This window comes from Novosphingobium sp. fls2-241-R2A-195, assembly GCF_030209485.1.
GTDB classification, from domain to species: Bacteria; Pseudomonadota; Alphaproteobacteria; order Sphingomonadales; family Sphingomonadaceae; genus Novosphingobium; species Novosphingobium resinovorum.
Genome location: NZ_JARVRY010000016.1, coordinates 57296 through 146536, shown reverse-complemented (window position 1 = coordinate 146536; position 89241 = coordinate 57296). Strand labels below are relative to the sequence as shown.

Annotated in this window: 80 protein-coding genes, 1 tRNA gene and 1 pseudogene (1 of these 82 running past the window's edge); 43 read left to right on the top strand and 39 right to left on the bottom strand. The window is 64.5% G+C overall.

Annotated elements, in window-relative coordinates:
* Positions 1-204: 204 nt before the first annotated feature.
* From QRN25_RS13495 to QRN25_RS13480, 4 genes are read right to left on the bottom strand one after another with little or no spacing between them, the layout of a single operon-like run.
* A complete protein-coding gene (locus tag QRN25_RS13495; protein WP_285019864.1) occupies positions 205-522 on the bottom strand; it encodes a PilZ domain-containing protein in 318 nt (105 codons plus the stop codon).
* A 56-nt stretch (positions 523-578) separates the two neighbouring features.
* Complete coding sequence (locus QRN25_RS13490; RefSeq protein WP_271183291.1) at positions 579-770, bottom strand: hypothetical protein; 192 nt, start codon at positions 768-770, stop codon at positions 579-581.
* Complete coding sequence (locus QRN25_RS13485; protein ID WP_285019863.1) at positions 770-5035, bottom strand: translocation/assembly module TamB domain-containing protein; 4266 nt, start codon at positions 5033-5035, stop codon at positions 770-772. The genes QRN25_RS13490 and QRN25_RS13485 overlap by 1 nt, the downstream gene beginning before the upstream one ends.
* The gene (locus QRN25_RS13480; RefSeq protein ID WP_285019862.1) at positions 5035-7356 is read right to left on the bottom strand and encodes an autotransporter assembly complex protein TamA; all 2322 of its coding nucleotides are present in this window, start codon (positions 7354-7356) and stop codon (positions 5035-5037) included. Before QRN25_RS13480 ends, QRN25_RS13485 begins: the two co-directional genes overlap by 1 nt.
* Positions 7357-7586: 230 nt before the next feature.
* Between QRN25_RS13480 and QRN25_RS13475 the strand changes: the two genes are divergently transcribed.
* Positions 7587-8537: a YihY/virulence factor BrkB family protein gene (locus tag QRN25_RS13475; protein ID WP_285019861.1), complete on the top strand. Its 951-nt coding sequence runs from the start codon at positions 7587-7589 to the stop codon at positions 8535-8537.
* On the opposite strand, the gene QRN25_RS13470 is transcribed toward QRN25_RS13475, so the two are convergent.
* Positions 8521-9186 (bottom strand): TetR/AcrR family transcriptional regulator, encoded by a 666-nt coding sequence (locus tag QRN25_RS13470; RefSeq protein WP_285019869.1) that lies wholly within the window; start codon positions 9184-9186, stop codon positions 8521-8523. The two genes, QRN25_RS13475 and QRN25_RS13470, sit on opposite strands and share 17 nt — an antisense overlap.
* Positions 9187-9399: 213 nt before the next feature.
* On the opposite strand from QRN25_RS13470, the gene QRN25_RS13465 reads away from it, so the two are divergent.
* The 6 genes from QRN25_RS13465 (at position 9400) to QRN25_RS13440 (ending at position 14168) form a co-directional block, all read left to right on the top strand.
* Positions 9400-10230, top strand: coding sequence for a coniferyl-alcohol dehydrogenase (locus tag QRN25_RS13465; protein WP_271183286.1), 831 nt, complete (start codon positions 9400-9402; stop codon positions 10228-10230).
* 85 nt (positions 10231-10315) lie between these two features.
* Entirely contained in the window at positions 10316-11119 is an 804-nt protein-coding gene (locus tag QRN25_RS13460) for a crotonase/enoyl-CoA hydratase family protein (protein ID WP_285019860.1), read from the top strand.
* Positions 11120-11176: 57 nt separating this feature from the next.
* Positions 11177-12490 (top strand): 3,4-dihydroxy-2-butanone-4-phosphate synthase, encoded by a 1314-nt coding sequence (gene ribB, locus QRN25_RS13455; RefSeq protein ID WP_271183284.1) that lies wholly within the window; start codon positions 11177-11179, stop codon positions 12488-12490.
* 1 nt (position 12491) lies between these two features.
* The gene (gene ribH, locus QRN25_RS13450) at positions 12492-12914 is read left to right on the top strand and encodes a 6,7-dimethyl-8-ribityllumazine synthase (RefSeq protein WP_285019859.1); all 423 of its coding nucleotides are present in this window, start codon (positions 12492-12494) and stop codon (positions 12912-12914) included.
* 343 nt (positions 12915-13257) lie between these two features.
* Positions 13258-13422, top strand: coding sequence for a hypothetical protein (locus tag QRN25_RS13445; RefSeq protein WP_271183282.1), 165 nt, complete (start codon positions 13258-13260; stop codon positions 13420-13422).
* A 182-nt stretch (positions 13423-13604) separates the two neighbouring features.
* Positions 13605-14168, top strand: coding sequence for a helix-turn-helix domain-containing protein (locus QRN25_RS13440; RefSeq protein ID WP_008828699.1), 564 nt, complete (start codon positions 13605-13607; stop codon positions 14166-14168).
* A gap of 116 nt (positions 14169-14284) precedes the next feature.
* On the opposite strand, the gene eno is transcribed toward QRN25_RS13440, so the two are convergent.
* The gene (gene eno / locus QRN25_RS13435; RefSeq protein WP_285019858.1) at positions 14285-15571 is read right to left on the bottom strand and encodes a phosphopyruvate hydratase; all 1287 of its coding nucleotides are present in this window, start codon (positions 15569-15571) and stop codon (positions 14285-14287) included.
* Positions 15572-15747: 176 nt separating this feature from the next.
* Here eno and QRN25_RS13430 point away from each other — a divergent pair, with 176 nt between their 5' ends.
* From QRN25_RS13430 to QRN25_RS13410, 5 genes are all read left to right on the top strand, one after another.
* Positions 15748-16227 (top strand): DUF883 C-terminal domain-containing protein, encoded by a 480-nt coding sequence (locus tag QRN25_RS13430; protein ID WP_285019857.1) that lies wholly within the window; start codon positions 15748-15750, stop codon positions 16225-16227.
* Between the two features lie 35 nt (positions 16228-16262).
* Positions 16263-16646 carry a phage holin family protein gene (locus QRN25_RS13425; RefSeq protein WP_285019856.1) on the top strand — a complete coding sequence of 128 codons (384 nt, stop codon included), beginning with the start codon at positions 16263-16265 and terminating at the stop codon, positions 16644-16646.
* A gap of 18 nt (positions 16647-16664) precedes the next feature.
* Positions 16665-16967 carry a hypothetical protein gene (locus QRN25_RS13420; RefSeq protein WP_285019855.1) on the top strand — a complete coding sequence of 101 codons (303 nt, stop codon included), beginning with the start codon at positions 16665-16667 and terminating at the stop codon, positions 16965-16967.
* An 18-nt stretch (positions 16968-16985) separates the two neighbouring features.
* On the top strand, positions 16986-17537 hold the full coding sequence (locus QRN25_RS13415; RefSeq protein ID WP_285019854.1) for a hypothetical protein: 552 nt from the start codon (positions 16986-16988) through the stop codon (positions 17535-17537).
* 137 nt (positions 17538-17674) lie between these two features.
* Entirely contained in the window at positions 17675-17896 is a 222-nt protein-coding gene (locus QRN25_RS13410; protein WP_008828705.1) for a DUF4170 domain-containing protein, read from the top strand.
* A gap of 64 nt (positions 17897-17960) precedes the next feature.
* Here QRN25_RS13410 and greA read toward each other — a convergent pair whose 3' ends face one another.
* From greA to carA, 4 genes are all read right to left on the bottom strand, one after another.
* A complete protein-coding gene (greA, locus tag QRN25_RS13405) occupies positions 17961-18437 on the bottom strand; it encodes a transcription elongation factor GreA (RefSeq protein WP_008828706.1) in 477 nt (158 codons plus the stop codon).
* Between the two features lie 114 nt (positions 18438-18551).
* Positions 18552-21875 (bottom strand): carbamoyl-phosphate synthase large subunit, encoded by a 3324-nt coding sequence (gene carB, locus QRN25_RS13400; RefSeq protein WP_285019853.1) that lies wholly within the window; start codon positions 21873-21875, stop codon positions 18552-18554.
* Positions 21876-21921: 46 nt separating this feature from the next.
* The gene (locus QRN25_RS13395) at positions 21922-22296 is read right to left on the bottom strand and encodes a hypothetical protein (RefSeq protein ID WP_285019852.1); all 375 of its coding nucleotides are present in this window, start codon (positions 22294-22296) and stop codon (positions 21922-21924) included.
* Positions 22297-22454: 158 nt separating this feature from the next.
* Positions 22455-23621 (bottom strand): glutamine-hydrolyzing carbamoyl-phosphate synthase small subunit, encoded by a 1167-nt coding sequence (carA, locus tag QRN25_RS13390; protein ID WP_285019851.1) that lies wholly within the window; start codon positions 23619-23621, stop codon positions 22455-22457.
* Between the two features lie 183 nt (positions 23622-23804).
* Here carA and QRN25_RS13385 point away from each other — a divergent pair, with 183 nt between their 5' ends.
* The 3 genes from QRN25_RS13385 (at position 23805) to rpoD (ending at position 28269) form a co-directional block, all read left to right on the top strand.
* Positions 23805-24257, top strand: coding sequence for a GatB/YqeY domain-containing protein (locus tag QRN25_RS13385; RefSeq protein WP_271183273.1), 453 nt, complete (start codon positions 23805-23807; stop codon positions 24255-24257).
* 23 nt (positions 24258-24280) lie between these two features.
* Positions 24281-26167 (top strand): DNA primase, encoded by a 1887-nt coding sequence (gene dnaG / locus QRN25_RS13380; protein WP_285019850.1) that lies wholly within the window; start codon positions 24281-24283, stop codon positions 26165-26167.
* A gap of 71 nt (positions 26168-26238) precedes the next feature.
* Positions 26239-28269: an RNA polymerase sigma factor RpoD gene (gene rpoD / locus QRN25_RS13375; protein ID WP_285019849.1), complete on the top strand. Its 2031-nt coding sequence runs from the start codon at positions 26239-26241 to the stop codon at positions 28267-28269.
* Between the two features lie 159 nt (positions 28270-28428).
* Here rpoD and QRN25_RS13370 read toward each other — a convergent pair whose 3' ends face one another.
* Positions 28429-28671: a hypothetical protein gene (locus QRN25_RS13370; RefSeq protein ID WP_271183271.1), complete on the bottom strand. Its 243-nt coding sequence runs from the start codon at positions 28669-28671 to the stop codon at positions 28429-28431.
* Positions 28672-28916: 245 nt separating this feature from the next.
* Here QRN25_RS13370 and rpiB point away from each other — a divergent pair, with 245 nt between their 5' ends.
* From rpiB to QRN25_RS13335, 7 genes are all read left to right on the top strand, one after another.
* Positions 28917-29354, top strand: a complete 438-nt coding sequence (gene rpiB, locus QRN25_RS13365) for a ribose 5-phosphate isomerase B (protein WP_285019848.1) — start codon at positions 28917-28919, stop codon at positions 29352-29354.
* A gap of 14 nt (positions 29355-29368) precedes the next feature.
* Positions 29369-30667: a serine hydroxymethyltransferase gene (gene glyA, locus QRN25_RS13360; RefSeq protein ID WP_285019847.1), complete on the top strand. Its 1299-nt coding sequence runs from the start codon at positions 29369-29371 to the stop codon at positions 30665-30667.
* 4 nt (positions 30668-30671) lie between these two features.
* Positions 30672-30899, top strand: a complete 228-nt coding sequence (locus QRN25_RS13355; protein ID WP_285019846.1) for a hypothetical protein — start codon at positions 30672-30674, stop codon at positions 30897-30899.
* A gap of 14 nt (positions 30900-30913) precedes the next feature.
* Entirely contained in the window at positions 30914-31390 is a 477-nt protein-coding gene (nrdR, locus tag QRN25_RS13350; RefSeq protein ID WP_285019845.1) for a transcriptional regulator NrdR, read from the top strand.
* Positions 31374-32135, top strand: a complete 762-nt coding sequence (locus QRN25_RS13345) for an RNA methyltransferase (protein WP_285019844.1) — start codon at positions 31374-31376, stop codon at positions 32133-32135. The genes nrdR and QRN25_RS13345 overlap by 17 nt, the downstream gene beginning before the upstream one ends.
* 217 nt (positions 32136-32352) lie before the next feature.
* Positions 32353-32967 (top strand): 30S ribosomal protein S4, encoded by a 615-nt coding sequence (rpsD, locus tag QRN25_RS13340; RefSeq protein WP_271183266.1) that lies wholly within the window; start codon positions 32353-32355, stop codon positions 32965-32967.
* Positions 32968-33118: 151 nt separating this feature from the next.
* Positions 33119-33313, top strand: coding sequence for a hypothetical protein (locus QRN25_RS13335; RefSeq protein ID WP_271183265.1), 195 nt, complete (start codon positions 33119-33121; stop codon positions 33311-33313).
* 12 nt (positions 33314-33325) lie between these two features.
* On the opposite strand, the gene QRN25_RS13330 is transcribed toward QRN25_RS13335, so the two are convergent.
* The 11 genes from QRN25_RS13330 to QRN25_RS13280 form a co-directional block, all read right to left on the bottom strand.
* Positions 33326-34009 (bottom strand): pentapeptide repeat-containing protein, encoded by a 684-nt coding sequence (locus QRN25_RS13330; protein ID WP_285019843.1) that lies wholly within the window; start codon positions 34007-34009, stop codon positions 33326-33328.
* Between the two features lie 16 nt (positions 34010-34025).
* Positions 34026-35156, bottom strand: a complete 1131-nt coding sequence (gene tgt, locus QRN25_RS13325) for a tRNA guanosine(34) transglycosylase Tgt (RefSeq protein ID WP_285019842.1) — start codon at positions 35154-35156, stop codon at positions 34026-34028.
* A gap of 169 nt (positions 35157-35325) precedes the next feature.
* Positions 35326-36360: a DUF481 domain-containing protein gene (locus QRN25_RS13320; protein ID WP_285019841.1), complete on the bottom strand. Its 1035-nt coding sequence runs from the start codon at positions 36358-36360 to the stop codon at positions 35326-35328.
* An 18-nt stretch (positions 36361-36378) separates the two neighbouring features.
* Positions 36379-37152, bottom strand: coding sequence for an ABC transporter permease (locus QRN25_RS13315; protein ID WP_008830313.1), 774 nt, complete (start codon positions 37150-37152; stop codon positions 36379-36381).
* Positions 37149-38111, bottom strand: a complete 963-nt coding sequence (locus QRN25_RS13310; RefSeq protein WP_285019840.1) for an ABC transporter ATP-binding protein — start codon at positions 38109-38111, stop codon at positions 37149-37151. The genes QRN25_RS13315 and QRN25_RS13310 overlap by 4 nt, the downstream gene beginning before the upstream one ends.
* 78 nt (positions 38112-38189) lie before the next feature.
* On the bottom strand, positions 38190-38855 hold the full coding sequence (locus tag QRN25_RS13305) for a thermonuclease family protein (RefSeq protein ID WP_285019839.1): 666 nt from the start codon (positions 38853-38855) through the stop codon (positions 38190-38192).
* A 109-nt stretch (positions 38856-38964) separates the two neighbouring features.
* A complete protein-coding gene (gene queA / locus QRN25_RS13300; protein ID WP_285019838.1) occupies positions 38965-39993 on the bottom strand; it encodes a tRNA preQ1(34) S-adenosylmethionine ribosyltransferase-isomerase QueA in 1029 nt (342 codons plus the stop codon).
* Positions 39994-40208: 215 nt separating this feature from the next.
* Positions 40209-40910 carry a peptidylprolyl isomerase gene (locus QRN25_RS13295; protein ID WP_008830309.1) on the bottom strand — a complete coding sequence of 234 codons (702 nt, stop codon included), beginning with the start codon at positions 40908-40910 and terminating at the stop codon, positions 40209-40211.
* Positions 40911-41022: 112 nt separating this feature from the next.
* Complete coding sequence (gene coaD / locus QRN25_RS13290; RefSeq protein ID WP_008830308.1) at positions 41023-41541, bottom strand: pantetheine-phosphate adenylyltransferase; 519 nt, start codon at positions 41539-41541, stop codon at positions 41023-41025.
* Positions 41541-42449 carry a polyprenyl synthetase family protein gene (locus QRN25_RS13285; protein ID WP_051586684.1) on the bottom strand — a complete coding sequence of 303 codons (909 nt, stop codon included), beginning with the start codon at positions 42447-42449 and terminating at the stop codon, positions 41541-41543. Before QRN25_RS13285 ends, coaD begins: the two co-directional genes overlap by 1 nt.
* Positions 42446-42691 carry an exodeoxyribonuclease VII small subunit gene (locus tag QRN25_RS13280; RefSeq protein ID WP_285019837.1) on the bottom strand — a complete coding sequence of 82 codons (246 nt, stop codon included), beginning with the start codon at positions 42689-42691 and terminating at the stop codon, positions 42446-42448. The genes QRN25_RS13285 and QRN25_RS13280 overlap by 4 nt, the downstream gene beginning before the upstream one ends.
* Before the next feature lie 170 nt (positions 42692-42861).
* Between QRN25_RS13280 and purL the strand changes: the two genes are divergently transcribed.
* Positions 42862-45021, top strand: coding sequence for a phosphoribosylformylglycinamidine synthase subunit PurL (purL, locus tag QRN25_RS13275; protein WP_285019836.1), 2160 nt, complete (start codon positions 42862-42864; stop codon positions 45019-45021).
* A 224-nt stretch (positions 45022-45245) separates the two neighbouring features.
* Here purL and QRN25_RS13270 read toward each other — a convergent pair whose 3' ends face one another.
* On the bottom strand, positions 45246-47051 hold the full coding sequence (locus QRN25_RS13270) for a DEAD/DEAH box helicase (RefSeq protein WP_008830304.1): 1806 nt from the start codon (positions 47049-47051) through the stop codon (positions 45246-45248).
* A 551-nt stretch (positions 47052-47602) separates the two neighbouring features.
* Between QRN25_RS13270 and QRN25_RS13265 the strand changes: the two genes are divergently transcribed.
* The 3 genes from QRN25_RS13265 (at position 47603) to QRN25_RS13255 (ending at position 53235) form a co-directional block, all read left to right on the top strand.
* On the top strand, positions 47603-49393 hold the full coding sequence (locus QRN25_RS13265; RefSeq protein ID WP_285019868.1) for a tetratricopeptide repeat-containing sulfotransferase family protein: 1791 nt from the start codon (positions 47603-47605) through the stop codon (positions 49391-49393).
* A gap of 124 nt (positions 49394-49517) precedes the next feature.
* On the top strand, positions 49518-51908 hold the full coding sequence (locus QRN25_RS13260; RefSeq protein ID WP_285019835.1) for a TonB-dependent receptor: 2391 nt from the start codon (positions 49518-49520) through the stop codon (positions 51906-51908).
* Positions 51909-51924: 16 nt separating this feature from the next.
* Entirely contained in the window at positions 51925-53235 is a 1311-nt protein-coding gene (locus tag QRN25_RS13255) for an amino acid permease (RefSeq protein ID WP_350224253.1), read from the top strand.
* Here the strand turns inward: QRN25_RS13255 and QRN25_RS13250 are convergent.
* Positions 53232-53825, bottom strand: a complete 594-nt coding sequence (locus QRN25_RS13250; protein WP_271183253.1) for a TetR family transcriptional regulator C-terminal domain-containing protein — start codon at positions 53823-53825, stop codon at positions 53232-53234. The genes QRN25_RS13255 and QRN25_RS13250 overlap by 4 nt on opposite strands.
* Positions 53826-53861: 36 nt before the next feature.
* Between QRN25_RS13250 and QRN25_RS13245 the strand changes: the two genes are divergently transcribed.
* On the top strand, positions 53862-55031 hold the full coding sequence (locus QRN25_RS13245) for an aromatic ring-hydroxylating oxygenase subunit alpha (RefSeq protein WP_285019834.1): 1170 nt from the start codon (positions 53862-53864) through the stop codon (positions 55029-55031).
* Positions 55028-56650, top strand: a complete 1623-nt coding sequence (locus tag QRN25_RS13240; protein WP_285019833.1) for a phytoene desaturase family protein — start codon at positions 55028-55030, stop codon at positions 56648-56650. The genes QRN25_RS13245 and QRN25_RS13240 overlap by 4 nt, the downstream gene beginning before the upstream one ends.
* 3 nt (positions 56651-56653) lie before the next feature.
* On the opposite strand, the gene QRN25_RS13235 is transcribed toward QRN25_RS13240, so the two are convergent.
* The 3 genes from QRN25_RS13235 to QRN25_RS13225 all read right to left on the bottom strand — a co-directional run bounded on the left by QRN25_RS13235 (position 56654) and on the right by QRN25_RS13225 (position 60337).
* Entirely contained in the window at positions 56654-57577 is a 924-nt protein-coding gene (locus tag QRN25_RS13235) for a calcium-binding protein (protein WP_285019832.1), read from the bottom strand.
* 76 nt (positions 57578-57653) lie between these two features.
* Complete coding sequence (locus QRN25_RS13230) at positions 57654-58940, bottom strand: Xaa-Pro dipeptidase (RefSeq protein WP_285019831.1); 1287 nt, start codon at positions 58938-58940, stop codon at positions 57654-57656.
* On the bottom strand, positions 58937-60337 hold the full coding sequence (locus tag QRN25_RS13225; protein WP_285019830.1) for a M20/M25/M40 family metallo-hydrolase: 1401 nt from the start codon (positions 60335-60337) through the stop codon (positions 58937-58939). Before QRN25_RS13225 ends, QRN25_RS13230 begins: the two co-directional genes overlap by 4 nt.
* A 339-nt stretch (positions 60338-60676) precedes the next feature.
* Here QRN25_RS13225 and QRN25_RS13220 point away from each other — a divergent pair, with 339 nt between their 5' ends.
* Positions 60677-61732 carry an NAD(P)-dependent alcohol dehydrogenase gene (locus QRN25_RS13220; protein WP_285019866.1) on the top strand — a complete coding sequence of 352 codons (1056 nt, stop codon included), beginning with the start codon at positions 60677-60679 and terminating at the stop codon, positions 61730-61732.
* Between the two features lie 185 nt (positions 61733-61917).
* Here QRN25_RS13220 and QRN25_RS13215 read toward each other — a convergent pair.
* From QRN25_RS13215 to grxC, 4 genes are all read right to left on the bottom strand, one after another.
* Positions 61918-61994 (bottom strand) — tRNA-Arg (locus QRN25_RS13215).
* Between the two features lie 39 nt (positions 61995-62033).
* On the bottom strand, positions 62034-62531 hold the full coding sequence (locus tag QRN25_RS13210) for a DUF1178 family protein (protein ID WP_285019829.1): 498 nt from the start codon (positions 62529-62531) through the stop codon (positions 62034-62036).
* The gene (locus tag QRN25_RS13205; RefSeq protein ID WP_285019828.1) at positions 62528-63367 is read right to left on the bottom strand and encodes a carbon-nitrogen hydrolase family protein; all 840 of its coding nucleotides are present in this window, start codon (positions 63365-63367) and stop codon (positions 62528-62530) included. The genes QRN25_RS13210 and QRN25_RS13205 overlap by 4 nt, the downstream gene beginning before the upstream one ends.
* 4 nt (positions 63368-63371) lie before the next feature.
* On the bottom strand, positions 63372-63635 hold the full coding sequence (gene grxC, locus QRN25_RS13200; protein WP_271183245.1) for a glutaredoxin 3: 264 nt from the start codon (positions 63633-63635) through the stop codon (positions 63372-63374).
* A gap of 150 nt (positions 63636-63785) precedes the next feature.
* Between grxC and QRN25_RS13195 the strand changes: the two genes are divergently transcribed.
* Together QRN25_RS13195 and QRN25_RS13190 are read left to right on the top strand one after the other, a co-directional pair.
* Positions 63786-64253, top strand: a complete 468-nt coding sequence (locus QRN25_RS13195) for an Hsp20 family protein (protein ID WP_285019827.1) — start codon at positions 63786-63788, stop codon at positions 64251-64253.
* A 196-nt stretch (positions 64254-64449) separates the two neighbouring features.
* Positions 64450-65385, top strand: a complete 936-nt coding sequence (locus QRN25_RS13190; RefSeq protein ID WP_285019826.1) for an AEC family transporter — start codon at positions 64450-64452, stop codon at positions 65383-65385.
* 193 nt (positions 65386-65578) lie between these two features.
* Here QRN25_RS13190 and pyrG read toward each other — a convergent pair whose 3' ends face one another.
* The 3 genes from pyrG to tpiA all read right to left on the bottom strand — a co-directional run bounded on the left by pyrG (position 65579) and on the right by tpiA (position 68647).
* On the bottom strand, positions 65579-67213 hold the full coding sequence (gene pyrG / locus QRN25_RS13185; RefSeq protein WP_271183242.1) for a CTP synthase: 1635 nt from the start codon (positions 67211-67213) through the stop codon (positions 65579-65581).
* Positions 67214-67355: 142 nt separating this feature from the next.
* Positions 67356-67763: a preprotein translocase subunit SecG gene (gene secG, locus QRN25_RS13180; protein WP_271183241.1), complete on the bottom strand. Its 408-nt coding sequence runs from the start codon at positions 67761-67763 to the stop codon at positions 67356-67358.
* Between the two features lie 128 nt (positions 67764-67891).
* On the bottom strand, positions 67892-68647 hold the full coding sequence (tpiA, locus tag QRN25_RS13175; RefSeq protein ID WP_285019825.1) for a triose-phosphate isomerase: 756 nt from the start codon (positions 68645-68647) through the stop codon (positions 67892-67894).
* Positions 68648-68975: 328 nt separating this feature from the next.
* Here tpiA and QRN25_RS13170 point away from each other — a divergent pair, with 328 nt between their 5' ends.
* The 9 genes from QRN25_RS13170 to lexA all read left to right on the top strand — a co-directional run bounded on the left by QRN25_RS13170 (position 68976) and on the right by lexA (position 78300).
* Positions 68976-70925 (top strand): peptidylprolyl isomerase, encoded by a 1950-nt coding sequence (locus QRN25_RS13170; RefSeq protein WP_285019824.1) that lies wholly within the window; start codon positions 68976-68978, stop codon positions 70923-70925.
* A 22-nt stretch (positions 70926-70947) separates the two neighbouring features.
* On the top strand, positions 70948-72459 hold the full coding sequence (locus QRN25_RS13165; RefSeq protein WP_285019823.1) for an anthranilate synthase component I family protein: 1512 nt from the start codon (positions 70948-70950) through the stop codon (positions 72457-72459).
* Between the two features lie 170 nt (positions 72460-72629).
* The gene (locus tag QRN25_RS13160; RefSeq protein ID WP_285019822.1) at positions 72630-73403 is read left to right on the top strand and encodes a phosphodiester glycosidase family protein; all 774 of its coding nucleotides are present in this window, start codon (positions 72630-72632) and stop codon (positions 73401-73403) included.
* Positions 73400-73996 (top strand): anthranilate synthase component II, encoded by a 597-nt coding sequence (locus tag QRN25_RS13155; RefSeq protein WP_285019821.1) that lies wholly within the window; start codon positions 73400-73402, stop codon positions 73994-73996. Before QRN25_RS13160 ends, QRN25_RS13155 begins: the two co-directional genes overlap by 4 nt.
* A complete protein-coding gene (gene trpD / locus QRN25_RS13150) occupies positions 73993-74985 on the top strand; it encodes an anthranilate phosphoribosyltransferase (protein WP_285019820.1) in 993 nt (330 codons plus the stop codon). The genes QRN25_RS13155 and trpD overlap by 4 nt, the downstream gene beginning before the upstream one ends.
* A 10-nt stretch (positions 74986-74995) precedes the next feature.
* Complete coding sequence (gene trpC / locus QRN25_RS13145; protein WP_285019819.1) at positions 74996-75787, top strand: indole-3-glycerol phosphate synthase TrpC; 792 nt, start codon at positions 74996-74998, stop codon at positions 75785-75787.
* 16 nt (positions 75788-75803) lie between these two features.
* Positions 75804-76289 carry a cyclic pyranopterin monophosphate synthase MoaC gene (moaC, locus tag QRN25_RS13140; RefSeq protein ID WP_285019818.1) on the top strand — a complete coding sequence of 162 codons (486 nt, stop codon included), beginning with the start codon at positions 75804-75806 and terminating at the stop codon, positions 76287-76289.
* Complete coding sequence (locus QRN25_RS13135; protein ID WP_285019817.1) at positions 76286-77506, top strand: molybdopterin molybdotransferase MoeA; 1221 nt, start codon at positions 76286-76288, stop codon at positions 77504-77506. Before moaC ends, QRN25_RS13135 begins: the two co-directional genes overlap by 4 nt.
* 101 nt (positions 77507-77607) lie before the next feature.
* The gene (gene lexA, locus QRN25_RS13130; RefSeq protein WP_285019816.1) at positions 77608-78300 is read left to right on the top strand and encodes a transcriptional repressor LexA; all 693 of its coding nucleotides are present in this window, start codon (positions 77608-77610) and stop codon (positions 78298-78300) included.
* Positions 78301-78494: 194 nt separating this feature from the next.
* On the opposite strand, the pseudogene QRN25_RS13125 reads toward lexA, so the two are convergent.
* A pseudogene (locus tag QRN25_RS13125) lies at positions 78495-80504 on the bottom strand (ComEC/Rec2 family competence protein).
* A gap of 240 nt (positions 80505-80744) precedes the next feature.
* Between QRN25_RS13125 and gltX the strand changes: the two are divergent.
* Positions 80745-82196, top strand: a complete 1452-nt coding sequence (gene gltX / locus QRN25_RS13120; RefSeq protein WP_271183229.1) for a glutamate--tRNA ligase — start codon at positions 80745-80747, stop codon at positions 82194-82196.
* Between the two features lie 11 nt (positions 82197-82207).
* A complete protein-coding gene (locus QRN25_RS13115; protein WP_008833037.1) occupies positions 82208-83491 on the top strand; it encodes a citrate synthase in 1284 nt (427 codons plus the stop codon).
* Between the two features lie 368 nt (positions 83492-83859).
* Here QRN25_RS13115 and QRN25_RS13105 read toward each other — a convergent pair whose 3' ends face one another.
* The 4 genes from QRN25_RS13105 to QRN25_RS13090 form a co-directional block, all read right to left on the bottom strand.
* Positions 83860-85275 (bottom strand): sensor histidine kinase, encoded by a 1416-nt coding sequence (locus QRN25_RS13105; protein ID WP_285019815.1) that lies wholly within the window; start codon positions 85273-85275, stop codon positions 83860-83862.
* A complete protein-coding gene (locus tag QRN25_RS13100; RefSeq protein ID WP_271183227.1) occupies positions 85230-86165 on the bottom strand; it encodes a hypothetical protein in 936 nt (311 codons plus the stop codon). The genes QRN25_RS13105 and QRN25_RS13100 overlap by 46 nt, the downstream gene beginning before the upstream one ends.
* A 35-nt stretch (positions 86166-86200) precedes the next feature.
* Positions 86201-87382 carry a hypothetical protein gene (locus QRN25_RS13095; protein WP_285019814.1) on the bottom strand — a complete coding sequence of 394 codons (1182 nt, stop codon included), beginning with the start codon at positions 87380-87382 and terminating at the stop codon, positions 86201-86203.
* 89 nt (positions 87383-87471) lie between these two features.
* Positions 87472-87774, bottom strand: a complete 303-nt coding sequence (locus QRN25_RS13090; protein ID WP_271183225.1) for an Hpt domain-containing protein — start codon at positions 87772-87774, stop codon at positions 87472-87474.
* 69 nt (positions 87775-87843) lie between these two features.
* On the opposite strand from QRN25_RS13090, the gene QRN25_RS13085 reads away from it, so the two are divergent.
* A protein-coding gene (locus QRN25_RS13085) for a coiled-coil domain-containing protein (RefSeq protein ID WP_285019813.1) crosses the window boundary here: on the top strand, positions 87844-89241 show its 5' portion. It continues 1245 nt past the right edge of the window; only the first 1398 of its 2643 coding nucleotides appear in the window; it begins with the start codon at positions 87844-87846; its stop codon lies off the right edge, out of view.

Genomic DNA, 89241 nt, shown 5'->3' with positions numbered 1-89241 from the left:
GAGCAGCTGACTCTTAATCAGCGGGTCCTTGGTTCGAGCCCAAGTGCGTCCACCACCCTCCACTCCAAACTGATGCAACCATCGTTTTCTCACGAGGAACGCAGCTAACGCACCCCATAACCAAGAGGCTATGGATGCGCCAAGGCTAGCTACGCTTGGCAGCAAGACCCGCGGGCAACTGACTGCTCCTGCCGAATCCGCACACTATCCCGTGCGGATCGGCATCCCGTAAGCTCGCCCCAATTCTTCGATCAATTTGCCGGCAAGCGCACTGCGAAACTCGACACCGACCTTGTTGCCTTTCAGCCAACGCACGTGTGCTGCGATGGGTTTGAAGTTCGCAATTCGCAGCTGGATCGGTTCATCGCGGACAAAAATTTCGGCGCTGCCGACGATGCTGCAGCCCCCCTGCGAGATGTCACTCAGTTCGACCGGGAAGACATGCCAGCTCGACTTGCGGCAGCGCGCCTGCATAAGCACCGCGCGGCGCCCTGCCAGTCGATCGTTCACTTCAGGGAGCATGGTGACCTCTTCTGCTTGCCCAGGCGTCCCTAGCAATCAGAAGTAAACCCGACGTTTCAGTGCTCTGGCGAGACACCGTCTTCTTCGAGGGGCGGCGAACCTGTGGCGGCAATCTGCGCATCGATCTGCCTAGCGCGATCCACGATCGTCTTGTTCGCCGCCTTATACCGCTCCTCGAACGTCGGCTCGCGCTTGCAGCCTCCCAGAATGGCCGCAAGCACAAGCGCAGTAATCAGGCCGACGCGCATCAGTAGTCCTTTTTGATGCGCACGTTCAGGCTGTTCACCCCAGAGCCGCCAGCCTGGCTCAACACCGACAGCCACTTCGTGACACTGACTTCCAACTGCGTTGCCGTAAAGCCACGCGCGTCGGTGATAAGTTCGACGTAGATGTCGTCAGTCAGATACTGGCCAGCAGCAACGGCCGTGCCGCGCCCGGACTGTTCATCCGGCCCAAGAATGCGCAGGCGATCGATACCCGCCGCCGAGCGCAGCTTGCCAAGGGGATTCAAACCTCCGCCGGTGCCGCGCAAGGAATTGAGCGAGGATGCCAGTTGCACTGCCTGCAAGGCCGAAAGGTTGGCTATCGAGCTGCCGAACAGGATGCGGGAAAGCACTTCGTCGTCCGGCAGACTGGGATCGGAGGAGAAGTCAATCTGTGGGTTCATTGCGCGGCCGGTGACGTTCACGTTAACGGTGACGTCCTCGATGTCGTCGGTCGCTGTGATCTGGACGGTCGGATCGATAGTCGAGCCGCCGTTGAACGAGATCAGCCCATCGCTCAACTGGAACGAGCGCCCTGCGAAGCCCAGCGTGCCACGCACCAGCTTGACGTCGCCGGAGAGCGATGGCGCCGCGCTGGTACCGGTGACGTTGAAATCCGCACTCCATTCAGATTCCAACCCCATTCCGGACACGTAGAGCTTTTCAGGCGCGCGCAAGTGCAAGTCGAGACGGATCAGTGCGAAGGCGCTGGCAGCCGCAGGCGCAGACTCGTCGCCGGTGATGCGCTGCGGCCCGACCGGCGGCTTGAAGCGCACGCCCGTAAGGCGCGGAATCTGCGCGGCCCCCTCACGCACGATCTGATAACGGGTTTCCGGCAACTTGATCTCACCCGCCAGTAGCGCAGGCTCGCCCGCCGCTTTGGTCAGCCTCAGATTTCCCGTTGCGGTCGCCGAAAGGGCGTCGCTACGCGCCAGCCGCGCGCGGTCGAGCTTTACGGTGAGGTCCATTGGATAACCGGCGTCGGCGGCGAGGCTTACACGGCCGCTGGCGCTGACGTTACCGTCACCGGCCTTTGCCGTCAGCGAGGTCAGCTCCAGCGAATCCCCGGTGAACCTGCCTGCCAGCGCCATGCGGCTGAGGCGCGTGCCGTAGGCGATGTTTTCATAGACCATGTCGCGCCCCTGCACGACGCCATTGATGCATGGACTGGACACACGGCAGGTAAAGTCCGCCGCCAGCCCGACAGAGCCGGTGAGCGTCTGCCCGGACAGCCCCGCGAACGAGAACAGGGTCTCGGCCGGACCGTTGTAGCGAATACCACCGCCCAGCGGGGCATCCATCAGGCGCGTCATCCAGGGACCATCACCCGACGGCAGCGGCTTCAGGCTCGCCGCCATTCGGCCGATCACGGTACCTCGACGACGGAACACTGCGCGACCTTCACCTCCGTCCGGCAGCAGCTTGCCGACGAAGCTGATATCGACACCCTGGCTTACGGTCGATGAACTGGTACGGGTGAAGTTGTCGAGCGTCAGGCGCGCATCCGCACGGGGGAACGCGGTTGCGCTCGCCTGTTCGAAGTCGAGGCTGCCGCTGACCTTGCCGCCAATACCGTAACCAGGGGCGAAGGCGTTGAGGATGGCGAGATCGACGCCCTCCATCCGGCTCTGCACCTTCATGCCTTCGCCGTACGAGCCGGCCAGCTTGAGGCTGCCGCCTCCGAACGCGATGTTGGTAGGCAACAGCTCGTAAGTGCCATCCTTGGGAACGATGCGGGCGGGCGTGGTCGTCTTGACGTCCAAGCCGCGGACCCTGCCCTGCAGCGCCACCCGCCACATTTCTGGCTGCATGTCGGCGTTGAGGCCGAGACGGAACGGCACACCGCTGACGCCTTCGATGAGGCCCTTCGCCTTGCCTCGCCCATCGCGATAATCGACAAGCACGCGCGCCGCCGCTAGGTCGAGCGCGCCGATGCTGGTGCCGGCGATCTGCGCGTCGGCGACGACGTAGGGCTGGTCGTAGAGCACCGCACGACCGTCTACGATGGCAGAGCCGACGGATAGCTTGGCTGGCCCGTCGAAGATCGCGTTCTTGGCGCGCAGGTTGAAGTCGGCCGCTTGGTACTTGCCGTCGGCATCCAGCCGCACGAGCCCGCCTATACCGTTACCATTGGCCGTCAATTGCCCCGCGAAGGGACCGGCAGGCGTTTGGACGATACGACCCGCGAAATCGACGCCGGAAAGATTGGCACTGTTGATCTGCACCGAAGTCTGCTTGCCGAGCCCGAGCGTCACGTCGGCTCGCAACGGGCCGTAATCGGTATCTCCCTTGGCGTCGAGGCGATAGCCACCCGGCGCACCTTTGATCCGTGCATCCAGATTTGCGAGACCAATGCCCAGCCCCGGTCGCTCCGCCGTCAAATGTGCATCGGGATTGCGGATGGTCCCGGTCACCCGAACACCGAGAGCACCGTACTGGCGCGACGAACCATTCGCAGCGAGCGCGATGCGTCCATCGGGTGACCAACTGCCCTGCCCTCCGGTAACCCGCAAAAGAGGCGCATTCATGCGTACACTGGAAAAGCGCACGATGCCGTCGGAACCGTACTTCACGTTGGAAGAAGCCGAGAAATTACCGCCGAGATAGGTCTGCAGGCTTTCGTTCAGCAGCTTGGTAGACCGTGCCCGCACTGTGCCCTGCAAGGCGAAACCCTGTCCCTCGGTCTTGAGGTCCATGTTGGTGCGGATATTGAAGATACCGACACTATCGACACGATAGTTGTCGATCTTGCCATCGATTGCACCGGTATAGAGACCCTTGCTCACGTCGGCGACGAGTATCAGCCCCGCATCGATGCGATTCGAACGCAGGCGCATGTTGTCGGACAGGATGCGCGTGCCCTCGATTGCAAGGTCACCATTGAGCGTGACGTTGTCGAGCTTGCCTCCCGCGACGGTATCGAGGCCGGTAATGCGACCGACCCTCACCGCCACCGGGATCATGATATGCCCTGCATCGACTTTGGCCGCACCGCGCGCGGTCAGGCTCTCCAGCCCCATGTCATTCATCACCAGTCGCCTTGCAGCGAGCTGGTAATTGACCGAGGGCGTAGTGAACGCGCCATCAAGGGCTAGCTCGGCGGTCAGACCCGCCCCGCTCAGGTTCTCGGCCAGAGCGGCAGGCTTGAGGAGGACGAATGCGAGCTTGAGGCTCTCGAACCGGTTCTCTCCGAGATCAACGAGACCGCTCGGAGTCAGGGTGAAGGCATCGCTGGAAATCATGCCCGACAGTCTGGCGCGGCGCTTCTCGAACGCTGCGGTCAGATCGACGCTGGTGACCGGCCCGAGAAGGCTGGCGGTCGGCCCTGCGAACATCTGGGCGAAGCGCGTCGGCCCCTTGATAACGAACGTGCCGTTCCGCGCCGTCAGCGCCAATCTTGCCAGTTCGCCGCTGCCTAGGTTCGCATCGAGCTTGCCGTTCCATGCCGCCCAGTCGCCCTTGCCCGCAAGCTTGAGAGTGACCGGCTGCGTGAAGCCGGCAAGACCCGCGATGAGGCCGCCCTTCGGTGCGTCGAAATCGACGTCGAGACCAAGACGATTGCGCTCAGGCACAGCGTCGAGCACGGCGTTGAACCGGTCCCCGCCACCCTTGCCATCAATGGCGATGGTGCCGCCCTTCGCACTGACCTGCGCACGGCCGTCGGCGATGTGCGCGCGCCCCGCGACGGTCATGATGCGCCTCTGGCCGGAGACAGGGGGCTCGGCGATGAAGCGGTCGATACACAGTTCGCCCAAGTCGATGTCGAGATCGGGCAGCAAAGGCGCGTCGCTGGGCGGCGTGGCGCGGAAATGCGGCGTGCGGCGCAGTATCACCCGTTGCGCCGTAGCGCTGCGCACGTCCACGTGGTTATCAAGGTAGGCGAAAGGGCGCCAGTCGATGCGGATTTCCGGAGAGTATAGAAACTCGCCACGCGGGTCGCGCACGGAGAGCCCGCGCAGAATCATCTTGCCGTAGAGCGACCCGTCGATCCTTGCGACGGAGATCTTCATGCCGTTCTCGAACTCGAGCGCGGCGATCTGGTCCGCGACGAAGCGACGTCCCGGCCCCGTATTGATCCCGAGAACCACCGCGAGAAGGAAGGCGACGACGCCCAGCACCACGAAGGCAACAGTCTTGAGTGCCCTCACACGGACGCGGTGCCAGCGGGATGGCTGTTGCACCACGACTTCGGTGGTTTCGGTTTCCGGCTGCGGCGGCATGCCTTCGTTGTTCTCCTCGGGGCCGGCCATCAGAACGCCTGCCCAATCGATACGTAAAGGTTGAAGCGCGACTCGCCCGGGCGCCGGTTGATCGGCGTAGCCACGTCTAGCCGCATCGGTCCGAAGTTGGTGTAGAAGCGGCCGCCAATGCCGACGCCGTAGCGCAAGTCATTGAACTGCGGCATTGTCTCGCGATATGCCTGCCCCGCATCGACGAAGGCGACGACTCCGTAGTTGCCGAAACGATAGCGCGCCTCGACCGAAGCTTCGTTGAGGCTGCGACCGCCGACCGGATTGCCGTCAGGCGCCTGTTCGCCAAGAGCCTGATAGGCGAAACCGCGAACCGAGCCGCCGCCACCTGCATAGAGTCTGCGCGATGGCGCAATATCGAACAGCCCCGCACCTTGGATCGTGCCGAGGCGCATCCTTCCGGCAAGGACGAAGCTGTCGCTGAAGGGGTAATAGGTTGAGGCGTCCAGCCGGGCGCGGACGTACGGGTCGAACCCTCCGCGCACCGTCGCCTCGGGCTGCACGAGCGTAGTGAGGCGGTAACCCTTGGTCGGGTTGAGCAGATCATCCGAGGTGTCGAACCCGACTTGTCCGTTGAGCCCGGCCACGTAGTAGGTGCGCCGTTTGCGTCCACCGCTTGCCGCGTCATAATCGGTTTCGGCAGTACCGAGCATCTCGACGCCGAAGGCATAAGTATAGCGCTTCTGCCAGATCGGTGTAGAATCGCGGGCGATGCGCGCCGCGATGCGGCCGGTGTAGGCGCTGTAAGCGTCGTAGTCGTTGTGGAAGGCCTCGGCGACGAGTTCGAACGTCCGATCACGCTTGCCCGCGTTGGAGCGCCGGAAGGTCACGCCTGCACCCTGCTGGCGCGTACCAGCGATGGCATGGGCGATCAGGGCACCCTCGGGCGGGAACATGTTGCGGTGGGTCCAGGTCGCCTGGGCGGTGATGCCCTCACCCGCCGCATAGCCGAGCGATCCGGCGATGGTGCGCGGAGGCCCTGCATCCTGCTTGACGTGCAGCGTAACGTATTCGGTGCCATCACCGACCTGTTCGCCGGTCTTTTGCGGCTCAACCGCTACAGTCGAGAAAAGGCTCGTGGCGACGAGCGCCTTGCGCAGATCGTCGACCTTGCGGCTGTCGTAAAGCTCGCCGCGCTTGAACCGTGCGAGCACCTGAATGTGATCGGCATCAAAGGCCATGTCGCCATCGGTCGTGAAACCGCCAAAGCGGCCGCGCGGCCCGACCATGACCGGGAGCGTATAGACGCCGTCGCCCGCGTCCTGATCCAGCAGGATGTCGCGCTGGCCCACTTCAGCGAAGGGGTAGCCATTCTCGGGCAGCGCTACCGCGACACGCGCCTCGGCACCTTGCACGCGCTCCGCAACGATAGGTTCGCCGACCTTGAGGGGAAAGTTGTCCGCGATCAGACCGGAAGGAACTGTCGGGTCGGCCTTCACCTGAATATCGGAGAACACGTAACGCTTGCCGGGATTAACTTGGATGACCGCGATCAGACTTGGATCGGCTTGATCGGACGACGGGTCCATGCGTGTACGCACTTGCGGGCTGTACCAGCCCTCGGAAGCGAGCACCGTCTGCATCAACTGGCTGTCTTCGGTCAGCCGTGCCGCGACCATCGCAGAATTGGCCGCCTTGCCATCGCCCTTCTTGAGAGCCGACGCGGAATTGAACTGGCTTTCAAGGTCGGCACCCGTTTCCTTGTCGGCGAGATCGAGCCCCTTGATGTCGATGCGATACCCGACTTCGACATCCTTATCACCTTCCTCTCCTTCGGCGATCTGTACCGGGGTAACCTCGAACTGGTCGATGGGCGGCAAGGGGGCAGTCAGTTCAGCATCGCGCACAGGAGCATCGCCGATCTCTTCGACAGCCTGGCCATCCGCAAGCGCCGGATCTCCAGCGGGAGGGGAGGTACCTTCTGCCGGCTTCGCTCCGCTCTGCTGCTCCGCCATGCGACGCTCGAACGCGTCGATCGATTCGAGCGGCTTGTCGAGTTCGGGGTCATCTGAGGCGTCGAGCGCAGGTATGGAGGAATTGAACTCGCCGTCAGGGATGATCGGATCGACTTGCGGCAAAGTAGAGTCGGCAGGTGGCGCCGGCACCTTTACCTGACCCGCCTCGAGGTCGACTGCCTTGCCTTCAGGCTGCGAGGAGGGCTGGTTCGCCGGTGCCGCCTCCTCTGAAGGTTGCGCTTGCGCCGATGCACTGCCCGAAGGCACGGCGATGCCAAGTGCAAGGACCAAGGCAACCGCACCGCCGGCACATCCATGGCGCAGGGACAGGGAACGATCCGGCCGATGATCGATTAGCCTGAACATGGACACCGCGACGAATCACCCCTTTGCCGAACCGGTACATCCGGCCCCTCCTGAGAATGCCTATCGCATTGCAACAGCGAAAGTTCCCTCGTTCACACAGGCTCGTAGTGAATAGCGTCGGAACGCCGGCAAGCAACGCCGCAACGGAAATCGTCCCCGGATCGGATGCCCTGTCCCCCCTGGCCATGCCGCGTGCGGCGTGGTTCAGGGTAGTGAAGCGGGTCTACGTGATGATTGGCTTCCATGAACTGGGCCTTCTTTCGGCAGGCCTCGCGTTCTACACGTTTCTTGCCCTGACCCCGCTGATCGCGGCAACCGTGATGGTTTACGGACTTGTTGCCGACGTCGGCATGGTGCGTGAGCAAATGGACAGCATCGTCGACGTGGTGCCGCCGGAGGTCGCCCGCCTTCTGGAAGAGCAGTTGCTGCGGATCATCTCCACCAACTCCGGAGTGACCGGCCTCGCGCTCGTCATCGCGTTGTTCTTCGCGATCTATGGAGGCATGCGCGCGGCAGGCGGAATGGTCAGCGCGCTCAACATCATCAACGAAGAGCGCGAGACGCGCAGCGTCGTCGCCCGAACCTTGCGCACCGGTGGACTTACGCTCGCGGCGATTCTGCTGGCGTTGACCGGCGTGCTATCCGGCGGCGTCTTCGCGTGGCTGCAGACGGAGACAAGCGTATACCTCGGGAGCGCCACCCAACTGACCTTCAAGATCCTGACCTGGGTAGCCGCGATCTCGCTTGGCAGCGCCGGCTTCGCCTTGATCATGCGCTACGGCCCCGACCGCCGCCCTGCCAAGTGGCGCTGGCTCGCACCCGGCTCACTGCTGGCGACGCTGCTCTGGCTGGCAGTCTCGTTCGGCTTCTCGCTCTACGTAGCCTACATCAGCGACTACAACGCGACGTACGGCTCGCTTTCGGCCATCGTCGTGTTCCTGATGTGGCTGTTCCTTTCCGCATATGGCGTACTTCTCGGTGCCCTGCTCAACGCGGAGATCGAGCGCCAGACCTTTTGCGACACTACCGTCGGCCCCCCGCGTCCTGCCGGGGAAAGGGGAGCAGTCCTTGCCGATCTGATCGACGACGGCGTGCCTTCAGCAAGGCAACTCGAACGGCGAAAGCACCATCGCGCCGAGGCCGAGCGGCGACGCGCGGACGGTGCTAGCCCGGAAGCGTGAGGGGCGCAGGGATCGGCGCTTCCCCGCGCCCCGCTGCACGAACTGAACGCAGCGCAAATCCTGAGTAGAACGCGATAAGCGCCTTCAGCGAATAATTTGCCATCGCATCCAGCGGCGAGCCGTCCTCATGCCGATACCAGTCGGCACCGGAATTGAGCATGCGCATGATGGTAGACACGGTCAGATAGCTGTCGATTCCGCCATGGAACTGTCCCGAGGACACGCCCTCGTCCAGAACGAAGCGCCAGGCTTCGAACGCTTCCTTGCGGGCTTTCATGAGGTAGAGAAAATCCGGGCTGCGACGGAAGAATTTTCGCTCGCTGAAAATGATGGCATAAGCCTCGAGGCGATCCGCCAGAGCCGCAAGTTCCTCTGCAATGAGGGTGACGAAGCGCACTTCAGCGTCGATATCGAGCGCCGCGATGCGCAGTGCCCGTCCCCTCTGGTCGAGAACCGCATCGCGAACTATAGAATCGAGCATTTCCTCCTTCGTGGCGAAATGATGATAGAGGCTGCCCGACAGGATGTTCACGTCGTCGGCAATCTGCCGCACGGTGGTCGCCTCGAAGCCGAACTCGGCAAAGCGGCGAGCGGCCGCTGCAAGGATTTCCTCGCGCCGGTCCGGATGGCTTGGCCTTCGCCCTCTCACCGCTTTCGATGCCACTCTTGCCGCCTTTGCCGTTTGTTCTCGTAAGACGCCTAGCAAGACGTGCGGCCGATGGCGAGGCAGGGGCTGCCATCGTGTGCGCGATGACCCGCCGGGGCGGTTGAACCCACCCGCCGACAGCGCATAGCTACGGGCAAAGGAAACGGCAGGTCCGGCCCCGGCCAGCACCACGCCCGTGAGAGGAAGGAACGACCAATGAGTGATGTTCTGGGCTACAAGGGCAAGCGCGTAATCGTCAGCGGCTGCTTCTCCGGCATGGGCGAGGCCGCCGCGAAGCTGCTGGTATCGCTCGGCGCCGAGGTCCACGGCTTCGACTTCAAGGAAAGCGCCGTGCCGATGGCCTCGTTCACGCAGATCGATCTGCGCGATCCGGCCAGCCTCGAGGCCGCCGTCAGCGGCGTAGGAGGCAAGATCGACGCGCTGTTCAACTGCGCAGGGCTCCCGGGCGGCGGTGGTTTTCCGTCCATGGACACGATGAAGGTCAATTTCCTCGGCACCCGTCACCTGACCGAGCAGGTCGTACCGCTGATGGGGAACAAGGGCGCGATCGTCTCGATCGCCTCGACGGGCGGCCTCGGCTGGAGCCGCCGTATCCCGGTCCACATGCAACTGCTGGCGACGCAGGGCTTCCAGGCCGGTCTCGACTGGTGCGAGGCGAACATGGACCAGGTCGGCGAGGGCTATGCGTTCTCGAAGGAAGCCGTCATCGTCTGGACGCAGTTCATGGGTGCCCGCCTGATCAAGCAGGGCATCCGCATCAACTGCTCGCTCCCCTCGCCCACGCAGACGCCGATGATGGCGACCTTCCACGCCGTCTCGGGCAAGGAAGTCGTCGATGCCGCCGCCGAGCCGCTCGGCCGCTACACCACGCCGGAAGAACAGGCGGGGCCGCTGGTCCTGATCAACTCCGACCTCGCAGGCGTGGTCAATGGCGTCGTGCTGCCGGTGGACGGCGGCTTTATGGGCGGTCTCGCCACAGGTCAGGTCGACATCACCAAGATGATGGCCAGGAAGCAGGACGCATAATTCGTCGTCGTCCCGGACTTGATCCGGGACCGCTGCCGGTCTTTAGGTTGAGCTTTCAACGCGACAGGACGGAAGAAGACAGGCGATGAGCGATGCGGTGCTGTACGAAATCGACGAGGAGGGCATCGTCCTCCTCATGCTCAACCGCCCCGAGCTGCGCAACCCGATCTCCGACGCCGAGGTCATCGAGGCCCTGCTCGCCGCCCTCGCCCGGCTCGAGACGGACCCGCGGGCCCGTGTCGCCATCCTGACCGGCGCGGGCAAGGGCTTCTCCTCCGGCGGCAACATCAACGAGATGAAGCCCGGCGGCACCCTCAACGCCGGGTCTCCCGCCGCCACGCGTCTTTCCTACAAGCGCGGCATCCAGCGGCTCCCGCTCGCCTTCGCGGCGCTGGAAGTGCCGATCATAGCCGCCGTCAACGGTGCTGCCATGGGCGCGGGCTGCGACCTCACCTGCATGTGCGACTTGCGCATCGCCGGCGAGAGCGCGAAGTTCGCGGAGAGCTTCGTCAAGCTTGGCCTCATTGCTGGCGACGGCGGCTCATGGTTGTTGCCGCGTGTGATCGGCTGGTCGAAAGCCGCCGAGATGGCGCTCACCGGCGATCCGATCGACGCCGCCGAGGCGCTGGCCTGCGGCCTTGTCAGCCGCGTGGTGCCCGATGCCGAACTTCTCGACGCCGCCCGCGCCCTCGCCCGCCGCATCGCTGCCAATCCACCGCACGCGGTACGGATGACCAAGCGACTGCTGTGGGAAGGCCGCCGTGCGGACCTTGCCACGCTGCTGGAGATGGCCTCGGCCATGCAGGCCGCCGCCCACGCCACGGCCGACCACGAGGAAGCCGTCGCCGCTTTTCTCGCAAAGCGGCCACCGCAATTCAAAGGCTCTTGATCCGAATGTGAGGCGCGCCTATTTCGATCACACTGAAATGTGAGATTGAACACCACAATGGCTACCGATGTGATCGACAAGGTCCGCAAGCTCGTAACCGAGGGCGGAATGAGCAAGTCCAGCCTGGCGCGCGCCGCCGGCCTCCACGCCAATACGCTGCGCGATTGCACCGAGGATGACTGGAACCCCACTGCCGAAACCCTTGGCAAGCTGGAGCGCGTCCTTTTCTCGAACGACGAGCGCGAAGTGCTCGTACCGATCGAGGAAATCATCGACGAGGCCCGCAACGGCCGTATGTTCATCCTCGTCGACGATGAGGACCGCGAGAACGAGGGCGACCTCATCATCCCCGCGCAGATGGCGACTCCGGCCGCGATCAACTTCATGGCGACGCATGGACGCGGCCTGATCTGCCTCGCGATCACCAGCCAGCGCGTCGACGAACTCGGCCTCAACCTGATGAGCAGCCATAACGGCACGCGTCATGAGACCGCCTTCACCATCTCGATCGAGGCGCGCGAAGGCGTTACCACCGGTATCTCGGCAGGCGACCGTGCGCGCACCATCTCGGTTGCCATCGACGGCACCAAGACGCGCGACGACATCGTCACGCCCGGCCACGTCTTCCCGCTGCGCGCCCGCGACGGCGGCGTGCTCGTTCGCACCGGGCACACCGAGGCGGCGGTCGATATCTCGCGCCTCGCCGGGCTCAACCCTTCCGGCGTGATCTGCGAGATCATGAAGGAGGACGGCACCATGGCCCGCATGGACGACCTCATCGGCTTCGCACGCCTGCACGACCTGAAGATCGGCACGATCCGCGACCTCATCGCCTATCGCCGCAAGCACGACCGCATGATCGAGAAGCGTAACGAGATCAGCTTCCACTCGCGCCATGGCGGCGACTGGGTGGCCCGCTCGTACTTCAACCGCGCGACCGGCGATGAGACCGTGGCGCTGGTGAAGGGCCGGATCGATCCGTCGAAGCCGACCCTTGTGCGCATGCACACCCTGTCCTTCTTCGCGGACATCTTCGGCGAGGACACCGGCGATCGCGGCGACCTCCTGCATCGCTCGATGGAAATGATCGGCGAGGAGGGTTCGGGCGTGATCGTGGTCATCAACCGTCCGATGAACAAGTTGATGTCGCGCGTGATGGACATCAAGCAGGAGTTCCGCAATGGCGGCACCCCGGACCTCGAGGAATTGAGGGACTACGGCGTGGGCGCGCAGATCCTGGCGGAACTGGGCATTCACGACATGGTCCTGCTGACCAACACGCACCACTCGCTGGTTGCGCTCGAAGGGTACGGACTCAACATCGTCGGCGAGCGGCCCATCATCGCCCCGACCAGCGAAGGATCGAACTGACATGGCCCGTTTCCTCATCATCGAGGCGCGTTTTTACGACCATCTCAACGACATGCTGATCACGGGCGCCAAGGCCGCGCTCAAGGCAGCAGGCCATCAAGCCGAAGTCATCACGGTGCCGGGCGCGCTGGAAATTCCCGCCGCCATCTCGCTGGCCGATGCCACCGGGGACTATGACGGTTACGTCGCTATCGGCGTCGTCATCCGCGGCGAGACCTATCACTTCGAGATCGTCGCCGGCGAATCGGCCCGCGGTATCATGGCGCTGACCATGGACGGCATCGCCATCGGCAACGGCATTTTGACTGTCGAGAACGAAGAACAGGCCCTCGTCCGCGCCGATGCAGCACAGAAGGACAAGGGCGGCGAGGCAGCCAAGGCAGCTATCGCCCTTTACGACCTCAAGGGCCGCTTCGGCGCCTGAAAACCAATCGTCACGCGATGCCTGCGACGGAGAATCCGAGGGCATCGCGTGACCGAATTGAGTAAGTAATTACACTTAAGTCCTTTCAAAATCATTCATATCAGCGCAATTCTCCTGCGGTTAATCGCCAATTTTATAATGTTCACTTACAGGACATCATCGAATTCGCGGTTTTCAATTATCGTCCGTCGTGTAGTTCGTGAGCAGGTCGCTCCGATTTTGCTCGAAAACGGATGTATAACCTGAAACAACTGACGCCGGGCAAACCGGCGGGTCGCAAACCATGGCTCGTGGTATCGGGTCCGGGAGAACGCACTGGTTCCTCCCGCTGGAGAACGCTTGGGTGAACAAGGACGCAATCGCGAAGTCGCTGGCCGCCGATCTGGAGATGCACCTCGGCCAACTGGAAGAGATCGGTGCAATGGTCGCTGCCGCCCACCTCGAAGCTGCCATCGAATCCTTATGCCGGGAATTCGGCATTCCGCGTAAAGCGTCCGATACGGATTAAGCTGCGCGAGACGTTTCCTCGGAAGTTTGCCTATGATTTGTCCGTGGCGGATCAAGCAACACAGCGGCGAATGCAGGTCATAACCTGCTGAGCGTTGCTGCTTTTCTCGCAACGATGGGCACAATTGCCGCGATGACTTTCGCGAAGGAAGTCGTGCGGCCCGCATCAGGCGATCCTATTCGATGGAGAACACGGACCAGTTGATGCGCAATCGGGCGAAAGCGATCCGGCTGATCGGAATCGCCAATGAACTTCTGGCAATGGCGCGGGAACTGGAGATCGGAGAGAGTCCCTCGGCGATACTGGAAAGCCTCGCCATCACCGGGGAAGCCCGTGAACCCAAGGGCACGGCGAGTCAGGATCACCCGATCTGGGTGGAACTCGCCCGCCAGACTTACGACGACCGGCGGCGGCGCACCAAGATTTTCCGCTCGGAAGAACTGTTCGGCGAACCCGCCTGGGATATACTGCTCGATCTGTTCATCGCTGCCAAGGAGCGCCGCCGCGTCTCGGTGACGAGCGCATGCATCGGCTCCGCCGTCCCTTCGACGACGGCGCTGCGCTGGATCGCGATTCTCGAAAAGCAGGGGCACCTCGTACGGGAGGCCGACCCTGGGGACGCGCGCCGGGTCTACGTCAAACTGAGCGCGCGGGGCTATGCCGCGATGCTCGAATACTTCGCCTCCGCATCCCGCTCCGTCGTGTTGATCGACGATACCGCAAGGGACAGCGTCGCCGCACGCTGAGGCGATCGGCCTCCAGCCACCTCTTCGCCCCATGGGGGGATTGGCCGGTCGTCGTGCGGAGGAAGCGGGTGACCGGCGCCATTTCCCCGGCACCGGTCACCCGCGACATTTCAGGTTCAGGCGCTCAGGCGACCGAACGCACCAAGGCCCGCATAACGCGCGGCCTTGCCCAGCTCTTCCTCAATGCGGATGAGCTGGTTGTACTTGGCAAGCCGGTCCGAACGGGCCAGCGAACCGGTCTTGATCTGGCCGCAGTTGGTGGCGACGGCGAGGTCGGCGATGGTCGCGTCCTCGGTCTCGCCCGAACGGTGCGACATGACGGCGGTGTAGCCGTTGCGGTTGGCGATCGAGACGGCTTCGAGCGTCTCGGTCAGGGTGCCGATCTGGTTGACCTTGACCAGCAGCGAGTTCGCCAGGCCCTTTTCGATGCCCATGGTCAGGCGCGCCGGGTTGGTGACGAACAGGTCATCGCCGACCAGCTGCACCTTGTGGCCGATCTTGTCGGTCAGCGCCTTCCAGCCCTCGAAGTCGTCCTCGCTCATGCCGTCCTCGATCGAGATGATCGGATAGGCTTCGGTAAGGTCGGCAAGGTAGTCCGCGAAGGCCACCGGCGACAGGCTCAGGCCCTCGCCGCTGATCTCGTACTTGCCGTTCTTGAAGAACTCGGTCGAGGCGCAGTCGAGCGCGAGCTTGATGTCGGTGCCCGGCTTGAAGCCTGCCTTCTCGATCGAGGCCATGATGAAGTCCAGCGCATCGCGGGTGCTGGCAAGGTTCGGCGCGAAGCCGCCCTCGTCGCCCACGGCGGTGGCGAGGCCCTTCTCGTGCAGGCCCTTCTTGAGCGTATGGAAGATTTCCGCACCCCAGCGCGCGGCTTCCGCCAGCGACGAGGCGCCGACCGGCATGACCATGAATTCCTGGAAGTCGATCGGGTTGTCGGCATGCTCGCCGCCATTGATGATGTTCATCATCGGCACTGGCAGGACATGCGCCGAAACGCCGCCGACGTAGGAGTAGAGCGGCAGGCCGCGCGCATTGGCGGCGGCCTTCGCGGCGGCCATGCTGACGCCGAGGATGGCGTTGGCACCGAGGCGCGCTTTGTTCGGCGTGCCGTCGAGTTCGATCATGGCGAGGTCGAGGTCGCGCTGGTCTTCGGCGTCGAGCCCGACGAGCGCCTCGGCGATCTCGCCGTTGACCGAATCCACGGCCTTGAGCACGCCCTTGCCGAGATAGCGGCTCTTGTCGCCGTCACGCAGTTCCACCGCTTCGTGCGCGCCGGTCGATGCGCCCGAGGGCACTGCCGCGCGGCCGAAGCTGCCGTCTTCCAGCAGGACGTCCACCTCCACGGTGGGGTTGCCGCGGCTGTCCAGGATTTCCCGTCCGTGAATGTCGATGATCGCGGTCATGTCTGCGGTTCTCCTCAAGCGGGCGCATTACGCGCCATCCGTCCGGAGGCGGTCTTAGCAGGGGAACTTCGCGTGACAAGTTGCGTTGCAGCAAGGAACGACAAGTTGTGTTACTCTGTCCGCACATGGCTTATGATGCCAATTCGCGCCAAGGATAGACAAGGAAGGATAATCGCATGGTCGAACCCACCATCTCCGCCGGAAACGGCACCGAAAGCGCCAAGAATCACTTCTCCAAGGCGGTCGAGGAAGCCAAGGCCGGTGCACAGGCTTTCGCCGGTGAAGTGTCGAGCGAATGCAAGACCCGCAGCGGTGAAGCCAAGGACAAGGCCAGCGCCTTCGCGGCCGATGCCAAGGTAAAGGCCGCCGGCTATGCCGAGGAAGGCAAAGCCAAGGCCAGTCAGGCGATCGTCGGCGTCTCCAAGCTGATCGACGACAATGCCGCCCTGATCGACGAGAAGGTCGGCGTGAAGTACGGCGATTACGCCCGCAGCGCATCGAAGTCGCTGGCCGACGCCGGAGCCAAGCTGGACGAGAAGTCGATCGAAGACATTGGCGAGGATGCCAAGACGTTCGTGCGCAACAGCCCGTGGCAGGCGCTCGGCATCGCGGCCGCGACCGGCTTCGTGCTTTCCCGCCTGCTCAGGGGCAAGTGAAGGCGCTTCGGCGCCTGAGCTGACTTCCTGAGAGAATGCAGGACACCACACCCGCCCTCGCCCCTGCGGCCGAGGATTACGAGAATCTGTCGCTGGCGCAGGATCTGCGCCAGTTGGCGGATGAAGCGAAGGTTTTTGCGCAGGCTGAACTCGCGTTTCAAAAGTCGCGCGCTGCATATGTCGGGTCGGAAACGCGCACTATCGTCATGCTGCTCGTGGTGGCAGCGGTGCTGGTTTTCTTCGCTGTCATGGCCTTCGTGGTCGGTACGGTGATTGCCCTGGGTCCGCTGCTCGGATTGTGGGGCGCGATGGCGGTTGTCACGCTGGTATTGCTTGCGCTTGCCGCATTCGGGGCCTGGAGTGCGCGCGCACGGCTGCGCCGGATGCTGCGTATCGCGGGCGGTTCTCAGGACGATTAATCTATTACGGGGGCTCGAATGGGCAAGCAGGCAGCGCAGGTTCTGGTGGACCGGGCCGCGCGCGACGCCGCGAAGGCGAAGTTCGACGGACATTACCAGGCTTTCAAGGCCGACATGGACGAGCGCGGGATCAGCGGCCGGATCGCTGACGAGGCGCTCGATCAGGCCAAGCTGATGTTCGACGAGGCCGTTGCCGTTGTCGAGGAGCATCCCGCCGCAATCGGCGGAACCTTGGCCGCGCTCGTGCTTTGGTTTTTGCGTAATCCCATTATCGACCTGGCGCAGCGCCTGTTGGACAGCGTGCGCGACCGGGTCTCTTGACCAAGGAAGGAACGCCAGGTGAGCAAGACCGAGTCGTCCACCCCGATCGATGTCAGCAAGGGTGCGAACGTCGTCGCCCTGCCCGCGAAGATCGCCGAGCCCAAGCCGTCTGACAAAGTCATCGCCTTCGTCAAGAAGCACCCGGTACTGACCGTCGCAGGCGGTGTCGCCGTCGGCGTCGCGGTGAGCGCCCTCCTGCCGCGCCGCGTCAGCAGGCGGATCGTCGCGCGCACGCTGGACCTCGCGGAGGCAGCCGGCACCGCCAGCGTCGTACTCGGCCGCAAGGCGGGCGACAAGGCGCACGACATCGGCATCGATGCGCGCAAGCAGGCCTCGAAGTTCGCGGACAGCGCTGAAAAGGCCAGCGATCTGGCCATTCTCAATCTCGAAAAGTACGGCCTGGCTGCAGTAGGCGCCGCAAGTGCCCTCGGCCGTGCGACTGCCCGCCGAGCCAGCAGGCTTGGCGATGCGGCTGCCGACACCGCCAACCGCCTTGGAGACGCAGCGGCTGTCCGCTCGACCAAGGTGCTGCACATGGCCGAAGACCTCAAGAAGCGTGTCAAATCGTAAACGGCTCGTGAATTTCAGCTAAAGACGCACCTTTTCGCTTACTGCGCGATCAAGGTGCGTCTTGTGCACTTGCTCCTTGACCTCTCCAAAATTATAGGCCGCTTATCTCCCAACCAGCAGGAAAGCGGCACTCTCCCATGCAGAAGCTTCACCTTGTAATGGGCGGCCGGGTCAAAGATCCGCGCAGCCTCGAATTCACCGACCTCAAGGCTCTCGACCTCGTCGGTGTCTATCCCGATTTCGCCGAGGCCCAGAATGCCTGGAAATCGGCAGCGCAGCGCACCGTCGATGATGCCGAGATGAAGTACGTGATCGTGCATCTTCATCGCCTGCTCGAGCCGGAACTGCCGGCAGCCTGAGCAGCGGAAACGAAAAAGGCCGGCGGAAACGCCGGCCTTTTTCTTTATCCTGAAGCGAAGAGGATCAGATGAATTCGATCTTCTGCACCAGGTAGAACTTGTCACCCGACGGGACGGTCACTTCGATCTCTTCCTCGACCTTGCGGCCGATCAGCGCCTTGCCGAGCGGCGAGTTGTAGCTGATGCGGCCGACCTTCGCGTCCGCTTCGTAAGGGCCGACGATCTGGTACTTCACCGGCTTCTCATCATCGTCGAGAAGGGTGATGGTGGCGCCGAAGATGATCTTGTCGCCCGACAACGTCGCGGGATCGATGATCTGCGCGCGCGTGATCTTGTCCTCGAGGTCGGCGATGGTCGCCTCGACCTGGCCTTGGCGCTCCTTGGCGGCGTGGTACTCGGCGTTTTCCGAAAGATCGCCGTGGGCACGCGCTTCCTCGATGGCGTCGACGATGAGCGGACGCTCATCGCGCAGCGCCTTGAGGTCCGCGGTCATCCGCTCGTAACCTTCCGCGAGCATCGGCAGCTTTTCGACACTTGCCATTCTAATTCATTTCCTCCTGCGGCCTTCCCCCAAAGGTCTTGCGACTAGTTTCCTGTCCCCGCCCTAGGCGGGCGGGGCCGATCTGCTGCGATGTGGGGGGAGGCGAGATCGATTTCAGCTATAGTAGTCCTGCAACGATCGCACTTCAAGTTTGCTCCCGCGAATTGTCGCGATCGCCTCCGCCGCAGCTACACTGGCCGCCGCCGTGGTGAAGATCGAAACCTTGCCGGTCAGCGCCGAGGCGCGGATCGACTGGGAGTCCACCAGGCTCTGCCAGCCTTCGGTGGTGTTGAAGATCAGCGCGATCTCGCCATCGACGATCTTGTCGACGATGTGCGGACGGCCCTCGGCCACCTTGTTGACGAGATCGACCTGCAGGCCCGCTTCGGCCAGATACTTCTGCGTGCCGCTGGTGGCGACGACGCGGAAGCCCTGCTCGATCAGCGTCTTCACCGCAGGCAGGATCACCGGCTTGTCGCTGTCCTTGACCGAGACGAACACGGTGCCTTCGACCGGCAGCTTCATACCGGCGCCAAGCTGGGCCTTGCCGAAGGCGCGGGCGAAATCGCTATCGATTCCCATGACTTCGCCGGTGGACTTCATCTCGGGGCTGAGCACCGGATCGACGCCCGGGAAGCGGTTGAACGGGAACACGGCTTCCTTGACCGCCATGTACGGCAGGTCGCGCTTAAACGGCGGGAAGGTGTCCAGCTTCTCGCCCGCCATGACGCGCGCGGCGATCTTGGCGACCGGCTGCCCCAGCGCCTTGGCGACGAACGGCACCGTGCGCGAGGCGCGCGGGTTGACCTCGATGAGGTAGACCTCTCCGTCCTTCACCGCGAACTGGATGTTCATCAGGCCCTTGACGTTGAGGCCGAACGCCAGCTTCTCGGCCTGACGCTCCATCTCGGCGATGATCTCGGGCGGCAGGCTGTAGGGCGGCAGAGTGCAGGCGCTGTCGCCCGAGTGGATGCCCGCTTCCTCGATGTGCTGCATCACGCCCGCCACGACGACGCGCTCGCCGTCGCACAGGGCATCGACGTCGCACTCGATGGCGTCGCGCAGATACTGGTCGATCAGCACCGGGCTGTCGCCCGAGACCTGCACGGCGGTGGTGATGTAGTCGTCGAGCTGCTGTTCGCTGTCGACGATCTCCATCGCGCGGCCGCCCAGCACGTAGCTGGGGCGCATCAGCACCGGGTAGCCGATGCGGTTGGCGACGTTCACCGCCTCATCACGGCTGCGGGCAATGCCGTTGGCGGGCTGCTTGAGGCCCAGCTTGTCCACCAGCGCCGAGAACCGCTCGCGGTCTTCGGCAAGGTCGATCGCGTCGGGCGAGGTGCCGAGGATCGGAATGCCCTCGTCTTCCAGCGCCTGCGCCAGCTTGAGCGGAGTCTGGCCGCCGAACTGCACCAGCACGCCGACGAGTTCGCCGCTCTGCTGTTCCACGCGCAGGATTTCGAGCACGTCTTCGGCGGTCAGCGGCTCGAAGTAGAGGCGGTCCGAGGTGTCGTAGTCGGTCGAGACCGTCTCGGGGTTGCAGTTGACCATGATGGTCTCATAGCCCGCTTCCGAAAGCGCGAAGCAGGCGTGGACGCAGCAGTAGTCGAACTCGATGCCCTGCCCGATCCGGTTCGGACCGCCGCCGAGGATCACGATCTTCTTGCGGTCGGACGGCATCGCCTCGTCCTCGGGCTCACCAAAGATCGGGGCTTCGTACGTCGAGTACATGTAGGGCGTCACCGCCTCGAACTCGGCGGCGCAGCTGTCGATGCGCTTGAACACGGGAACGACGCCCAGCTTGCGGCGAAGCTGGCGCACTTCCTTCTCGCTGGTGGCACCCGCCATGGCGCGCAGCGCGTCATGCAGCAGGCCCGAGCGCTTGGCCTGGGTCTCGCCCAGACCGCCCGCGACGCCGACCGAACGCACCGCCAGCGTGGCAAGGCGCTTGTCGGAGAAGCCCATGGCCTTGAGCTTGCGCATGCCCGCCGCATCGTTGGGCAGACCTTCGGCGAGGATCTTGGTTTCCTCGGCGATGATCTCCTCGATGTGGCGCAGGAACCACTTGTCGTAGTGGGCGATCGCGTGGATCTCGTCCACGGTGAAGCCTTCGCGGAAAGCCTGCGCGGCGTGCAGCAGACGCTCCGGCGTGGCGCGCGAAAGAGCGGCGGTGATGACGTCACGGCCAGCGCCTTCCAGCGCAGGCACGCGGTTGAAGCCGTCAAGGCCGGTTTCGAGGCCGCGCAGGGCCTTCTGCATCGATTCCTTGATGTTGCGGCCGATCGCCATGACTTCGCCGACCGACTTCATCGCGGTGGTGAGGTCGTTCTTGGCGCCCTTGAACTTCTCGAAGGCGAAGCGCGGGATCTTGGTGACGACGTAGTCGATGGTCGGCTCGAACGCGGCCGGCGTCGCGCCGGTGATCTCGTTCATGATCTCGTCGAGCGTATAGCCGACCGCCAGCTTGGCGGCGACGCGCGCGATCGGGAAGCCGGTGGCCTTCGAGGCCAGCGCCGAGGAACGCGACACGCGCGGGTTCATCTCGATGACGATCAGGCGACCGTCCTTGGGGTTCACCGCGAACTGGACGTTGGAACCGCCGGTCTCGACGCCGATCTCGCGCAGCACCTCGATCGAGGCGTTGCGCATGATCTGGTATTCCTTGTCGGTCAGCGTCAGCGCCGGGGCGACGGTGATCGAGTCGCCCGTGTGGACGCCCATCGGATCGACGTTCTCGATCGAGCAGATGATGATGCAGTTGTCATGGCGGTCGCGCACGACCTCCATCTCGTATTCCTTCCAGCCGAGCAGCGATTCCTCGATCAGCACTTCGGTGGTCGGCGAGGCATCGAGGCCCGAGCGCACGATCGCCTCGAACTCGGCCTTGTTGTAGGCGATGCCGCCGCCGGTGCCGCCCATCGTGAAGCTGGGGCGGATGATCGAGGGCAGGCCGGTGCGCTCAAGCACCGCGAAAGCCTCGTCCAGCGTATGCGCCACGCCCGAACGCGCCGAGTTGAGGCCGATCTTGTCCATCGCGTCGCGGAAGCGCTGGCGATCCTCGGCCTTGTCGATGGCGTCGGCGTCGGCGCCGATCATCTGGACGCCGTACTTCTCCAGAGTGCCGTCGTTGAACAGCGCCAGCGCGCAGTTGAGCGCGGTCTGACCGCCCATCGTCGGGAGCACCGCATCGGGGCGCTCCTTCTCGATGATGCGCGCGACGACCTCGGGGGTGATCGGCTCCACGTAAGTGGCGTCGGCCATGTCCGGGTCGGTCATGATCGTGGCGGGGTTCGAGTTCACCAGGATCACCCGGTAACCGTCCTCCTTCAGCGCCTTGATCGCCTGAGTGCCCGAATAGTCGAACTCGCAGGCCTGACCAATGATGATGGGCCCCGCGCCGATTACGAGGATCGAGGAGATGTCGGTGCGCTTTGGCATGGGCTTTCCTGGGTGTCCTGTGTGTCTTGTAATGCGACCCGGTGGCTTATGCCACCAGATCGCCGAAAGCCTTGTCCCAGTAATCGGGATCGGCTTTCGCGTTCTGGATGATGGGGTTAGCGTCTTGCTCAGCGCGAATGACTTCGCGAAAGCGGTCGGCCTGGAACTGGTGCATCGAGCCGCCGTACTCGCCCTGGTTGGTCGACCAGGCGCCCGTCTCGATCATGCGATCGATGAAGGCCTTGCCGGCTTCCTTGGAGTGCTTGCGCACTTTCGGGCCGAACTTGCGGACGGCGACGGAGACCTTGTCCTCGAAGATGAGCTGCAGCTCGCCGTAAGGATAGAAGCGCGGCGCGACCGAGAGTTCGGACGCCGGCCCGGCGACGTAGTAGGCGATCATGTGGTCGATCAGAGCGGACATTGCGCTAGTCATTTCAGGCACCTTCTTTGTTATGAGGTGCCTGGATGCATAGGCAATCCGCCGTGCCGGGTCGAAAGCTCCCTTGGCCGCACCGGCAATCATCGCCGATGCGTGGGACGGCGCGAACGCCGCCAAGGGAGCCTGACCCGCTGCGACCATCAGCCGAGCATACCCACGAACTTCTCGAACAGGTAGAAGCTGTCCTGCGGGCCGGGGCTCGCCTCGGGATGGTACTGCACGCCGAAAGCGCGCTTGCCCTTGATCGCGATGCCGCAGTTAGTGCCGTCGAACAGCGAGACGTGGGTTTCCTCGACGTTGTCGGGCAGGCAGGTGTTGTCCACCGCGAAGCCGTGGTTCATCGAGGTGATCTCGACCACGCCGTCGGCATGGCGCTTGACCGGATGGTTGGCGCCGCGATGGCCCTGGAACATCTTGCTGGTCTTGGCGCCCGCCGCGATGCCGAGCATCTGGTGGCCGAGGCAGATGCCGAACACCGGCATGTCACGCTCCAGCAGCGATGCGATCACGGGCACGGCATAAGCGCCGGTCGCTGCCGGGTCGCCCGGGCCGTTCGAAAGGAACACGCCTGCGGGTTCGAGCGACAGGATGGTTTCCAGCGAAGTCTCGGCCGGAACCACGGTGACGCGCGCGCCCGCCTTCACGAGGTTGCGGAAGATGTTGTCCTTCGCGCCGTAGTCGATCGCGACGACGTGCGGGCGGATTTCGCCCTCGGCAGCGCCGTAGCCCTCGCCCAGCACCCAGGTCGAGCCTTCCCAGCCCTGCTGGATTTCGCGGCTGACCAGCTTGGCAAGGTCCATGCCTTCGAGGCCCGGCCATTCCTGCGCGCGCTTGATCAGCGCGGGGATGTCGAAGTTACCTTCGGGGTCGTGGGCGATGACGGCGTTGGGCGCACCGGCGGTGCGGATGCGGCGGGTCAGCGCGCGGGTGTCGACGCCCGAGAGACCGACCTTGCCCTTGCTCGCCAGCCACTCGCCGTAGCCGCCTGCGGAACGGAAGTTCGAAGGCAGCGTCACGTCCTCGCGGACGACGCAGCCGACGGCGCCGTCGACCAGCGATTCGAGGTCTTCCTCGTTCACGCCGACATTGCCGATGTGCGGGAAAGTGAAAGTGACGATTTGGCCCGCGTAGGACGGGTCGGTCATGACTTCCTGGTAGCCGGTCATCGCGGTGTTGAAGCAGACTTCACCCACGGACTCTCCGACATGACCGAAACCACGTCCCCAAACGACATGTCCGTCGCTGAGAACCAGAACGCCCGTTGCCCCTTCGGGTTTGGGCGCAAGCGAAGATGCGGCGTCGGCCATGGTGGGTCGCTCCGTTGACGGCGTTTCTAACGTTGTGTGCTAAGACGCGGCCGCTAGAGAGGGTTGTGCACCGCGTCAAGGTGTGGGGGTGCAATTTGGGCGCACACGTGCAAATCGGCGCGCAGGTTGCTAGCTTTGCCACACGCACCACCCCGTTCACTCAGTTCATTTGCAGGAAAACCCATGCTTCGTGATTCGATCAAGGCCGCGCAGATCACCGCCATGAAGGCCGGTGAGAAGCAGCGCCTCGCCACTGTCCGCCTCATCCTTGCAAAGATCAAGGACCGCGACATCGAACTGCGCACCGCCGACACCGTGCCCGACGACGATGCGCTGGTGATCGACGTGCTGCAGAAGATGGTGAAGCAGCGCCGCGAATCGATCACCCTGTTCGAGCAGGGCGGCCGCCCCGAAAAGGCCGCCGAGGAACAGGCCGAGCTGGAAGTGATCGAAACCTTCCTCCCCGCCCAGTTGTCCGAGGAAGAAACCATGGCCGCCATCGAGGCGATCAAGGCCGAAACCGGCGCATCGGGCATGAAGGACATGGGCAAGGTCATGGGCGAACTGAAGGCCCGCCACGGCACGGTGCTCGACATGACCAAGGCGAGCGGCTGGGTGAAGGCGGCGCTGGCCTGATTTGCTGACAGGCGGCAGGTCTCGTGCTCACCCCCCAATGGCTCGACCAACTCCGGTCCCGCACCGCGCTTTCCGCGCTGATCGGCCGCTCCGTGCGGCTGCAGAAGGCGGGGCGCGAGCATCGGGCCTGCTGCCCTTTCCATAACGAGAACTCGCCCAGCTTCTACGTCAACGACGAGAAAGGGTTCTACCACTGCTTCGGCTGCGGCGCCCATGGCGACGCCATCCGCTGGATGACCGATCACCAGGGCCTCGCCTTCATGGACGCGGTCAAGGAACTGGCGGCCGAGGCCGGGATGGACGTCCCCGCGCCCGATCCGCAGATGGCGCGGGCGGCGGAGAAGCGCGACAGCCTGCACGACGTGATGGCCGCCGCGCAGGAGTGGTTCAAGGCCAGCCTGTCCGGCGCAGAAGGCGCGGCGGCGCGCGCCTATCTGGCCACGCGCGGATTCGATGCGCATACCGTGCAGCGCTTCGGCTTCGGCTATGCGCCCGAGGGGCGGCAGGCACTGAAAGAGGCCCTCTCCCGCTTCCCAGAGCCCATGCTGATCGAGGCGGGCCTGCGCATCGCCGTCGAGGAGCGCGATCCCTACGACCGTTTCCGGGGCCGCCTGATGCTCCCCATCGAGGATGCGCGCGGCCGGGTCATCGCCTTCGGCGGGCGGATCCTCACCAAGGGCAAGACCGATGCGCCCAAGTACCTCAACTCGCCCGATACCCCGCTGTTCGACAAGGGCCGCACGCTCTACAATCTGCACCGCGCCGCGCCCGCCGCGCGCCAGTCGGGGCGGATCGTGGTGGTCGAGGGCTACATGGACGTTATCGCGCTGGCCGCCGCCGGTATCGCCGATGCCGTCGCGCCGCTGGGCACTGCGCTGACCGAGCACCAGATCGAGATGCTCTGGCGCCATGTCGAGACGCCCACCCTGTGCTTCGACGGCGACACGGCCGGTCAACGCGCGGCGATGCGCGCGATCACCCGTGCGCTGCCGCTGCTGCGCCCTGCCCACTCCCTGCGAATCGTCCGCCTGCCCGAGGGGCTGGACCCCGACGACCTCATCAAGCAGCGCGGCTCCCGCGCGATGGAGGACATTCTCGGCGAGGCGAAGTCCCTCGTCGAAGTGCTGTGGGAGGCCGAGCGCGACGCCGTGCCGCTCAACACGCCCGAGGACAAGGCCGGTCTCAAGGCACGTCTGATGGCCCACGTCGAGACGATCCAGCACCCCGACATCGCCGGGCTCTACCGCCGCGAACTGCAGGACCGCTATTCCGAATTCGCCTTCCCGCGCCGGGAGAATCGCTGGCAACAGGGTGGAGGGCAAGGTGGTGGCGGAAACTTCCAGCCTCGCCAGAACCAGCGCGGAAGCGGCAAATGGAACGGCAAGCCGAGCCCTGCCCCCTCCTCGCCCGAATCGATCGAGCGCCTGAACACCCGATTCGCAGGCGCAGGCACCCGCGATGCGCTCTCCGCCGCGATCATCGCCGGGCTCATTCGCTGGCCCGCGCAACTTGCGCGCCACGCGGAAGCGCTTGCCCGGACTCCCGGTCTCGATCCGCGCTTCGAAACACTGGTGGACTGCTGCGGCGCCGCAGACGCGCTTGAAACCGAGGTTCTCGCCACCATATTGCGAGACAACGGCTTGGTGCAACCCAAGGCCGCCGAGTACGCAGGGCTTAGATTCGGCTTCCTGATTCCCGAAACGAGCGAGGAGCAGGCGGCAGCCGAACTGGCCCAGGCGATCGACCTCCTCGTCGAGCGACCAGTACTCGAAGCGGCACTGGCAAAAGCAACGGCGCGGTTCGAATCAGAGCTTTCCGACTCGGCATTCGCCGAACAGCAGCGACTGCTGAAGAGAAAGCTGGAATTCGATAGCCGTCTCAGGCAAATGGCAACCAGACATGCGTCGTGATTGTATAATTATACGAGGTTTACGGACCCCAGGTTTACGCACTCACGACGGCACGGGATAACGGCGAACTGATGAGCAAGAACGACACCAACGGCGCGGACAACGAGGGCCAGGACGCGCCGCTGATCGACCTCAACGAGGGTTCGATCAAGAAGCTGATCGCGCGTGCCAAGCGTCGCGGCGTCATCACTTACGATGAATTGAACGAGGCGCTGCCTCAGGACATGTCCTCGGACCAGATCGAGGACATCACCTCGGCTCTGAACGAGATGGGCGTCAACATCGTCGACAACGACGAGGATGCCGAAAGCCAGGAAAACGACGACCGCGATTCGGAAGACGATAACGACGACAGCGAAGGCGATGAAGTCTCGCCGCGCGTCAACGTCGATCCCGCGAAGAAGAAGGAAACGGTCGAGCGCACCGACGACCCGGTGCGCATGTACCTGCGCGAGATGGGCGCGGTCGAACTGCTCAGCCGCGAGGGCGAAATCGCCATCGCCAAGCGCATCGAAGCCGGCCGCGACATGATGATCCTGGGCCTGTGCGAGAGCCCGATCACCTTCCACGCCATCATCCAGTGGTCCGAAGCGCTCAACAACGGCGAGATGCAGCTGCGCGAGATCCTCGATCTCGACGCGATGCTTTCGAAGGAGCCCGCGCCCGAAGCCCTGAGCGAGGACGGCGAGAACGAGGACGACGGCGAAATCAGCGAAAAGACCGCCGGCCCCTCGTTCAAGGACGACGATTCCGACGACGAGGACAACTCCGAGGAACTCGACGAGGACGGCAACCCGATTCCCAAGCGTCAGGCCGAGGAAGAGGAAGAAGACAACACCCTCTCGCTCGCGCAGATGGAAGCGGCCCTCAAGCCGGAAGCGCTTGAGAAGTTCCTGCTGATCACCGAACTGTTCCAGACTTTCGAGCGCCTGCAGCGCGATCGTCTGGAGGCGCTGGCGCTGGGCATCGATTTCCCGGCCGCCAAGGAAGACCAGTACCAGCAGCTTCGTGAAGACCTCACGGCGCAGGTGGAATCGGTCAAGTTCCACGCGACCAAGATCGAATATCTGGTCGATAACCTCTACGCCTTCAACCGTCGCCTGACGACGCTGGGCGGGCAAATGCTGCGTCTGGCTGAGCGTCACAAGGTGAAGCGCACCGACTTCCTCGAATCCTACGTCGGCCGCGAGCTGGACGATACGTGGATCACGGACGTCGCCAAGAAGGACAAGAAGTGGGCTGCCTTCGCCGAGAACGAAGCCGACCCCGTCGAGCGTATCCGTCTGGAAGTCTCGGACATCGCCGCCGCCACCGGCATGGCGCTTCCCGAGTTCCGGCGCATCGTTAACATGGTCCAGAAGGCGGAGCGCGAAGCACGCATCGCCAAGAAGGAAATGGTCGAGGCGAACCTGCGCCTGGTGATCTCGATCGCCAAGAAGTACACCAACCGCGGCCTGCAGTTCCTGGATCTTATCCAGGAAGGCAACATCGGTCTGATGAAGGCGGTCGACAAGTTCGAGTACCGCCGCGGCTACAAGTTCTCGACGTACGCGACCTGGTGGATCAGGCAGGCGATCACGCGCTCGATCGCGGATCAGGCCCGCACGATCCGTATCCCGGTCCACATGATCGAGACGATCAACAAGCTGGTGCGCACCAGCCGTCAGTTCCTCCACGAGCAGGGCCGCGAGCCTACGCCCGAGGAAATGGCCGAGCGTCTGTCGATGCCGCTCGAGAAGGTGCGCAAGGTGATGAAGATCGCCAAGGAGCCGATCAGCCTCGAAACGCCGATCGGCGACGAGGAGGATTCGCACCTCGGAGACTTCATCGAGGACAAGAACGCGATCATTCCGGTGGACGCCGCGATCCAGGCGAACCTCAAGGAGACGGTCACCCGGGTCCTTGCCTCGCTCACTCCGCGTGAGGAGCGCGTGCTGCGCATGCGCTTCGGTATCGGCATGAACACCGATCACACGCTGGAGGAAGTCGGCCAGCAGTTCTCGGTGACGCGCGAACGTATCCGCCAGATCGAGGCCAAGGCGCTACGCAAGCTCAAGCACCCGAGCCGGTCGCGCAAGATGCGCTCGTTCCTGGACCAGTAAGAGAAAGCCCCGCCTCGGCGGGGCTTTTTTATTACCTCGTCACTTTTATTACCTCGTCATTGCGAGCGGAGTGAAGCAATCCAGAGCCGCGCAATCCGCCCTGGATTGCTTCACTCCGCTCGCAATGACGATGAGGGTTTGTCCCCGGCAGCAAACACCTTACCGCCGGCATTCCCCCGAGGCGATCACACGGAAGCCTTCCGCCTTGGCCATGCAGGCATTGCTGAAAGTCTGGCGGTGGCGCCGCTTTTCCGCGCAGACAGGCATGTATTCGCGCGTGCAGATCGCAGGCTTTTCCGGGCGAGGACGATGCGGCCGATCCGGCCCCGGCATCGTTTCCAGACACCCTGCGAGAACCAGCACCCCTGCGAGGCTCAATGCGCGCATGACGGTCAGCTTCATGGCAATCCCCTTGTTCCGGCCTTATCGATCCGGCCTTTTCAGCCCAGTGTATCGAGAGCCGGAACTTGCGCCCTCGAACTTGCCCTTGCAAGCATCAAGCGGTTGAAACATCCAAATGCGCTGCGAAATTGCCCGCATGGCGCCATGGGCGATCTGAACGCGGTGCCCACAAGACTCGCAATATGGCAAAGCCGCGACTAAGGGAGCCGCAAACGAATCCCTCGCAGGCAGGAAGCACCTCTCCCATGCGTATCGCGATCGCATCCGACCACGCCGCCGTCGACCTCAAGGCGACTTTGCGCGAATACCTCATCGAGGCCGGCCACGAAGTCGCCGACCTCGGCCCCGAAACCGCCGACCGGGTGGATTACCCCGATTACGGATACAAGCTGGCCTCGGTCGTCGCCGACGGCACCGTGCAGTTCGGCGTCGCGCTTTGCGGCTCGGGCATCGGCATTTCGATCGCCGTCAACCGCGATCCCGCCTGCCGCTGCGCGCTCGTTTCCGAGCCGCTTTCGGCGGCCCTCGCCCGCGAGCACAACGACGCCAACGTCATCGCCATGGGCGCACGCCTGACCGGCGAGGACATGGCCAAGGCCTGCCTCGACGCTTTCCTCTCCACCGAGTTCGGCGGCGGCCGCCATGCAGGCCGCGTCGAAAAGCTCTCCAATCCGTCGTTCTGAAGGAGCCTGAACCCATGACCGTAGAAACCGCCATCCGTTCGCCCGGCTTCTTCACCGACACCGTCGCGCAGAGCGATCCCGCCGTCGCCGCCGCGATCGGCCATGAGCTGAAGCGCGAGCGCAAGCAGATCGAGCTGATCGCGTCCGAGAACATCGTCTCCAAGGCGGTACTCGAAGCGCAGGGCTCGGTGCTGACCAACAAGTACGCCGAGGGCTACCCCGGCAAGCGCTACTACCAGGGCTGCGAGCCTTCGGACGAAGTCGAGACCCTCGCCATCGAGCGCGCCAAGCAGTTGTTCGACTGCGGCTTCGCCAACGTCCAGCCCCACTCGGGCGCGCAGGCCAACGGTGCGGTCCTGCTCGCCACCGTCAAGCCCGGCGACACCGTCATGGGCATGAGCCTCGACGCGGGTGGCCACCTCACCCACGGCGCCAAGGCCGCACTGTCGGGCAAGTGGTTCAACGCCGTGCAGTACGGCGTGACCAAGGACACCCACCTGATCGACTATGACCAGGTCGAGGCGCTGGCCCGCGAGCACAACCCCAAGCTGATCATCGCGGGCGGCTCGGCCTATCCGCGTATCATCGACTTCAAGCGCATGCGCGAGATTGCCGATGCCGTTGGCGCCATCTTCCAGGTCGACATGGCGCACTTCGCAGGGCTGGTCGCGGCCGGCCTGCACCCCTCGCCGTTCCCGCATGCGCACATCGCCACCACCACCACGCACAAGACGCTGCGCGGTCCGCGCGGCGGCATGATCCTGACCAACGACGAGGCGCTGGCCAAGAAGATCAACTCGGCGGTGTTCCCCGGTCTGCAGGGCGGCCCGCTGATGCACGTCGTCGCCGCCAAGGCGGTCGCCTTCGGTGAAGCGCTGCGCCCCGAGTTCAAGGACTACGCCGCGCGCGTGATCGAGAACGCGCAGGTTCTGGCCGCCACCCTCAAGGAGCGCGGCGCCGCGATCGTCTCGGGCGGCACCGACACGCACCTCGCGCTGATCGACCTCTCGCCGCTGGGCGTCACCGGCAAGGACGCCGACGAGGCGCTGGAGCGTGCAGGCATCACCTGCAACAAGAACGGCATCCCGTTCGACCCGCTGCCGCCGATGAAGACCAGCGGCATCCGCGTCGGTTCGCCCGCCGGCACCACCCGCGGTTTCGGCCCCGAGGAATTCCGCGAGATCGGCAACATGGTCGCCGACGTTCTCGACGGTCTTGCCAAGTGCGGCGAAGCAGGTGACGCTCAGGTGGAGCAGAACGTTCGCACGCGCGTTGAAGCGCTGTGTGATCGTTTCCCCATCTACGAGGACTAAGTCTATGACCGACCCGCAGCGCCCCCAGAACTCCGGCCATTTCGTCAACGATGCCCGTGAGGAACTCGCCGGAATGCTCAAGGATGGCATGGCCCATCCCTCGACCAAGCCGGTTCTGATCTGGGGTGCTGCGGGCGCGGTTGCTGGCGCGTTCCTGCCTTTCGTCTCCATCGGCCTCGGGCTGGCGGCGGGCGCAGGCTACAAGTTCTACAAGCGCGTCCGTCCTGAATGAAAGTAACCCACTGAATGCGCTGTCCTTTCTGCGCCCACGACGATTCCCAGGTCAAGGACAGCCGCCCGACCGAGGATGCCACCGCGATCCGTCGCCGCCGCCAGTGTTCGAGCTGCGGCGCCCGTTTCACGACGTTCGAGCGCGTGCAGCTGCGCGAGATCGTGGTGGTCAAGAGCAACGATGCGGCCGGGCTCGAACGCCGCGAGCCGTTCGACCGCGCCAAGATCGAGCAGTCGGTCACCCTCGCCTGCCGCAAGCGCGGCATCGACCGCGAGAAGATCGAGCGGCTCGTCTCCGGCGTGCAGCGCCAGGTCGAGACGATAGGCGAGAACGAGGTGCCTTCGCGCATCATCGGCGAACTCGTGATGGAAGGGCTGCGCCAGCTCGACTCGGTCGCCTACATCCGCTTCGCCAGCGTCTACCGCGCCTTCAACGAGGCGAAGGATTTCGAGGAATTTGCAGGGACCGTGCGCGATGTCGGCGTCAATTGAAGTGAAGCGGGCTGGTGAAGTGAAGCAGCCCGTCATCGTACTGGTGCGCCCGCAGCTGGGCGAGAACATCGGCAAGGCCGCGCGCGCGATGCTCAACTTCGGGCTGACCGAGATGCGCCTCGTCTCCCCGCGCGACGGCTGGCCCAACCCCTCGGCTGGCCCCGCGGCGGCCGGTGCGGACGACGTGCTGGAAAAGGCCGAGGTCTTCGAGACGCTCGCCGAAGCCGTGCACGACTGCGCCAACGTCTACGCCACCACCGTGCGCAAGCGCGGCGTCACCAAGCCGGTCGTCACGCCCGAGGAAGCCGCGCGCGAGGTCTACGCGGCGACGGGCCGCTCGGCCTACGTGTTCGGGCCGGAGCGTTCGGGGCTGGAGACGGACGACGTCGCCCTCGCCCGCGCGATCCTGACGGTGCCGATCAACCCCGAGTTCGCCTCGCTCAACCTGGCGCAGGCGGTGATCCTGTGCGCCTACGAATGGTCGAAGGGCGCCGCATTGGCGCAGCCGACGGTTGAGGAACTGCTCCCCCCGGCCCCGCAGGACGAACTGGAAGGCATGATCCAGCAGTTCGAGAAAGTGCTGGAGCCGACCAAGTACTTCTACCCGGAGAGCCGCTCCGCCGCCACGCGCCGGACCTTGCGCAACATGCTCACCAAACCGGGCTGGAACAGCCTCGAAGTGCGCACCATGCGCGGCGTTCTGAGCGCGCTGGGCGGCAACCGGCGGCCTCGTAACATCGACTGAACCGGCATTTCGGGCGCTTTCCCTTGACACGTCGCCCGAACCCGCTAAGGGCCCGGCTTCACGTGGCGCCTGCGTCTTCGCAGCACGTCCATTCGGCCCCGCACTCTCGGTGAAGCGGCGGCCGCATCCGGCAGAATAGGCCGGATGGTGCGCTCCGGGAGAAACATGGATCGTGCACCACATCGGCTGCACGGCAAGCAGATTGAAGGACGACATTATGTCGAAGCGCCAAAGCTCGAAGTACAAACTCGACCGCCGCATGGGCGAGAACATCTGGGGCCGTCCCAAGAGCTCGGTCAACCGCCGCAGCTACGGCCCGGGCCAGCACGGCCAGCGTCGCAAGAGCAAGGTTTCGGACTACGGTCTGCAGCTGCGCGCCAAGCAGAAGCTCAAGGGCTACTACGGCGACGTGACCGAGAAGCAGTTCAAGCGCACCTACCAGGAAGCGTCGGCCATGAAGGGCGACACCAGCCAGAACCTGATCGGTCTGCTGGAGCAGCGCCTGGATATGATCGTGTACCGCGCCAAGTTCGCGCCCACGATCTTCTCGGCCCGCCAGATCGTTTCGCACGGCCACATCCGCGTCAACGGCGTGAAGTGCAACATCGCCTCGCGTCGCGTGAAGGTCGGTGACATCATCACCCTGGGCAACAAGGCCAAGGAAATGGCTCTCGTTCTCGAAGCGCAGAACCTGCCCGAGCGCGAAGTTCCCGACTACGTCGCTCAGGACGGCACCGACAAGGTGACCTTCGTTCGCGTTCCGACGCTCGACGAAGTGCCCTACCCGGTGAAGATGGAACCGAACCTGGTCGTCGAGTTCTACTCGCGCTGATCGGTTTTCCGGCAACGGAAACAAGAAAAGGCGGTCCTTCGGGGCCGCCTTTTTCTTATGTGTTTCGAACTGTTCAAACGACACGAAAAATTACACGATTTGCAGCACTTGTAAGGGAACTGCCGCCGAGATCGGGCATTAGCCTAGCATCATGACTCGCTACCGTTTCATCACTCCGCACCGCACCGGTAAATGGTACAATGATCTCAGGACAGCGCAGCGCCATGCCTGCGAGATCGGCGCCGGATTTCTCGACGAAATGACCGGCCGCTTCGTCGCCTATGTCGAGACGGTGCTGGAAACCATGCACGGCGAAGACGCACCGGGCAAACCCGTCGCTGCGTGACCGCGCTTCAGCTTAGCGGACGCTGATCCCCAGTTCGCCGAGAATCTGGCTTGCCTGCATGCGCGAGATGATCGCGCCACGGAACAAGCTAGCATCGACCAGACGCAGGCCACCCAAGTCAGCCCCACGCAGATCGGCGCCGTCGAACCGCGCCCCGGTCAAATCCGCATCGCGCAGGCTGCAGTCCAGCAATGCCGCTTGCCGGAAATCGCAGCGGCTCAGATCAGCCTGCGAAAAATCAACCTGCTGCAGCGTCGCACCCCGGAACGAATGGCGAGGCAGGCGCGCGCTGACCAGCAGGGTCTCCTCGAAGACGGTGTCGAGAGACGCAGCATCCGACAAATCGGCACCCGTCAACTTGCACCGAGTTATCCTCGCCGAAGCCAGCGAAGCGCGTCGGAACGAAACGTTGTTGAAATCGCTGGCATGAAAACTGGCGCCGTCGAGGTCACTCCCGGAAAAGTCGACGAAAGCGGCCCTGCAGGACTTCCAGGTCGTGCCGTCAAGCTTGGCCCTGCTCAAATCGGTCCGGCGCAGGCTGCAGGCCTCGAACGTCCAGCCCCACAGGTCAAGCCCGCTGAGCTGGGCCTCATCCAGATCGCAACCGACCAGATGGCGCACGGAAGCGGGCAGCCGCTCGAAGTCGGCGCGCGTCAGTGTCCGGTCGCGAACGATGGTGTCGGTACTGTCGTCCATGCTCCGCTCCGACCGATCATTCCTTGCGGAAATAGTCCCGCCGGAAATCGGCCGCGAACGCCGCGAAGCGCTGTTCCGCGATTGCGTCGCGCATGCCCTGCATCAGTTGCTGGTAGAACGAGAGATTGTGCTCGGTCAGCAGCATCGCGCCCAGCATCTCGCCGGACTTGATGAGGTGGTGGATGTAGGCGCGGGTGTACGTACCGCAGGTCGAGCACTTGCAGCGCTCGTCGATCGGGCCGGTGTCTTCGGCGTGACGGGCGTTGCGCATGTTGAGCGGGGCGTTCCAGGTGAACGCCTGCCCGTTGCGGCCCGAGCGGGTCGGCAGCACGCAGTCGAACATATCGACGCCGCGCTCCACCGCGCCGACGAGGTCGTCGGGCTTGCCCACGCCCATCAGGTAGCGCGGACGGTCGGCGGGAAGCTGGCCGGGGGCGAATTCCAGCGTGGCGAACATCGCCTCCTGTCCCTCGCCCACGGCAAGGCCGCCGATCGCGTAGCCGTCGAAGCCGACCTCGCTGAGGGCATCGGCGCTGGTCTTGCGCAGGCCTTCGTCGAGCGCGCCTTGCTGGATGCCGAACAGGGCGGAACTTTCCGCATGCGCGCCGCCGGTGTCGAAGGCGTCGCGGCTACGCTTCGCCCAGCGCATCGACATTTCCATAGAGCGGGCGATGACGTCGCGGGGCTGGTCGATCTTGGGGCACTCGTCGAAACACATGACGATGTCGGAGCCGAGCAGGCGCTGGATCTCCATCGACCGCTCGGGGCTGAGCATGTGGCGCGAGCCGTCGATGTGGCTGGCGAAAGTCACGCCTTCCTCGGTGATCTTGCGCAGATCCGACAGGCTCATGACCTGATAGCCGCCGCTGTCGGTCAGGATCGGGCGGTCCCAGTTCATGAACTTGTGCAGGCCACCGAGGCGCGCGACGCGCTCGGCGCCGGGGCGCAGCATCAAGTGATAGGTATTGCCGAGCAGGATGTCGGCGCCAGTGGCGCGCACGTCCTGCGGCTTCATGGCCTTGACTGTGGCAGCGGTGCCGACCGGCATAAAGGCGGGCGTGCGGATCTCGCCGCGGCGCATCTGGATGGTGCCGGTGCGGGCCTTGCCGTCCGTGGCGTGGATGGAAAACTGGAAACGAGGCTTCATGCGGCCGCCCTTAGAGCATTTTCAGCCCTCGTGGAAACATCCGATAACTACCGACTTCGTCACCGGATTTCCCCATTCGTCATTGCGAGCACAGCGAAGCAATCCAGGGCCGCGCAAACCGCCCTGGATTGCTTCGCTACGCTCGCAATGACGAGAGGAAGGGAGAAGATCAGAACCCGTAGACCAACGAGAAGCGCGAGATCGTGTCGGTTTTGAGCGAACCGCTCGGCGGCCGGGTCTCATGCTCGATCGAGTAGGACAGCTTGGCCTTGAGACCCTTCATCATCCCCGCCTCGATCGCGGTCATCGAGGTGAAGGTGTTGTTGTCCGAGCCGACGTAGCTGCTGATATCCTGCGACAGCTTGATCGTCGGGTTTATCGTCCAGTCGAAATCAAGCGAGGTCAGCATCGACCACGTCGTCTGGTCGACGTCGTCGACGTAGTTGGTGGCACGGAACGCCGGACCTGCTTCCAGCGCCAGCGTCATGCCGGGACGGTTGAGCACCCGGTAACCGAGACCGCCCGAGAGCGTGTAGCGGTCCTCGAAGCCTTGGATGCGGTCGCGCTCGTACTGGGTGCGACCATACGTGAAGAAGCCGTCGTTCAGGGTATAGCGCGGCTGATAACTGGCCGAATACTGCTCGCGCGTGATCGTGCCCCGATCTTCCTGATAGTCGGCATTGGCCTGGATCATGTGCTCCCACTTGATACCCTTGCGGTTGAGCTTGAGCGCGGCGGTGACACCGAAGTTGTCGGTATTGCCGGTGGAGCGGAAGGCGCCGACCTCGATCTGGCCCTTCCACAATTCGAGCACACCCGAGGCGCGGATGCGGGCCAGTTCCGCCTCGGTCTTGGCGGCGATCTCCTTGGCGCGGCGATCGTTATAGACCCGCTGCATGTCGCGGATCTCATCCTTGTCATAGGGCTGGGTCTGCTGCGCGAACTTGACCATCGCGGAGACGGACGCGCTGTCGTCGGTCTTCATCGCGGCTTCCAGCAGCGCGCGAACCGCCAGCGGCAGGCGCGGACGCTCGGCCTTCACGTAAGGGACGAACTCGGGATAATCGGGCAGGTCGAGCACCAGCGGCGGCGGCGGGAGCGGGACCAGAACGAGCGGCTCGTCGAACTGGTGCACTTGCGCATGGGCTGGAACGGCAAGCAGCATAACGGGAAGGCCGGAGAGGACCGGTCGGAGCATCGTCATGCTGCAAACGCTAACGCGTCACGTGCGCAAACGCCACCCGCTCTTAAAGATCCATGTGATGAATCCGACGCAAAGGACGAGGAACAGCAGCGTCAGGCCGAGCGACAGCGCGATCGGAACGTCGGAGCTGCCGTAGAACGTCCAGCGCAGCCCGTTCACGAGGTAGACCACCGGGTTCGCCATCGCCACCTGCCGCCAGGGCTCGGGCAGCATGTCGATCGAGTAAAAGGTGCCGCCCAGAAACGTCAGCGGAGTCAGGATCAGCAGCGGCACGATCGTCAGCTTCTCGAAGCTGTCCGCCCAGATGCCGAGGATGAAGCCGAACAGCGAGAAACTGGCGGAAACCAGCAGCACGAAGAAGAACGCATAGACCGGATGGGCGATCGAGTAGTCGACGAAGAAGCTGGCCGTCGCGAGAATGATCGCGGCAAGGATCAGCGACTTGGTCGCCGCCGCGCCGACGAAGCCGACGAGGGTTTCGGCGACTCCCACGGGCGCGGAGAGCAGCTCGTAGATCGCGCCTGTAAAACGCGGCATGTAGATGCCGAAGCTGGCGTTGGAGACGCTTTCACCCAGGATCGTCAGCAGCAGCAGGCCCGGGACGATGAAGGCGCCGTAGTTGAGGCCGTCGACGCCGCTCTTCATCTGGCCGCCGATCGCGGCACCGAAGACGACGAAGTAGAGCGTGGTGGTCAGCACCGGCGCGAGGATCGACTGCATCGCCGTGCGGAAGGCGCGCATCAGTTCCTGCCTGTAGATGGTCCAGGCGGAGCGGGCGTTGAACAGGCTCATGCCGCAGTCTCCTGAACAGGCGCGTCGGGCCCTTCGAGCAGGTTCACGAAGATGTCCTCCAGGCTCGATTCGTGGATGTCGATCGCGGTGTAGTCGATCCCGGCGCGGGTCAGGGCCTTGGTCAGTTCGGCGACTTCGGCGGTGCCCGCAGACGCCCCCTCCCCGCCGCCGCCGCGATAGACGAGCGTGCGGCCGTCCTCGGAAAGCGTCACGGGGAATGCCGCGATCCCGGCGGGAACTTCGGCCAGCGGCTGCGCGAGCGAGATCAGCGCTTCGGTGCGGCCCAGGCGTTCCATCATCGCCGCCTTTTCGTCCACCATCAGGATTTCGCCCTTGCGGATGATGCCGACGCGGTCGGCCATTTCCTCGGCTTCCTCGATGTAGTGGGTGGTGAGAATCACCGTGGTGCCACGCTCGCGCAGGAGGGCGATCTGTTTCCACATGTCGCGGCGCAGTTCGACGTCGACGCCTGCGGTCGGCTCGTCGAGGAACAGCAGTTCGGGTTCGTGCGCCAGCGCCTTGGCGATCAGCACGCGGCGCTTCATGCCGCCGGAGAGGTTGCGGATCTGCTCGCCCCGCTTTTCCCAGAGGCTGAGCGCCTTGAGGATGTCCTCGACCAGCGCCGGGTTCGGGGCCAGCCCGAAGAGCCCGCGCGAATGGTTGACCGAGCGCAGCACCGGCTCGAACATGTCGGTCGCCAGTTCCTGCGGCACGAGGCCGACGCGCTTGCGCAAGGTGCGCCAGTGGCGGCCCATGTCCTCGCCGAACGCGGTGATCGTGCCCGAGGTCGGCCGGACCATCCCGCAAACCGCGCCGATCAGCGTGGTCTTGCCCGCACCGTTCGGCCCGAGCAGGGCGAAAATCTCGCCTTTGTTGATGGTCAGATCGACGCCCTTGAGCGCCGTGAAACCGCCTGCGTAAGTCTTCGTCAGGCCGCTGATTTCGAGGATAGGCTGCATAGGCGCATGAATGGGGCTGAAACGATCCGGTTCCAAGCCCCCCGGCGCAGTATCTTTTGCAATGCGGCGTTGAGAAGATCAGCGCCGCCGATAGGGCTCGCACGCGATCCCGTCGTTATCGCCGTCGAGTTGCGGGTTGTAGCCGGGCTGCCCGCGTCGCATTGGCGCGGCACCGGCGGCACGCGCCTCGGCGCAACTGCGGAACGCCCCGGAAGGAACCGAGCGCGCCACAACCGGGCGGGGCACAGTGGCGGATACCACGCGCGCTCCGGAATTTCGGGGATTGGCCGCCCGATAGACCGCGGGCACATCGAACTCGGAACCCCAGATGCCCGCGCGCTGCGTCTTGCTGCGATCGGCGAGCAACACATAGCTAGCAGGCGCGTTGTCGAGCGCAATCGCCAGCCCCTTTTCCAGCATCGCCGCCGCAAGATCCACCCCTCCTGCCCGGCAGCTTGCGACCGTCCGGCCATAGACATCGCGGTCGCGCGAGGAGCAGGTCAGTTGCCGGGCATCGACCATGGCGCGCAAGGCAGCGGCTGCGTCGGAGCCGCAACTCCAGTTGCTCCAGTTCACGCGGCAGGTCTGGCGATATTCGGGTGCATCGATGCCGAACAGACGCACCTCGCGCCCGCCGACGAACAGCGAGTCGCCGTCCACCGCCCGGCCTGCGCCTGCGAAGTCCTCCGCCGATGCGGGAGACACCGCCGCGACCAGCAATGCCGGCAATATCCAGGATTTCATGTGGCCGCCCCCGTGCGCCCGGACCTTCCCGGGCATCGGGGCCGACAGTGCGGCACAAAGGCTTACAGCAATTTAACAGCCATCCGTAACCTTCCCGTAACCAAGCAAGTCACGGAAGCAGCAGCGAGGAATCCCCGTAGCTGTAGAAGCGATAGCCGTTGGCGATGGCATGGGCGTAGACCGCCTGCATCTTCTCCAGCCCCATCAGCGCCGAAACCAGCATCATCAGCGTGGACTTGGGCAGGTGGAAGTTGGTCATCAGCCCGTCAATCGCGCGGAAGCGGTAGCCCGGGGTGATGAAGATCGCAGTGTCGCCCTCGAACGGGCGGATCACGCCGTCTTCGCCGGTGGCGCTTTCGAGCAGGCGCAGCGAGGTGGTGCCCACCGCGATCACCCGGCCACCTGCCGCACGCGCGGCGTTGAGGCGGTCGGCGGTGGCCTGGTCGATGCGGCCGAACTCGGCGTGCATCTGGTGGTCCACGGTGTCGTCGGCCTTCACCGGCAGGAAGGTGCCTGCGCCGACGTGGAGCGTCAGTGTCTCGCGCGCCACGCCCGCCGCGTCCAGCGCCTCGACCAGTTCGGGGGTGAAGTGCAGCGCCGCCGTGGGTGCGGCGACGGCGCCCTTCTCGCGCGCGAACATCGTCTGGTAGTCGCTCGCGTCGGCCTCGTCGGTGGGGCGCTTCCCCGCGATGTAGGGCGGCAGCGGCATGCGGCCCGCACGTTCGAGCAGGACTTCCACGGGCTCGTCGCCCTCGAAGGCGAGGGTCCAGCTGCCGTCGGGCAAGCGGCTTTCGGAGATCGCGGTGACGTCGGCCGGGAAAGCGATGCGATCGCCCTCGCGCAAACGCTTGGCGTTGCGCACGAACGCCTGCCAGCGGCGAAGGTCGATACGCTTGTGGAGCGTGGCGCCGATGCGCGCTTCTCCGCGCGTGCCCTCAAGCTGGGCGGGGATGACGCGGGTGTCGTTGAAGACGAGGACATCGCCTGCGCGCAGTTGAGCAGGCAGGTCGCGGACGTGATGGTCGGCGAAGGGAGTGTCGCCGTCCACCACCAGCATCTTCGCCGCATCGCGCGGACGCGCCGGACGCAGGGCGATGCTCTCGGGCGGAAGGTCGAAGTCGAAGAGGTCTACGCGCATGGCGGCGCGCTAGACCAGAGCGGGGCTGCGGGCAAGGCGCGAGCCTTCAGCGTGGTGGCGGCGTCCCCCGCACCGTCATTCCCGCGAAGGCGGGAACCCATCTCCTGCCGGTGCCTGTCGAACGGGCGTCAGATGGGTCCCCGCCTTCGCGGGGATGACGAACCTGGTTTGATGGTCGCGCTCTCACACATCGAGTGCGGGAGGGCGCGAGGAACTTAGTTGGACTTGGAGTTGTTCAGGTCCGAAATCGAAGGCGCCTTCAGCGTTGGCGCCGCCGGAGCCACCGGCGCAGCCGGGGCCGGCTTGTTCTCCGACGCCAGCGAGGCCTGGACGATCTTCGTCGGGTCCTCGGGCGGCTCGCCGCGATGGATCGCATCGACGTACTGCATGCCCGAGATCACACGGCCGAACACCGTGTACTTCTTGTCCAGCGCGAAGCGCGGATAGAACACGATGAAGAACTGGCTGTTGGCGCTGTTCGGGTCGTTGGTGCGCGCCATCGAAACGGTGCCGCGGAGGTGCGGCATCGTGTTGAATTCGGCCTGAAGGTCGGGAAGCTGAGAGCCGCCCTGCCCGGTGCCGGTCGGATCGCCCGTCTGCGCCATGAATCCGTCGATCACGCGGTGGAAGATCTGGCCGTTGTAGAAGCCCTGCGCCGCCAGCGTCTTGACCCGCTCGACATGGTGCGGAGCCCACTGAGGCATCATGCGAATGGCGACACGGCCGCCGTCCGACAAGTCGAGCAGGAGCACGTTCTCGGGCTCGTGCGTGATGTCGGTGTCGATCGTGGTCGGCAGGGGCGGAGGCGTCGGCGTGGCCGCTGCCTCGTCCTTTTTGTCCTTGTCCTTCGCGATGGCCGGGGCCGCGACGAGGGCGGCGCCGAGCATCAGCGCGGTCAGGGGAAGGCGAAACTTCATGTATCTGTCACCTGGGCAATGAACGGCCGAGCCGCGTAATCGGACGCGATAAAGCGCCCCCGCTGTCGGCACAATGAATGATTTCCACGCGGACCCGCCCATCCGCGCAAGCTCAGTAGTCCCCCAATAGTCCGTTTTGCGCGATCCGCCCGACGACGTCCTCACGTACCGCCGGGCTGACGAACTTCACGATGTCGCCCCCGAACATCGCGATTTCCTTGACCAGCTTGGACGCGATCGGCTGCAGGCTGACGTCCGCCATCAGAAACACCGTCTCGATGGTGGAATTGAGCTGCTGGTTCATCCCGGCCATCTGGTATTCGTATTCAAAGTCCGCCACCGCGCGCAGGCCGCGCACGATCACGCTGGCGCCCTGCTTCTGGGCGAACTTCATCAGCAGCGCATTGAAGCCGACGACGCTGACGTTGTCGATCCCCATCGCCGCGACCTCGCGCTCGACCATGGCCATGCGCTCGTCCGGCGTGAACAGCGGGTTCTTCGACGGGTTGGTGGTGACGCCGATGATCAGCTTGTCGACCAGCTTGGCGCCGCGCCGGATGATGTCGGCATGGCCCAGCGTGATCGGGTCGAAAGTGCCGGGGTAGACGCCGATACGCTCAGCCGAAGCCATCAGTGATCCCTCTCGATGATATAGCGCGCAACGGCGCGAAGCAGGTCGGCTTCCTTCCCATGCTGGGCGAGATGGCCGACGGCTTGCTCGACCAGCATGCGCGCCTGTTCGCGGGCGCGTTCGGGGCCGAGCAGCGAGACGAAGGTTTCCTTGCCCGCCGCCGCGTCCTTGCCCACGGCCTTGCCCGCAAGAGCGGCGTCGCCCTCGTGGTCGATGAGATCATCGGCGATCTGGAAAGCCAGCCCGATGTCGCGGGCATAGCCGCGCAGATGCGTGCGCCCCTCCGGCGGAATGCGGCCGAGGATCGCGCCCATCTCCACCGCCGCGCCAAGCAGCGCGCCGGTCTTGAGCTGTTGCAGGCGGGTGACGGTCTGCAGGTCGAACTCGCTGGTTTCGGCGACGAGGTCCATCATCTGCCCGCCCGCCATGCCCTGCGCGCCGCTGGCGTGGCCGAGCGTGCGGACGAGTTCGATGCGGGTAAAGGGATCGGGCGTGGTCGCCGGATCGGACAGGACCTCGAAAGCGAAGGCGTGCAGCGAATCGCCTGCAAGCACGGCAGTGGCTTCGTCGAACGCCAGATGCAGCGTCGGCTTGCCATGGCGCAGGGCGTCATCGTCCATACACGGCAGGTCATCGTGGATCAGCGAATAAACGTGGATCGATTCGATGGCGATGCCCGCCCGGATCGCGGCTTCGCGCTGGACGCCGTACATCTCGGCGACGCTGGCAAGCAGCAGCGGACGCAGCCGCTTGCCCCCGCCGATCGCGGCATAGCGCATCGCCTCCACCAGCTTCGCGCGGGCATCGTCGGGAACGGCGAGCAGCGCGTCGAAGGCGCCGTCGATCTCCTCGGCGATCCGCGCGAGACCCTCGGCCAGCAGCGAATCGGGCGCGGCCACTTCGGTCACAGGTCGAAAGGCTGGGTGCCCGTCGCCGCGCCGTCCGGCCCGGCGACGATACGCTCGATCCGCGCCTGCGCAGCGTCGAGGCGCTTCTGGCAATGCTGGCGCAGCTTCTCGCCCTTTTCGTAGAGCGAGATCGAATCTTCCAGTGGCACGTCGCCGCTTTCGAGCTGGCGCACGATGGTCTCCAGCGCGCGAAGGGAGTCCTCGAAGCTGAGCGTGTCGATGGTCGAAGTTTCGGATTCCATGGGCAAGCAATGGCGCTCGGCGCAGTAACGGTCAAGGTGGCGGCGGTATTTACCCGTCACCAGGGAGTATCGGCCACTCTGGTATAGCTAGACCCCCTTTAGGTGCCGTTGAGTGCCGTTATGTCCATACGCTCTGGCGCAGCCGGAAAGACGCGGCTAAGGGCTCCCCCATGAGCGGAATCACCCCTGACGTCGTCGAGGCGCATGGCCTCAATCCCGAAGAATACGAGCGCGTCCTGAATGCGCTGGGCCGCGAGCCGAACCTCGTGGAACTCGGCATTTTCTCGGTGATGTGGTCGGAGCACTGCTCGTACAAGTCGAGCCGCTTCCACCTCAAGAAGCTCCCGACGGAAGCCCCCTGGGTGATCTGCGGCCCTGGCGAGAACGCGGGCGTGATCGACATCGGCGACGGGCAGGCCGCCATCTTCAAGATGGAAAGCCACAACCACCCCAGTTATATCGAGCCTTATCAAGGCGCTGCAACCGGCGTCGGCGGCATCCTGCGCGACGTCTTCACGATGGGCGCGCGCCCGGTGGCGAACATGAACGCCCTGCGCTTCGGCCGTCCGGACCATCCGAAGATGAAGCACCTCGTCAAGGGCGTGGTCGCAGGCATCGGCGGCTACGGCAACTGCGTGGGCGTGCCCACGGTGGGCGGCGAGACCAACTTCCACAAGGCCTACGACGGCAACATCCTCGTCAACGCGATGACCGTCGGCGTCGCCGATACGAACAAGATCTTCTACTGCGCCGCCACCGGTCTCGGTAATCCGATCGTCTACGTCGGCTCCAAGACCGGCCGCGACGGCATCCACGGCGCCACCATGGCCTCGGCCGACTTCGGCGACGACATCGACGAAAAGCGCCCCACCGTGCAGGTCGGCGATCCTTTCGTCGAGAAGCTGCTGATCGAGGCGTGCCTCGAACTGATGGCGACCGACGCGATCGTCGCGATCCAGGACATGGGCGCGGCGGGCCTCACCTCCTCGTCGGTCGAGATGGCCAGCAAGGGCGGCGCGGGCATTCGCCTCAACATGAACAAGGTGCCCTGCCGCGAAGAGGCGATGACGCCTTACGAAATGATGCTCAGCGAAAGCCAGGAGCGCATGCTCATGGTGCTCCAGCCCGGCAAGGAAGCCATGGCCGAGGCCATCTTCAGGAAGTGGGAACTGGACTTCGCGGTCATCGGCGAAGTCACCGATACCGGCCACATGGTGCTGGAATTCGACGGCGAAGTGGTCTGCGACATCCCGCTCGGCCCGCTGGCCGACGATGCGCCGGAGTACGAGCGCCCCTACGTCTCGCCTGAGGAATACAAGGCCTGGGCGGCCGTCCCGGCCCTCGGCGAAGTGCCGGAAAGCACCGATCTCGGCGCCGACCTCATCAAGCTGATGGGCGGCGCGGACCTCGCTTCGCGCAAGTGGATCTGGGAGCAGTACGACAGCCAGGTCGGCGCGGACACGATGCAGAAGTCCGGCGGCGACGCGGCCGTCGTGCGCGTCCACGGCACGCAGAAGGCGCTGGCGATCAGCACCGACTGCTCGCCCCGCTACTGCTACGCCGACCCTTACGAGGGCGGCAAGCAGGCGGTCGCCGAGACCTACCGCAACATCAGCGCGGTCGGCGGGTTGCCGCTGGCGATCACCAACTGCCTCAACTTCGCCAACCCGCAGCGCCCCGAGATCATGGCGCAGATCGTCGGCTGCCTGAACGGCATGGGCGATGCGTGCCGCGCGCTGGACTACCCGATCGTCTCGGGCAACGTGTCGCTCTACAACGAATCGAAGGCCACCGGCGGCGGTTCGGCGATCCTGCCGACCCCAGCGATCGGCGGCGTCGGCATCCTCGCCGACCATGACCAGATGGCGACAGTGGCGTTCAAGGCCGAGGGCGAGGAAATCTTCCTGCTCGGCGGCGAAGGAACGCACCTTGGCCAGTCGCTGTGGCTTAAGGACATCGGCGGTCAGGAAGCCGGTGAGGCGCCGAAGGTCGACCTCAAGCTGGAAGCCCACAATGGCGGCCTCGTTCGCGGCTGGATCGGCGAAGGCAAAGTGACGGCGGTACACGACGTCAGCGACGGTGGCCTGATCGTCGCGCTGGCCGAGATGGCGCTGGCAAGTGGCCTCGGCTGCACGCTGGACGCGGACCTCACCACCGCGCAGGCGTTCGGCGAGGACCAGTCGCGCTATGTCGTGACCGCGCCTGCGGGGACTGTCCTGCCGGAAGCGGTGAAGATCGGCACCGTCGGCGGCACCGCGGTCGCGGGCGTGGAGATCTCCGCGCTGCGGCAGGCCAACGAAGCGTTCTTCAAGGACTGGATGGAGGGCTGAGCGCCCTTCCCCCGGTCCTTCGGGACAAAAGAAAACCCCGGCGCTCGAAGGAGCGGCCGGGGTTTTCTTTTGCTTCGCGTCTGGCCGATGGGGCTTCGACAAGCTCAGCCTGAGCGGGGTTCGGAAATTTGCCTTCGAACTCGCTTCACCTTGGGAACGGGGAGGTTTGCACCACCCCCGCTACCCTGAGCTTGTCGAAGGGTCGCCCCCGCGTTTTCAGAACCTTACCAGCTCTTCTTCGGCTTCTTGTGGAACGGCTTGCCACCGCCGCCGCCCGCCGGACGGTCTTGGCGCGGACCGGTCGGGCGCGCGCGGTACGGGGCCGAGCCCTCGCCGCCGGGACCATCGGAACGCGGACCATTGCCGTGCGGACGGCGGCCACGACCCTGCGGGCCTTCGCGGTCGCGGCTGCGGTGACGGGCGGCGTCACGCGGCGCATCGGGCGCGCGCTCGATGAGGATGGTGGCTTCGTATTCGCCGTCTTCCCGCGCGGTGCGGGCGACGGCGCGTTCGAACTGCTCGGCCTGGGCGGCGGGGATCTGGAAGTACGTCTGGTCGCCGTTGATGCGGATCTGGCCGACAGCATCGCGGGTGACATGGCCGCGGCGGCAGAGCACCGGGAGGATCCAGCGCGCTTCGGCCCGCTCGTCGCGGCCAACGTTCATGCGGAACCAGACGACGTCGTCGAAGCCCGGACGCTCGCGCTTCTGGCGGGATTCGGGCGAATTGCCGAGCAGTTCCTCGGGCTGAGGCATCGCGGCGCGGTGCGCGCGCACAAGCGCGGCGGCGACGTCCTCGGCGCTCAGCGTTTCCAGCACGACCTTCGCCAGTTCGCGATCGTCGTCCTCGACTTCGACGGGGGCCAGCAGCTTTTCGAGCAGACGGTCACGGTCCTGCGCGCGGATCGCTTCGGGCGTCGGAGCCTCGCCCCACTCGGCCTCGATGCGCGCCCCGCGCAGCATCATCTCGACGCGGCGGCGGCGCGGATAAGGCACCAGCAGGACCGCCGTGCCCTTCTTGCCCGCGCGGCCGGTACGGCCTGAACGGTGCTGCAGGGTCTCGGCATCGCGCGGAATCTCGACGTGGACGACAAGGCTGAGCGACGGCAGATCGATGCCGCGCGCGGCGACGTCGGTGGCGACGCAGACCTTGGCGCGGCGGTCACGAAGCGCCTGCAGCGCGTTGTTGCGCTCGTTCTGCGAATGCTCGCCCGAGAGCGCCACGGCAGAGAAGCCGCGCTCCACCAGGGTCGCGTGCAGGTGCTTCACGTTGTCGCGCGTGGCGCAGAACAGGATCGCGGTCTCGGCATCGTAGAAGCGCAGCAGGTTCACCACCGCATGCTCGATGTCCGAAGGGGCGACGGTCACCGCCTTGTAGGCGATGTCGCCATGGCCGCGGTTCTCGCCGACGGTGGAGATGCGCAGCGCGTTCTTCTGGTAACGCTGGGCCAGCGCCTCGATCGGGCGCGGCATGGTGGCCGAGAACAGCAGCGTGCGGCGGGTTTCCGGCGTCGCGTCGAGCAATTCCTCGAGGTCTTCGCGGAAGCCCATGTCGAGCATTTCGTCAGCTTCGTCGAGCACGACGGCGCGCAGAGCCGAGAGGTCGAGCTTGCCGCGCTCCAGATGGTCGCGCAGACGGCCCGGCGTGCCGACGACGATCGCCGCGCCGCGTTCCAGCTGCTTGCGCTCCTTCACCGGGTCCATGCCGCCGACGCAGGTGACGATGCGGGCGTGGGTCTTGGCATAAAGCCATTCCAGCTCGCGGCTGACCTGCTGCGCCAGTTCACGGGTCGGCGCGATGGCGAGTGCCAGCGGCTTGACCGCGAAGGCGAGTTCATCGTCGGCGAGCAGTTCGTCGGCCATGGCAAGGCCAAAAGCGACGGTCTTGCCCGAGCCGGTCTGCGCCGAGACGACGAGGTCGCGGCCGTGCGCCTCCGATTCGGTCACGGCAGCCTGAACGGGGGTCAGGGTTTCATAGCCATGGCCGGTGAGAGCTTCGGCGAGAGGCGCGGGAATCTGCGGAAAAGTCATTATGGGGTCAACGAGTCCTGCCGCATCAAGGCGGCTTTCAAAGAGCATAGGGAGGGCTGCGTGGCGGCCCTCGGGCGCACCTGTTGCGCGGCCCATAGACCAAAGCGCGCAGATTTGCGCGCTCGAATTTCAATCCTGCGACGATTCGTGTTGAATGACGGACTAGAACTGCCCGGCCCAGAGCGAACGGGCCGCCGGCTTCGTATCGGCGCATTGCTCTGGCAACTGATCGAAACTAGGCTCGAAGCCAAGCAAGACGTACATCTCCCGCTCCAGAAACGGCGCGGCGTCGCCCGCGCTCATATCGACGCGGGCGCACTCTCCGAGCCCCGGCAACCGGGTCCGAAAAATGCCTTTGCGTACAGTGCTTAAGCGCATGAAATTCACCCTTGGAGTTGTCAGCCCGGCTTGCGGAGCGCCCGGCTAACGATCCCGTTCACGGCGATCAAGTCACTCGTGAGGCTGTCACAATCTTGAAAGACGCACAAGGGCTCGAAGCCTCGACAGGCGTGCTTGAGGTGATTGCGCGACTTGCCCATAATCGGCAGCAGATGAACCGCTCCGCCGACGCAGCCCCGCCCCCCGCTTCCATTACCGCCCTCGTGGCTGCCGACCCCGGGCGTGCCCTGCCGGTCTTGCGCAACGCGGTACTGCACGAGCCGCACAATGCTTCGGCCTATCGACTGCTCGGACGGGCACTGAGGGCCTTGGGACGCAATGAAGAAGCGATGCTTGCCGAAGGGGAAGCCATTCGAGCCTCATCACATGATCCGGATCTCGTCGCTATAGCCCGGGCTCTGCTCACCGGTGACCTGCCGGTCGCTGAAGCCGGTCTACGAAATAGACTGCGCGAACAGCCCACGGATGTTGCGGCGATCCGCATGATGGCAGAACTGGCAGGCCGTATCGGCCGCTATCGCGACGCGGAAAAGCTGCTGCGCCGCGCACTTGAACTGGCGCCCGGATTCACGGCCGCACGGGCAAATCTCGCGATCTCCCTCTATCGGCAGAACCGTTTTGCCGAAGCGGTGGGCGTGCTTGACGAGGTGATCACGCAAGGCGGAGCGCAGGCTGGCGATCTCAACTTGCGCGCAGCAGCGCTTGGCCGGATCGGCGATTACGCGGAGGCGCGGCACATCTATGCAGACCTGACCGAAACTTTCCCGGATCATGCCCGACTATGGATGAGCTACGGGCATATCCTGAAAACGCTCGGCGAACAGACCGAGAGCGTCTCCGCCTATCGGCACGCGATCGCCATCGAGCCGGGCCTCGGCGAGGTGTGGTGGAGCCTTGCGAACCTCAAGACCTGGCGGTTCGAGGATATCGACGTCACCGCAATGGAAGCCGCATTGACGGATGAAGCCCTGTCTGACGACGACCGCCTGCACCTGCACTTCGCACTCGGCAAGGCGTTCGACGACCGCAATGTGGCGGAGCTTGCCTTCCGGCACTATACGACGGGGAACCGCCTCCGGCGCGATCAGCTCGATTTCGACCCGAACGTCTTGAGCGCACAGGTGGACGCCGTTATCGCGACGGTGACGCCCGACCTGCTCGGCCGACTGGAGGGCACGGGCCATCCCTGCCCCGACCCGATCTTCATCCTCGGCCTGCCGCGCGCCGGCTCCACCCTCATCGAACAGATTCTCTCGAGCCATTCGCAAGTGGAAGGCACGATGGAACTCCCGGACATTCCCGCCATGGCCATGCGCGAGGCACAAACCTACGCTGGCAACAGCCGGGACTGGCCAGCGGCGCTGGCCACGATGCCACCGGCGCGCCTCGCCGAACTGGGCGCCGAATTCATCGAGCGCACGCGCATCCAGCGCAAGACCGGCAAGCCCTTCTACATCGACAAGCTTCCCAACAACTGGGCTTACGCAGGCTTCATCACCGCGATCCTTCCGAACGCCCGGATTATCGATGCCCGCCGCGCGCCGCTGGACTGCTGCTTCTCCAATTTCCGGCAGCATTTCGCAAAAGGACAAGCGTTCTCCTACGACCTTGGGCACATCGGCCGCTACTACGCCGATTACGTGCGCGCCATGGCCCATTACGACGTCGTCATGCCCGGCCGGGTACACCGGGTCATTCACGAACGACTTCTGGATGACCCGGAAGCTGAAGTGCGTGCGCTTCTCACCCATCTCTCGCTCGATTTCGAGGAAAATTGCCTCCAATTCCATCGCAATGACCGTGCGGTGCGCACGGCATCGAGCGAGCAGGTCCGTCGCCCGATCAATCGCGACGGCGTCGATCAGTGGCTTGCCTACAATGCCTGGCTTGGGCCGTTGCGCGATGCGCTAGGCGATCTACCCGAAACTTACGCCAAGCGCTGATCCGCAACCTCAATAATTGTGGCGAAAATGTCATACAGTGCAGCGCACAATCGACGTTGCACGGTGGGCCTATTGTCAAAGCTCATGAATTGTGGCCGCTTCCCAATCAGGCAATTACAGGGGAATGCGGGTGAATTCATCGCGTTTGGGTTGTCGCCGCAGCGTCGTCGTCGCGCTGCTTGGATCATCGGCCATCGCTGCAGCGCAACCTGCGTTGGCGCAAGGCGCTCCTGCCGTCGAAGAAGACGGCATAATCCTTGTCACAGCCCAGAAGCGGACCGAAAATCTCCAGGATGTGCCGATCGCAATCACGGCTCTGGGAGGCGAAAAACTGCGCGAGTTGCAGGTCAAGGAACTTCAGGACGCGGTCAAGAACATTCCCTCCCTTACGATCCAGACCACCCAGCCGGGCTTCAGCCAGGTCTACTTCCGGGGTGTCGCATCGGGTGAGAACGCCAATCACTCCGGGCCGCTGCCGACGGTGGGCACCTATCTCGACGAAATGCCGATCACGACCATCCAGGGCGCGCTTGACATCCATGCCTACGACATCGCGCGGATCGAGGCGCTGGCAGGACCGCAAGGCACCCTCTATGGCGCGAGTTCGATGGCGGGTACGATCAAGATCGTGACCAACAAGCCGGACTATTCGGGCACTTACGGCGCAGTCGACATGGAACTGAACTCCGTCGCTCACGGAGACGTCGGCGGCGTCGCGCAAGGGTTCCTGAACTTCAAGCTTTCAGATCGCTCCGCGCTGCGCGTCGTCGGCTGGTATCGTCATGACGGCGGATACATCGACAATGTCGTGGGCAGCCGGACATACCCCGTTTCCGGCATCACCCAGACCAACGCCGATCTCGTCGAAAAAAACTACAACGACGTCGATACATATGGCGCGCGCATGGCGCTCGGCATCGAACTGGATGACGACTGGACGATCACCCCCACGCTCATGGGGCAGGTCCAGAAGGTCAACGGCAGCTTTGCGCAGGAGCGCTCAAGCGCAGTCAGCAAGAAACTGCAGACCGTCCAGTACAACCCCGAGAGCAGCAAGGACGAATGGTATCAAGCTGCCCTGACCATTGAAGGCAAGATCGGCAACTGGGACCTCGTCGCGACGGGAGGCGTCCTCAACCGCAAGGACCGCACGGAATCCGATTATTCGGACTACTCGTACTTCTATGACGCGCTCTACGGTTCTGGCGCATATCTGTATGACAATGCCGGCGACCTGGTCAGCCCGAACCAGTACATCAAGGGCCGTGACAAATACCGGCGTCAGTTCGGTGAACTGCGTATCAGTTCACCGCAGGAAAACCGCCTGCGCCTGATCGCCGGCCTGTTCGCGCAGCGGCAGGTTCACCAGATCACGCAGAACTACATCATCGACGGCATTGCCGATGCGATCACGGTGCCCGGCACCGAAAGCGACATCTGGCTGACCCGTCAGAGGCGCATCGACCGTGACTATGCCGCGTTCGGTGAACTGAGCTTCGACATCACCGACCAGCTTACCGCTACCGGAGGCCTGCGCGTCTACAAGTACAAGAACTCGCTCGTCGGTTTCTTCGGCTACAGCGACGGATACTCGTCGCGCACCGGTGTCGCCGCCTGTTTCGAGGATGCGAAAGTCAGCGGTTCGCCGTGCACCAATCTTGATGCGAAAACCTCCGATACCGGATCGATCTACAAGGCCAACCTGACCTACAAGCTGACTCCTAACTGGCTGGTCTACGCTACCTGGTCGCGCGGCTTCCGTCCCGGCGGCATCAACCGTCGCGGCGGCCAGCCGCCTTATGCACCTGACACGCTCGACAACTACGAATTCGGGTGGAAGAGCCAGATGGGCGCGTTCCACTTCAACTACGCCATGTTCCGCGAGGACTGGAGCAACATCCAGTTGTCCTTCCTCGGGGAAAACGGCCTGACCCTCATCCGCAACGCTGGCGAAGCGCGGATCTACGGCGTCGAGTTCGACATGGGCTATCGCAAAGCCGGCCTGACCCTCAATGCTTCGGGCAGCTACAACGACGCAAAGATCACAAAGGACTTCTGCCTTATCGCCAACGCCACTTTCGACTGCTCGATCCCCGAAGGCGAGAATACCCGGCTGGCGCAAGCGGGGACGCACTTGCCGATCACTGCGCGCTTCAAGGCCAATGCCCTTGCCCGGTACGAGTTCCCGATCGGCGGCTGGACCGGCCACGTCCAGGGCGCCGTCAATTACATCGGGAAGCGCCGCAGCGACTTACGCGATGCTGAAAACGCGATCAAGGGTGAGTTCGGTGCCTATACCACGGCGGACTTCAGTCTCGGCATTAAGAATGATGTATGGCGCTTTGAAATATATGCGAACAATCTGTTCGACAGTAACGGTGTCATCAACAGTTCGGTCCAATGCCTCGAAACGACCTGCGGCGATCCACTGGGCATCAGCGAGACCGGGGGCGTGTTTTATGATTATGTCATCAGGCCTCGGGTAATCGGCCTCAAGGTCGGTCGGGATTTCTGATCTCTTGCCAAAAGAGGTGGAAGACGAACCCCGCCTATCCGGAAAGATAGACGGCGCAGGCAGGGCGCGCCTCGGGCTTTCTGCCGCCATGGCGTTGGTCATGGGCAACATGATCGGTTCGGGCGTCTTCCTGCTGCCTGCCAGCCTGGCCCCTTTCGGCTGGAACGCCGTGGTCGGATGGATCGTGACCACGGCGGGCGTTCTTGTTCTGGCTTACGTGATCACCCGCCTGACCCGGGAATTCCCGGAAGCCGGCAGTCCTTCGGGGTTCGTCTCGGCCGCATTCGGGCAGACCACCGGGTTCTTCATAAGTTGGATATACCTGGTTTCGATCTGGACCGCGGTAGCCACGATCGCCGTTGCCGCCGTCAGCTACATGTCGAGCATAGCCCCCTCACTCGCGAGCGCCGAATTCGTGCCCGCACTCACAGCGATCGCGCTCCTCTGGCTGACCACGCTGGTCAATCTGCAAGGCGTGCGAACGGCGGGAGGCTTCCAGATCGCGACCGTCGCCATCAAGATCGTGCCGCTGCTTGTCGTGATCGTCATTGCCGCAAGACTGTTTGTCGGCGGCGAGGCGGAAGTGCTGCCGGTCGATGCCGTGCCGATTTCGCCCGGCTCGATCAATGCAGCGGCAACGCTCACATTGTGGGCATTGCTGGGTTTCGAATCCGCCAGCATCGTCGCGGCGCGGGTTCGTAATCCGGAAGCGAACATATCCCGTGCCACCCTCTGGGGAACGGGCCTGACCGGCCTGCTGTACCTCGCGGTCTGTTCCGCCATCGCCATGCTCCTGCCGATGAGCATGGCTGCCGCCTCCCCAGCCCCGTTCGCCACGTTCGTCAACCGTTACTGGAACGGGACGGCGGCGGCCATGGTGACGCTCTTCGCGGTGGTCAGTTGCGTCGGCGCACTCAACGGCTGGACCCTGCTCGAAGCCGAACTGTCACGGGACATGGCAGCGCGCAGACTGCTCCCGCGCTGGTTCATGGCCACCGACGCAGGAGGAACACCGCGACGCGCGCTTCTCGTTTCCACGGCTATCACTACGCTTTTCGTGGTCATGAACGGATTGCGCTCCATGCGCGGCCTGTTCGAATACCTCCTGTTGCTGTCCACTTCGGCGACCCTCTGGCTCTATCTCGCCTGCGCACTGGCGGCATGGAGGCTGCGGGTCTGCCGTCCGCTCGCCGTACTGGGCGCGGGCTATGCGTTATGGGCGTTGTGGGGTGCGGGCATCGCGGCAAGCGGAATGAGCTTCATTCTCATGGTCTCGGGTCTGCCGATCCGGCTTTGGAGCCGCCGCGAGGACCAGAGCACAGACTAAAGCAGAGCATCGAGCCACTTCTCGACAAGGCCCTCCGCTTCTTCCGGCGTGAAGGGCGCCTGCCCGAGGCTCAGTTCCAGCCAGAGCCCGTCGATCAAAGCAGTCAAGGCCACCGCCGGCAATCGAGCATCACCCAAATCCGGCTTAACCGCCAGGACCAGTTCCTCGATGCCGTTCCTGAACTCACCGTAGATTTGCTGGTGCAACGCGCCGATGCCGTCGTTCACCGGCGTCATGCTCCAGAACGCGAGCCATGTCGCGAGCAGTTCCGGATCGGCGATCGGCGACCGGAAGTTCGCCGACAGATAAGCCAGAAGCCGCGCGCGCGGATTCTCACCCGCGGCTGCCACGGCATCTGCCAGCGCCTCGCCCACGCGACTTCCGGTCCAGCGATAGGCCTGGGCGATCGCATCGCCGACACCGGCGAAGTAATGCCTCAGCAATCCCGGAGATACCCCGGCCTCGGCGCAGATTGCCCGCACCGAAGTTCCTGCCACGCCATGACGGGCAAGGCACCTCGCCGTGGCTTCTACCAGGCTCTGGCGACGCTCGTCGGGATGCTCCCGCGTAAAGGATTGATGCTCGGCCATAGTATTGCTATACGATCGTATAGCAAGGAGCACGCCATGGCAACGCAAGTCGCCGACGCCCCCATGACCGACCCGCTGGAAGGCTGGAGCCTGCCTGCGTGGACCTATTCCGACACCGAATTCTTCGAGGCCGAGAAGGAGCGCGTCTTCGCCCCGAGCTGGCAGATCGTCTGCCATGAGAGCGACATTCCAAGCCCTGGCGACTGGCACACCCTGGACTACATCGGCGAAAGCGTGATGGTGGTGCGCGGCACGGACAGGGTGCTGCGCGCCTTCACCAACGTCTGCCGCCATCGCGGCTCGCGCATCGTCGACGGTGCCAGCGGCTGCGCGCGAAAGCTGGTCTGTCCCTATCATGCATGGACCTACGACCTCGACGGCCGGCTCGCCGGCGTACCCGACAGCGCGAGCTACCCTGTTTTCGACAAGGCCGGTCTCGGGCTGTCATCCATCCAGATCGAGGTATGGCGCGGCTTCGTGTTCGTGCGGCTGGTCGATGACGGCGGCCCGACGGTGGCGCAGATGATGACACCTTACGAACATATGGTCGCGCCTTATAGCTTTCATGACCTGAAAGCGCTCGGCCGGGTGACCATGCGCCCGCGTGAGGTTAACTGGAAGAACATCGGCGACAATTACTCGGACGGACTTCACATTCCGGTCGCCCATCCCGGCCTCACCCGTCTGTTTGGCCGCAGCTATGGCGTCGAAGCGGAGGCGAACGTCGATCGCATGTGGGGCGACCTGATGGATGCCCCCTCTCCCAACTGGTCGGAGCGCATGTACCAGCGCTTGCTTCCGCCTGTGCCGCACCTCCCGCCGGAGCGGCAGCGTCACTGGCTTTACTTCAAGCTCTGGCCGAACGTCGCCTTCGACATCTATCCTGACCAGGTCGATTTCATGCAGTGGCTTCCGGTCAGCCCGACCGCCAGCGTGATCCGCGAGATCAGCTACGTTCTCGACGATGACCGGCGCGAGATGAAGGCCGCGCGCTACCTCAACTGGCGCATTAACCGCGAAGTAAATGCGGAAGACACCGCACTCATTACCCGTGTGCAGGCTGGCATGGCCTCGCGCAGTTTCTCGATTGGGCCGCTCTCCGACAAGGAGGTCTGCCTGCGCCATTTCTGCAGGCGGCTGCGGCAGATCATCCCCGCCGCCCGTTCCGAACATTCCCCCGCGCCCGGCTGGAGCAGGACCGCATGACCGACCGCTACGACGCACTCATCATCGGCGGTGGCCATAATGGCCTGACTTGCGCCTTCTACCTCGCCCGGGCGGGGCTCAAGGTGCGCATTCTCGAGCGGCGCGACGTTGTCGGCGGGGCTGCCGTGACGGAGGAATTCCACCCGGGATTCCGCAATTCGGTCGCCAGCTACACGGTCAGTCTGTTGCAGCCCAAAGTGATCGCCGACATGCGCCTTGCCGATCACGGCTACCGCGTAATCGAGCGGCCGATCAGCAACCTGCTGCCCCAGGAGGGCGGCTACCTCAAGCTCGGCGGCGGACTGGAGCGCACGCAAGCGGAATTCCGCCGCTTTTCGGCCCATGACGCCGAGGTACTCCCGGCCTATTACGACGCTCTCGAAGGCGTCGCCGAGGTGCTGCGCGACCTTGCCCTCAGGACCCCGCCCGAGGTGGGCGGCGGCTGGCGTGCGCTGGTCGATGCGGCCGTGCAAGGGCGCAAGCTGGCGGGCCTGTCGATGGAAGCCCAGCGCGATGTGCTCGACCTGTTCACCAAGTCGGCCCGCAGCTTGCTCGACAGCTGGTTCGAGAGTGAGGCGGTCAAGGCCGCGTTCGGGTTCGATGCGGTGGTCGGCAACTATGCCTCGCCTGACACGCCCGGCAGTGCCTACGTCCTGCTGCACCATGTCTTCGGCGAGGTGAACGGCAAGAAGGGGGCCTGGGGCCACTCGGTCGGTGGCATGGGCGCGATCACGCAGATCATGGCCAAGGTCTGCCGCGATCTCGGCGTCGAGATCAGCCTGGAGGCACCGGTCGCGCAAGTGCTGGTGGATAGCGGCAAGGTCGCCGGCGTTCGCCTGGAAAGCGGCGAGGAGATCGCGGCGCCGCGCATCATCGCCAATGTCGGGCCGAAACTGCTCTACGACCGGATGATCGCAGCTGCCGACCTAGACGCCGATTTCCGGCGCCGGATGAAGGGCTTCAAGGCGGGAAGCGGCACGTTCCGGATGAACGTGGCGCTATCCGAACTGCCTCGATTTACGTGCCTTCCCGAACCGGGCGAGCATCATCAGTCCGGCATCATCATCGCCCCGACCCTCGACTACATGGACCGCGCCTTCATCGACGCCAAGCAGTTCGGCTGGTCGCGCAAGCCTATCGTCGAGATGCTGATCCCCTCTACCGTGGACGACAGCCTCGCCCCTCCGGGCCAGCATGTCGCCAGCCTGTTCTGCCAGCAATTCGCGCCCGAACTACCCGATGGACGCGACTGGGACATGGAGGAGGACAAGGCCGCCGATGCCATTATCGACACGGTGGAGGCGCATGCACCGGGCTTCCGCGCCTCGATCCTGGGACGACAGGTGCTCAGTCCCAAGGGGCTGGAGCGCAAGTTCGGGCTGGTCGGCGGAGACATTATGCACGGGAACCTGACGCTCGACCAGATGTGGTCGTCGCGGCCGGTGCTGGGGCATGGCGCGTATCGGGGGCCGATCAAGGGGCTCTACATGTGCGGCGCGGGGACGCATCCCGGCGGCGGCGTGACCGGCGCGCCGGGGCACAATTGCGCCCATGAGGTCATTGCCGACAGTCGCGGAATGGCGCTGGGTTTCGGCGGTATGTACCGGCGTTTTCGCTGAATTTCAGCCGATGACGGCACGAATCGCGGCGACTGCGGGCCGCGGGGTCAGGTCGGCGTTGAATAGGCCGAAGTTGTTCATCTCACTGGTCCCGGCCCAGGAAAACAGCTCGTAAAGGCTGATCGCGCGGATGAACGGGCGATCGAGGGCCGCCGCCAGATCCGAGGCGAGCAAGATGGCCTGCTGCTCCAGTGAAACCGGCGGAGAAGTCACGTTTTTTGCGCCACCGCCCGTTGTGCGGCCCCATTCGGTAATCACGCCGTGTGTGTGGCGACCAACTGCTATTTTCTCGCCGAAGCTCGCCAGGCGGTCCGCCACGACAGTGGCGGGCTTGGGGTAGATATGGGCATTGCCGTAGGTCGTGAAAGGGGCCTGCTCCGCTTGCATGAAGTCGTTGCTCGCGATGAGGGGGATCGTTTTCAGACTGGATTCCGCCTTAAATGATGCCGTGAAGTCCTTGATATAGGACATTAATGCCGGAGCATTACCTGTCCGAAATCCCAACCGGGAATCATGCACGCCGTTGTAGTTCACGGGATTGAGGTCGGGCTCGTTCGGGAACTCGACCGCCCATATCGCACCGGGCGCCTGGATGACGAAGGCCTTGAGGTCGGCGATCGTCTTTGCGATTTCCCGACCGGAGAGGGTGAGGCAGAATGTCACCCCCTGCCGGGCAAGCCCAAGGTAGGTATTCCACCCAGGCGTCCCGGCATAAGGCTCCCGGCATCGCATGCGCCGCAAGCCGCCAAGTTTATCCAGCGCGGGCAATATGTTGCGCACGTTGTAGAGCGAACCCGTATCCTGCGGCCTGCCCTGCACCATCACCCTGTCGAGCCGCGACGGCACCGCGTGCACGGTCGCCGGAACCAGCGGTAAGACCGCCAGACCGGCCGCCACCTGCCTGCGTGAAAACACTGCTGCTACCAAGCTGACCTCCCGGTTACATAACGGCACTCAACGGCACTCAAGCGGTACTCAGGGGTAGCAAAGCAGCGGATTCCGCTCACTTCGCTACGGCACCGGCCTTCATCACGTAAGCAACCTGTTCCAGCACGCGCACATCGGACAGCGGATCGCCCGTCACCGCGATCATGTCGGCGAACTTGCCCGGTGCGATCGAGCCCAGTTCCTTCTCATGTCCGATCAGGGCGGCGGCATCGATCGTCGCCGACCGGATCGCCTGCGCCGGGGTCATGCCATAGCGGACCATGTACGCGAACTGCCGTGCGTTCAGCCCATGCGGATAGACACCCGCGTCGGTCCCGAAGCCGAGCCTGACCCCCAGCTTCACTGCCTTGGCGAAGCCGTCGCGTTGCTGCTGCGTCGTCTCGCGGTTCTTGCGCAGGTATTCCTGCGGCCAGCCTTCGCGCGTACCCTGCTCGTCGATCCAGTCGCCGTCGTAGATGTCCATGACCAGCCAGACGCCCGCCTTCTTCGCCATGGCGAGGCCCTCATCGTCGATCAGGCTGGCGTGTTCGATGCTGTGTACGCCGGAGCGGATCGCCGCCTTGATGCCCGCCGTGCCGTGGGCATGGGCGGTCGCGTAGCTGCCGTGCGCCTTCGCGACGTCCACGACGGCGCGCATCTCATCGTCGCTCAGTTCGATCTGTCCCGGCTCGGTGCCGATGGCGAGGACGGCGCCGGTGGCTATCATCTTGATGAAGTCGGCGCCGTGATCGAACAGGTACTGCGCCTTCTCGCGCGCTTCGCCGGCATTGTGAACGACGCCGAGGCGCATGTCGGCGGGAAGCTGGTCGTTCGGCACGACGCCGTTGAGCTCGCCGCCGCCGCCCGGCGACGTGATGTAGGCCCCCGCGACGAACATGCGCGGCCCCGGCACCAGCCCCTGCGCAATGGCATCACGCAAGGCCACGTCGGTCAGCCCGCGATAGGTGCCGACATCGCGCACCGTGGTGAAGCCCGCCTCCAGCGTCACTTTCGCGTTGTGCGCGCCGATCAGCGCCGTCAGTTGCGGCGAGGTCTTGAGCGGCGCGGCGACATCCGCGCTCTGCCCGGTATCGGCAAGGTGCGTATGAAGATCGATCAAGCCCGGCAGCACGGTATAGGCCGACCAGTCGAGCGTTTCGGCACCCGGCGGCGGCGCGGCGCAAGGCTCCACCCGTGCGACCCGCTCACCCTCGACCAGCACGCATTGTCCGGTGCTCGCAGTGCCGCTCTCCACGTCGAGCAAGCGCCCTGCCCTGACGTAGACCGATGCCGCGCTCGCCGGAACGCTTAGCCCCGCCAGAACCAGCGGAGCCAAAGCCGCAGCGAGCGCCGCCGCCCTCACTTGCCAGCGAGGTCCGTCAGCAAGGTGGTGTAGTAGACCACGCCCGGCGCGATGTTCAGCAGGCCGATGCGCTCGTTGAGGCCATGGGCGAATTCGTCGGAGTCCCGGATCATCGAGGCGCTGGCGCCATAGCTCGGCACGCCGAGCGCGCGATACCACATCGAGTCCGAAGCACCCGAGGACTGCGAGGGGATGATCGGCACCGGCCCCCAGGCCGCCTTTACCGCCTTGCCCACTGCCGCCACGAAGTCCGGCCGCACCGGCGATGCGGGCGCCTCGACCGAGTCGTCGCCGGTCACGTCGGTGAACTTCGCCGCGGGCATCGCCGCCACCTTCTCCAGTTCCGCCATGATCTCGGGCCGGGTGTGGCCCGGGAAGATACGGCAGTTGATGTTGGCCGTCGCGCTCTGCGGCAGCGCGTTCTGGGCGTGACCGCCCGAGATCATCGTCGGCACGCAAGTCGTCGACACGCGCCCGACCGTCGCGGGATTGGCGCGCAGCACCTCCAGCGCTGCCGGATCGTTCGGATTGGCAACGAAGGCCTTCATTGCCGCCGCGAGCTTGGGGTCGGGCTCGATCTTCGCGGCACCGGTCCAGTACTGGCGCGTCACGTCGTTGAGTTCGGGCTTGAAACGATAGGCGCCGATCCGCTCCATCGCCTGTGCCAGTTGCACGATCGCGTTCTCGGGCCGGGGCGCGGAGCTGTGACCGCCGGGGTTCGTCACCTCGACCTTGTAGTCCACGTAAGTCTTCTCGGCCCCCTGCCAGCTCCAGTAGAGCGGCTTGCCCGCCTCCGACAGCGAGCCCGAGGAGCCGTCGACGTTGAGCACCAGTTCCGCGCCCTTCAGCCGATCGGCGATGACCTTGGAGGTATCCATGGTCGTCTCCTCGTCGCCCGAATAGGCGATGACGATGCTGCGCTTGGGCCTGAACCCTTCGCGCCGCAGTTCGATCACCGAGGACAGCGCCAGCGCCGCCTCGAACTTGGTATCGCTGGCGCCGCGCCCGAAGAGATAGCCGTTCTCCACCACCGGGGTGAAGGGATCGCGCTCCCAATCCTCCGGTTTCGCCTCGACAACGTCCATATGCGCGGAAATGACGATCGGCTTGAGGCCGGGTTCGCTGCCCTTCCAGGTCGCGATCAGGTAGGCGGTGTCGCCGAGCGGGACGATCTCGATGTCGCTGGCGGCCCACCCGGCTTTCAGCAGCGCATCGCGGAACAGCGCCGCGACTTCGCCGGTCTTGTTGCCCGGCCCCTGCACCGAGCGCAGCGCGATGGCGCGCTTCGACAAGTCGAGCACTTGCGCTTCCGCCTCGGGATGGCCTTTTGCCTGAGCGGCACTCGATGCGAGCAGGCTGGCGCCGAGAGAAAGCAGGACCGGGATCGAAAAGCGCATCGTGATGAAGCCCCTGAATGTGATGCCTTGCTCGTTCGCGCCGGATAGAATCGCTGCGAACGCGAGAAGGCTATCCTGTCTGGCGACCGGGCGTCGCGCAATCCCACCCGCCATCCTTCGTCATTGCGAGCGCAGCGAAGAAATCCATGGGGGCTCAGTGCTGCCGTGGATTGCTTCGCTGCGCTCGCAATGACGACCGGGATGGAGTCATCCATGAGCATCACTCATCGCTACGTGAAGAAGGCCCGCACTAATCGCTGGCGCGATGAGCGCCTATCTCGCACATGCGGCATCTCGGCCGATCCCAATTCCAGTTTCTTCCGGCAGCAAGGACATTCCATGCAAGTCAACGCTTATGGCGCCCATGCGGGCGACAAGCCTCTCGAAGCCCTGACCATCGAACGGCGCGAGCCGGGACCCTGCGACGTCGCGATCGAGATCAGCTATTGCGGTGTATGCCACTCGGACCTGCACACCGTGCGCAGCGAGTGGGGCGGCACGCTCTACCCTTGCGTTCCCGGTCACGAAATCGTCGGCACCGTCAGCGCGGTGGGCGGCGAAGTCAGCCGCTTCAAGGTGGGCGACATCGTCGGCGTCGGCTGCATGGTCGACAGCTGCGGCCACTGCGGCTCGTGCAACGACAACCTGGAGCAGTATTGCGAGAACGGCTTCGTCGGCACCTACAACGGTGCGACGCCGGATGCGCCCGGCCACACCATGGGCGGCTATTCGCGCGGGATCGTCGTCGATGAAGGCTTCGTCCTTTCGATCAGCCACCCGGCAGAGCAGCTTGCCGCCGTCGCACCGCTGCTCTGCGCGGGCATCACCACATACTCGCCGCTGCGTCACTGGAACGCCGGTCCGGGCAAGAAGGTCGGCGTCGTCGGCATCGGCGGTCTCGGCCATATGGCGATCAAGATCGCGCATGCCATGGGGGCCGAAGTCGTCGCCTTCACCTCGACGCCCGCCAAGCGCAAGGACGCGATCGACCTCGGCGCCGACAGCGCGGTGGTCAGCCGCGAGGCCGAGGAAATGGCCGCGCACACCGGCACGTTCGACCTGATCATCGACTCGGTTGCGGCGAGCCACGACCTCGACACTTACATCGGCCTGCTCAAGCGCGACGGCGCGCTGGTCATGCTGGGCGTGCCGGAGCATCCGCACCCCTCGCCCAATGTCGGCGGCATGATCTTCGGCCGCAAGACGATCGCGGGCTCGCTGATCGGCGGCATTGCCGAAACGCAGGAGATGCTCGATTTCTGCGCCGAGCACGGCATCGTCTCGGACGTCGAGATGATCGACATCCAGCAGATCGAGGACGCCTACGAACGCATGACGCGCAGCGACGTGCGCTATCGCTTCGTGATCGACAGCGCCTCGCTGGACGCGGCCTGATTTCAAGGCAACGGCCGCCTCCACAAGAAGGCGGCCGTTTGCCGAACCACGATGACTTTACATCGCACGTCATTGCGAGCGTAGCGAAGCAATCCAGGGCGCCACTGACCGCCCTGGATTGCTTCGCTACGCTCGCAATGACGGCGTGCGGGTTCAATCCAATGTCATTGCGCTCTGGAAGAGAGTGGTGCGCCCGACGGGATTCGAACCCATGGCCCCCAGATTAGGAATCTGGTGCTCTATCCGGCTGAGCTACGGGCGCACTCCGGGGCCTCCTAGCGGCTGCGCAGCGGCTTTGCAATCAGTTCGCCTGCTCGGGCGGCACGACCGGAAACAGCAGCGGCATCAGGCCGATCCCCTCTTCGATCAGTTCCTTCGCCTCGGTCGCCGTAGCCTGCCCGTGGATGATTTCGGCATCGCGCTCGCCATAGTGCATGGCGCGGGCGTCCTTGGCGAAATCCTGCCCCACATAGCGCGAGGACTTGAGCGCCTCGGCCTGCATCGTCGCCAGGGCCTGCATCAGTTCGGCGGCCTGAGGCGGCAGCGGTGCGTTGGCCACGGGAGCTGCAGGCGTGCCGGGTGCCGGGGGCTTTGCGCGGGCGGGCGGCGCGGCTTCGGGCAGCTGATTGCCCTTGCGCGCGAGGCGCGGGGCCTGGACGGCCTTGGCGACATCGCCCGAACCGCAATGCGGGCAGGTAACCAGTCCCCGCTCCTGCTGGCGCACGTAGTCGTCGGAGGACTTGAACCAGCCTTCGAAACGATGCGCGCCCTCGCGGCATTCCAGGTCGTAGACGATCATGACGCAGGCTGTCCGGCGATGGCGCGGCGGTTGGCAAGGCTCGGAAGCTGGGTGCGCACTTCCGCCGTCCGCGCCGGATCGAGATCGACGAAGCCTACCCCGGCGCTCCCACCGTCATCCGCCCCGCCCATGTCGAGCAGGACTTCGCCCCAGGGGTCGATGCCCAGCGAGTGGCCGTAAGTCTCGCGCCCGTCCTCGTGCCGGCCGACTTGCGCGGCCGACAGGACATAAGCGCTCGCCTCGACCGCGCGGGCGCGTTGCATCAGGTGCCAGTGCGCCTTTCCGGTAGGCACGGTGAAGGCGGCGGGAATGGCGATCACGTCGCAACCCGCGCGGCCCAGCGCCTCGAACAGCGCCGGAAAGCGCACGTCGTAGCAGATCGCCAGCCCAAGGCGCCCGAGCGGCGTCTCGACGGTGACGACTTCCTCGCCCGCCGTGTAGGCGTTCGATTCGCGCCAGCTCTCGCCAGTGGCGAGGTCTACGTCGAACATGTGCAGCTTGTCGTAGCGCGCACGGATTTCACCGGCATCGTCGATCACGAAGGCCCGGTTGGCCCATTTGCCATCCTCGCGCGCGATGGCGAGCGATCCGATATGGACCCAGATCCCCTCGCGCCGCGCCGCCTCGCGCACGGCGGCGAGGACGACGTCGTCCCCCTCGCCCCGGATCGCCGCGCGCGCGCGGTCGCGCTTGCGGTCGAGCAGGCCGGACATCTCGGGCGTGAACAGCATCGCCGCGCTGCCTGCCCGCGCCTGCACGATCGCATCGACGATCGCGGCCGCATTGGCCTGCGGATCGATGCCGGTCGTCATCTGGAAGAGCGCCGCGCGGGTCATGTGTTCAGAGCCCCAGCACCGGATCGAGCTTGCCCTCGCGGTCGAGCGCATTGATGTCGTCGAAACCGCCATAGGCGCGGTCGTCGATCAGGATCTGCGGCACCGTCGTCGCGCCGGGGACGCGCTCCAGCATCTCGGTCCGCTTGGGGCCGCCCATGGTGAGGTCGTATTCCTCGTAGGCAACGCCCTTCTTGTCCAGCAGCGACTTGGCGGCGACGCAGTAGGGGCAGCCCCACTTGGTGTAGATCTCGATCTTAGGCTGGCTCATGCCAAACTCCATTCCAGCGCCCCTTGAAAGGTGGGGCGGCTAGCATATCTAGGAATGCGAGTCATGGCCCGCCAAGGGGATGGCTCACAGAACGAGGCGCCGCATCGCGGGCCTCATCACACGAAGATTGCTCATTGGAGGATTTTTGTCATGAACCGTATCGATTTCTCGCCCTATCGCCGCACCATGGTCGGCTTCGACCGCCTTTTCGACATGATCGAGAACCAGGCGCGCGCCAACGCGGGCGACAAGTACCCGCCCTTCAACATCGAACGGCGCAGTCAGGACGGCTACCGCATCACCCTCGCGGTCGCGGGCTTCAAGCCGGGCGACATCGACATCACCGCGCAGGCGAACCTGCTGGTCGTGAAGGGTCACAAGCCCGACGAGGCCACCGACGGCGAAATGCTGCACGTCGGCATCGCCCAGCGCGGGTTCGAGCGTCGCTTCGAACTGGCCGACTACGTGCGGGTCGATAGCGCCGACCTTGCCGACGGCCTCCTCGTGATCGACCTCGTGCGCGAAGTGCCCGAGGCGATGAAGCCGAAGAAGGTCGCCATCGGCGGCAACAAGCTCACCGTCGTCGAGACTGGTGAGGACACTACCGCCGCAGCATAACCGTCGTCGTCCGCACGTTGCGCTTTTCCGTCCCTTTGCGCGACATACCGGATACGGCATTTGGGGTCGGCCCGTTTATCCGGGCCGACCCTTTTGCATGCGCGATTGCAGAGAAAGCACGGCAGCCGTCCGATTAATCCTCGCGCCGCGTCGTGCGGGTCGTTAGCCCGGCGACCATGTTGCGGAACCATTGCTCATGACCGCGATCCTCGGGATCGTCCTGCCCGTCTTCTCGCTGATCTTCGCAGGCTGGCTGGTTCGGCGCATCGGCGTGATGGGGCCGCAGGCAACCAGCGAACTCAACCGCTTCGTCGTCTACCTTGCCCTGCCCGCGCTGCTGTTCGACATCGTCGCCAGATCCAGCTGGCACGAATTGTGGCAACCCCACTTCGTCGCAGTGTTCACCCTGAGCACGATGGCGATCTTCGCACTGACGGTCGCCGCCCATGCCCGGCATTCGGGCTTCGAGGCCGATGGCCCGGTGCTGGGGCTCGCCGCGAGCTATCCCAACACCGGCTTCCTCGGCTTCCCGCTGCTGCTCGCCGCGCTCGGGCCATGGAGCAACACGCTGACGCTGATCTCCACGATCGTCGTCGCCTGCGTGCTCTTCGCAGGCGCGATCGTGCTGATCGAGATCCGCCTCCACGTCGGCAGCCATCCGTTGCGGGTCGCCGCCAAAGTCGGCAAGTCGCTGGCGACCAACCCGCTCATCGTCGCCCCCGTTGTCGCATGCTTCTTCCCGACGAGCGGGATAGCCGTGCCTGGACCCGTCGAAGTCTTCCTGAAATTGCTGGGCGGCGCTGCATCCCCGGCGGCATTGGTCGGCCTCGGCCTGTTCCTTGGCGAGAAGCGCGAGGCGGCTGCGGGCGCCGGTCTGCTCACGGCAATCCTCGTCGCCCTGAAGCTGGCGGTGCATCCGCTGCTGGCCTGGGTGCTGGCCGTGACCCTGTTTCCGCTCGACACCCCCGCGCTTCATGCAGCCGTACTGCTGGCGATGCTGCCGACCGGGACCGGGCCTTTCATGCTCGCCGAATTCTACGGCCGTGAAGCGAGCGTCACTGCGCGGGTGATCCTGATCTCCACCGTGCTGTCGATCATGACGGTGTCGGCTTACCTGACGACGATCGGCTGACTTCAGGCGGCCCATCCTTCGTCATTGCGAGCACAGCGAAGCAATCCAGGGCGGCTTGGTGCGTCCTGGACTGCTTCGCTGTGCTCGCAATGACGACTGGAGCCTTCAGGCGTTCTGCGCCGCATGCATCTGCCGCGAACGAGCGGCGGTTCCGAAATCAATCCGGAACTGCGAACCGCTCAGTCCCAGCAGCTCAGACCAGACGGGCCTGACGCAGCGCTGCGGCAATGAACCCGGCAAACAGCGGGTGCGGCTCGAACGGACGCGACTTGAGTTCCGGGTGGAACTGCACGCCGACGAAGAACGGGTGGTCCGGCCGCTCGACGATCTCGGGCAGCAGGCCATCGGGCGACATACCGGAGAAGATCAGGCCATTGCCTTCCAGCGCCTCGCGGTACGAGCCGTTGACCTCGTAGCGGTGGCGGTGCCGTTCGCTGATCTCGGTCGAACCGTAGATCGCCGCGACGTGGCTGTTGGGCGAGAGCGCGGCGGTGTAGGCGCCAAGGCGCATGGTGCCGCCAAGGTCGCCGCCCTCGGCGCGGGTCTGCAGGCCGTCCTCGGTCATCCACTCGGTGATGATGCCGACGACGGGTTCCTCGGTCGGGCCGAATTCGGTGGAGCTGGCCTTGGCGATGCCCGCCGAGCGCGCGCCTTCGATGCAGGCCATCTGCATGCCGAGGCAGATGCCGAAGAACGGCACCTGCCGTTCACGCGCGAAGCGGACCGACGCGATCTTACCCTCGGTGCCGCGCTCGCCGAAGCCGCCCGGGACGAGGATGCCGTGCATCGGTTCGAGCGCGGCGGCGATCTCGGAATCTTCCTTCTCGAAGATTTCCGCATCGATCCAGCGCACGTTGACTTTCACGCGGTTGGCCATGCCGCCGTGGACGAGCGCTTCGTTCAGCGACTTGTAGGCGTCCTGCAGGCCGATGTACTTGCCGACGACGCCGATGGTCACTTCGCCCTCGGGGTTCTGGTAGCGGTCGGTGATGTCGTCCCAGCGCTCAAGCACCGGCGCCTTGGCCGATTCCAGCATGCCGAAGTGGTGCAGGACTTCGGCGTCGAGGCCCTCGCGGTGGTACTGCAGCGGCACGGCGTAGATGTTGGGCGCGTCGAGCGCCTGGATAACCGCCTGCGGGCGCACGTTGCAGAACAGCGCGATCTTGCGGCGCTCGCTCTCGGGCAGCTCGCGGTCGCAGCGGCACAGCAGGATGTCGGGCTGGATGCCGAGGCCGGTCAGTTCGCGCACCGAGTGCTGCGTCGGCTTGGTCTTCAGCTCGCCCGCAGCGGCGATGTAGGGGACCAGCGTGACGTGGACGAAGCAGGTGCCCTCGCGGCCGAGTTCGTTGCGCAGCTGGCGCATCGCCTCGACGAAGGGCAGGCCCTCGATGTCGCCGACGGTGCCGCCGATCTCGCACAGCACGAAGTCGAGATCCTCGGTCTCCGTCAGGGCGAAGTCCTTGATCGCGTCGGTGACGTGCGGGATCACCTGCACGGTCGCGCCGAGGTAGTCGCCGCGGCGCTCCTTGGCGATGATGTCCTGGTAGATGCGACCCGAGGTGATGTTGTCGGCCTTGCGGCCCGAGACGCCGGTGAAGCGCTCGTAGTGGCCGAGGTCGAGGTCCGTCTCGGCGCCGTCGTCGGTCACGAAGACCTCGCCGTGCTGGTACGGGCTCATCGTGCCCGGATCGACGTTCAGGTAGGGGTCGAACTTGCGAATGCGGACCTTGTAGCCACGCGCCTGAAGCAGAGCCGCGAGGCTCGCCGCCATGAGACCCTTGCCCAGCGAGGAGACCACGCCGCCGGTGATGAAAATATGCCGCGCCATGGGAATCGGGCCTTAAATTGCATGGGGGCCCTCAGGCAAGCGCCCGGAGCCTCATTCCACAGATCAAACACATGGAAATGCCGTCTGACTGCGCCAGACGGCATTCCGATTACGGTGAGGCGCTCGAAAGCGCCTGCAGGGATTACTGCTTGGCAGCACCACCGAGCGGATCGGTCGGAACCGAGTCGCCGGCGGGCGCACCCTGCTGGGGGGCAGCCGGAGCTGCCGGGTTGGCCGCGCCGCCGAGCGGATCGGCAGGCTGGACCGGAGCGGTCTGCGCAGGAGCGGTGTTGCGCTGGAGCGAGGTGTCGATGTCGCGACCGCTCGTCTCGTTGACGGCGAGAGCGGCAAGACCGATGCTCAGCACCACGAAGACAGTCGCTAGAACGCCGGTCGCGCGGGTCAGGAAGTTGGCCGCGCCGCGTGCCGACATCAGGCCCGAGGGACTGCCGCCGACGCCAAGGCCGCCGCCTTCGGACTTCTGCACCAGGATCACGCCCACCAGCATGGCGGCAACCAGAGCCTGCACCACGGTCAGGAAAAGGAACATCTTCGTCTCAGCCTTATTGCGGGGACATACCCCGCTTTCTTGACCGGGCAGATAGGCGCTCGCGGGCGAGCGCGCAACCCGGCAACTTTATTGCTGCGCCGCCCCGCAGGACGGCACATGGATCGGACTTACTCCGCGAGCGAAGCCGCCGCGCCGACGATCGCCAGGAAGCTCTCGGCCGTCAGGCTCGCACCGCCGACCAGAGCGCCGCCGACATCCGGCACCGCAAGGAGTTCGGCCGCGTTGTCGGCCTTCACCGAACCGCCGTAGAGGATGCGTACTTCGGCGCCAGCATCGCCGTAGATGGCGACGAGCTTGGCGCGAATCGCCTTGTGCATGGCTGCCACGTCCGCGACCGAAGGCACCCGGCCGGTGCCGATCGCCCATACCGGCTCATAGGCGACCGAGAGCTTTTCCGGCGCGCCGTCTGCGATGGGGCACGAACCTTCGAGCTGCGCGGTGACCACGCCCTCGGCATCGCCCGCATCGCGCTGGGCCTCGGTTTCGCCGACGCACAGGATCACCGCCAGACCGGCCGAAAGCGCGGCCTGCGCCTTGGCGTTGACGTCGGCATCGCTGTCGCCGTGGTATTCACGGCGCTCCGAATGGCCGACGATCGTGAAATCGGCGCCTGCATCCTTGAGCATCGGTGCGGAAACGTCACCCGTGTAAGCGCCGTTTTCCTTCGCATGGCAGTCTTGCCCGCCGACGCCGATCAGCTCGACCGCGTCCCGCATGCGGAAGATCAGGGTCGAGGGCGGCGCCAGTCCGACCTGCACCTTGGGGAAACGCTGGGCGGAACGATCGATTGCGCGCGCCTCGTTCAGCATGGCGCGCGTGCCGTTCATTTTCCAATTTCCGACGATGTAAGGCAATCCAGCCATTTCAATCCTTTGATCGATCTCGGCGAACCTTCGGGAACTCCCCCGCGGGTCCCCCTCGCAGATTTCCGGTAATGCCGTTGCCGCGGAACCGGGAATCAGGTCGTCGCTGTCGCCGGGCAGCTAGGGCACCAGAGCATCGCTTGTCAAAATTCATGGATGGTTAAGCGCCGGGATTCTCCACCGGTGTCGTAGTAATGCCACCTCGCGGCTTTTGCCCAAGGCTTGTGCAAGCGGCATTGCAGGATGCGCGAAGGCCCCCTAAAGCCTGCGCCGTTTACATGCGAAGCCTCACGGTTTCGCGCCAATATTCTGCTGATCGGCACGGTTCATGCTCCATTTCTTCCGCTCGTTTCTGAAGTCCAAGGTCGGCGCGATCGTCGGCCTCGTCGTTCTCGGCCTCATCGCCCTCGCGTTCGCCAGTGGCGATATCGCGGGCCTCGGCGGGTCCGGCAGCGCGGCTCCCGGAGTTGCCGTCGCCACTGTCGGCGGCGAAAAGGTGACCACCGACGAACTCAGCCTCGGCGCCAAGCGCGGCCTCGAGCGGGTCAAGCAGCAGAGCCCGACCGCGACGATGAAACAGCTGATCGCCGAGGGCGGCCTCCAGCAGGTGCTGGACAGCCTGATCGACGGCGTCGCTTTCGCCGTCTACGGCGAGAAGCACGGCGTTGTCCTCAGCGACCGCCTCGTCGACAGCGAACTGACGCAGATCCCCGCGTTCCAGGGCGTCGACGGCAAGTTCGACCAGAACGTGTTCCGCCAAGCCCTCGCCCAGCAGGGCCTCTCCGAACAGGCCCTGCGCGAGGACATTCGCAAGAACATGATCGCGCAGGAACTGGTCGTGCCCGCGCAGATCGGCTCGGTCATGTCCGAATATGCCGCGAAGCGTTACGCCTCGCTGCTCAGCGAGACCCGCAGCGGCACCGTGGTCGCCCTGCCCTCGCTGCTCTTCGCGCCCGACAAGCAGCCGACCCAGGCCGAACTCGCCACCTTCTACAAGGCGCACACCGGCCAGTTCGTCCGCCCCGAGCGTCGCACGATCCGCTATGCGCTCGTCAGCGCCGACAAGATCCCGGCCCCGGCCGCACCGACCGACGCCGAGATCGCCGCACGCTTCGAGGCGAACAAGGCCGCCTACGCCGCCAAGGACGATCGCCGCATCACGCAGCTGGTCGTGCCGACCGAACCGGCCGCCAAGGCCATCGTCGCCGAAGTCGAGAAGGGCAAGTCGCTCGAAGCCGCCGCTTCGGAAAAGGGCCTGTCCGCCGCGAAGCTCGAATCGTTCAGCCGCGAGGATCTCTCGCGCCAGTTCTCGGCCGCCGTCGCGCAGGCCGTCTTCGCCGCGCCGGTCGGCAAGCTGGCCGCACCGCAGAAGAGCGTGCTCGGCTGGCACGTCATCCGCGTCGACGAGGAGATCAAGACCCCGGCCAAGACCCTTGCCGAAGTGAAGGGTGACCTCACCAAGCAGATCGCCGAGGAAAAGACCCGCAAGTCCTACAGCGACGCCTTCTCGAAGATCGACGCGCAGCTTTCGGGCGGCTCCAACCTCGCCGAAGTCGCCAAGTCGCTCGGCGCCGAGGTCAAGCAGACCCCGTCACTGACCGCTGATGGGCAAGTCTACATGAAGCCCGGCGAAACGATGCCCGCCGAATTGCAGCCGCTCCTCAAGACCGCGTTCGAAATGGGCCAGGAACAGCCGCAGGTCGCCGAGATCGAGAAGGGCAAGTCCTTCGCGATCTACGACGTCACCGACATCCAGGCGTCCGCCCCGGCTCCGCTGGCGCAGATCCAGAACGACGTGAAGCTCGCCTGGGCCATCGACGCCGGTTCGAAGGCCGCCAAGGCCGCCGCGCTCAAGATGCAGGCCGCGATCCGCAAGGGCCAGTCGATCGAGCAGGTCATGGCTGCCTCGGGCAAAAAGCTGCCCGCGCCGCAGCAGGTCTCGATGTCGCGCCCGACCCTGGCCGCCGCGCTGCAGTCGGGCCGTCAGGTGCCGCCGCCGGTCTCGCTGATGTTCCACATGGCCAAGAACACCGTGAAGGTGCAGTCGGCCGAGGGTGAGCGTGGCTGGTTCGTCGTCCAGCTCAAGGACATCGTGCCCGCCACGATCGATTCGCCCGACATGATCCGCCGTGCCCAGACCGAACTCGGCCAGCAGCTCGGCCAGGGCTACGCCTCCGCGCTCGGTGCCGCGATGCGCAAGGACGTCGGCGTGAAGCGTCACGACGATGCCATCACCGCCGTGCGCGACCAGCTCGCCGGCACCGCCGCCGCCAACTGAGCCGAAGCGAGGGGTGGCAGCAATGGAGCGCGAATTCGACCGCAAGGCGACGCTTGAGCAACTGGCGCAGGGCAAACCCGCGCTGGTCTGGCGCAAGCTCGTCGCCGACACAGAGACGCCGGTTGGCGCCGCCCTCAAGCTGATCGAGGACGGGCGCGGCGACTTCCTGCTCGAATCGGTCGAAGGCGGCGAGACGCGCGGGCGCTACAGCCTGCTCGGCCTCGACCCGGACCTCGTGTTCCGCGCGAGCGGCGAGGCCTGCGAGATCAACCGCGCATGGCAGGCCGACCGCAAGGCGTTCGCACCGCTCGGCGGCGGCACCCTCGCCGAACTGCGCGCGCTGGTCGAGACCTGCCGCTGCGAGGTTCCGGTCGCGCTGCCCAAGGCTCTCGCCTGCCTCGTCGGCTACTTCGGCTACGAGACGATCGGCCTTGTCGAGAAGCTGCCGCGCGCGCCGCAAAGCCCCCTCGAAGTGCCCGACATGCTGTTCGTGCGCCCGTCGCTGATCCTGATCTTCGACCGGCTTTCGGACGAACTGTTCTGCGTTGCGCCGGTGTGGCCGGAAACGGGTGACGCCGCTCTGGCCGTCGACCGCGCCGCCGAGCGCATCGACGAAGCCCTGCGCCGCCTCGCCGCCCCTGCACCCGTCGTGCCTGTCGCCACCGATCTCGCCGAGCCGGTACGCACGCCCGTCGTCGCGCCGGAGGACTACAAGGCGATGGCCCTGCGCGCGAAGGACTACATCGAAGCGGGCGACATCTTCCAGGTCGTGCTGGCCCAGCGCTTCACTTGCGAGTTCCCGCTCCCGCCGCTGGCGCTCTACCGCAGCCTGCGGCGCGTGAACCCCTCGCCGTTCCTCTATTTCCTCGACCTGCCCGGCTTCGCGCTGGTCGGCTCCAGCCCGGAAATCCTGGTGCGCGTGCGTGACGGCGAAGTCACCATCCGCCCGATCGCGGGCACCCGTCCGCGCGGAACCACGCCTGCCGAGGACAAGGCCAACGAAGCCAGCCTCCTCGCCGACCCCAAGGAACGCGCCGAGCACCTGATGCTGCTCGACCTCGGCCGCAACGACGTCGGCCGCGTCGCCGCTGCAGGCACCGTCGAGGTCACCGACAGCTACACCATCGAGCGCTACAGCCACGTCATGCACATCGTCTCGAACGTGGTCGGCCAGCTCGACACCGCGAAGCACGATGCCATCGACGCGGTCTTCGCGGGGTTCCCAGCAGGCACCGTCTCGGGCGCGCCCAAGGTCCGTGCCTGCGAGGTCATCGCCGAACTGGAGCCCGAGACGCGCGGCCCTTACGCGGGCGGCGTCGGCTACTTCGCGCCGGACGGCTCGGTGGACAGCTGCATCGTCCTGCGCACCGGGTTGCTCAAAGACGGCGTCCTGCACGTGCAGGCGGGCGCGGGCATCGTGGCGGACAGCGACCCGGCCTACGAACAGCGCGAATGCGAAGCCAAGAGCGGCGCCCTCTTCGCCGCCGCGCGCGAAGCGATCCGCGTCGCCGGGGAACCTGGGTTCGGGCAGTGACATCCGGGAAGGCGCCGATCGGACATCTCCCGCCTGATCGCGCCCTTTTCGAGTTATACAAGACCTGGTCATCTCCGCGAAGGCGGGGACCCAACTCCTGTACCATCGTACCGCACGACCATCAGATGGGTTCCCGCCTTCGCGGGAATGACGGGTCAAAAAGCTGGAGGATGGCCGCAGTTTTGCCGCTGGCGATCCTCGCCGCCTGCTCCGCCGACGAACCCGCAGCCAAGCCATCGGCCCCGCCTCCTCCGCCATGCCAGGGCGCGAGCTTCGAGGGCGCCAGCTTCACGCACTGTACCGCCGTGCCGGGTCGTCACACCATTCACACCGTCCTCGGCCCCAAGGGCGGCGCGCCGTATCGCAGCCTCTCGCAACTCGCGGTGGACCGCCCGGCGCGCAGCCACGAAGTTGCATTCGCGATGAACGGCGGCATGTTCGACGCCGATGGCAAGCCGATCGGCTACTACGTCGAGAACGGCGAGAAGCAGCATGCCCTCAATACCAACGAAGGCTGGGGCAACTTTCACCTCAGCCCCAACGGCGTCTTCTACGGCGACGCGGCAGGCAACTGGCATGTCCGCGCCAACGACGACTTCGCAAAGTCCGTCACCGACCGTCCCGATTTCGGCACCCAGTCCGGCCCGATGCTGGTCATCTCCGGCAAGCTGCACCCGAAGATCGACGATGACGGCAAGTCGCTGAAGCTGCGCAACGGCGTCGGCATCGATGACAAGGGCCGCGCCCATTTCGTCATTTCCGACGAGCCGGTATCCTTCGGCAAGCTCGCGCGCTTTTTCCGCGACGCCCTGAAATGCGACAATGCGCTGTTCCTCGACGGCAGCGTATCCTCGCTATGGGACCCCGAACATGGCCGCGTCGACGGCGGCCCTCCGCTCGGCCCCTTGATCGTCGTCGAGAAAAGCGCAAAGGCGAAGTCATGATCCTCGTCATCGACAATTACGACAGCTTCACCTGGAACCTGGTCCATTACGTGATGGAACTGGGCGCCGAAGTGGAGGTCGTGCGCAACGACGCGCTCAGCGCAGGCCAGGCCATTTCGAGCGGCGCGAAGGGCTTCCTGATATCGCCCGGCCCCTGCACCCCCAACGAGGCTGGCATCAGCCTCGACCTCGTCGGCGCGGCGGCGGATGCGGAGATGCCGCTCCTCGGCGTGTGCCTCGGCCATCAGTCGATCGGCCAGTATTTCGGCGGCAAGGTCGTGCGCGGTGGCCTGATGCACGGCAAGACCTCGCCGGTCACGCATGACGGCACCGGAGTCTTCGCCGGGCTGCCCTCGCCCTTCACTGCGACGCGCTATCACTCGCTGATCGTCGAGGACATTCCCGAGACGCTGGTGGTGAACGCCCGCTCGGACGACGGCCATGTCATGGGCTTCCGCCATGCGAGCCTGCCGATCCACGGCGTCCAGTTCCATCCGGAAAGCATCGCCACCCAGCACGGCCATGCCATGCTCGCGAACTTCCTGCGCACTTGCGGTATCGAGGCCAAACTGCCGGAACGGCTGAGCGCATGACCCTTCCCGACCCTCTCCACCCGATCGCCGAGGACGAGGCCCAAGCAGCCTTCGCCGCAATCCTCGACGGCGAAATGCCCGAATCCGAAATCGCCGAGTTCCTCGTCGCCTTGTCGGATCGCGGCGAGACCGCCAGCGAAATCGCGGGCGCGGCCCGCGCCATGCGTGAGCGGATGATCCCGGTGAAGGCGCCCGCAGGCGCCATCGACGTCTGCGGCACCGGCGGCGACGGCTTCCACACCCTCAACGTCTCGACCGCCGTTTCTCTGGTGGTCGCGGCTGCGGGCGTCCCCGTCGCCAAGCATGGTAACCGCGCTGCCAGTTCCAAAGCGGGCGCCGCCGATACCCTCGAAGCGATGGGGTTGAACCTCGACCGCGCCGTCGAGACTGCAGAATCCACGCTCGCCGAAATCGGCATCGGCTTCCTGTTCGCCGCGCGCCACCACCCGACGATGGGTCGGCTGATGCCGCTGCGCAAGTCGCTAGGCCGCCGCACGATCTTCAACCTGATGGGGCCGCTGGCAAACCCGGCGCAAGTCTCGCGCCAGCTCGTCGGCATCGCACGCCCGGCCTACGTGCCGATCTACGCCGACGCCCTGCTGCGCCTCGGAACCGAGCACTCGATGGTCATTTCCGGCGACGAGGGCCTCGATGAACTGAGCCTCGCAGGCGGCAACGAAGTCGCCGAGATTCGCGGCCATGAACTGTCCATGCGGCGCGTCGCCCCCCAGGATGCCGGCCTCCCGCTGGCTTCGGTCGACGCCATTCGCGGCGGTGACCCAGCCTACAATGCCCGCGCGCTCAACGATCTGCTGATGGGCGCGCCCGGCGCCTACCGCGACGCTGTTCTACTCAACGCCGCAGGTGCCCTTCTCGTGGCAGGCGAAGTCGATAGCTGGGCCGAGGGCGTCGAAGAAGCGGCAGAAACGATCGACAAGGGCTTGGCCAAGGCTCTGCTCGACTGCTGGATCGCGGCAACCCGCGCGTGACGAGGAACTGATGTCCGACAAGCTCATTGAAATCTGCGACACCAAGCGCAAGGAAGTCGCCGCCCGCAAGGCTCTCGCTACCATAGCGGACCTCGATGCGCGCGCCGCCGCGCAGACGCATCCTCGCGGTTTTGAAGCCGCGTTACGCGCCAAGGCGGAAACGGGCTATGCGCTCATCGCGGAAATCAAAAAAGCTTCACCCTCCAAGGGACTGATCAGAAGCGATTTTCGCCCCGCAGAACATGCGGCGGCCTACGAGAGAGGCGGTGCCGCATGCTTGTCCGTGCTGACCGACGCGCCCTATTTTCAGGGACATGAGGATTTCCTCGTCGAGGCCCGTGCCGCTTGTAACCTTCCGATCATCCGCAAGGACTTCATGGTCGATCCATGGCAGGTTGCGGAAGCGCGCGCGATCGGTGCGGATGCCATCCTCATCATCGTCGCTGCGCTGGACGACGTGTTGATGGCGGAAATCGAATCCGCGGCTATCGAGCGCGGTCTCGACTGCCTGATCGAAGTTCACAACGAACATGAGATGGAACGCGCAAGCCTTTTGAAATCACGTCTTATCGGTGTGAACAATCGTGATCTGCGACGCTTCGCTACCGACATCGCGACCACCGAGCGACTGGCCCCGCAGGCGCCCGAAGGCACCTTGCTGGTCAGCGAAAGCGGGATAAACGTCCACGCCGACCTGGAGCGCCTGTCATCTTGCGGTGCCCGCACCTTCCTGGTGGGCGAAAGCCTGATGCGCAAAAATGATATAGAAGCGGCGACGCGCGCCCTTCTCACCGGAACGTAATGCCCATGGGGTTGCGATGAACAAGTCCCTCACGCATATCGATGCCAACGGCAACGCCCGCATGGTCGACGTTGGCGCCAAGGCCGAGACACAGCGCACTGCCATAGCTTCCGGTCGGATTTCGATGAGCGATGACGCCCTCGCCGCCGTTCGCGCTGGAAATGCGCCCAAGGGTGACGTTCTAGGTACTGCGCGGATCGCTGGCATAATGGCGGCGAAGCGCACGGCAGAACTCATTCCGATGTGTCATCCTCTCGCGCTGGATGCCGTAAATCTGGAGTTCTCGTTCGAAGACAACGCGATAAAGGTAATTGCCCGAGCATCCTTGACGGGAAAAACCGGCGTTGAAATCGAAGCAATAACAGCGACTTCCATCGCACTTGTGACAATCTACGACATGGCCAAGGCGCTCGACAAGAGCATGGTCATCAGTGACATTCGCCTTGTAGAAAAGATCGGCGGCAAGTCGGGCCACTGGAAACTGGATGGGTGGGCCGAATGAACAAATCGGCGCCGCTCTCGCTCGAGGAGGCACAGGCTCGATTGCTGGCGTTGGCCACACCCCTTCCGATAGAGCGAGTCGATATCGAAGGCGCATACAACCGGTATCTCGCAGAACCGCTATATGCCCGACGCACGCAGCCACCGGCCAACCTATCTGCGATGGATGGCTATGCAGTGACGGCCGGGGACTTGCAGGGCCCCTGGCGAGTGATCGGAGAAAGCGCCGCCGGGCATCCCCACGTCGGCCCCCTCTCCACGGGCGAAGCCGTACGCATTTCAACGGGAGCAATATTGCCGGTCGATGCGGCGGCAGTCATTCTCCAGGAAGACCTTGCTAGAGATGCCGAAATCCTGACGTTGTCGGGTGAAGCACCCGATCCCGCGCACAAGCATATCAGACATCGCGGAATGGATTTCGTCACGGGGACGGAAATCATGCTGCCGGGCGCGCGCATCACTCCGGCGCAAATGGCGTTGGCAATCGCTTCGGGCCATACGCACCTGCCTGTCCATCGCACACCGCGGCTGGCCGTGATCGACAGCGGCGATGAACTCGCTGAAAACCCGGAATGCTGCGCCCCCCATCAGATTCCCGCAAGCAACGGCGTCATGCTGGCGGCTATGGCTTCAGCGATGGATGTCCATGCGAGGCGGATCGGGCCTGTACGTGATGATATCGACACGATCACGCGCGCTTTCGAGGCATCCGACGATGTCGATCTCATCGTGACCAGCGGCGGCGCTTCTGTCGGCGATCACGACCTCATCCGCCCGGCCCTCGAACGCTGGGGCGCGAGCATCGATTTCTGGCGCGTGGCGATCAAGCCCGGCAAACCCATCCTCGTCGCCACGCGCGAACTGACGGGACGGCGACAGATCATACTGGGACTACCCGGAAATCCGGTCTCCAGCTACGTTACGGCCTACCATTTTCTGCTTCCTCTCCTGCGAGCGATGCAGGGTGCCGCGAGGCCATTGCCGATGCGCCTGGCCGCCAGACTAAGTATGCCGCTGCGCGCCAACGGTCGCCGCCGTGAGTTTCTTCGCGGTTGGTGGGATGGCGAAAGCGTGACCGTCAATGCATTGCAGGACAGCGGCGCCCTGTCCTCTCTGGCCGCAAGCAATGTGCTGGTAGATCGCGCGGCAATGGCCGCGCCGGCGGCTGCAGGAGACGAAGTTCGGATTTTCCTGCTCCAGAATGACGGCATTGCTTGAATTGAGTTCAATTGGTTGCTTGATTGTTCCCCCATTGTTCACTACGAGAACAAGCGGGATCAGGACTTGCCTGGTTCGAAGGTCACGAAAAGGCAGCGACCATGTTGACTCGCAAGCAGCACGAATTGCTCCGGTTCATCCAGGCACGGCTTGAAGAAAGCGGCATCTCTCCTAGCTTTGAGGAGATGAAGGAAGCCCTTGATCTCAAGTCGAAGTCCGGTGTTCACCGACTGATTTCGGCGCTGGAGGAGCGAGGCTTCATTCGCCGCCTTCCCAACCGGGCGCGCGCTTTGGAAGTCTTGCGTCAACCGGACGATACGGGCAGCAAGGCGCCACGTCCATCCGCTGCCAATAGCAACCATGGGGTGCCCCCTCTTCAGGCACCTCGTCGCGCCGTAGAAGCGGCGAATGACGTGATCGAGATTCCACTGCACGGCCGCATCGCGGCAGGCGTTCCGATCGAGGCACTGGAAGGCCAATCGACCCTGCCTGTCCCGGCTGCACTGCTCGGTTCGGGCGAACACTATGCGCTGGAGGTCTCCGGTGATTCCATGATCGAAGCGGGCATTCTGGATGGCGATTTCGCGCTCGTTAAGCGCACGAATGCTGCCCGGGATGGCGAGATCGTGGTGGCTCTCATCCGTGGCGAAGAAGCCACGTTGAAATACCTGCGACGTGAAGCTGGAATGGTTCGCCTGGATCCTGCAAACGCCGCTTACGAACCGCAGATATATGGCCCGGATGAAGTGGAAGTCCAGGGCAAGCTCGCTGGCCTGCTTCGTCGGTATAATTAAAACTTTTCCAGTCCGATGCACCATCGTTGTGGCAAGTAGCGCGACTTACTCCGGACGGTTTTGATCCGTGCCGGAGTTTCTTGCGATACGCATTGCGGCAATCATATTAGGTCAAATCCGGTATATTAGGCAAAATCCGGCTTCGGATTGGACTATGAAAGTCCTCACGCGCCGGAAGAACCACGCTTAGTTCGCTAGTTGGTGGTTGAAGGTCCATTCTCACGGACATGAAATGGTGAGGAATGCCACCAGCCGTGTGAGCCCTGCGTCTGAGCCACAGTATCGATGCGCCCCTTGCCCAGATAAACGGCCAATCCTCCCGTATGAGCCAAAGATCCACGATCGGCCTTGTACCAGCGCGGGCGGCAGCTACGTGGTAACCAGCGATCTGATATGACGATGTCGCTGTGCTCACATGCTGCAACAAGCGAACGTTCCGCGACGGAATCGCGTCCACGCGACATCAGCAGGTGCCAGACTTTCCCCGATCGCTCAATCGGCACCTTACAGAAGTCCGGGTTGCACCTTGCGCCTGGCCACTTATCAAGCGTGGCGGGTTCCGCTTCTATCCCCGCGAACTCCATCAGATTGTCCCGGGCATAGCCTCCTTTGCTGTCCCTGAGTAAGAACAACTGATTTCCGCCGTTTTCGACAAGGCCGACATGGCGACCGTCGCCCGATACCAATATATCTGCAGGCGGGGCCATCGCGAGCAAAAGCACACCGATCGCGGCAATGGGAAATCCCGCCCAGCGGATGCGGCCGGTCCATAGACCGAGCCAAAGCCCGCCCGACACAAAAAGCATGAATGCCCAGGCGTCGGTACCCGGAAGCAGGTTGACCGCCCCCGGTCTTGAAGCGAACCAATGTGCCAGTCCGACAAGCACATCCACCGAAACGCCCGCCAGCCACCAGAAAGGCCCTCCCAGCCCGGCGATGTCGAGGATCAATGCACTAGCCAGCAACGGCATGACGATGAAAGTCGACCACGGGATCGCGAGCACATTGGCCAGCGCTCCATATACGCCAGCGCGGTGGAAATGGTACAGGCCGATAGGCATGAGTGCCAGATCGATTACCGCGCCGGTCAAAAGCAATAGAGCGATATGGCGCATTGCTCTTGCGATCATCCCTTCGTCACGCGGCCCAAGGAAATGGCGCACCGGTTCCGATGTGCTGACTGCGATAAGCGCCAGAACCGCTCCGAAGCTCAACTGAAAACTGGGCCCCATTACTGCCTCGGGCTACAGCAGAAGAACGCAGAACGCTGCAACCGCCAGCATGCGCAAGGACAAGGGCTCACGCCCAAGGGCGAGCGCGAACAGCACCAGCAATGCCCCGATGCATGATCTGACTGTAGGGACTTCAGAACCGGACAAAAGGGTGTAAGCTACACCGGCGAGGGCTCCTGCGCCGGCCGCGATTACCGGCAACCTCACCCGAAGCGCCATCCATGAGGAAAGCGCCAGTAATCGGATGGCCACGAGGTACACTGCCCCCACCATCGCGCTGACATGAAGCCCACTTATCGACAACAGATGTGCCAGCCCCGAATCGCGCATGGCCTGATCATCGGCCTCCGAAATATTTCCGCGATCACCGGTGACGAATGCCGCGGCAATACCTGCGCGCTCTTCCCCGATGCGAACGCGAATATGATCCGTTAGCGTCTGACGTATATCCGATAGTGCCCATGCGCCTGCGCTGAATTCCCGGACGACCTTCACGTCTCCCACGACCGATCCGGTAGCGGCAATGCTGGCAAACCAGGCTGTTCGCGCAAAGTTGTATGCGCCCGGAAGCATGGGCGGCGCCGGCGGCATCAGCCGCGCCCTGAATGCTACGAGATCCCCCCTACCGATCCCCGCCGCGGAACGCTTGCCGGGAACGTTGAGCCTGACCTTAATGGGCACACCTCTTATCGGATCGCGCATGGCCAGCAGCAGGCGATCGCGATCAAGCGCAGGCTGCGATTCGATAGCAAGGACCCGCGCGATGAAACTGCCCGCTACAGGCCTTTCGATTGCCGGCTGGCCGACGATTTCCGACCGCACCCAAACCGCAAGGCAGCCCGCGACCGCCAGCAAGGGCAATACCATGATTGCCCGGCTGAAATGCGGATAACTACTCCGCAAAGGAAAGGACGCATAACAAGTTGCAGAAACTGCAATCAAGCCGCAGCAGAAGCCGATCCACGACAGCACGGAAGATAGCCAAAACCACGCAATTATGCCGCTTGCAAAGGCTACGGTGAGCCATGGAGTCCGTTCGAATCCGGCATTGGAAAGAAATCGCTCGACGACTGCCAAAACCCTCGACAAGAGGCCCTCGGCGGTCCATGGCCCATGCTGCAATGCAGCGGTCCCGGGGCCTCCCGGAGACGGAATTTCACAGATTGCGACAGGGGTTCCCATGGTCGCCAATAGGACAGGAAGGTCGGGTAGATGGCAAGCGGCAGTGCATCGGGCGAAGCGACTGGCAAAAAGGCCGTCGTAACGCGCTTTGCTCCTTCGCCGACCGGTTACCTTCATATCGGTGGCGCTCGTACGGCACTGTTCAACTGGCTGTTCGCGCGCCGTCATGGCGGCAAGTATCTGCTGCGTATCGAGGACACCGATCGCGCCCGTTCGACCGAACCCGCGATCGACGCGATCTTCGACGGCTTGTCCTGGCTGGGCCTCGACGGTGACGAGGCGCCGGTGTTCCAGTTCGCCCGCTCGGACCGTCATGCCGAAGTCGCCGCGCAGCTGATGGAAAACGGCCACGCCTATCGCTGCTACCTGACACAGGAAGAACTCGCCGAGCGCCGCCAGAAGGCGCAGGAAGAACGCCGCCCGTTCCGCATCGACAGCGAATGGCGCGATGCCGATCCCGCGACCTGGCCGGCCGACCGTTCCTGGGTGGTGCGCGTCAAGGCCCCGCGTGAGGGTTCGACGACGATCGAGGATCTCGTGCAGGGCACGGTCACCGTGCAGAACGAGGAAATCGACGACTTCGTCATCCTGCGCGGCGACGGCACCCCGACTTACATGCTGGCCGTGGTGGTGGACGACAACGACATGGGCGTCACCCACGTCCTGCGCGGCGACGATCACCTGAACAACGCCTTCCGCCAGCTCGTCGTCATCAACGGCATGGGCTGGGACGTGCCGGTCTACGGCCACGTGCCGCTGATCCACGGCTCGGACGGCGCCAAGCTGTCCAAGCGCCACGGCGCGCTGGGCGTCGATGCCTATCGCGACGAGATGGGCCTGCTGCCCGAGGCCGTGTTCAACTACCTGCTGCGCCTCGGCTGGGGCCACGGCGATGAGGAGATCATCAGCCGCGAGCAGGCGATCGAATGGTTCGACATGGTCGATGTGGGCAAGAGCCCCTCGCGCTTCGACCTTGCCAAGCTCCAGAATCTCAACGGGCATTATCTGCGCGAGGCCGACGATGTGCGGCTTGCGGGCCTCGTCGAAGCGCGCCTTGAAGGCGTCGATGGCGATGGCCCTGCCGACCTGCTGGTCCGCGCGATGCCCGTGCTCAAGGTCCGTGCCAAGGACCTCAACGAACTTGCAGAAGGCTCTGCCTTCCTCTTCGCCCAGCGTCCGCTCGCCATGAGCGAGAAGGCGCTGGCGCTCCTGACCGACGAGGGGCGCGAGCGCCTCGCCGCGATCCATGAGCGCCTGTCCGGCCAGGCCGACTGGACTCTCGAGGCATTGGAAGCCAACCTGAAGGCAATGGCCGAAGACCTGGGACTGGGTCTCGGCAAGCTCGCGCAACCCTTGCGGGCAGCCCTGACGGGTCAGACGACCTCGCCGGGGATATTCGACGTACTGGTATTGCTCGGACGGGAAGAGAGCCTCGCGCGCATCGGCGAACAGGCTCAGGTTCCCGCCGGGTCGCAGTCATAAGGAGATAATTGGTGGGTGATCAGGCTAAACTGAGCGTCGGCGGCGCGGAACACGACTATCCCGTTCTCAAGGGAAGCGTGGGTCCGGACGTCATCGACATCCGCAAGCTCTACGGCCAGACGGGCGCATTCACGTTCGATCCGGGCTTTACCTCGACCGCGAGCTGCGAGTCGGCGCTGACCTACATCGACGGCGACGAAGGCGTTCTGCTGCACCGCGGCTATCCGATCGGCCAGCTGGCAGAGAACTCCTCGTTCATGGAAACGAGCTACCTGCTGCTGAATGGTGAACTGCCCAGCAAGGACGAGCTTGCCACGTTCGAGAACACCATCACGCGCCACACCATGCTGCACGAGCAGCTGGCGACGTTCTATCGCGGTTTCCGCCGCGACGCGCACCCGATGGCGATCATGTGCGGCGTGGTCGGCGCGCTTTCCGCGTTTTACCACGATTCGACCGACATCGCCGACCCCGAGCATCGCAAGATCAGCTCGCACCGCCTGATCGCCAAGATGCCGACGATCGCGGCGATGGCCTACAAGTACTCGGTCGGCCAGCCGTTCCTCTATCCGGACAACAAGCTGAGCTACACCGGCAACTTCCTGCGCATGACCTTCGGCGTGCCCGCGGAAGAGTACGAGGTGGTTCCGGCGGTCGAAAAGGCGATGGACCGCATCTTCATCCTCCACGCCGATCACGAGCAGAACGCCTCGACCTCGACCGTGCGTCTTGCCGGTTCGTCGGGCGCGAACCCCTTCGCGTGCATCGCAGCGGGCATCGCCTGCCTGTGGGGCCCTGCGCATGGCGGCGCGAACGAAGCCGCGCTCAACATGCTCAAGGAGATCGGCACCCCCGATCGCATCCAGCACTACATCGACCGCGCCAAGGACAAGAGCGATCCGTTCCGCCTGATGGGCTTCGGTCACCGCGTCTACAAGAACTACGACCCGCGCGCGACGGTCATGCAGTCGACCCTGCGCGAAGTGTTCGAAGCCCTCAACGTCACCGACCCGCTGTTCGAGACCGCGCTGCGCCTCGAAGAGATCGCGCTCAGCGATCCCTACTTCGCGGAGAAGAAGCTGTTCCCGAACGTGGACTTCTACTCGGGCATCATCCTTTCGGCGATCGGCTTCCCGACCACCATGTTCACCGTGCTCTTCGCCCTCGCCCGTACCGTGGGCTGGGTCGCGCAGTGGAACGAAATGATCTCCGATCCCGGCCAGAAGATCGGTCGCCCGCGCCAGCTCTACACCGGCCCGACGCAGCGCGACTACGTGCCGCTCGACAAGCGCTGAGGTTCATCCGCGCGCAGTCGCGGGTTACCCGAACGAAGGCCCTCGCGAATGCGGGGGCCTTTTTCGTTGCGCCGAACCTGAAGTTTGCCCCATTTGAGCCTGCCCGCCACAATCCCGCCGCATCCGAAGCGCAACCTGCATGTTCAAATGGGGGCGCACGTTAATGCCAATTGTGAGAATCCTGGCTACTATCCTTGGCCTCCTGGCAATGGCAGCAGGGGTTTTCGTTGTCCTGCAAGGAACCGGCGTACTGAAGTGGCCGGCCGACAGCGTCATGATTGCCGATCGTGCCTGGGCCGTGCGCGGCGCGGTTTTCGCCATGGTCGGCGGTATCGTGGTGTGGTTGGGCCGCAGATGCTAGACGCAGATCAGGCTTCGGTGTCGCGCGGGACTTCAAGGATGAACCGGGCTCCTTCGCCCGGGACACTCTCGATCAGTAAATCACCGTCCATCGCGCGCGCCAGTCGCCGCGAGATATAGAGGCCCAGACCGGCCCCCCCGTCACCACTACGTCCCAGACGCTCGAATTTCTCGAACACACGAGCCTGGTCGCTGACGTTGAGGCCGGGCCCCTGATCTGCCACGATCGCACGGGCGTGGACACCTGCTACCTCGACATGAACATCCACACGCGATCCATTCGGCGAATAGCGGATGGCATTGCCGATGAGATTGAGGAGAACCTGCAGCACGCGCCGGAACTCCGCGAGCGCCGGAGCATGATCATCCGATGGCGGCGACACGATCACGATGCCCTTTTCCCGTGCCCGGACGCCCAGGATACCGGCGGCCTGTCGGGCCACCTCGGCAAGATCTATAAAATCGGGATTGGTGGAAAAGCTGTCGTCTTCGACGACTTCAAGGTCAGCCATGTCCTCCAGCAGATCCAGCAAAAGCTTGCCTGCGCTTGCGATCTCGCCAGCATATTCCGCGTAGGCATCGGGCAGTGGTCCTGCCAGCCGTGTGCGAATTGTCTCGGCATTGGCGACGATCCGCGCAATCGGCTGTCTGAGAACCGGCGCCAGATCCTGCCCGACCAACCCGCGACGCTGGACCGGAATGGGATCGGGCACGGCAGGCACCCAGCCCGAAGCAGCCTCATCCGACAACAGCAGCAATTCGAAGCCCGACGGCTCGAAGCCAGGCTTGATCTGGGGCACGAGCGTGACACGCCAGGACCGCGATGAACCGGGGACGATCACCGGCGCTCCATCGAGCAGACGCCAGTGCAGTGGCTGCTGATGTGTCACATTCTCGGGCTGCAGGAAATCGGTCCAGCAATGCCCGATGCCCCCCTCCATGGCCGTGACGAGTTGCGCGAGTTCCGGAGAATCACTGGCTACCGCAATCAGGCGCTGGCCGGCATCAAGCCACGCGCAAAGTTCGGTGACATGCCGGTCAGTCACTCTCCGCCGGCTCTCGCCTGAGGCGCCTTCCTCGGAAACCAGAGCAGCGGTCTGCCAACTGCGCACGCGGATCGAGCACCCCTCCTCCTCCGGCTCCACTTCGACCCAGAACGATATCGCATCGCTGTCGTCCTGCGCCCTGATGACTTGCGCGACGGGACAGCGCGTCTGGCGCGCACCGCGCACGAGGTCGAGCAGTTCGGGAATCGCGACAATGCCGGGCACTTCGCCGCCGCACCGGCGCTGAAGTCCGAACAGGGGTTCGTCAGCGCTGAGCAGGCGATCATGCGCGTCGCATGCGGCGCGGGCGAGTATGGTGCCGTCACCAAGGGTCATTGCGCAGTCGCGCCATTCGTCAGGATCGATGCCGCGCGCCATTCCTCGATCCCCGCGAGGCCCACCGGAAGTTTCGTCCCTCCGTGGATCATCCGGATTTGTTCTTCGGTAACATCGGCGGGCGCCCCCGCAGCAAGCAGCGTCAAAGCCAGTCGCGCCTGCTGGTCAGGCAATGTCGCCATGACTGTCGCATCGCGCACCTGTCCAGAGGCCAATGCAAGCGCAGACAGGAACAATGTGACGCCGCATTGCGAGATCGATAATGCCACCGCCGGGTCAAGATCGGCGACCATGCGCTCGGCCCATATGAGCCGGTTGGAAACCGCAGCATGGCTGCTTCGCACCTCCCGTTCCACAGCGGAGGCGCGTTCGGAGAGCGCCGGCTCGGCACCGACCAGCGCGCGCAGGATGGCGAGCACCGCTTCGAGCACGGCCTCGGGCAATTCCGCCACAGAAAGTGCCATGCGGCGTTGTCCTTGGCTCCACCGCGCTTGCGCGGATAGGAACCCATGCGCCGAAGCGTCGCCGGATGCGATCCTGTCCCGCACGAACGGAGACGCGACAGGATCGAGGGCGAGCCGCTCCTGCAGTCGCTCCGTCAACTGCCATTCCAGCGCAACGGCATGGACATGCGCAAGCAGGGCTGCGTCGTCGAGGAAGGCGCGGGTCAGCACCGCGATTTCATCAGGCGCATGGGCACGCCGGTCCGCGGTGCCTATCAGGGCATCGAGCAATTGACCGGCGATGTCCGACAAAATGCCCCTGACCCTCGCCAGGATTTCCTCGCTCAGCGCAGCGCTCTGATCAGCCGCAACGAGATAGCGTAGCATCGGCAGCGCGGAAGCCGCCGCCGCGTCGCCGCGCACGAGGTCGCGTCGCAGCGCTGCCTCTGCGGCTTGCGTATTCGCCGGATGAACGGCCTGATCGATCATATGCCCCTTCTAACCGGCATCTGGTTAATTCGAGGTTATCCGTCGCGCCGCCGCGGCAACACGAGTGCCGCAGCCGCGAGACCGGCCGAAAGAAGCCTGACGACAAGAAGAACCTGTCCGAAGCCCGAAGCGAATGCGAGGACCACGCCGAGCAATGCCCGGTCCGCAAAGAAACCGGCGAAGCGCCCGATGGCGATGCGTGGCAGCAGCACCAGAAGCATCATCAGAATTGCCGGAGTGCTCAGCCACGCCAGCACGGGTTCTCCTGGAAAGCGGGGCGTGTCCAACAGGATCAGCGCGGCGAAGGCCACGTCGACCAGCCAGACCAAGGCATCCGCGCGCGGGATCGCAGGACAAGCCTGTCCCAACGCATGTCGCTCCGCTGCGCGCAGCAGGCGACTGGCCTCCACCAGCAGCCATGCCACCGCCAGGAACGCGAAGGCGCACCACAACAATCCAAACCAGCCCGCCCCCACCGCGATGACGAGCGCGACCAGCACAGCTGCGGATACGACATTGCTGGCATTGCCTGCATGCAGCAGCGAAGAGCCAAAGCTCAGAACCGCGAAACGCGCGATAGCGCGCCCGGGAGTGCGCGGACCGTCCTGCACGAAACGCGTGCGCATCCACTCGTCTTCCAGTGCATAGGCTTCCGCCTCGCTGCGTACCATGCGCCAGCCGGAACCGGCGCGGGCTGCCGCCGGCACCTCGTGCATGGCGATACCGGACTGAAGCGCAATGCGTGTCAGCGCCGAAATAGCGTCCACGTCGAGCGGTAATTCGTGCAGCCGCTCGACCAGTGCACCCGGTACACGCATCAGTCCCGCCGTGGCGCGGTTGATGTCGATGCGCTCAAAACCTGCCGCAAGAGCGCCCTCGACCGGCTGGACCAGCACGACGGGAGCCCGCCCCTCCAGCAAGCTGGCCGCAGCGGTAGGATCGGCGAAAAGGCCCTCCGAAACCGCGATCAGTTCATCTCCGGCCGTAACCAGCCCGGCAAGTTGTCCGGCTCCGGTCGCGATGGCGAACTGCAGTCCGGCGTCCTCCGCATCATGCTGAAGCGCGATAAGTTCCGGGGAGGTGCCGCGCGCCATGCAGATGACACGCTGGCATTCGAGCGCAAGCGCCATGCCGAGCTGATGCTGCGCGACGCTCGCGCCCGCAACGCGCAGGAATGCGCGCGGGAACGGCTGCCCCGACGCGGCGGGCTCCGTCATGGCCAACAATGCTATGCGCAAATTCGAAACTCCAGCACCCCGGCAAGATGTAGGCAGGTCCACGCCAAGTGCCAAGCCAAAGCGGCGGATCAGGTTCCGGAAAACTCCGTCAGATAGGACTTGAGGCGACGCACCACGGTCGGTTCGCCTGGTGCAGCGTCCAGCGCATCCTGCGCCATTTCCAGCAATCGCATCGAATGGAAGCTCGCGGCAAGGCCCTTCAACCGCGTGGCGGCGATCACCCAGTTGCCGTCGCAGCGGGCCCGCTCCAGCAGATCAACCTGCCGGCCGACCCCCTCGATATAGGCCGCGCGCAACTCCGCGATCAGCACGGGGTCGCCACCCGCCGCAGCGGCAAGAGTGGCTTCGAGGGCTCCAGCTTCATACGCCATTTCCCCAGCTTAATCTCGGAAGTCTTAAACCGGGGTTTATCGGCCCGGTGCACGTGGTATTCTCGCCGGATGGTTGGGGAAAACAGGATCATCGCATTCGGCGCAGGCAACGGCGAGACGTCGGAGGCCGATGCGCCGGCAATCGCGGCCGAATCAGCAATCGAGACGGAAGCGTCCGAAACCTGGGACGACGCCTGGGTTGCGTCCGATGGCGGCGAGGAGCTGGTCGCATCGGCTTCCGGCAACGAATGGCTCGCGCCCGCCGTAGCCGGAGCTCTCATTGTCGCATGGAGCGGTCTGTTCGTCTTCGCTAGCCTGCCCGCATTCAGAACGGGCCTGCCTTTGGCCGAGATTCCGGCGCTCGTTATGCAGTGGAGCGTGCCCGTCCTGTTGATCGGCCTCGGTTGGCTGATCACGATGCGTCACAGCACGCGCGAGGGTCGACGCTTCGGCCACGTCGCTCACGCACTTTCGACCGAATCGGCCCTCCTCGAACGACGACTCACCACCGTGAACCGCGAACTGAGCCTGGCCCGAGAGTTCATCGCAGCCCAGACGCGCGACCTCGAAACGCTGGGACGCCTCGCCGCCGAACGCCTTTCCCAGAATGCCGAGCGCCTGCAGGAACTCGTGCGTGACAATGGCGCGCGCGTCGATTCGATCAGTTCAGTCAGCACCGCAGCCCTCGACAACATGGAGAAGCTGCGCGGCCAACTGCCGGTCATTGCCAGCTCGGCAAAGGATGTAACCAACAACATCGCCAATGCCGGCCGCACTGCTCATGCCCAGCTCGAGGACATGATCAACGGCTTCAACCGACTGAACGAGTTCGGTTCGGCCAGCACCCGTCAGGTTTCGGTACTGCGCGATCAGGTCAACGAGACGCTCGACGGCTTCAACGCGCGCAGCGAGCAGCTCGAACAGGTCGTAGCCGCACGCTTCATCGCGCTCGACGAGCGCGGTGAGGATTTCCGCAACCGCCTCGACAAGCATGAGATCAATGCGCTCGCGGCGATTCGTACCCGCGCCAAGGCGCTGACGGACGAAATCGACCAGGGGCGTCAGCAGCTGGACAGGCAAGAGGCGGAAAGCCTCACTTCGTTGCGCGCCCGCCTCAGCGCTCTGCGTGACGAAAGCGATGTCGTTTCGCGCGCCTTGCGACAGGCCGAAGAGCGCGCAACGGCGAATTTGCGGGCTTCGCTATCCGAACTGTCCGAGGAGCAGACGGCCGCCGGTATCGCCATTGCCGAGGCCCAGCAGACCGCGATCGAAGCGCTCGAAGGGCGCCTTGCCGGGATCGCGACGGATGCGTGCCAGATCGATGAGTCGATCGGCCTGCGCGCTGAGCGCCTGGCCATGGAGGCCGAGGAGCGGCAGTCACGCCAGGTCGAGCAGGAACGCCACGCCATCGCCCGCATCGATCATATGCTGGGCGAACTTGACGCATCGATTGCCGAACGTCTGGAA

Coding starts and splice junctions, on each gene's coding strand:
- QRN25_RS13495 (WP_285019864.1), bottom strand. CDS start 522: ATGCTCCCTGAAGTGAACGATCGACTGGCAGGGCGCCGCGCGGTGCTT.
- QRN25_RS13490 (WP_271183291.1), bottom strand. CDS start 770: ATGCGCGTCGGCCTGATTACTGCGCTTGTGCTTGCGGCCATTCTGGGA.
- QRN25_RS13485 (WP_285019863.1), bottom strand. CDS start 5,035: ATGGCCGGCCCCGAGGAGAACAACGAAGGCATGCCGCCGCAGCCGGAA.
- QRN25_RS13480 (WP_285019862.1), bottom strand. CDS start 7,356: ATGTTCAGGCTAATCGATCATCGGCCGGATCGTTCCCTGTCCCTGCGC.
- QRN25_RS13475 (WP_285019861.1), top strand. CDS start 7,587: ATGATTGGCTTCCATGAACTGGGCCTTCTTTCGGCAGGCCTCGCGTTC.
- QRN25_RS13465 (WP_271183286.1), top strand. CDS start 9,400: ATGAGTGATGTTCTGGGCTACAAGGGCAAGCGCGTAATCGTCAGCGGC.
- QRN25_RS13460 (WP_285019860.1), top strand. CDS start 10,316: ATGAGCGATGCGGTGCTGTACGAAATCGACGAGGAGGGCATCGTCCTC.
- ribB (WP_271183284.1), top strand. CDS start 11,177: ATGGCTACCGATGTGATCGACAAGGTCCGCAAGCTCGTAACCGAGGGC.
- ribH (WP_285019859.1), top strand. CDS start 12,492: ATGGCCCGTTTCCTCATCATCGAGGCGCGTTTTTACGACCATCTCAAC.
- QRN25_RS13440 (WP_008828699.1), top strand. CDS start 13,605: ATGGAGAACACGGACCAGTTGATGCGCAATCGGGCGAAAGCGATCCGG.
- eno (WP_285019858.1), bottom strand. CDS start 15,571: ATGACCGCGATCATCGACATTCACGGACGGGAAATCCTGGACAGCCGC.
- QRN25_RS13430 (WP_285019857.1), top strand. CDS start 15,748: ATGGTCGAACCCACCATCTCCGCCGGAAACGGCACCGAAAGCGCCAAG.
- QRN25_RS13425 (WP_285019856.1), top strand. CDS start 16,263: ATGCAGGACACCACACCCGCCCTCGCCCCTGCGGCCGAGGATTACGAG.
- QRN25_RS13420 (WP_285019855.1), top strand. CDS start 16,665: ATGGGCAAGCAGGCAGCGCAGGTTCTGGTGGACCGGGCCGCGCGCGAC.
- QRN25_RS13410 (WP_008828705.1), top strand. CDS start 17,675: ATGCAGAAGCTTCACCTTGTAATGGGCGGCCGGGTCAAAGATCCGCGC.
- greA (WP_008828706.1), bottom strand. CDS start 18,437: ATGGCAAGTGTCGAAAAGCTGCCGATGCTCGCGGAAGGTTACGAGCGG.
- carB (WP_285019853.1), bottom strand. CDS start 21,875: ATGCCAAAGCGCACCGACATCTCCTCGATCCTCGTAATCGGCGCGGGG.
- QRN25_RS13395 (WP_285019852.1), bottom strand. CDS start 22,296: ATGTCCGCTCTGATCGACCACATGATCGCCTACTACGTCGCCGGGCCG.
- carA (WP_285019851.1), bottom strand. CDS start 23,621: ATGGCCGACGCCGCATCTTCGCTTGCGCCCAAACCCGAAGGGGCAACG.
- QRN25_RS13385 (WP_271183273.1), top strand. CDS start 23,805: ATGCTTCGTGATTCGATCAAGGCCGCGCAGATCACCGCCATGAAGGCC.
- rpoD (WP_285019849.1), top strand. CDS start 26,239: ATGAGCAAGAACGACACCAACGGCGCGGACAACGAGGGCCAGGACGCG.
- QRN25_RS13370 (WP_271183271.1), bottom strand. CDS start 28,671: ATGAAGCTGACCGTCATGCGCGCATTGAGCCTCGCAGGGGTGCTGGTT.
- rpiB (WP_285019848.1), top strand. CDS start 28,917: ATGCGTATCGCGATCGCATCCGACCACGCCGCCGTCGACCTCAAGGCG.
- glyA (WP_285019847.1), top strand. CDS start 29,369: ATGACCGTAGAAACCGCCATCCGTTCGCCCGGCTTCTTCACCGACACC.
- QRN25_RS13355 (WP_285019846.1), top strand. CDS start 30,672: ATGACCGACCCGCAGCGCCCCCAGAACTCCGGCCATTTCGTCAACGAT.
- nrdR (WP_285019845.1), top strand. CDS start 30,914: ATGCGCTGTCCTTTCTGCGCCCACGACGATTCCCAGGTCAAGGACAGC.
- QRN25_RS13345 (WP_285019844.1), top strand. CDS start 31,374: ATGTCGGCGTCAATTGAAGTGAAGCGGGCTGGTGAAGTGAAGCAGCCC.
- rpsD (WP_271183266.1), top strand. CDS start 32,353: ATGTCGAAGCGCCAAAGCTCGAAGTACAAACTCGACCGCCGCATGGGC.
- QRN25_RS13335 (WP_271183265.1), top strand. CDS start 33,119: ATGACTCGCTACCGTTTCATCACTCCGCACCGCACCGGTAAATGGTAC.
- QRN25_RS13330 (WP_285019843.1), bottom strand. CDS start 34,009: ATGGACGACAGTACCGACACCATCGTTCGCGACCGGACACTGACGCGC.
- tgt (WP_285019842.1), bottom strand. CDS start 35,156: ATGAAGCCTCGTTTCCAGTTTTCCATCCACGCCACGGACGGCAAGGCC.
- QRN25_RS13320 (WP_285019841.1), bottom strand. CDS start 36,360: ATGACGATGCTCCGACCGGTCCTCTCCGGCCTTCCCGTTATGCTGCTT.
- QRN25_RS13315 (WP_008830313.1), bottom strand. CDS start 37,152: ATGAGCCTGTTCAACGCCCGCTCCGCCTGGACCATCTACAGGCAGGAA.
- QRN25_RS13310 (WP_285019840.1), bottom strand. CDS start 38,111: ATGCAGCCTATCCTCGAAATCAGCGGCCTGACGAAGACTTACGCAGGC.
- QRN25_RS13305 (WP_285019839.1), bottom strand. CDS start 38,855: ATGAAATCCTGGATATTGCCGGCATTGCTGGTCGCGGCGGTGTCTCCC.
- queA (WP_285019838.1), bottom strand. CDS start 39,993: ATGCGCGTAGACCTCTTCGACTTCGACCTTCCGCCCGAGAGCATCGCC.
- QRN25_RS13295 (WP_008830309.1), bottom strand. CDS start 40,910: ATGAAGTTTCGCCTTCCCCTGACCGCGCTGATGCTCGGCGCCGCCCTC.
- coaD (WP_008830308.1), bottom strand. CDS start 41,541: ATGGCTTCGGCTGAGCGTATCGGCGTCTACCCCGGCACTTTCGACCCG.
- QRN25_RS13280 (WP_285019837.1), bottom strand. CDS start 42,691: ATGGAATCCGAAACTTCGACCATCGACACGCTCAGCTTCGAGGACTCC.
- purL (WP_285019836.1), top strand. CDS start 42,862: ATGAGCGGAATCACCCCTGACGTCGTCGAGGCGCATGGCCTCAATCCC.
- QRN25_RS13270 (WP_008830304.1), bottom strand. CDS start 47,051: ATGACTTTTCCGCAGATTCCCGCGCCTCTCGCCGAAGCTCTCACCGGC.
- QRN25_RS13265 (WP_285019868.1), top strand. CDS start 47,603: ATGAACCGCTCCGCCGACGCAGCCCCGCCCCCCGCTTCCATTACCGCC.
- QRN25_RS13260 (WP_285019835.1), top strand. CDS start 49,518: ATGCGGGTGAATTCATCGCGTTTGGGTTGTCGCCGCAGCGTCGTCGTC.
- QRN25_RS13250 (WP_271183253.1), bottom strand. CDS start 53,825: ATGGCCGAGCATCAATCCTTTACGCGGGAGCATCCCGACGAGCGTCGC.
- QRN25_RS13245 (WP_285019834.1), top strand. CDS start 53,862: ATGGCAACGCAAGTCGCCGACGCCCCCATGACCGACCCGCTGGAAGGC.
- QRN25_RS13240 (WP_285019833.1), top strand. CDS start 55,028: ATGACCGACCGCTACGACGCACTCATCATCGGCGGTGGCCATAATGGC.
- QRN25_RS13225 (WP_285019830.1), bottom strand. CDS start 60,337: ATGCGCTTTTCGATCCCGGTCCTGCTTTCTCTCGGCGCCAGCCTGCTC.
- QRN25_RS13220 (WP_285019866.1), top strand. CDS start 60,677: ATGCAAGTCAACGCTTATGGCGCCCATGCGGGCGACAAGCCTCTCGAA.
- QRN25_RS13210 (WP_285019829.1), bottom strand. CDS start 62,531: ATGATCGTCTACGACCTGGAATGCCGCGAGGGCGCGCATCGTTTCGAA.
- QRN25_RS13205 (WP_285019828.1), bottom strand. CDS start 63,367: ATGACCCGCGCGGCGCTCTTCCAGATGACGACCGGCATCGATCCGCAG.
- grxC (WP_271183245.1), bottom strand. CDS start 63,635: ATGAGCCAGCCTAAGATCGAGATCTACACCAAGTGGGGCTGCCCCTAC.
- QRN25_RS13195 (WP_285019827.1), top strand. CDS start 63,786: ATGAACCGTATCGATTTCTCGCCCTATCGCCGCACCATGGTCGGCTTC.
- QRN25_RS13190 (WP_285019826.1), top strand. CDS start 64,450: ATGACCGCGATCCTCGGGATCGTCCTGCCCGTCTTCTCGCTGATCTTC.
- pyrG (WP_271183242.1), bottom strand. CDS start 67,213: ATGGCGCGGCATATTTTCATCACCGGCGGCGTGGTCTCCTCGCTGGGC.
- secG (WP_271183241.1), bottom strand. CDS start 67,763: ATGTTCCTTTTCCTGACCGTGGTGCAGGCTCTGGTTGCCGCCATGCTG.
- tpiA (WP_285019825.1), bottom strand. CDS start 68,647: ATGGCTGGATTGCCTTACATCGTCGGAAATTGGAAAATGAACGGCACG.
- QRN25_RS13170 (WP_285019824.1), top strand. CDS start 68,976: ATGCTCCATTTCTTCCGCTCGTTTCTGAAGTCCAAGGTCGGCGCGATC.
- QRN25_RS13165 (WP_285019823.1), top strand. CDS start 70,948: ATGGAGCGCGAATTCGACCGCAAGGCGACGCTTGAGCAACTGGCGCAG.
- QRN25_RS13160 (WP_285019822.1), top strand. CDS start 72,630: ATGGCCGCAGTTTTGCCGCTGGCGATCCTCGCCGCCTGCTCCGCCGAC.
- QRN25_RS13155 (WP_285019821.1), top strand. CDS start 73,400: ATGATCCTCGTCATCGACAATTACGACAGCTTCACCTGGAACCTGGTC.
- trpD (WP_285019820.1), top strand. CDS start 73,993: ATGACCCTTCCCGACCCTCTCCACCCGATCGCCGAGGACGAGGCCCAA.
- trpC (WP_285019819.1), top strand. CDS start 74,996: ATGTCCGACAAGCTCATTGAAATCTGCGACACCAAGCGCAAGGAAGTC.
- moaC (WP_285019818.1), top strand. CDS start 75,804: ATGAACAAGTCCCTCACGCATATCGATGCCAACGGCAACGCCCGCATG.
- QRN25_RS13135 (WP_285019817.1), top strand. CDS start 76,286: ATGAACAAATCGGCGCCGCTCTCGCTCGAGGAGGCACAGGCTCGATTG.
- lexA (WP_285019816.1), top strand. CDS start 77,608: ATGTTGACTCGCAAGCAGCACGAATTGCTCCGGTTCATCCAGGCACGG.
- gltX (WP_271183229.1), top strand. CDS start 80,745: ATGGCAAGCGGCAGTGCATCGGGCGAAGCGACTGGCAAAAAGGCCGTC.
- QRN25_RS13105 (WP_285019815.1), bottom strand. CDS start 85,275: ATGGCGCGCGGCATCGATCCTGACGAATGGCGCGACTGCGCAATGACC.
- QRN25_RS13100 (WP_271183227.1), bottom strand. CDS start 86,165: ATGATCGATCAGGCCGTTCATCCGGCGAATACGCAAGCCGCAGAGGCA.
- QRN25_RS13095 (WP_285019814.1), bottom strand. CDS start 87,382: ATGACGGAGCCCGCCGCGTCGGGGCAGCCGTTCCCGCGCGCATTCCTG.
- QRN25_RS13090 (WP_271183225.1), bottom strand. CDS start 87,774: ATGGCGTATGAAGCTGGAGCCCTCGAAGCCACTCTTGCCGCTGCGGCG.